The following is a 115,343-nucleotide window of genomic DNA, read 5'->3' as shown; positions in this document are numbered from 1 at the left end:
CAAAAGTTAATGTGGTAAAGCAAACTACTTCTACAATATTTGCCAGTGTAGATTCGGGCTTTAATCACTTAATACGCCCAATGCTCTATGGTTCTAATCATGAAATTGTTAATATTTCCAATCCTGATGGACGGGAGCGTTATTATTCGGTTGTTGGTTACATCTGTGAAACAGACACCTTTGGCAGTAATAGACGGATTAATGAAATAGCTGAGGGAGATATTCTGGCTTTTAAAAATGCAGGTGCGTATTGTTTTACTATGGCCAGTAATTACAATTCTAGATATCGTCCGGCGGAAGTACTCTATTATCAAGGAAAAGCCCATTTAATTCGTGAACGTGAAACCTTTGATGATATTCTTAAAAATCAAGTTGATATCGCTGATGTATTTGAAGCAAAAGTAGAAAAGGTAGTTGTGAAATAATTTGGCACAATTTTCGTTAGTTTTGATATAGTTATAAGACTAAATGATTAAGATGAATTGCTGAATTATGAAGAAGTTTTTACTTAACCTAGTCCTGTTATTTACCATTTCTATAACTGCACAAGAAGTACAATGGGTTTCTTGGGAAGAAGCCGTTACATTATCCAAGACTGAAACAAATCCAAAAAAGATTTTTGTGGACGTTTACACCGATTGGTGTGGATGGTGCAAAAAAATGGACAAAGATACTTTTCAAAATCCTATAGTTGCAGCCTATATGGCTGAAAATTTCTACATGGTTAAAATGGACGCTGAAGGCAAAGAGCCTATTGAATATGATGGTAAAACTTTCAAATTCGTACCCCAAGGCAGACGTGGTTACCATGAATTAGCGGCAGCTTTACTGCAAGGTAAGATGAGTTATCCCACAGTTATATTTTTAGATGAAGAATTGAAAATGCTTTCGCCAGTACCCGGTTACCAAAAAGTAAAACCATTTCTACAAATTGCCAAGTATTTTGGCGAAAACATCTACAAAGAAAAAGACTGGAAGTCCTACTCTGGGGTTGGTAAATGATTTCACAAAATCGATACAACCATAAAACCAAGATAAGTTCCTAAGGCATTACCCAGCGTTCCAACCAAAATAGCCGGTAATATTAATTCTTTGCGATTGAACGTTTCCGCCAATGCGATAGCAGAAGTACCGCCACCTACATTGGCTTGACTTGCTATGGAAAGCATATCCCAATCACGAAAAATAGAGCCTCCTAAAACAATGATTATCAAGCCATGAATTAAAACTGCCAAAGATGTAAAAAACAATAAAGTCAATCCAATCTCTTTAAGAGCCAATACAGCACCTATTTCACAATACGCCCCAATTACTGCTAGAAAAAGGTATACCAAATACAGACCAAGAGTGTGCCCCCCTTTTAACTTTGAAACAAAAGAAGTTTGAGCTAATATGATGCCAATGGTTGACAATGTAATTATAGATGGAATACTTGGAAGAACCTTCGAAACTAGTTCTGATATTAAAAAAGATGAAAGACCAATAAACAGTAACCAACCTAATGATTTTAAGTCCATGTTATTGGCTTTGACTTCTTTTTCTTGCGCTATATCAGTACTCAACTTTTTATCCTTGATGAAACGTCTTAAAAACATAGGAAAAGCTATTGTGATAACTACCCAAATAGCCGTTACCACATTATCTACCGCAATTGCCCCAGCATACAGAATTCCTTTTTCTTGAAAATCATAAGCCAAAGCGACTGCATTAAAATTTACACTTCCACCAGTGTACGTACCCGTAAGCATTCCGGCCAAAATTTTTCCATCATCTCCTAAAACGTTTTGCGGAGAAATGAGGTACCAAGAAATAAGAATACCTAAAACTGTCGCTAACGATCCGATAAGAAAGAGCCCGATCATAGGTATACCAGCCTTTTTAATGGACTTTAAATTAGCTCCAAGCAATAAAAAGAAAATGGAAATTGGCGCTAGATAATTAAAAATGGCATCGTAAAGGGGAATTGAATTAGAAGCGGAAGGAATCAACTTTAAATTGGCAACAACAGCTGTGAAAACAATCACCAAAAGTGCAGCTCCAAAAGGTTTGCCCCATTTCGTTTTAGCAGCATAAAGTGATAAAAGCACCATTAATGCTAAAACAGTCAATACATAAACTGGATTTTCGATAAAAGTCATTTGCCCGTCAGTTGGTTTTAACAAACATAGCGAAATGAATTAATTTACTCGCAAAGATCTATTGACTGCTTAAACGAATTACCTACTATAGTTTGGACTTTCTTTGGTAATCGTTACATCATGCGGATGGCTTTCGTTGATACCGCTAGCTGTAATCTTTACAAAACGTCCAGTTTCTTTTAGGGTCTCAATATCTTTTGCGCCGCAATAGCCCATACCAGCTCTAAGCCCGCCGACAAACTGATGAATACTTTCAAACAAATCCCCTTTATAAGGCACACGCCCTACAATACCTTCCGGAACCAGTTTCTTGATATCATCTTCTACATCCTGAAAATAGCGATCTTTTGAACCTTGCTTCATGGCTTCAACAGAACCCATACCTCGGTAACTTTTAAACTTACGCCCTTCATAGATAATAGTTTCTCCAGGAGATTCTTTAGTACCAGCTAACAGAGACCCCAACATTACCGTGTCGGCACCAGCGGCTATAGCTTTGGGGATATCACCCGTATAACGTATTCCACCATCGGCAATTACAGGCACACCTGAACCTTTAATAGCTGCTGAAACTTCTAAAACTGCAGAAAATTGCGGAAAACCAACGCCAGCAACAACCCTTGTTGTACATATTGAACCCGGACCTATACCTACTTTGACGGCATCAGCACCAGCTTCAACCAAATATTTGGCGGCTTCACCAGTCGCAATGTTTCCAACAATAACTTCTAAGTCTGGAAAACTCTTTTTTACCTCTTTTAAAACAGAAACCACACCTTTGGTATGACCATGGGCAGTATCGATAACCACGGCATCTACTCCCGCTCGAACTAAGGCCTCTGCCCTATCAACGGCATCACCGGTAACTCCTAAAGCGGCAGCCACACGAAGTCTTCCATATTTATCCTTATTGGCTATAGGTTTTTGGGTGAGTTTTGTAATGTCCCTAAAAGTAATTAGCCCAACTAGTTTATAGTTATCGTCAACTACCGGTAATTTTTCAATTTTATGTTCCTGTAAAATATCTTCGGCTTCTGATAGCGAAGTCCCTTCGCCCGCAGTCACCAAATTCTCTGAGGTCATTACCTCAGAAATGGGTCTTTCATTATTTTTTTCAAATCTTAAATCTCGATTAGTTACGATACCTATCAATTTGCCATCACCATCTACAATAGGAATTCCACCTATGCTATGCTCTCGCATATTCGCCTTTGCGTCGCTAACTTTAGAATTTAAAGGCATGGTAACAGGATCTAGTATCATTCCACTTTCAGCACGTTTTACCTTTCGTACTTTGATAGCCTGTTGCTCAATGGTCATGTTTTTGTGCAGTACCCCAATACCACCTTCTTGAGCAATTGCAATGGCCATTTTTGATTCTGTAACGGTATCCATAGCAGCCGATACGATTGGCACGTTAATGGTAATGTTGCGTGTAAACTTTGATTTGATACTAACCTCTCTTGGCAGCACTTCAGAAAAGGCCGGCACTAAAAGAACATCATCATATGTTAGGCCTTCGCCGAGAATTTTATTTAGGTGGGCTTCCATTGCAATTACGGATTAATTGCGTGCAAAGATACTGTTTTTAAATCAAGTATTAGGCTTAGCTATGCATAGAGAATTTTAAATTTATTTTTATTTAGACTTAATATAAATAATATTATATTTGAATTGAAATTATCTATTATGTGTCTTACAAGAAAAATAATTTATCAATCAAAAAACGGTATAATTACCTACTGTAATAGAAGTCATCTTTTTCAAGTAATGTATAATAATCTTTGTTTTGAATTATTTGAATGGGAGTTAGAGGCTTTTAAAGAGCATCTATTTAATTTGGATATCAACTATTGGCAAAACCAATTAAAATGTACGGCAACACACCGCAAAATTCCTCTTTCGGTCGGTACTAAGCATTTTATTATATTGCTGAGCAAAATCGAGTTGGCAGAGCTCAAAGCACTACTGAGTATTAAACCTAAAAAAATTAATATCTTAAAGTATAGCGACATCGATTATCGTTTTATAGAAAACTAATTACCTAAGTGTTTTCAGGTTCTTAGTTAGGTTTGGAAAGCGGCTATTGGATTCAGCCGCTTTCCTTTTTTCTAAGGACTAAGAGAGCCTTTAAAAAATTATTTAGAATTTATCTAAATAATTTTTTAAATAAACCACCAATACTTATTTTTATGGCCTATGCGAAAACAAAAGGTCCATAAGATTAATAATCCCTTAAAACAAGTGATTTTAACAGCCTTATTGTTCATGCTCTTTGGCACTGCTTTAGAACTATACCTTCTTAATCATTTTGAAGACATAGAACAGTTGATTCCCTTAATTTGCATAGCAATTTCAATCGTATTCATATTCCTCCTTTTTTTTAAAAAAAGCGATGGATTAGTCCATATTTTTAAACTGGTATTGGCTATTACCGCTCTAAGTGGTATCTACGGCGCGTTTCTGCACCTACGAGCAAATTATGAGTTTGAATTGGAGATGAGGCCTACTGCCAACGGTTGGAGTCTCTTTTTAGAAAGCATGTCGGGTGCACTGCCCGCGCTTGCCCCTTGCAGTATGATTGTGTTGGCATTGATTGGTTATTCATATCTAATATTATTAAAAAAACAAAAATGATGAGAACGTTTAGAACATTGGTATTTGGTATTATTCTTTTGGGAATTGCAGTCACGGCCTGTAAAGAAATAAAAGAGAAAGAAACTCCAGAGGTAAGCACTGCGGACAAAGTGGAAACAAGTTCCGATAAATCCGAAATGGAAGAAATTGAAAAAGAAGAAATGGCTACCATGCTAAATGCTAACTTGGCAACCGAAGCTGATCTCACCAAAATTGGAATGCCTATGGAAATGATTTCCCAGATATTGGAAAAAAGACCGTTTCTAACCATGAATGACTTTGATGCACTCATTGGGTCAGAAATGGATAAAGCTGAACTGTACCAGAAGATTTTTGTACCATTTAATTTAAATACTACCGCAGAGGAAGATTTTAAAATGATTCCTGGTGTTGGGGACCGAATGGCACATGAATTTGAGGAATATAGGCCATATGTTAGCATTCGACAGTTTCGCACTGAAATTGGTAAATATGTCGATAAAGATGAAGTATCTCGCTACGAAAGTTATGTGTTTGTTCCCATTGAACTGAATACAGCTTCTGAAGAAACTATCAAAGCCCTACCAGGCGTAGGTAACCGAATGGCGCACGAGTTTGAAGAATATCGACCGTACACCAGCATGGAGCAATTCCGCAAGGAAATTGGAAAGTATGTGGATGACAAAGAATTAGCGCGATTGGAGCGTTTAGTATATCTGAATAATTAGCCCGTTGTGTATTTTATAATTATAGATTGCCAAAGCCGTCAGTTTGAGTTTTTTCCAGAGGAAAAAGTATCGAGAACAAGGTTTTTAATCTAAAAATTCTTATTCTCGATACATCCGCTGTTAGCGGACACTCGAACTTGTATAGGGCTAGGTAAAGCTTCTTTTAGTCAAAATACACCACCAATTATATAAACATTCTTATAATTTGACCTGTATGGTAGTATAAAAAGTGCGGGAATCAGCTGGAATAATTCCTGGTCCTGGATATCCATTAGCCCGTCTTGTAAAATAGCTTTCGTCTAAAAGGTTATTCACCCCGGCTTCAAGCTTCCATTTTTTATAAGAATACGATAGTGATAAATCTAAAATGGTATACGCAGGCAATTCTCCTATGATTCCTGCACCAGGTGCGGTGGCATCAGGGAACGGTGGGGAATTCTGAGGATCATTAAACTGTTTTGATAAATAGGTATATTGAAATGATGCCAAAAAGTCTTTGTAGCCCAAGTTTAAACCGGATCTAAAGTTTACTGAAGGAATATGCTCTACCTTTTTTCCTTCAACATTATTAATATCAGATTCTGTGTACTCTGAATCGGTCAAAGCTATATTGGTAAAAACATTGAACTTCACATCTTCTAAAGAACTAAAAAAAGTCTCTTTCAAATTCCAGTTCCCTAAAACTTCAAGGCCATAAATGACTGCTGTACCAGCGTTATCAGTGAGATTGATTACTCTGTTTTGGTCATTTACAGTAACAATATTTCTAGAAATACGATTATCGTAGTACAGCAAAAAGGTACTTGCATCGTAAGAGAAAAAATCCCTAAATCGCCCGCGTACCCCAAGATCTGCAGTGAACCCTTCTTCATCTTCTAAGTCTTCACTAATGGCTTGAGAAGGATTGATAATGCGTAAATCGTTAAAAGTTACGGAGCGATAGTTTTGTGAAATATTCCCATAGAGTTCTACACTTTTATTAAACTTATAGGAAGCTCCAAGGCCCAAGAGAACAAAAGAACGTTCCAAGTCACGATCTTCTTCGTTTACTCGGGTTTCAATTACATTGCCCGCTAAATCAGTGAATACCTCCGTGAAATTGCCCACTGCAGATGTTTTGATATACTCAAATCGGAAACCAGGTGTTATGGAGAATTTATCCGTCAAATTGAACACATTCTCTCCAAATACGGCAATATTGAGATTGGGAAATCTGTACTTTGATTTTCTTGGAAAAGCAGGAAACTCTTCATCGACAAACCTAAAATCAGCATCGGCGGTAGCTGGCCCTGCCCCCTGCCGTTGTTGGTTGTATGCCTGGTAATATTTAGAGCCTATTAAAAAGACGGCATCTTTTCCGCCAATTTGATATCTTGATAATAATCGCGCCTCTGCACCCCAATTTTGAAAATCATCCACCAAGAGTTCCCTTTCATTGCCATCATCAATGATGTCCACCCTATTTTGACGAAAACCCAAGGCCTTTCGCGAGGCATCCAATGCAAATAGGTTTAAACTAAAATCAGTTTTGTTTGAAAAACGATGATCCAATCGTAAAGCGGCCAGGTTCCAATCTATATCAAACCAATTGCGTTCACGGTTACTAAATGTGGGGTCTTCATCAAACTGTGCATCTGTAAGTCCACCAGGCTGCTGTGTCAAATAGTCTAAAATAGTTGCCTCAAACGAAATCTTAGTCTTATCTGATATTTGATAGTGAAAATGACCATGGTAATTTCTGGCATTAAAAGATGAATTTGGCCTGAAACCATCGCCTTCTTTATAATTAAAATAATTGTAATAACTAAATTTCCCTACTGTTCCACCGATACTGTTAAAACTAGTAAACAAACCATTAGAGCCTATCGTCTGTCTTGAAATCAATTCTACATTTTTATTGGGGTTGGGTGTCTTGAACTTGAAGTTGATCAAGCCTCCAAATTGGGTTCCGTATTGAAGGGAGGCAGCCCCACGAACTACCTGTATCTCTTTTAGTGCTTCAACGGGAGGTGTATAATAACTTTCGGGATAGCCTAAAACATCGGCACTGATATCATAATTGTTCTGGCGGGTATTAAAATTAGCGGTTCTATTGGGGTCTAATCCTCTACCCCCAATATTCAATTGCAAGCCAGCATCTCCATTATCATAAATATTGAGACCTACAACTTGGCTATAAATTTGCCTTGCGTTATTTGCAGCTAAGTTTCCTGTCAATAAATCTACTGCGACCACTTCGGTCTTTTTTCCAGCATAAATGGCCGTACCCTCAACTTTGCGCAAACTGCGGACTGCAAATATCTTTTCGCGTTCTTTGGTCAAAACCACTTCAGAAAGCTCCTCGCCTAAAGGTTTCAACCTTATATCAAAGTTGCTATCTCTACTAATTGAAATTTGCTCTTCTAAAACTTTGTATTCAAAGGCAAAGGCGACCAAAATATAATTTCCCTGGCTTAAATTCTCAAAACTGAAATCACCATTAGCAGTGGTAACATGATATTCGCCGATAGGCTTTAAATACACCTCTGCCCCATCAATAGGCTTACGGTTATCATCAACCACTTTTCCATTCAACGTGAACTGCGCGTTGGCCATACATATAAACGTCAAAAAAATTAGAGTACTACTAAATGCCTTTAATGTCATCTTCAAATGGAACTATCCATGTTTTGGGTTTAAAAGATTCTTTTTCTTTAGTTAAATCAATTTTTGGGTCTATCAAGGGAGTACTACGCCTTCCATTAAGTGTCACGTAATTTTCCGTATAAATAGCAATATTTTGATGCCCTTGTGATTCAAAATATTGTTTTAAGTAATGGGCATATTCCAGAATAAAATCAGGTTGAAAGCTCATTTGTTTTTCTTGTAAGGGTGTCAAAAAATCAGTATTGTCTACATAAAACCATTTACCTGTTTTTGAATCCACAATTTTGAATTGCGCATATCCAGCCTTTTCCATGAGCATAACCCGCCAAGAGAAGCGATACCCCTCCTCGGTCCAAAATAATTCACCCGGGTATAATAGGTATCTAAAAGGTAGTAGCAACTGAACCACAAAAAAAACAATAACTAAGTAATGAACAAAACTGGCTTTAGCTTGTTTACGGCTTAAAGATTTGCCATTATCAAAATATGCTTTTGAAATTTTAAAGATCTTAGAAAACCAACTCAATATCTTATAGTGCGCCCTAGGCTCAAAGAAGATTATTGTTGCCACTATCATAATATATGGGAACATCCCTATTGGGAACAAAACCCTGGTCAATACATGGAAAGCCACTACCATTATAAATGCTAAGTGCCTTGTCTTTTTAGATAGCAATAAAAAAGGAATGCATAAATCGTACAGAGCACCACCCCAACTAAACGCATAATGCACCCATGATTCTGTTAATAAATTACCCAATAATGGAATATCATATTTGGCAGGCAACCAAATTTTAAGTGGAAGGGCATCAACCAACCAGTCAGAATTCAATTTGGCCAATCCTGCATAAAAGTAAACGATGCCCAAAAGCAATTTTATACTATCTATGGTCCAACTTGGTATTTTTTGAAATGCCTTGGAAGGATTCCGCAATGAGTCCATAGCATAGTATACATTTGCTGGCAAAAAAATCATCAAAAAACTGAGGATACTAATAAAGTAATAATGGTTTAAATAGGTGGTCTTATCCATCAATTCGATATAGGTGAAACTGAGAAAAAAGAGCACTATGGCGATGCGATACTTGTAGCCTAGCAGTATCATTATTGAAGTAATAGCACAAAGAATAAATAACAGGTAAGTGAAATTGCCCAAAGGCTTTACCCATTCAAATCCGTAATAGGTAAAATGAAGCTTTGGTTCTAGATATAACTTTTCAATCCAACCTTTTGACCAAAACCTGATGATACTGATAAACATCAGCAGACCAAATAAAATGCGAAAGACCGCTAAAGGGGCGGCCTCTCTTTCTTTGTTTAAATGTTTTGTCAGGAAATTCACTATTACTTAATCACCATCTGCATCCACAAAATCAATACTGATGCTCATCGCTGAGAACATATCTACCTTTAGCAAACTAACAGCTTTTTGCACCTCATCATAAGCCGATAACATAGCTATTGAGGGGTTATTGGTTTCCAGCTCAGTACGAAAAGAATCCAATGCTTCAACCGCTGTTCGAGCTGCATCAAACTGTGCGTTGATATCATCAGCTAAATCCTTTCTATCCAAAGTAGTAAGATAAGAGGCCATACTTTCACCCAGTGAGGCTCCGTTGAAAAAATTTTGAACGGCATCCAATCCTTCTAAAAATAATTCATTTGAATTTTCTGGACTATAAAAAGATTCAATGGTATTAGGACTCTGGATTCCTGAAAAGACCCCCAAAGGAATACCCATTTTACCAGCTCGAAGAAATTTTTCGTAATAAAAAACAAAGTCATTGGAAAATCGGTCGACCGAAGCTGTAGCCGAAGAACCATCGTTATTGACAAAAATAGCTCTGTAATCACCCTCCCATTCAGCAATAACACTATCTGTGAGAGACTTAATGTTGTTTATAACATCTTTCAAATACAATAAGTTGGCATCCTTTTGGGCATCTGTGGTAAACTTCTCAAGTATACCCAAATCATCAGTTGCAAAACCATTCAATAAATAATCCAAAGCAGGAAAACCCTTGGCATCTCTATTTGATGACAAATCAAAATTGTACCCACCATTTGCAATATTCATTTCTACCAGCATAACATCTGTGGGGTAGGTATTTACATTCAAACGCAAACCTATTGCCTCTGCAGGCCCAATTTCAAACATGGAAATACTTTGCCAGCTTTTATATGCATTTAACCATGAGGTACGTAAAGTCTGTAAATTCTGTAAAATAGGCTCTTGCTCAAAACTTTCATAATCAATGACCAATTGAGCCATTGTGGTTTGAAAACTCTTATATGAAGGTATGATAATGTTATCGGCCCAGTTGACCAACAACGTAGAACGGTCAAAAACGTTTTGCATACCTCCATCATCATCCGACATACTTATATCATCATCTGTCATAGGTGTTTCATCGGTATTATCAGAACTACAGGCCCATAATACCAAAAATAAAACCGACAAAACGTACCAATACTTTTTCATTTATTATTTTTATTTATTCTAAGTAAAGTGAACAAATATACCAAAAGAGCAGTTGTTTTTTCAAACAATTCTGCCCTTTCTTTACTATTTAGATTTTAATTGTTGCTATCCGCTGCATCAGCAACGGTAAAATCAAATCTTACTGCAATTGCTTCTGACACTTCATCTAATGTTTCTGGGGTTACATTCCAAAATCCATTGGTATTGTTCGCATAAATCTGATTAAGAAAATCTAATGTTTCCGTTCTTGTAAAATATGCATCTTCAGCACCTGGCCTTCTTGTAAACTGTAAACTATAAATGAAACCAAAGCCTTCTGATAAATCATGAAAAATATCACCTGGCTCACCAGATGCTTCGATTTTAGTTTTACCTGCCTGCAGATAGAAAACCGATCTTATTGCAATAACTTTAGCAATAGCCTCTCTTAAAATATCAGTTTGTCTATTACGTTCATCATAATCTTTATTGATTATCGCAGTACGCCCTACTTTGTAGGCATCAAAAATATCTTGAGCAATACCGGTAAATGTGGGGTCGTTTTCTGCTCTCTTGATATACTTCGCCAAGAACTTGTCCGTAGCGTCTAGATCATCAATGTTCGCAATAGGGTTCTCCGTGTCAGATACCACCCCAAAAGCATAACCATATGCCTCATCCCAATCATGCTCCATATCCGTATACGTTTTCCCATCGACAATGACATCATTATCGTTATCATCTTCAAATCTTGAAAGTTGGGCAGGACTCGTATAATTATTTAATATTTGATCGCCAACAAAAGCACCTATCAATCCTTTATTGAAAGCCTGGTCCAATTCCAGACCGTTAGCATTCACATATCTAGTTGAGGAACCATCAGGCAGCTGACCGGCACTACCTTCAGTTGCGACCTCATTCCAATTTGGGAATACATCATTCACTTGCTCTGTGATATACGCATCAAAATCCGCACGAACACTTGCTTGTGTTACAGGGTCGTTTGAAAAGTAATCAAAAGAACCTGCTGTTTTGCTTTTTACATTTTTATCAGAAGTATTTAAATCACTATCAGCGAAATCATCAGCTCCCTCAGCGTGTGCGAACATTGCTTGTATTTCCCCTACGGTAGATGAAGGATCTTTAAATTTTCCTAAAATTTCATTGGCCATAAACAATCGGGTGGTTTGTCCGCTAAAACTTACTGTAGACTCTCCGTCTCTTGCAAAAACATAATTTGCAGGAATTTCAGCGGCAGTTTCGCAGGGCGTGCAAGAACTACCGCCACAATCTACTCCAGTTTCATCTCCATTTTGGATGTTATCTGAACATGTAGCCACTACCTCTGGCATATCATCATCATCTGAATCACAGGCTATAAATACCATACTTGTTAATGCCATCAAGGCGAATGCAAATTTCTTCATTTTTAAGTTAAATTTATTTAGACTTATTATAAATAATTATGTTTGGCAAATATATCCAGCTCAAATTAACTTGCAAATTTTATTTAGACTTATTTTAAATAAAGAAGCATATTTAACATTTGGGTAATATCAGATTTACGGAAAAATCATCAATGGTAAACCGAAAATAATTCGGTGGCCTTATTGTAAGCAGCTTCAAAGACCAGCCAATTCACGCCAGAATCAGCTTTTTCTTGTGTAAAATAAGAAAGCATTTTTTCGGTTGGCATATTGCCGGTAAGCTCATCTTTTGCCATAGGGCAGCCACCAAAACCCTGAACCGCACCATCAAAACGCCTACAGCCTGCCTTATAAGCTGCATCAACTTTTTCGTGCCATCTGGTCGGTGTGGTATGTAAATGGGCGCCAAATTCGATTTCAGGATATTTTGGAATTAAATTAGAGAACAAATAATCTATTACCTCAGGAGTTGAAGTACCAACCGTGTCGGATAACGATAAAATTTTTACTCCCATTCCGGCTAATTTCTCAGTCCATTCTCCAACTACCTCAACACTCCATGGGTCTCCATAAGGATTCCCAAATCCCATTGAAATGTACGTGACCACTTCTTTTTTGGCATCAGAGGCAATAGCTAAAATCTCTTTCAAGGTCTCTACAGACTGGGCAATTGTTTTATGTGTATTCCGCATCTGAAAATTCTCGGAAATAGAGAAAGGATAACCCAAGTAATCAATAGCCTTATGCTTACAAGCATCTGAAGCGCCTCTCACATTTGCAACAATCGCCAACAACTTACTATTGGTTTTAGTTAGGTCCAATTGATACAGCACATCGGCCGTATCAATCATTTGTGGAATGGCTTTGGGCGAAACAAAACTTCCAAAATCTATGGTGTCAAATCCACATCCCAATAACGATTGGATATACTTGACTTTTTGTTCGGTAGGAATGAAGGTCTTGATACCTTGCATAGCATCTCTCGGACATTCAATTACTTTTACCTTATCCTCAGACATTTTATAAAATTAGTACTATTTCCCTGAAAGCAATAAGTAAAGTGCAATGGCAATAAAAACTATTATTTGCAGCCATTTTAAAAACAACCCTGACTTTGGGTTTTTCAGCACGTAATTAGAAATACTTCCGGCAAGAATGGCAATAGTTCCAAAAACCAATGAGGACACTATGATAAACAAAAAACCTAAAACATAAAATTGAACAACAGTATCCAAACTTTCACTAAAAAGAAAACCTGGGAAAAATGCCAAAAAAAATATAGTGACTTTAGGGTTCAATACATTCATCCAAAAACCGGTCTGAAATAAGTTCATCAAACCTTTCTTTGGGCTACTTTGTTGAGAAAAGTCAATTTTGGGGCTACTTTTAAAAACCTTATAACTTAAAAATAGCAGGTACACCGCTCCAAAAAGTTTGATGGTAAAAAATAAGGACTCGTTTTCTTTAATTAGCGCAGATACCCCAAAAGCCAATAAAGTAGTATGAACAAGGCAACCTGTCATTAGACCAGCAACGGTCGCAAGGCCGTATTTTTTACCATTGGCCATACTCTGAACCATGACAAAAATATTATCCGGTCCTGGAGAAATTGCAAGAACGACGGTTGCAAAAGTAAACCCTATTAAAACTTCAAAATTCATTTTACGATATCCAAAAATAGGTAGAAACAAAAAAACAGCCTATTGTAAAGCTACTGCTTAATAATAGTAGGTCAATTGCATAAAAAATGGGTAAATGACCCTTTAAAACATTAGCTTAATGCAGTTTGGAAAAATACAATTATATTTAGAAAAGTTGATTGAAAACAAAGTAGATTACTGTAATTAATATTTGAGGTGGTGAGAAGGTTTTTTTGCACTGTGTTTTATTTATTTTCTTTTTTGTCATTCGCACAACAGATTAGCGTTTCAGAAGATTTCACCGTTGCAGAATTGGTCAAAGATGTTTTGGTGAACTCTAATTGTGCTGAAACTTCAAACTATCGCTCTTTTACCGGAACCGATTTTGGTATCAATGGAATAGGATATTTTAACAAGGAGGAGTCGCGTTTTCCGTACGCAGAAGGAATCGTTCTTTCAACTGGTTATGCCATTGACGCTGTTGGACCAAATGATGATATCAAAGACTCTGGAGTGTTGGAATGGCCAGGGGATGAGGATTTAAAGTCGATAGCTCGAATAGCAAACCTTTTCAATGCAACATATATCCAATTTGATTTTGTACCCCTAACAAATAGTTTTAGTTTCAATTTTCTGTTTGCCTCCGAAGAATATAGCGAAGACTATCAATGTGAATTTTCAGATTCTTTCGCCTTTATACTGACCGATTCGAATGGCAATTCAAAGAATTTGGCTATTGTGCCCAATTCAAACAGTACCGTATCCGCCACTTCAGTGCGTCCCGGGGTCCCTGATGTTTGTGAACCGAGAAATGAAGATTTTTTTGGTGGTATAAACGGGTCAAACTCAAGTATTTCTATGACTGGACAAACCAAGAGTCTAACCGCTAAGTCTGAAGTCATACCTGGTGAATCGTATACTATTAAGCTTGTTATTGCCGATAATCTCGACATTGCACTAGATTCAGCTGTTTTTTTAGAGGGAGATAGTTTTTCTCTAGATGTTTCACTTGGAGAAGATAGAACCATAAGTCAAGGCAACCCATTATGCATAGGGGATGTCTACACCCTCGATGCGACTTCTGTTGGAGCACAGCATTACCGGTGGTATAGTAATGGTGAACGTCTTACCCAATATGACGATGTTGCCATCATTACAGTTTCTGATGACATTAGTTTCGCAGTAGAGGTAGAGTTTTCTCCCCAATGTGTTTCAAAAGGAAGAATAGAGCTAGAATTTATTACACCACCGACCATTGAAAGTCCTCCTTTAGATTTAGACGCCTGTACGTTTAGTGATGATGATTTAGATTTACCTGTTGTGGATTTAACGCTTAATACACCACTTATTATGGGGGGTCAGAATCCAGAAATTTATGGTGTCCACTATTTTACCGAACTATCTGATGCACAAGAATTTATAAACGAGATTAGAGCACCGCAAGCTTACACTTTTCAACGAACCCAAGAAATCATCATTTATGCACGTATCTCTTCAGGTACCAGCTGTTTTGAAACCATTTCTTTTTCAGTAAACGTTCGAAACCTAAATTTTCTATCGGTTTTGAAAGATGAATATGTTCTTTGCCTAGATACTCAGGGTCAACCTATAGCACCAAGACCAGAATTGGATACGGGCCTATCGCCTGATTTATACTCATTTCAATGGTATAAAGATGCTGTTCTTGAAAAAAACCTGATTGCTAGTGAAACCAACCCAAATTTAGTGGCATCAGAAACAGGCTCCTATTTTACAATAGCACGGAACATTGAGTTTGGTTGTGAAACTATTTTGTCTACCCATGTTATTAGTAGCGAACCCCCTATAGTTTTCGAAGTTCTTGTATTAAGTGATATTTTTTCTAATGAAGGTATTGTAGAATTGCGTGCCGAGGGAAACTCGCCCTATCGTTTTGCAGTGGATACTATGGATTTTTCAGAAAACCAAATCTTCGGTGGCTTAGCTGCTGGAGAATATACTGCTTATGTGACTGATGTTTATGGTTGTAGTGTTATCAGTAAAGACTTTTTAATTGTGGATTACCCAAGATTTTTTACTCCAAATGGCGATGGGATAAATGATACTTGGAAAATTTTTGGGCTCTCTGAACTTAACAATTCGGAAATCAAAATTTTCGACCGGTTCGGTGTATTGCTCACCACTTATGAGAATGACTCTGGCTGGAATGGTACAACGAATGGAAAACCTTTGCCATCAAGCGATTATTGGTTCAAATTGACCTACACCAATAGCCTTGGTGAAATAAAAGAATTTAAGAGTCATTTTAGTTTGAAGCGTTAATATTCTTTTGATGTGACTGATAGCAACATTAACTATCGTATCTTTCTCTTAGTTTCTACTAAAAAATAATTATGAAAAAAAATACGCTTTTTATTTTCACTGTTGCAGCTGCCATTTGTGTGTCTTTCGCATTTATGACCTTTAATGATTCTAATTCGTCGGAAGCTTCAGAATCAATCAAACAACAAGAATCCGATAGTCTTCTACGCCATGTGGTGCTCTTTAAATTCAAAGACGAAACTTCTGTAGAAAAATTAAAAGAAATCGAGGATGCTTTTAATGCATTGCCATCTAAAATCAAAGAGATACAAGATTACGAATGGGGATTGAATAATAGTCCTGAAGGACTAAACAAAGGTCTGACACATTGCTTTTTTGTTACTTTTAAAACGGAAGCTGATAGAGCCATTTATCTTCCACATTCTGACCACAAGGCATTTGTTGAAGTTGCTTCACCTTACATTGAAGATGTGACGGTTGTAGATTATTGGACAAAATAAATCACCACGTATATTCAGGTGGTTTGATATTGTTCATTCGCAAATATAAGTTTGATTTTGCCCTATGGTTGGCCATATGGTCTTGCACATAGAAAAACGCAAAAGCCCTGCTTACGGTATTACAGCTATGGTACATCACACAAGTCTCATCAAGTTCTTCTTGTTCAATGGTATGTATAACTGAAGTAGTATAATCAAATCCTGTTTCCAATAATTTAATGATTTCAACTTTGTTCATTTTAGAGGCATCAGGTGTATTGGGTTTTACTACCATACCTTGTACATACCGCTTGGTCAGTAATTCAATCGTATAACCTATATGTACCATTTGCTCTGCAAATGATTTACTTTTAGATGTAGGACGATACCCATATAAATTTTCAGGCATGGTCCTGGCAACATCCAAACAATGTTCTTTAGCTTCAAGCCAAACCGGTAAATACATTTTTGTAAAAGCGGTTTTTGGTTCTTTATCAGTTTGAGAAAAACCACAAACGGGAAAAGTTAGGAGAAGAAAAAAAGCTATACATTTCATTTTAAAAGGACTTAGAGTTCCTTTTTCAATATAGCTTTATTGATTTGTTTTAGCAAACTGGGACCTTCATATACAAACCCTGTATATAGTTGTATCAAATCTGCACCGGCTTCCAATTTCTCGATGGCATCACTTGCTGAATGAATACCCCCTACCCCTATAATCGGAAATGCTTTATTACTCTTTTCTGATAAAAATTGGATTACCTCAGTACTTCTAGGGGCCAATGGTTTACCACTCAACCCTCCCTTTTCCTCTGCTAATGTAAGATGAGATTTTAATCGTTTACGCGATATAGTTGTATTTGTTGCGATAATACCATCAATTTTAGTTGTCTTTACGATATCAATAATATCCAATAGCTGATTATTGGTCAAATCAGGTGCAATCTTAAGCAGAATAGGCTTCTCTTTGGTTTTGTTTGCATTGGCATTTTTGGTGTTAGCTCTTTTTAACTTCTTCAAAATATCTGTAAGCGGTTTCTTATCTTGAAGTTCCCTCAGACCAGGTGTGTTGGGAGAGCTTACGTTGACCACAAAATAATCAACATGGTCAAAAAGTGCATCAAAACATATCAGATAATCCTTTACAGCGTCTTTATTGGCAGTAACCTTATTCTTTCCAATATTACCACCAACCAATACCCGATGTTTCTTTTTTAGTCTTTCAACAGCATCAAATACACCACTATTGTTAAAACCCATTCGATTAATAATGGCGTCGTCATCTAATAATCGAAATAATCTTTTTTTAGGATTTCCAGCCTGGGGCTTTGGAGTCAAGGTTCCTATTTCAATAAAACCAAAACCAAAATCTGAAAATTCATTGTACAATTTGGCATCTTTATCAAAACCTGCTGCCAGACCTATAGGGTTATTAAACTTTAATCCGAATACCTCACGTTGCAGTCTTTCGTCATTAATAACAAATAGTTTTCTAAAAACTGGACCAAAGCCAATTCTTGAAAAAAAACGAATTATGGTAAACGAAAAGTAATGGGCAGTCTCCGCATCAAGTAAAAACATAATAGGGCGGATAACAAACTTGTACATTAACACTTATTTTCTGTAAAAATAAAAACTCTAGAAAAAGTACTATGAAAAAAGTGAATTATTCGTTAACTGACCTGGTTGTATAGATAGGGCTACGTGATAATTGATTGCAAAGCATGATATACAAATTGTATTGCTTGTTATTGAATGTCCCTAACATTCTTTTATCCAATAAGCGCATATTCGCGGCCATACTGTCTAGAATAGCTTTATAATCATATGACATTCTTAATAGGTCCTCTGGAGAAGCTTGCCCATGATTCTTTAGTAATTTTTTTGCTTTTATCTTAAAAATCTCATTTCTAAATTCTAATTCAGCACCCCAATTGCGAAGATTTTCAACCTGTTCTTCTGAGAGTTGAAAAACCTCGGTAATTACAACATCGTCTTTTCCACCTATACCCAGATAGCAATCTTCTTGCCCAAAAGAAAGGTTTGTAATAAAAAGAATAAGTACAAATAGTAATTTTCTTATCAAATGAATTCCAATTTATATCTTAAATATACTTACTGAAAAGCATGGTTTCGAATTATTACGATTGAATAAACATTATTTTTGATGAAAAGCACTTTTTATGGAAAAACTACTACCCAGATTTTTAGAATATGTTGGCATAGACACACAAAGTGACCCAAAATCAAATACAACACCTAGCACAGACAAACAATGGGTTTTAGCAAAAAAATTAGTGTTAGAGCTTCATCAAATTGGAATGCAAGAGGTTTCTATTGATGAAAATGCCTATATCATGGCAACACTGCCAAGTAATATCGATAAAAAAATTCCTACTATAGGTTTTATCTCTCATTTTGACACCACCCCCGATTTTACCGGTTTCAAAGTGCGTCCAAAAATTATAGAAAATTATGACGGTAGTGACATTGTTTTGAATTCTACAAAAAACATTGTGCTTTCACCTAATTATTTCGAAGATCTATTGCAGTACCATGGACAGACTTTAATAACTACCGATGGAACAACATTACTTGGAGCAGATGATAAAGCAGGTATAGCAGAGATTATTACCGCAATGGAATATTTAGTGGCCCATCCTGAAATCAAACATGGCAAAATCAGAATAGGCTTTACCCCTGACGAAGAAATTGGAAGAGGCGCCCATAAATTTGATGTTGAGAAATTTGGTGCTGAATGGGCATATACTATGGATGGCAGCCAAATTGGGGAGTTAGAGTATGAAAATTTTAATGCTGCCAGTGCAACGATAACCTTTAAAGGTAAAAGTGTTCATCCTGGGTATGCTAAAAACAAAATGATAAATGCCATAGGCCTGGCCAATCAATTTTTAAGCTTACTACCGAATAGAGAAACTCCAGAAACCACAGAAGACAGGGAAGGCTTTTTTCATGTGTACCATATAAAGGGAGAAATTGAACACGCTGAAATTGAATTGATTATTCGGGATCATGATGAAGTTCACTTTCAAGCTCGAAAAGACTTGATAATGGACATTTCAGAAAAACTCAATAAAAAATATCCAGAATCGGTAACTTTTGAAATCAAGGATCAATACTTTAATATGAAAGAAAAGATTGAGCCCGCTTTTCATATTGTTGAAATTGCAGAAGAGGCCATGATGCAATTGGGTATTGAACCTAATATTAAACCTATAAGAGGTGGCACCGATGGTTCTCAACTAAGCTTTATGGGGCTACCCTGTCCAAACATTTTTGCTGGAGGACATAATTTTCATGGAAAATATGAATACGTGCCATTAGAGAGTATGCAAAAAGCGGTCAAAACTATCGTTAAAATTTGCGAACTTACAGCTGAGAAGTTTTGAATTGCCAATAACGATTAACTACTAAATCATGGATAAGTCTGAAAAATTGGAAAAGTACTTTAATGAAGAGCACCACTACAGAGGTGCTATTGGTCTTTTACGCGAACTGGCCCTCAGCACCAATGTTGAAGAGACTTATAAATGGCAGTTTCCAACATATACCGTAGCGGGTAAAAACGTTTTTGCCATCTGCAAATTTAAAAACCATTTTGGCATTTGGTTCTTTAATGGTACTTTTTTAAAAGACCCTAAAAAAGTATTACAAAACGCACAAGAAGGAAAGACTATGGCTATGCGTCATTGGAAATTTGAATCAATTAAAGAAATTGACAAAAAAATTGTTTTAGGTTATATAAAAGAGGCTATTACAAATCAAAAACAAGGAAAAGTATTAGCGGCCGTAAAGAAGAAGCCAAAAGCTGCCGAAATTCCGTCATTGTTATTAGAAGCCCTTAAAAAAAATAAAGCTTTAGAAGCTTCTTTTAAAAATTTGACCATCTACAAGCAAAATGAATATTGTGAATATATTCAAACGGCTAAGCAAGAAAAAACAAAATTGAGCCGCCTTGAAAAATCAATACCACTTATTGAACAAGGTAAAGGCCTTAATGACAAATATCGATAAAAAAAGCACCTGATGGTTCAGGTGCTTTTCTAAAATATCAAATCTGATATTATTTTTTGACGGGAGCAGGATTTAGTTTTCTACTCATTTCCATGGATATAGCACTTTTATCAAACTTCAATCGACCGGCCATAGTCTCAATAACACATGAGCCATCTTTTTCGTTCAAATCGACCACCTTACCATGTAATCCACTTTTTGTAATAATTTTATCTCCTTTTTTTAATTCTGCGGCAAACTTCTTTTCATCTTTCTGACGCTTCATTTGCGGACGTATCATAAAAAAATACGCTACAACAAAAATCAATATCAGCGGAAAAAACTGTCCTAATCCTTCCATATAAAATTCTTAGCTCTTCACTGGGCCAGCTGGCGCAGCACCTTTAGGATTAACAAAAGCTTTGATTCTCAACAATTCAGAACCTTTTTCGGTATTGGCCGTAACAGTAATCGTTTTTGTTACTTGGTTTTGCCCAGAACCGTTAAACTTTACTACCATCTCGCCAGTTGCTCCAGGGGCAACGGGTGTATTCTTCGGATATTGAGGCACGGTGCAACCACAGCTGCTTTTGGCATCAGTGATAATCAATGGTGCATCACCGGTATTGGTAAAGGTGAAAGTGGTTTCTTGAGGTGTTCCTACTACAATTGAACCAAAGTCATGTTCTCTTTTGTCAAATGACATTACAGGTACTTTTTTGGCAACCTCATCTCTCTCTGATGCAGTTTCTACATTGTCAGCTACAATTTTCGTAGTGGCTTTGTCTTTACAAGACATTGAAATAAACAAAAGTGCGATTACACTCAAGGCAGTTACTGTTCTTCTCATTTTTAGATTTTTTTATTTAGACAAAAATAATGAATTCTATATTAAAGTAAGCCCCTACCTACTTTCTGGAGCTTTCCATTCGATTTGTATTCTTTTACCAACTTATCTAAAATTCCATTGATAAAGATACTGCTCTTAGGTGTCGAGTATTCTTTTGCAATTTCTAAATATTCATTGATAGTAACCTTCTCTGGAATTGATGAGAAATTCAGTAGCTCACAGATTGCCATTTTTAACAAGATGTAATCAATTTCAGCTATTCTATCCTTATCCCAATTAGGTGTTTTTCCTTCAATCTCTTTTTCCCATTTTTCATTATTCAATAGGGTCTTGGTCAAAAGGTCATTTGCAAAAACCTTGTCTTGTTCATCTTTTAACAAAGCTGGAGTGAAAAAGTTGCTTTTAATATTCGGGCTCGCTTTTTTTAAACGTTTAACCAAAAAGGTATTGACTATGGGTATATCATCTACCCATGTCAATTTATCATCTTCAAAATATTCATAGATTTTTTCATTGGGAGCAATCGTATCTTTGAAAAGAGAAATTATTAGTTCTAAATCACTTTCATAAGTATCGGTTTTTGAAGTCATATACTGGTCGTAAACTTCGCTAGACATAACATCTCTATAAATTATTTTGACATATTCTTCATTTAAATACCAATTTTGAATTTTTTTATTGCCCAAAACTATCTTTATAGCTTTGTTATTGGTTAATTGAACCAATAATCTATTATTCACAAATTTTTCTTTATCAGGATAGTCATTGTTATCGGCTAAGTATTTTTTTGAAGCATGTGCTACATGTTTGTTAGCCATCTGATGCAATTCAATCAATAAACTCAACATTAACAGATACAAAGTATAAGTATTTTCTATACTTACTTTTAAGAATTTCTCTTGCTTTTCAAGAGAGTTATCTTTTGATTGAATCAATGCATAAATGCATTGCATGACTTTAACACGAATATGCCGTCTTGTAAGCATTTTAAAGAACTTTAGAAGATTGGTCAATTTTCACAGCAGCAAAAGTAAACTTATATTTCTATTAGACCTATGCTTCTTTTTTATCTTATCAGTTTTATAACATTAGTTTGTTCTTCAAACCCATATCTTTGAAACTTGTCAAAAAACCAAGAAACTTCTTTACCATTATATGCAAGAACTTCGGCACTTAAACAAGTACTTTAAAAAGTACAGGTTCAAATTACTTTTAGGTATTGTTATAACTATTGTTGCGAGGGTTTTCTCTCTTGTCATGCCTTCTTACGTAAGTAAGTCGGTTGATAGCATTAAAGAATATTTAGATGGAAATATTACTGGCAGTATAGTAAAAGGTCAACTTTTTGAATACATTTTGATTATTATAGGCGCAGCTTTATTATCTGGTCTTTTCACCTTTTTAATGCGACAAACTATCATTAATGTCTCTAGGTATATTGAATATGATTTAAAAAATGAAGTTTTTGACCATTATCAATTTTTAAACCTCAATTTTTATAAACGCAATCGCATTGGTGATTTAATGAATAGAATTAGTGAAGATGTTACCCAGGTGCGCATGTATGGAGGACCTGCAATTATGTATGGCATTCAAACTTTGACTTTATTTGTTTGTCTAATTCCCCTAATGTTCATAAAAGCGCCGACTATTGCATTTTATACTTTGATACCATTGCCTATTCTGTCAATACTAATTTATCAAATTAGTAAGATTATTCACAAGAGAAGTACCAAAGTTCAAGAATATCTCTCTACATTATCCACCTTCACCCAAGAGTCATTTTCTGGAGTTTCAGTAATAAAAGCATATAATTTAGAAGGTACGATAAATAACGACCTTACTGATCTGGCAATAGAGGGCAAAAACACCAGCATGGATTTGGCTAAAGTAAATGCCTGGTTTTTTCCATTAATGATTTTATTAATTGGTATTAGCAACCTATTTGTAATATACATCGGTGGAAAACAATACATAGATGGTAAAATTGGATTAGGCATTATTGCTGAGTTTATACTCTATGTGAATATGTTAACATGGCCGGTTGCCGTAGTTGGCTGGTTAACTTCAATTGTGCAAAGGGCAGAAGCATCTCAAAAGCGTATCAACGAATTTTTGAAAGAACAACCAACCATCAAAAATGAGGTTCTTGAAAATACTTTGGTTACCGGAAAAATTGAATTCAAAAACGTTTCCTTTACTTATGAGGATACTAATATTACAGCTCTAAAAAGCATTTCATTTATCATAGAAGCGGGTGAAACGGTGGCTTTTTTAGGAAAAACAGGAGCTGGTAAATCAACAATTCTTGATTTGGTAGCCAGACTATATGATGTTTCAGAAGGAGAAATTTTAATTGATGACATCCCAATTAAGAAACTAAACCTGAATAGTCTTCGTAACGCTATTGGTGCCGTACCGCAAGATGCTTTCTTATTTTCAGATACTATTGAAAATAACATTAGATTTGGAAAAGAAGATGCCACAAAAGCAGAGATTGAGACTGTCGCCAAAAGTGCTGTTGTGCATGATAATATTATTGATTTTACCAATCAATACAATACTATTTTAGGAGAAAGAGGTATTACCCTAAGTGGAGGACAAAAACAAAGAGTTTCAATTGCCAGGGCACTTTTAAAAGATCCAAATATTTATCTTTTTGATGATTGTTTGTCTGCCGTAGATACCGAAACTGAAGAAGAAATTCTGAAAAATCTAAAACAGGCTTCTCAGCACAAAACTACTCTTATAGTAAGCCATAGGGTTTCATCTGCTAAGAATGCAGATAAAATTATTATACTAGATCATGGTGAAATTATACAAGAAGGTAATCATGAAGAATTAAACAATATTGAGGGTTACTATAAACAACTTTACCTTGACCAGCTTACAGAGAAAGAATAAGGAAAAAGTTGCTGAATTAGCTTTTTTTTTACATTTTTGGTAGAATAATCAAGTTTCCCCTATTTAAACACTAAACCTATTATGAGTGAAAAAGATTTAATGGATCAGGAAGAAATTTACTCCAAAGTCTTAAGGGCTGGCAGAAGAACCTATTTTTTTGATGTCAGAAGTACTAAGGCGGGAGATTATTATTTGACAATCACTGAAAGTAAAAAATTCACACACGACGACGGTTCTTTTCATTACAAAAAGCACAAGATTTATCTGTACAAAGAAGATTTTCATGCCTTTAAGGATATAATGGAAGAAATGATGGATTATATTATTGATGAAAAAGGTACCGAGGTAATATCAGAGCGTCACCAAAAAGATTTCAAAAAAGAAGAAGAACCGAAAGATTCAACAGAGGAAAATGGCACTACTTCTGGTAACTTTACAGATGTAGATTTTGATGACATTTAATACCAAAGATTAAAATTATTGGAACAAACGACCTGTTTACTCAGGTCGTTTTTTATTTTTAGAGCTGCCAATTCAAATTACCTAAACAAGATTTTTTGATGTGAGAGTTACAGATAGAACTAATCTCGAAGTAACGATAAACCGTCCAAAACCTACTAAATTACAGTAATAGGAACGAAAAATCCTCGAGATTACGAACACTAATTTCAACGTATTTTGGGATGATACGAACAAACTGCTTATAATACTATTTTCTTCTGTGGTATGATGTAGCAATACCAAATTTAACAAGTGCCAAATTCAAAACAGCATGTCCAATAACAATAAGACATGCTGTTTTTACATTATAGGTATATATCGAAACGGCTATGGCTATGGTATAAAAAAATGGGTATGCCACCATACAATAACCAAACCGAAAAGTTCCCATGAATTCTGCTTCGGGTACTTTAGGCTTTAGTAATATTCGCCACAGAAATACCTGGGGTAGGTTAATCAAATAAAATATTCCTCGTGTTAAGGTTAATAAAACCGAAGGTTGATATTTTGGAAGATTTTTAATTTCTATACTACCTTTTAGAAACGCATTAATTTTCTTAGGATACAGATAATCAACATACTGTAACGCTAACTTTTTGACAATGACCCCGTATTGTAATTCATCTTCAATATGAGTGGTCAAAACTTCTATTCTTTTTGCAACTTCTGTTTTTATGGTTTCTTTTTCAGAAACATTCAGAAAATCTTTAACTCGTATAGGTTTTCCAAAATTCAGGGCTGCTCTATCACCCATTTCAGTTGGAGTTTGATAATTTTGCCCGATAGGTATAATATGGACATCCAAATTAGGATTTGTATTGAGTGCACTAAAAAGTATGCGTGTAAAGCCTTTACTTAGAGGTCTTACCCGTCGTTTCAAGTTATGATTTGCCTCAGGAAAAAGTAAGATAGCTTTACCTTCATTGAGCAGTTCACCACACTTATTAAAAATCACTTCATTCTTTAACAGCGACGACTTACCGTCCCTCAGCCGATATACGGGTAACATTTGCAAGAAGTAAAAAAAAGGTCTAAAAAAATGATTTTTAAAAATATCTGCTCGCGCCAAAAAGTAAGGCTTTCTTGAACAATTGATGGCAATCAATAATATGTCCAAAAGTGCATTTTGATGGTTTGACAAAAAAAGTATTGGTTTGTCTTTAGGAATATTTTCAATTCCTACAATCTTTATCTTCTTATAGTAGGAAAAAAGCCCTAGAGATATCCAATATTTAATAAGATAATACACCAGCCTTTTCAAACTAATTTTTCCTTTTTATTAGGTTCATAGCTCCAAACTCCTGCCAAAACAAGCCCTGATACCAAATGCCAAATTCCCCAAAAAGCCGTCAAAATTGCCATTCCGCCCAATCCATCGAAAAAAGTAAAAATTAGAAGAAGTCCTAAACCAGAATTCTGTATTCCTGTTTCGATAGTAATACTCCGAACATTGTTTCTAGAAAAACCCATAAGCCTTGCCAGAGAATAGCCACTTAAAAAGGCAACGATATTATGCAGAACTACCAACCAAAACACATAAAAAACATAGTCTAAAAAAACACCCCTGTTTTTGTATAATGCCAAAAAAATTAGCGCCACAAAAAACACCAAAGAACCCAGCTTAAAATATCTAGACATTGTCTTTGCAAAAACAGGTCTCATATAATTAACCCACATACCCAATACTAGTGGTAGCCCTAATAATAAAGAGACGAGTTTTATCATTTTTAGTGGTGCTATGTCAACTTCAGTTAAAATTGCCCCTGTAGGCTCATATAAGCTTCCCCAAAACTGTAAATTCATGGGCGTCATAAAAATAGCTAAGAGGGTCGCTATTGCTGTTAAGGTAACTGATAATGCAGCGTTACCCTTAGCTAAGTGCGTAATAAAATTAGAAATATTACCGCCCGGGCAGGCAGCCACCATAAACATACCTAAAGCAATACTGGGAATAGGATTAGTAATCAAGACTAATAAATAGGTTATTAAGGGCAATAAAACAAACTGGCTAAAAACCCCAGTAATTACCAATTTTGGACTTCGAATTAGTTGTTTGAAATCGCTTACAGAAATTTCAAGAGCTATGCCAAACATCACTAAAGCTAAAGCAACATTTAACGTCCAAAGAGTATTTGAATCAAAATTGATATGGACGTTATCTATGAGTTGCTCCAAAAAGTAAAATTTTACAACAAGCAATATAATGCAACTTTTTCTGAATCGGATATTATATAATTAAGTGAGCTTTCTAGTAACTTTGATTCGTGCTTGAGAAAAAAACCAGAATTATCAACTTCTCAGGTTTAATTAATTTCTTATCTTTTTGAAACTAAACAAGAACAAGCTTGTTTTGACAAACAAAAAAGTAAAATGAAACAGTTTTATTTATTGGCGACAATTATTTTGGTTCCCATATTACTCTTTGGTTTTTCAACCAATGACGACCCTTCTATCAATTCACATGAGGAACTCGTTAATCTTTTCAAAGAATGGCGAACATTTGAAAACCCTCCTAAATTAAACGGGGTTCCAGACTATTCTCTTGAATCTTTTGAGAAACGTTGGCCCACGTTTAAAGCTTTAGAAACTAAATTAGTTAAAATAGATACTACCGATTGGTCAATCGCCCAAAGAGTAGATTGGCATATTGTACGAGCCGAAATGAACGGTTATGATTTCAATCATAAGATATTAAAACCTTGGGTCCGCGATCCTGCCTTTTACAAAGTTATATGGATGAGCCGCAGTGACGTACCAGCACATGAAGGCCCTACAAATCACACTACTATTGAGATATGGACTTATGATTTTCCGCTCGATAATCCATCAAGAGAAAAGCTCTTGACTGATTTAAATAAAATTCCAGAATTCTATCGACAAGCAAAACAAAATTTAACTGGTAATGCAAGAGATTTGTGGGTTACAGGAATCAGAGATATCAAAAACCAATCAAAGAATCTAAAAGCTATTCGTGAATGGGAATATCTCAAAACGGACAAAAAGCTCATCAAAGCTATTGATACTGCAATAGAAGCCACTAATGAGCTGGCCAATTGGCTTGAAAAAGAGGGAGAGAAAAAAACAGGGCCTTCGGGCATAGGTAAGGAAAACTACACTTGGTATCTACAAAATGTTCATTTGGTTCCCATGACTTGGGAAGATGAAGTACAACTTTTAAAGCGTGAATTAGCAAGAGCCTGGTCCGCTTTAAAATTAGAGGAACACCGTAATAGAAACTTACCCAAGCTTAAGGCTGCTTCAAACCCCGAAGAATTTCAAGAAATGACCGAAAAAGCAGCCGATGATTTACTGCAGTTTCTGGCAGTCGAAGACATTGTAACGGTAAAAGATTATTTTAAACCTGCACTTTATGCCCACCTAGGAACTTTTATCCCTGAAGAAAAACGAAACTTTTTTGAAATAGGAAGGCATTATCACGCCGGGCCTTTATACTCACATTTTTACCATTGGTTTGAACTTGCTAGAATGGATATCGAACCCCATCAAAGCGAGATTAGAAAAGGTGCGTTGCTCTATAATATTTTTGATTCTAGAAATGAAGGTATGGCAACCGGTGTGGAAGAAATTTTTATGGATGCAGGGCTTTATGACGATAATCCTAGGGTTCGAGAAATTGTTTATATTATGATTGCACAACGTGCCGCACGAGGTCTTGGCTCTTTATATGCTCATGCTAATCAAATGACCATGGAAGAAGCGGGCGGAATCCATTCTGAATTTACGCCTAGAGGATGGATGAAAACGGAAAAAGAACTTTTAATATTTGAACAGCATCTGTATCTCAGGCAACCTGGGTACGGAACCAGTTATATTACAGGAAAGTACTTAATGGAATCTGCAATGGCTGATTTTGCAAAAATGAAAGAAGCTGAAAGTAAAGAATTTCGACTTAAAGACTTTTTCGATCAATTGAATACTATAGGTAACATTCCAATTAGTTTAGGACATTGGCAAATGACGGGTGTCAATAATCACTTAAATCAAATCAATAATTAATTTATAGAAACAAAGTTGACCGAAGTACTTTAGTTTGAAGCTAAATTGTTATGATATGGCACGTACACCGAGTAATATGCTGCCTTTAGGCACTAAAGCCCCTGACTTCTCATTGTTCGATACGGTAAGTGAACAAACCTTGAGTCTACAAGAATCAAAAGGAGAAAAAGGAACAGTCATTATGTTCATTTGTAACCATTGCCCTTTTGTAATACACGTAAACCCAGAGCTAGCTAAACTAGGGGACGAATATCAGAAAAAGGGTATTGGTTTTATTGCAATCTCAAGTAATGATGTAGAAAACTATCCACAAGATGCCCCACATTTAATGGCCAAAACGGCAAAAAAAGCAGGGTATTCTTTTCCATATTTATATGATAAAACCCAAATAATTGCTAAAAACTATGATGCAGCTTGTACTCCAGACTTCTATTTGTTCAATGATGATTTAGATTTGGTTTATCGCGGTCAATTAGATGATTCAAGGCCGGGTAACGGAATTCCTTTAACCGGCAATGATTTAAGAAATGCTTTGGACAATCTATTGATGGGAAAAACCATTTCAGAAAACCAAAAACCTAGTATTGGTTGCAATATTAAATGGGTGATGAATTAGTCATGAAAATAAATCCTGAAGAGGCTTTACAAAAGCTTACCAATCAAAGTAGCCAATTTTTGAAGTTGTTCGAACATGGAACCTTATCATTAGAAATCTACAAGCCAGAAAAATTTGATTTACAACAGCCCCACTCTCGCGACGAAGTTTATGTCGTCGTCTCTGGCACTGGTGAGTTTATAAATGGAAATAATAAGACCACTTTTGCTCCTGGTGATTTTCTTTTTGTTCCTGCTGGTGTGAACCATCGTTTTGAAAATTTTACTGAAGACTTTTCTACATGGGTCATCTTTTACGGTCCAGAAGGTGGAGAAGCTAATTGAATTTCAATATGAACATCAATTTCATATCAGTTACTACAGAAAATCTAACTCGATATATAAATGTAGGTGTTCAATCATATAAAGAACATTATTTACATCTTTGGAAAAATTCTGACCCAACACCTTTTATAAATGCTTTTCTAACCAAAGAACCTATATACAATGCGCTAAGAGACCCTCTTCAACTTCTCTATATTATTACAACAGACGGAACGGACCTTGGTATTCTAAATGTGACCTTAAATGCCAAAGAAGGCTTCTTTTTATCACCTAACAACCTGCTTATCAATAAAATATACCTTTTAAAGGCATATTCAGCATCTGGTATTGGAACAAAAGCACTAGAGTTTGTCAATAACTTAGCACAAACACATCAAAAAGAATTGGTTTGGCTATATGCTATGAAAAAAGGCAAGCCACTACAGTTTTATAAAAAACATGGCTACCAAATTGTTCAGGAAGCCTTTATTGAACTTCCCCATGTGCTTGAGAAAGAAAAAGAAATGTGGTTGATGGCTAAAAAAGTATAATTACCAGCCTTCCCTATTAATTAAATTCTCAATATGGGTGAGGTGATGGGTACCATGCCAAGCATACCTACCAATGTTCTCTTTTAAAGTTGATTCTTCATTTCCATCAGGATGAGTGAATTTGCGCTGTAAATCTTCTTGAGAAAGTCCTTTTAATAAATAAACCAATTTTGCATGCACAGCACTTAAATGATTTAATGACATTTGAATTGGCGCTATTTTAGCATCAAAAAGATTTGACCATTCTTTTTCAAAATACGGTTTAATTATAGGGTTATCTTCTGTCAGTGCCCATTTAAATCGAATATAACTATGATGATGGCTATCAGAAATATGGTGCACCAATTGCCTTACTGACCAACCTTGTGGTCGGTATGGAGTATTTAATTGTGTTTCGGAAAGTCCACTTACCATATTACTCAAACGTTGCGGTAAATGCTCTAAAATTGATATCCATTCTGACAATTGGTCTTCGGAAATAGGACTAGGAATTTTATATTTTCCAATAGGGTAGCGTAATTCTTCTAAGTTGTATTTTTCCATGCATAAAAATACCAAACTTTGTTTTTTAAACTGATCAAAATCATAGTTTGAAACAAAATTTTAATAGATTTTTAACCGCTATAAAATCATCTTAGGTTTTTAATCCACTAATTTTATAGAGTATTCAAATTTATAAATCAAAAATCAAGAAAAATGGCAACATTACGATTGGGCGATACAGCACCAGATTTTACGGCAGAAACTTCGCAAGGAACACTAAATTTTTATGATTATTTAAGTGATGGTTGGGGCATATTATTTTCACATCCAGCGGATTTCACTCCAGTTTGCACGACCGAGTTAGGTACTGCTGCTAAATTTAAAGTAGAGTTTGACAAACGTAAAGTAAAAATGATGGCACTAAGTGTTGATGGCACCAACTCTCATAACGAATGGATAAAGGACATTAATGAAACTCAAAAAACAACGGTCAACTTTCCTATTGTTGCTGATGAAGATAGAAAAGTTTCTGATTTATATGATATGATTCACCCAAAGGCTGATAATAATTTGACAGTTCGTTCGGTATTTATTATCGCACCCGATAAGACTATAAAATTGATTTTGACTTATCCTGCCTCAACAGGTCGTAATTTTCATGAGCTATTGCGAGTAATTGACTCTTTGCAGTTAACTGCTTATCATAAAGTAGCTACACCTGCCAATTGGAAAAATGGTGAAGATGTAGTCGTAAGTCCTGCTATTCCTACTGCTGAGGCAAAAGAAATCTTCGATAAAGGAGTCGATGTAATTAAGCCCTATTTGAGGATGACGCCTGACCCGACAACCTAAATTTTACCAAAAATTAACATAAAGTGATTCATTGTCAACAAATTAAACGTACCTTTGCAGCTCAAATTAATTTTTATTTTTTATTATGAGTAAAGGAACAGTAAAATTCTTCAATGATTCTAAGGGCTATGGCTTTATTACTGAAGAAGGTTCAAACACAGATCACTTCGTACACATTTCAGGTTTAATCGATGAGATTAGAGAAGGTGACAATGTAGAATTCGAACTACAGCAAGGTAAAAAAGGATTGAACGCCGTAAATGTACAAGTTATAGATTAAGGTTAACAGCACACTTTTTTATATGAAAGCCCCCACTTTTTAGTTGGGGGCTTTTTGTTTGTATTTTGTTGAAGGTTTGCGCAACTAAAATAGATTTTAGCGTCTAAAAGTTAAACAATTTTAGTTTCCCCCTTAAATTAACACAACATGATTACTTTTTTGGGTATTCTTTTAAGCCTACTTGCCATCAATTTGGCACTTTTATTTATAAGTGTTAGTGGTTCTAAAAAATAAGTAGGGTTTTTCTCCGTTTAATTGTTATAAGTGAAAGATTCTTTCACTCTAAATAACCACAATCCAATGAATACTTTTTTTACGATTTTACTTTTCTTGCTCGCTATCAACTTATTTCTGTTGTTCTTGAGCGTGAATAGGGCAAAATAAAAAAGCCCCTAATAAGAAGGCTTTTTATTATTTAGTAGCTATGAACAACTCATAAACAGGTTTTCTAAACACTGATTTCGTCTTTATTTTACGTCCATTAATTCGACATCAAATATTAGAGTGGCATCTGGAGGAATAACACCGCCGGCACCAGCTCTTCCATAACCAAGATGCGAAGGAATCACAAAACGTGCTTTATCACCGACTTTTAATAATGCAATACCTTCATCCCAACCAGAAATCACTTGGCCGACACCTAATTGAAAATCAATAGGCTTGTTTCTTTTAAACGAAGAATCAAATATTTGACCATCGGGTAGGCTTCCCTCATAATGAACAGATACTGTTTTCCCTTTTTCAGCTTTTACGCCAGAACCGGTCTGTATCATCTTGTAGCGTAACCCAGATTCGGTCTTATCAAAGCCAGCAGCTAGTTCTTCCATGGCAGCCTCGGCTTGTGCTTTTTGCTCTGATATCCTTTTTTCTCTGGCACCTTCAAAAGTTCTAAAAGATTCAATTGCTGTAAACTTTTCGGCTTCCTCTCCTACTCTAATTATCTCAAGACTTTCAATGACATCACCTTGGTCAACTATATCAACAACTTCCTGTCCACTCTCAACATGACCAAAAACGGTATGTTTATTGTCTAACCAAGGTGTAGGTACGTGGGTGATAAAAAATTGACTCCCGTTAGTGCCGGGTCCAGCATTGGCCATAGAAAGTACACCAGGTTCTGAATGGTTTAAGTCTGGATGAAACTCATCATCAAACTGATATCCGGGACTACCCGTTCCAGTCCCTTGTGGACATCCGCCTTGAATCATAAAATCTGGAATCACTCTATGAAATTTAAGACCGTCGTAGTAAGGATTACCTTGTGGTTTTGCCTCATTTTCCATATTACCCTCAGCTAAAGCAACAAAATTACCCACCGTACCAGGTGTTTTATCATGAGTTAATTTAACTAAAATCTCACCTTTTGTTGTATTAAATTTTGCGTATATACCGTCTTGCATTTTGCTCATTTTTATTAAGCGGCAAAGGTAGTGCTTTACTATGAATAGCAAAAAATTCACATATACTATAACTCATCTAAAAGTGAACATCTAGCCTAAAAATAGACCGAGCAAGGTGACGTTCCTTCAAACAGATGTATATGTTTACAAGCTCATTGTGGGGAGCCTTATGAAATAAATTATAAGAACATAATAATCAATTAGAATAGATTCAAAAACGAAAAAGTGGTTAATTATTTAGCCCTTGACCTTCTTTTGAACTCCGAAACCATATTTATCTACTAAATAAATTAAACTGGTCATTGTAGCAGCACCAAGCTCTAGTTCACGTTTATTCACATGCTCAAAAGTATCATTTTCTGCATGATGATGATCAAAATAGCGCTGAGAGTCTGGCCGTAAGCCTGCCAAAACCAAACCTTCGTCTTTTAAAGGTCCAATATCAGCGCCACTACCTCCCTTTATAAACATATGTATTAAATAGGGTTCAAAAAGTTTTTTCCAACCTTCAACCTGAGCAAAATCTTCATCAGAACAATCAAAAGAAAATCCGCGAGGAGTGAATCCACCTGCATCACTTTCCAATGCGAAAACATGATTTTCATTTTTACTTTTCGCCACTTCTGCATATTTATTACCACCCCTAAGACCGTTTTCTTCATTCATGAACAAAACCACACGAATAGTTCGTTGAGGCTGATACCCACTAGCTTTAATCAAACGAAGTACATCCATACTTTGCACAACGCCTGCTCCATCATCATGTGAACCATCTCCCAAATCCCAAGAATCTAAATGACCACCTACGACCATAATTTCATTTGGGTACGTCGATCCTTTTATCTCACCAATAACATTATAAGACTCAACATCATCAAACTGTTTACAGTTCTGTTTAAAATAAAAGTTAATCTCAGGGTTTAACTGAAGGGTTGTACTCAATAAATCAGCACCTTTCGTACTTATTGCCGCAGCAGGAATTCGGTTTTGAACTGGTGTATCACCATAACTCATGGATCCTGTATGCGGATAATCATCTAATCTAAGATTCATAGAACGTACAATAATTCCTATAGCTCCGTATTTGCCAGCTTCAGCTGCACCCGAATAACGCTGATTTACACAACCAGAATAAGCACTAAAAGTACTGATTTCAGTAGGGTCCATTGGGCGGTTATAAAACACTATTTTACCCTTAATTTTTTCTGAGCCAAGTTTTTCTAAATCTTCTATTCCGTTAACTTCTATAACATTGGCTTTGATTCCTACATCTGGTGTAGCAACAGACCCCCCCAAGGCACAAATAGGGACATTAGTGGTTAGACCCGGTTTGGTTTCTATATAGGCAAATTCAGGCGTGCCTCTCACCCATTTTGGCACCATCACAGGCTGCAACCAAACCCTATCCAATCCCAAAGAGTCCAATTGATTTTGTGTGTATTCAACAGCTTGCTGAGCCTGCACTGAACCAGATAGTCGACCCCCTATTTGATTTGATAAATAATTGAGCCAATCGTAGGCTTTACCTTCTGTCAGGGCCATATCGTAAATTGCCTTCATTTGCCTTTCATCTTCCGTTTGCGAAAAAATACTACTTATGGCAAAAAGTGTAATTAGGAGCGTAATTCTCATTCTTTTTCTTTTTCTAATTCTTGTTTAAAGATTTCTAAATTAGACTTTATTTCATCATCAAGCTCTGGCTCTTGAACATCTTTGTATTTTTTTAACGATTGTAATAAAATGGAAGCAACTAAAACACGTGCTGCTTTTTTATTGTCTGCTGGAATAATGTACCAAGGTGCATGGGGTTTTGAGGTTTTATTGATGGCCTCTTCATAACAAACCTGATATTGATTCCAAAGTTTTCGTTCTTTTAAATCACCAGGGGAAAATTTCCAATTCTTTTGTTTTAGTTCTAGTCGTCTTAATAAACGTTGACGTTGTTCTTCTTTTGAAAGATGCAAAAAGAATTTAAAGATTAGGGTACCATTTTCCACAATGTGTCGTTCAAAATCATTAATCTGTCTATATCTTCTTTCCCAAAACGCTTCATTTATATCTTCTACGCTATCCACACCTGGAATATTCTCTCCCAAAATATATTGCGGGTGAACTTTGGTGACCAAGACATTTTCATAATGGGTTCGATTAAAAACACTAAATTTTCCACGTTCTGGTAGTGCGATATAATGTCTCCATAAATAATCATGATTCAACTCTAATGATGTGGGTACTTTAAAACTATGCACCTCTACACCACGTGCATTTAGTTCTTTAAAAACTTCACGTATCAAACTATCTTTACCTGCCGTGTCCATTCCTTGTAAACATACTAGTACTCCGTATTTACCATGTGCGTACAAAGTATCTTGAAAAGAGGCAAGTTCTTCACTAACCTCTTTTAGCTCTTTCTTTAGAGCTTTGTTCTCCAACCCAAAATCAACATTAGTAGAACGGTCAGAAAGTTTTGTTGGGCCATCAACCCGGTAAGAATCTATACTAATATTATCCATAGATAGAAATATAAGCAATTTTGATGATTTAAATGCAAACAGCTAAATGACGCAATTCATCGATTTTTTAAGAAAATCTTTCATTTCAAAGTAAAAAAAAGGGTTTTAAACGATAGAATTTTAATTCGCTAACACCCTGAAGTACCTTTGAAACACCAAATCATACTTTTATGAAAACCTACAGAAGAGCTGTGCTTGTCATAGCTGCTGTTTTAGGGCTTTTAGCTCTTTGGATAATGGCGTCGTTTACTACCTTGAATGCTTGTGCATTTGCCAATCAGCATACTGAGTTTATTAAAGACCAGACTCAACTTGCCATAAAAGCCGATAACTTCGAAAAGGCTAAATATTATGCTTACAAAGCTTTAAGAGGAATCAATAATACCAAAAAGAACTTCAAAGATTGTGGTTGTGAAAATGCCCTTAAAAACATAACTGAAGCAGAAAAAAATCTAAAGGTAGCTACTAAATCAAAATCGTTTGAAGACTCTAAAACATTTTTAGAGATTGCTATGAAGAATACTTTAAACAGTATAGAAGCTTTAGAAGAATTTGAAAATAATGACCAAAGTGAATATGGAGACGACCTTTTGGTACTTAACACCAAACAAGTGCTGAACGATCAAGGTGGAGTACTTTTATCAAAAGCCAAACAACTTCGCGAGACTATGAATCAAAGTCTTGCCGAGTTTGAAAATTCTTTAGATAAAGTTATACAATATGTAGACTGCCCAGATGCTTTTAACTTCATATCAAAAATTCATACTAAAACTAAAGAGCAGCTTAGGAAAGGCTCGCATTCAGAGGCCAAAATTTATTATCATAAAAGGGTGAAAGAGATTACTTATGATGCTTTAACACGCTTAAATGGCTGCCCTGTAAAGTAATTATTTACTTGCAAATAGTTTTACATCATCTTCATTGACCTCGTTACCCCCTAAAATTATAAGCCGCTCCACTACGTTTCTCAATTCACGAACATTACCTGTCCAATCATAGCCTTTTAATAGATTCACTGCTTTCTTAGAGAAGGCTTTTATCACCGTACCTTGCTCTTCCGCTATTTTATTTGAAAAATGTTCAATCAATAAAGGAATATCATTACGCCTGTCATTCAATGACGGGACTTTAATCAAAATAACAGCAAGACGGTGGTATAAATCCTCACGAAACTTTCCATCTTGAATCTCTTTCTTTAAATCCTTATTCGTAGCGGCAACCACGCGAACATCAACCTTGATGTCTTTGTCAGTTCCAACCCTAGAAATTTTATTTTCTTGTAGTGCGCGCAGAACCTTTGCTTGTGCGGACAAACTCATATCACCAATCTCATCCAAAAAAATAGTCCCTTTATTTGCAGCTTCAAACTTACCTGCTCTGTCTTTCACTGCTGATGTAAATGCACCTTTAACATGTCCAAAAAGCTCACTCTCAATAAGTTCAGACGGAATTGCAGCACAGTTCACTTCAATAAACGGAGCAGATGAACGTTGACTTTTTTCATGCACCCAATGGGCGACCAGTTCTTTACCTGTACCATTTGAACCTGTAATAAGTACTCTGGCATCAGTTGGAGCCACCTTTTCAATCATGTCTTTAATGATATCTATTTCTGGACTTTCGCCAATCATTTCATAATTCTTACTGACCTTCTTCTTTAGAATTTTGTTTTCGACTACTAGTTCTTTCTTATCAAGTGCATTACGCACTGTGGTCAACAATCTATTCAAATCTGGTGGTTTTGAAATATAATCGAAAGCTCCAAGACGCATGGTATTAACGGCAGTATCTAAGTCGCCATGTCCAGAAATCATAATAAAAGGAATTTCAGGTTTTATTTTCTTAGCAGCTTCCAAGACCTCAACTCCATCCATTTTAGGCATTTTAATATCGCAAAGCACCAAATCAAAATCATCTTTTTTTATGGTTTCCATGCCTTTTACGCCATCTTCAGCCTCAGAAACTTCATAACTATTATTTTCTTCACTTAATATTTTGACCAAAACCCTTCTAATGGCTGCTTCATCCTCAATTACTAATATTTTTGACATGTCTTCTTTTAAAAGATTGATATTTTAAATCCTGTTCTAAGATAAAAATTTGCCTCACTATTTAATAAAAATGTTCTATCACGACGGTCATTTCTCAAAATACCTTCTTGAATAAATGATCGGCCACCTAAAACATATAGTGACATCATTTTGGTGATGTTGTATTGATATCCCACTATGCCTACGAGTGCGGATAATGAAATTTTTGAACCCACCATATTATCGGGTAATTCTATGTCGTCTTGAACATTTATAAAGTATCCATCCAATAACAGTGCCATTTGTATCGTATTCTTTTTGTTTGGATGATATTTAAAGTTCATTTTAGGAATTCCTAACGTATATGACCAATTCGGGTGGAACCTTTTATAATAACTTACTAAAGGCAGAGGAATTGGAAGTCCAGTGGTGCTGTTAAATGACAGTCCTAAGACGATTCTAAAAGGTTTTTCTACATTCTTTTTTTCTTTCCAAAGTGTTGCAGTTGCATTGAAGAAAAAGTCATCGGATATAATACCATTAGTAAAGTTAGACGCAAATCTGGGGGTGAGAATACCTATAAATCGCCAATTTTCATTCCATTTTGTAATATATCCTAGATTCATATCAATAATATGAAACTTCTGAAGCTCACTTTTATCAAATGGCAGTTCTCTAGAATAATCAACATCAAATTGATTGTATTCTGCCCCAATTACTAAATAATTATTAGTATTTACTTTAATTGGTGCATTTAGAAGAAACTTATAACGTGAAGTCTGAATACCTGTGTCATTTTCAGGTATTCTAAGGTATTCGACCCTGACTAGATCCGTACTTTGAGAGAAAGTTGATAATGACAGTGTCAATATCAAGATTAAGTAAGCGTTTTGAAGGGTTTTTTTTACCATTATGGCTACTGGTCAGAACTTTTTATATGCTGAAATAGATGTACATCGCGTTGCGGGAATGGAATTCTAACGTTATTTACCCTAAACTTAGTATCAATTGCGTAGCGAATACTACTCTTTATTTTAGGATCTCCAAAACTATCATTGGTATAAAAGTTAACAGAAAAAAGGAGGGCCGAATCTCCAAAATCTTCAAATAATACAAAAGGCTTGGGGTTTTTCAATACTCCCTTTTGTTCATTGACAACTTGTGTTAGTAGTCGAGTGACCAGTTCTACATCGCTTCCATAAGCAACTCCAACACTTACCTTCTCTCTAGTCGTTTTATGATTTTGGGTATAATTATGAATGATATCGCTGATAAACTTATGATTAGGGATAATAATGACTTTATCATCTCGCGTCAATGCACGTGTAGTGCGTAACTTTATCTCAAAAACCTTACCCACTTTTCCTTCTACTTCGACAATATCACCTACCCTTAGCGACTTGTCCACAATAATAAAAACACCTCCAATGATATCTTGAAATAATTCTTGTAAAGCCAAGCCCAAACCAACGAAAAGAGCTGCTGAAGCCGTAAGTATTACGGTTACATTAATACCTGCAGCACTCATAGTTAAGAGAATGACCACCAAATAAACCACATATTTAATAAACTTAAAGATGCTGATAAATTTGAGTTTATCTTCTTGGTCCATTTTTCGAGTGAAAAACCTTCTAACCCATTTTAATACAAAACCGGTTAAAAAAAACGCTACTGTAAGCAGTAACAAAAGCCCTATTGTAATATGAATAGAATTTGAACCCTCACCATAATGAAACCCCCAATTAAGAAAATCTTGAATAGAACCCCAAATGTCTTTTTCTATGATTTCTTGTATGTCTTTTGCTTTATCTTGAATCATCAATTAATATTTGAGCCATTTAAATAACTCTCGATAGGTAGGCTTTTTTCCATACATTAAAATTCCTATCCTGTAAATCTTCGCCGCTAACCAAACGATACCCAAAAAGGTAGTGATTAATAACACAATACTGGTTAAAAATTGCCATAAAGGCACACCACCTTCCCCAATTCCACCTGGCAATCGCATTAACATAACTATGGGCGAAGTTAACGGGAATAATGAGAAACCTACTGCTATCGGCCCATGCGGATTGCTGAAAACCGAAAAGAAACCTACATAAATTGCCAACATTAAAGGAAGAATAATGGGAAATATAAACTGTTGTGTATCTGTTTCATTATCCACTGCAGCTCCAATAGCTGCATAGATGGAGCTATAAATAAGATAACCTAAAATAAAATAGAGCACAAAAGAACTTAGTAACAATATCCATGGAATTTTGAAAAGCTCTTCAGCATATTTTTGCATTTCATTATCTGAAGACTCTGGTATTACTGCCATATTTACCATGGCATTTTGCTCCATCATTGGGTTTGCGTTCAACGCATTCAAATCAATATCAAGCAATAGCATGGCAACAAAGAGCAATAGGGATGCGGAGAAAATCCAAATGGCAAATTGTGTAATCCCAGCTAAAGAAGTACCTATAATTTTGCCAAGCATCAATTGAAAAGGCTTTACAGAAGAAATAATTACTTCGATAATACGACTGGTCTTTTCTTCAATAACACTTCGCATTACAAAGCCTCCATAAATAATGATAAACATCATAATAAGGTAACCAAACCCACCCCCAATAACAGCTTTTATCTCGTTAATACCTTTTATATTTTGCTGCCCATCAAAAGTTGAAGTTTTCATCTCGAAGTCTCCTTCTATATCAGCAAAGTCCTTTGCCGAAACCCCTAATTCTTGTAACCTGCCTTGACGCAATCTATTTTGAAAAATAGTCTCTACTCGTTCTAGTATTGTGCTTACTGGACTTTCCTTTGTGTATAAAAAAGCATTGTTGGCCGTAGCCTCCAAGCCATCTTTTTTAGGAATGTACAACAATCCATAATTACCCATAGAAAGAGTAGAATCTTTGGCTTCATCAAAGGTTACATTTCTTAAATCAATATATGAAATACTCTCTGTTTGATTAAATGAGTTCGAAAAATAATCACTTTCGTTTAACACTGTAATGATGCGTTTTTCACTATCATTCACTTTGGTCAAAAATGCAATTAATACAATCATACCTACCATCAAAATGGGACTTAAAAAAGTCATAATAACAAAAGACTTGTTCCGAACCTTCGCCAAATACTCTCTCTTGATAATTAGCTTAAGCTTGTTCATTTATCTTTTGTCTTTACGGTCTGTATAAAAATATCGTTGGCCGTAGGTATTACCTCTTCAAAATGATTAATCGTTCCATTTAAAGTCAGTTGATTTAATACAGCCGTGGTATCTGTATTGGGTAATTGCAACGTAAAATCAAGCTGCATTTCTACATTGTCATAGGTGTCATCAGAAATTTTGAATTTAGTTTTGAATTGTTGTATTATTTTTTCGCCATCATTCTTCACATTCAGACCAACTCTAAAAATATTGTTCTTATAGGCTTTTTTTATATCACTTAATTTTCCATCCAAGACCTTTTCAGATTGGTGCAACAGGGTAATATAGTCGCATAATTCTTCTACCGATTCCATACGATGGGTAGAAAAAATGATAGACGTACCTCTCTTCTTTAACTCTAAAATTTCATCTTTTATCTTATTGGCGTTTATAGGATCAAAACCGCTAAAAGGCTCATCAAAAATTAACAGTTTTGGTTCATGCAAAACCGTTATGATAAACTGTATTTTCTGTGCCATGCCTTTAGAGAGTTCTTGTATCTTTTTGTTCCACCAATCTCCAATTTCTAGGCGTTCAAACCAGTATTTCAATCTCTTTTTTGCTTCAGTTTTTGAAAGCCCTTTTAATTGTGCTAGATATAAAACTTGTTCACCCACCTTCATACTTTTGTATAAGCCGCGCTCTTCAGGAAGGTATCCTATTGTGGCAATGTGTTCTGGGGCTAAAGGACACCCCTCAAACAAAATCTGGCCAGAATCTGGGTATGTAATTTGGTTTATTATTCTAATTAAAGTGGTTTTCCCTGCACCATTGGGGCCTAAAAGACCATAGATACAGTTCTCAGGAATTTCAAGGGAAAAGTTGCTCAGTGCTGTATGCTCTCCAAATTTTTTGGAAACATTTTCAGCAACAAGAATGTGGCTCATGCAATCAATTTTATCAAAGATACATCTATTTAAAAATCGGCAAACAATATAGTATAATTGAGGTATATGTTCTTCCCTTAATTAAGTTCTAAAACACAAAACCCACCCTTAATGAATCAAGGATGGGAAAAAAATTGCTATGAAAAAGAAAATTAGATGCTGAGTACAGCATCTATGTCAAATATACGTTTTTTATTTAATTAGCAATAGTAAAACTGTTAAGAGAACATATCTTTTACTTTTTCAAAGAAAGACTTATCGGATTTTTCTGGTTTTGGTTCAAAATTATCATCATTCTGCATACGCTCAAAAAACTCCTTTTGCTCCCTATTTAATTCTTTAGGGGTCCAAACATTTACATGCACCAAAAGATCACCACTGCCATAACCATTAAGGCTTTGAATCCCTTTACCTCTCAATCTTAAAATTTTACCTGATTGAATACCTGCTTCTAACTTTATTCTAACCGCACCACCAACAGCATCAATCTCTTTTGAGCTACCTAAAACTGCTTCTGAAAAACTAATGTACAAATCGTAATGAAGGTTATCGCCTTCGCGCTTTAGGGTCGCATGCTCCTCAGTTTCTATAGCTACCAATAAATCGCCGGAAATACCATCACCTGGTGCACCATTACCTTTACCAGAAACCTTTAACTGCATACCTTCTTCTACCCCAGCGGGAATCTTAATGGAAACAGTTTCTTCAACTACTTTTAGACCTTGGGCATCCGCATCACTGGGTCGTTTATCAATTGTTTGGCCAGCACCTCCACAAGTATTGCAGGTAGCCGCTGTTTGCATGCGTCCAAGAATGGTATTTGTGATTTTAGTCACTTGTCCACTTCCATTACAAGTAGAGCATGTTTTATAAGTAACACCATCGGCCTGAACCTTTCTTCGCACTTTTACTTTTTTCTCAACACCGCTAGCTACTTCTTCAAGGGTCATTTTCACTCGAATTCTAAGGTTACTCCCTTTCACCCTTCGCTGACCTCCTCCAAAACCGCTGAAACCACCAAAACCGCCGCCGCCAAAAGCACTGCCAAAAATATCACCGAATTGACTGAAGATATCGTCCATATTCATACCGCCGCCGCCAAAGCCACCACCTTCAAAGGCAGCATGACCGAATTGGTCATATTTACCACGTTTATCTGGATCACTCAATACTTCATATGCTTCAGCAGCTTTTTTAAACATTTCCTCAGCCGTTGAATCACCCGGATTCTTATCTGGGTGGAACTCAATAGCTTTCTTGCGATAAGCTTTCTTTATCTCAGCCGCAGTTGCGCCCTTTGAAACTCCCAGTATTTCGTAAAAATCTTGCTTCATAAGATTGTATTAATTACCTACCACAACTTTTGGATGGCGAATGATTTTGTCCCCCAGTTTAAAACCCTTTTCAATGACGTCTATGATTTTTCCTTTCAATTTTTTATCAGGGGCTGGTATTTGTGTAACAGCATCATGAATTTCTGCGTCGAAAGCATCTCCTTGTCCAACCTCCATTTCAGAAAGCCCTTTGTTTTTTAAGGTTTCTCGAAACTTATTATTGATAAGCTCAACACCCTTAAAAAGCTCATTATCTTCTGATTTTGAAATTTCTTTTAAGGCTCTGTCAAAATCATCAAATATTGGTAACATCGACACAATCACATCTTGCCCTGCGGTTTTGAAAAGATCCATGCGTTCTTTTGAGGTACGCTTTTTAAAGTTTTCAAACTCTGCAAAGAGTCTTAAAAACTTATCTTTTTCTTTGGCAAGGTCCTCTTTTAGTTGGTCTTCAACAGATAATAACTCTTCTATATTTTCAACACCTTCATTATTATCTTCAGCGTTAAGTTCAGTCTCTTCAACGGGTTGTTTTTGTTCTAACTCTTCCTCCATTTCTTGAACCTTACTTTTCTTGCTCATAAGTATAAAATTTAATTTTCAAATGTAAGATGGCAAAAGTACTGCCAATTGTACAAAAATGTCAAAATGTCATCAACAAATACAAAAAAATCCGCTATTAGCGGATTCTTTATTTTATCTAAATGCCATATGGTTAAGCAAACTCTTTACTATAATCGGAAACCCTTGTTTGCGTATCAGAATTTTTATGATATATTGCCTCTAACGCCTTGCAAATATTGAGGTGGTGAAATTGAAAACCTTTTTTCTCAATACGCTTGCTACTAACCCTTTGACTTGCAAATAATAAATAGGCCATTTCACCCAACAAGAACTTCATTACAAACTCAGGAACATTTGGCAATATTAATGGACGTCTTAAGGTCTTTGCCAATTCAATGGTCATTTTACTATTTGTAACTGGATTAGGCGCAACACCATTAAAGGTACCCGATAACTGGTTTAATGATACAAAAAGAAACATTCTTGCCAAGTCTTCAATATGAATCCATGATTGCCATTGTTCGCCGGCACCAAATGCGGACCCAACATAATTTTTTATAGGTTTTGCCATTTTAGGTAGTGCCCCACCTTCTTTAGAGAGCACTAAACCAATACGTATTTTGGAAACCTTGAAACCGAAATCATTAAAGCTATCTATTTCATCTTCCCAAACCTTAACAACATTGCCCAAAAAACTATCATCTATTTGGTCTTCATCTTCAGTATATAATGTTGATAAAGAAGTAGGATAGATACCAACTGCCGAGGCGGAAACAAAAGATTCAATTTGTGAGAAATTCCTTTGTTTTAGACCTTTTTTTAGCGTTTTTAAACTATTTACACGACTATTTAGCACCTCATTTTTATGGGATTCCGTCCATCTTTTTGAAATAGTTGCTCCAGCCAAATTAATTATAGTTGAAACATCTACAAAACAGTTATTGTCTATTTCAAATTTTTCAGGACTCCAATGGTATCCTTGATAGTCTTCCTTAATAACTATCTTATTTTTTCTTGTAGTCAAATAATTGACTTGAATTCCCTTGGCATGTAATTTCTTAACAATGGCATTGCCCACCAGTCCTGTAGCCCCTGTAATCAAAACCTTCATTCCATCATTTTTAATAAAGATAACTGTTTTAAATCGCTGATTAAGAGGTCTTAATTTAGGTTTAACACTATTGTTTAAAGTTTATGACTTTTTAAGAGCTAAACTATTTAAAGTAGAAAAGTCTTATTATAACAATCTGCTTTTAACCCCACGTAACATTTCGCGTTTACCGGGCGGACCAGGAAGTCTTTCCACCTTGAAACCGACCTCTTGCATTGCCCTTCTGACACTGCCCTTTGCAGAATATGTCACCAATATACCATTCCAATCCAATGCCGTGTACATTTTTTGAAAAATAGTCACCGTCCAAAGTTCTGGTTGTACTCTGGCACCAAAAGCATCAAAATAGATAAGGTTGAACAAACCAACATCAGAAATCGTACTAAAGTCTTTCCTCTGTTTGGTAAGATTAAAGGCAGAGGTAACTGCTATAGGTTTATTCCAATCTGAATTGTGCATTGATGAAAAAGCCTCTTGAAAATCTGAAGCGTTTAGCATGTCAATATAATTCAACTTCCGAATTTCATTTTCTAAAACTGGATAAGCTTCAACACCAACATAATTTATACCTAACCCTAAATTTTTAGATTCAATTAAACTAATCAAAGCATTGAGGCCTGTACCAAATCCAATTTCCAAAAGGTTTATATGTCGGTTCTGAAAACATTTAAGACCATGCTCAATAAAAACATGATATGCTTCTTGGATAGCACCATGTTTAGAATGGTATTGTTCGTTCCAATCTTCTAAATGTATGGTTTTTGAACCATCCGAAGTAATGATGATTCTCCTTTTCAATTTATTTTTCAATTAATACACCGTCAGCCTCAAACCTTAGTGTTTTTCTTGGTTTTGTGATTTTGGCAATTGCTTCTTTGGTTGCTCCTTTATCTTCAGCATAATGTTTTTGCTCATCAACAGACATTTCCTCAATGAAGGCTTTTCCATTCATTACTACATCCTTTTGAGCAGCATCTTTGGGTACAAAGAAATCATAATCTTTAAATTTCACAAATACTTGATCACCATTATCCAAATCAACCTTCATCCAACAACCTTTTGCTTGACAGACCTCGGCAATTTCGCCTCTAATCTGTGTTGAAATAGTATCCGTTGCATTTAAACTTTCATAAACTTTCCATTCAGAACCAGTTTCTTCAAATTTTTCGAAAGTAGTACCAAACTTGTCATATGATACATTACTCTGTGCAAGTCCATATCTGTTCATTACAACTAAGAATATCACAATCAAAATGTTAAAAGTTTTCATATCTAAAAAAAGTTTAATTTGTATTGGCCCTGGCGGCCATTTAAAGTTACAAAAAGGAAAAAATCTTAACAGAAATAGCTAATTTTATTTTTACAAATGTATTATTATGCAAGTGCAGTTAAAAAACATTGAGGTTGAAAAATCAAAAACTACTAAAATAAATGAGGTAGATTTTGACAATTTAGCCTTTGGCAGTGTCTATTCAGACCATATGTTAGTCTGTGATTACAAAAATGGTGCCTGGGAAACACCTAAAATTATGCCTTACCAACCGATTATTTTAGATCCAGCAGCGAAAATCTTTCATTATGGTCAATCGATATTTGAAGGGATGAAAGCATATAAAGATACTGATGGGAAACCATGGTTATTTAGACCTTTGGATAATCATAAGCGATTGAACATTTCCGCAAAACGGATGGCAATTCCTGAAATACCTGAAGAAACATTTATAGAAGGACTTACAACACTATTACATTTAGAAAAAGATTGGATTCCAACTACTCCCGGCAGTTCCTTATACATTCGTCCATTTGTAATGGCATCTGGTATAGGTTTTCATGCCTCGCCCGCTGATGAATATAAATTTATTATTTGCTGCGCTCCTTCAGGAGCTTATTTTTCTGGAAAAGTTAGTGTTTTGATTGAAGAACAATATTCTAGATCTGCCAATGGCGGCGTGGGTTATGCAAAAGCCGGCGGTAATTATGCTGGTCAATTTTACCCTACTCAATTAGCAATAAAAAAAGGGTACAATCAGGTAATTTGGACCGACGATAATACGCATGAGTATATTGAAGAGGCCGGAGCAATGAACATTTTTATTAGAATCAATGATACTTTAATTACCGGTCCAACTAGTGATCGCATTCTGGATGGTATTACTCGAAAGAGTATTTTAGAAATTGCGGAAGACGAAGGTATTAAAACTGAAGTTCGTAAAATAAGCGTTACGGAAGTTGTCACAGCAGCTAAATCTGGAAAACTAAAAGAAATGTTTGGTGCTGGCACTGCAGCGGTTGTATCACCAATAGCTGCCTTTGGTTATAAAGGAGTTGATTATGACTTACCTGAACTTAATGATGACTATGCTTCTCTTCTAAAAAAACGAATTACAGATATTCAATATAATAGAACCGAAGATAAATTTGGTTGGAGATTTAAAGTTTAAAAAAAAGCACCGATTGGTGCTTTTTTAGTTTTGTAAAATCGTTTCAATGTCCGGTTTAAAATAATTAGGACCTTTTAAGACCTTTCCATCTTCGCGATAAATGGGTTTGCCATTCGCGCCAAGTTTGCTCATATTGCTTCTTTGGATTTCGTTAAATACCTCTTCAATCTTGTACTGCATACCGTGCTCTAAGATAGTTCCACATAAAATATAGAGCATATCACCCAGTGCATCTGCCACTTCTACCAAATCTCCTTCTTTTGCGGCTTCTAAATACTCTTTGTTTTCTTCGTCCATTAAATTAAATCGGAGTTCATTTTTAGCCATGCCCAAGTTTGCAGTTGGCTTTTTTAAAATTCCTAGTCCAAAGGCTTCGTGAAATGACTTTACAGCTTCTATTTTACTTTTCATTAGTTCTGTTTTGCGTTAGCTTTGTATAAAAATATAAAAACTATGTTTTCGACGGGACAATTAATTTTTGCAGGACTTTTTATGTTCACTTTTGCCGTTATTTTATTCATAATGTATAAAAAAGATAATAAGCTCCATACAAAAAACTACAAAGGGGTAAAATGGGTGTTTATTTCTTTTGCAGCTTTCATAATATTCTTATTCGTAATTAAACACTTTCTCAAAAATTAACAGTTTAATTGTACACACCACAAAAATTAACAGTTTGACAACATTCTTTGGTTTTCGCTCGTATACTATAAGAAAACACGTACTTTTGAAGTATCAATTGCAATAGTCAAATGGCAACATTTTTTAGCATTTTATTTATTCTATTATTCATTAACGTTCTATTATTAGTTTTTAGCGTTAACGGAGCTATGGACAGATTTAAAAAGCCGTTCCAAAAAATTTCAGAAAACCCAGTAACGAAACTCTTCCCAAATGGTTATTCTGAAACTAAGTACAAAAAAGCGGTTTAGTTAAGACTTTCTTTTCAAGTACCTCTGACTTTGAATAGTATAAGTGAGGTTTTTATTTTTTTCAAAAATTTATTTTATACGTTTTATTTAAGAAAAAGTTACTTTTGACCTAATGAAGCAGGCCCTTTTGGTTTTTATAGGTGGTGGATTTGGCAGTATGCTTAGGTATATTATTTCTAGATATCTTAATTCATTTTATGAGCACTTTTTCTTAGGCACATTTACTGTAAACATTTTAGGGTGTTTACTGATAGGTTTTTTATTGTCATTTTCATTTAAGGAAAATCTTTTGAGTGAAAACCAACTGCTATTATTGGCTACAGGTTTTTGTGGAGGTTTTACAACATTCTCAACATTTGCCTTAGAAAAACATACCCTTCTAAAGTCTGGTGAGCTGTTGCACTTTTCTGTTTATATGCTTGCAAGTATTGTTGTTGGTATTATGGCAATCGCTTTAGGTATTTGGATAGCAAAGCTATTATAATCATAAATTTTTTACAACTATTCTGTCGGTGTGTTACAGATAACACATCAAACCACTTTCATTGTTACAGATTTCTCATTTAGTAATAACGAAAAATTTCGTTCATTCTTCAATATTTCAATTTTTCTAACATTAAATTAACATACCCCTAAAAAAGAAGGGGTATTTATTTTTATATGATAAAAATTACATTTCATACCCAAATTTATGAAAGGTCAATATTCAATTAACATATATTTGGCTCATTAACTAACAAAATCAATTATGAAAAAAGTCGAGGCAATTATTCGAAAATCAAAATTTGATGAGGTGAAAAAAGCACTTCATGGAATTGAGGTGAACTTCTTCAGTTATTGGGATGTAACTGGGGTCGGAAACGAAAAACAAGGACATGTCTATCGTGGTATTACTTATAGCACCACAGATATACAAAGAAGGTATTTGGTCATTGTAGTATCTGATGAATTTTTAGAAAAAACAGTTGACACGCTTATCAAAACCGCTTCAACGGGTAATGTGGGAGATGGAAAGGTATTTGTTTCTGAAATTACTGAAGCATATAGAATACGAACAGGTGAAAGCGGCCATGCCGGCATTAACTAAACTAACCAACTATTAATAGAATTTATTATGGAAGCAGGATTATTTACAGCAAATAACGTATGGATGATGGTGTGTACCGCTTTGGTATTCTTCATGCATCTCGGATTTTCTTTCTTAGAGATAGGATTGACAAGACAAAAAAACACGGTCAATATTTTATTTAAAAATGTATTTATTATATGTGCAGGACTTTTATTGTACTATATAGGAGGTTTTAACCTAATGTACCCGGGCTTTGAAGATGGCGATATGGGTATTCTTAAATTTGCAGGTTTTGGTATTGCAGCACCTGAAAATGGAATGACTCCTGATTACGCGGATGGCGGCTATACTTGGTGGACAGACTTCTTATTCCAAGGTATGTTTGCCGCAACTGCTGCGACTATAGTATCTGGAGCAGTAGCCGAGCGCGTAAAATTAGGTGGATTCATGATTTTCACAATCATCTATGTCGGCCTAGTTTATCCAATCGTTGGTTCATGGCAATGGGGTGGTGGTTTCTTATCATCACTTTCATACGGTGAAGCTGAAGGTTTTTATGATTTTGCTGGTTCTACCTTAGTACACTCTGTGGGTGGATGGGCTGCTCTTATTGCTATTTATCTTTTAGGCCCTAGAATTGGTAAGTTTGGTGAAGATGGAAAAGCAAAAGCTATACCAGGTCATAATCTGCCATTGGCAGCAGCTGGAGTTTTAATACTTTGGTTAGGTTGGTTTGGCTTTAATGGCGGCTCTGTATTATCTGCAGATCCAGCAGGTACTTCATTGGTCTTGGTTACCACATGTTTAGCGGCGGCGGCTGGTGGTGTTGCAGCATTCTTAACATCATGGGTTAAATACAAGAACTTTGATTTGACCATGTTCCTAAATGGTATTTTAGGTGGACTAGTGGGTATTACAGCTGGGGCAGATCAAATGTCGCCAAATGAGGCGGTAATTATTGGGTTATTGGCCGGTGTGATTATCGTATTTGGAGTTGCTCTTATTGATAAATTAAAACTAGACGATCCAGTGGGGGCTGTTGCAGTACACCTAATTTGCGGTATCTGGGGTACTCTTGCAGTTGGAATTTTTGGTTCACTAGCTGGGCTAGATCAGTTTTTAGTACAATTAGCTGGTGTAGGTGCAGCAGCTACGTTCTGTACGTTGACAGCTTTTATCATACTATTTATTATCAAGAAAGTTGCTGGAATTAGAGTTTCGGAAACTGAAGAAATTGAAGGTTTAGACATTAATGAACATGGAATGGATGCCTATGCTGATTTCAGAATGAATCAACATTAGTATAAAAAACGGAGCGTTTGGCAGAACGCTCCGTATAACATAACCTTTTCACATTTACACATTCAATTAATCAAAAACAACCCTTTTGATAGGGCTATTAATTCTTAATATTATGAAAACGATTATAAATACAAAATACACAAAAAATATTTTTTTAGCAGCTTTTGCATTGATAACTTTAAATGCATTTGCTCAAGAAGAAGAGACAAAAAGTCCAATTTCTTTATCAGGTAGCATTGATACTTATTTTAGAACTACTTTTAATGAGGCTGGGGTAGATGAATCTTCATCATTTACTTCTTTTGCTAACCAAACTGGTTTTGCTTTAGGTATGGCTAACATCATTGGTAGTTACGAATCTGGGGATACTGGTTTAGTGGTTGATTTAGTTTTCGGGCCAAGAGGTACGGAAGCAACATTTGAAAACGATGTATTGAATGGAATTATCAACCAGGCATATGCCTATTGGAATGTATCAGAAGGCACAACCTTGACTATAGGTCGTTGGAACACCTTTTTAGGATATGAAGTAATTGCACCTGCAGCGAACTTTAACTATAGCGTATCACACCTATTTTCTAATGGGCCATTCTCCCATATGGGTATGAAAGCCGATTTTACACTTTCTGATGATGCAAGCCTAATGCTGGCCATAACTAACCCATGGGATACTAATGATATTACTGGAACCGGTGAATATGCTTTTGGCGCACAACTAGGTGTATCAGGACAATACCTAAACTTATACTATGACAGTGGTAAAGAAGGCGGTCTAGGTTTTGAAATCGATTATACAGGTGGCTTTGACCTCTCTGATGAGTTTTTCTTTGGAATTAACGCAGCGTACAACAAAAACTCCGAAACGGATAGCGGATTCTACGGAGCAGCGATCTATCCTCAACTAACAACTTCAGATAGTTTTGCTATTGGCCTTAGAGGAGAATATATTGCCTTTACTCAAGATGGTTTTGATGACACTCCTGTACTTGCTGCTACTTTAACTGGCAGTTATACAAATGGCAATTTAATTATCAAACCAGAAGTTCGTTTAGATAGTTGGGGCAACGATGTAGAGCCGTTTGGCAGCTTAACTGATCCAACAAATTCCCTTGCATCATTTACTTTAGCAGCAATCTACTCTTTTGACTAATTAGAAGGATATGCAAATTGATAAAATCCCCTGACAAGGTGTTAGGGGATTTTATTTTTTATTAAAATCTTTTACTCCTGCCAGAACTCTAGTTTTCAAATAATTTTGCCTTGGCACTAGAGGGCAGGAGTATTTTTTATTGTAAACGCAGTAAGGGTTATAAGCTTTGTTGAAATTTATTTCAATACTATCACCATCAGGAATAGTCAAATCAATATAACGTCCGCCACCATAGGTCTCTTCTCCATTGGTCTCGTCTAAAAAAGGTAAAAAAAGATAGTTCTTATAAATTTTTTGCTGAATTAAATTAGGGCTTTGGTAGATTTCCAGTTTATGCGGTAGCCCATTTAATTCAAAATGTGCGATACCATAAATGACTTCCCAACTTTTCTCATCGGTGGTCGTACTCATCAAAAATGGGACTGCATCTGGAGTTCTTTCAAATTTAGCCCGTATGATATAGTTCGTGTCTGGGGCAAAAAAATCAAGACCCTCAAAATCTTTTCGATATCTATCAGGTAAAGGTGACGTATCCGGATTTTTAAATTCACCGTTTAACTTTTCCCTATGCGCAAGTATTTCGGAAACTGAACTTGAAACATAATTTATTTTATCGTCCTTATCATGGTATTTTTTTTCCAACTTACAGGAAAAGAAAATTAAGAATAGCACAGGTAAAATTTGCTTCATAAACCAAAAATACGACGAATGTGTTTTATTCTAAAAAAGGCTATTGTATTTTGCGGTCTAAATCATTTTTATACAATGAAATATTTCCAAGCCATACTTCTTAGTCTTATTATATTTTTGTCATGTGCTGAAAATAAAAGTGAGGCTGAAGACAACAGGTATTTACCGGAAATTAGATCGAATAGATATAATGTTGCTTTTCTAATTATGGATGGGGTTTACAATACGGAGTTTACCGCTCCTTATGATATTTTTCAGCATACGCAATACCGAAAAGGGATTCAAGCCATGAATACTTTTACTGTGGCAAACACTTTAAAGCCCATTACCTCTTTTGAAGGGGTTCGCATACTTCCTGACTTCGATTACACTAAAGATTCCATTCCCAAAATTGATATTTTGGTTGTACCTAGCGCAGAACATCATTTAGATTCTGACTTAAAGGATTCGACGATGCTAAAATTTGTAAAAAAAGTGGATGAAAATGCCTTGTTCATGACTTCGCATTGCGATGGAGCTTTTGTTTTGGCCAAAGCTGGATTGTTAGATAACGTGGCTTCTACTACGTTCCCTAGCGATATTGGTACGTATCAAAAAATGTTTCCAAAGTTAGAAGTTAAAGATAGTGTACTCTTTGTGCATGATGGAAAATATATTACCTCAGCAGGTGGTGCAAAAAGTTTTGAAGCTGCCTTATACCTTTGCGAACATTTATATGGAAAAGAAATTGCCCAATCATTGGCAGGTGGATTGGTTATTGATTGGAAATTAGAAGAAGTGCCGAGCTTTATTCGTCCTTAATCTGATATCGAGCATCGTTTAAATATTTTTTGACCAATTTGTTAAATTCTGGGGTGATTCTCAAAAGAGTGGAATGCTCTATGGAGTAGATTCTTTCTTTATCTTTAAAACCTTTTTTTAATACTTCTTCTAGATAATATAGTGCAGTGCCATTATCACCATTTTTAGCAGCAATAGAAACGACATTTAAATAATTTTCAAATTCATCAGGTGCGGTAATCGTTTTAAGCATCAATAAAAGAGTAAGTGCTTCTTCATCTAAAACTTGCCCTACCTTGAGTAGGTCAATATTATCTTCAACCAATGCATTTACATAACCGTATAAACGTTTTCCCATCTCCCTCTCTAACCTACTATCTCCAGAAATATAATTATCAATCTGTGTCATTTGATAATTCCACCAGCCCAAATTATTGTAATTATAAGTAAGAACATCTTCTTCTAAGTAATAAGCGAAGTCTTCACGCAGCAAATTTTCTTTAAATAATTTAGCACTTTGATTTCTTTTTAAACTCCTATATAATTTATCTTTTTTTAAGTCTTTTTGAGCATCTTTTAAAGAATCTGTGTTGATCAAAGTTCTGTTTGAAGAAATGATCTCTGCCATTGCACGTTCTGCTAAAAGTAAACGCTTTGCTCTTAAAAGTGCTTTTATTTCATGAACTTCTTTGTTAAAATTTGATTGGACAAAAATACTATCTATTGCCGTGTTTCCTCTTGAAATTGCAGAAAGGTCAAAAAGTGTTAAGGCCTTATCTATATAATTTGATGGGGGCCACTCAGTACCACCTTCATAAAAAAGAAGGTTATTCGGAAACTTAAGCCTATTCAAAACTTTTTCATCTTCCAGCAAAGTAGTGAAATTGAAATCTTCATTACCAACTACACCCAAAAAGTGAAATGGGCTTTTAGCACTTAATAATTCTGTATTCACTAAAGACGCGCCAATTGAAAGTACTCCTTGCACTTCTTTGATAAAAATTGGAACCAAATTAGCGAATCGAGCACCATCATCAAATCCTCCCGTATAAATTCTACTATTATTAGTTGGAAACATAGCTGTCACTTGTCGCATCACCAACTTGGTACTCACCATATTTTGAGAAACGGTTAATGAATCATGGACATTGTTTGGTGAGGCTAAAATATATCCGTGCTTCTCTGCCGAATCTTTAAACATAGCCATTGTTTGAACACCTTTACCTTCCATATCAAAAACGAAAAGAGCTGGCCATTTCCCTTTCATTTCAAAGCTTTTAGGCAGGTATAAAGAAAAAGTCTCATTTATAGAATCTTGCACAATTACTGAATCAATAACTATTCCTTTTTGGAGTCTCAACTCTTGCGAATTCACAACATATATGCAAATAAAAAGGGTGAAAAACGGCAAGTACTTTTTTATCATAATGCAATTACATCAAAAATCTAGCCAAAACAATTCTTAATATCAAGAATTGTTTTGTTTTACAACCGTGGCATTCGAAATTACGTCCGAGAGCACAATATGGGTTCTAGTTTCACCGTAAGTTATTAATTTATCTATAAACTTTTCAAGGTGAAATTGGTCTTTTAAAACCACTTCCATAATTATATTTTCATTACCGGTTATGCGATAGCAATTAAGTACTTCATCAAAAGTCTTTACAACTTCTAAAAACGGCTTGAGTTTACCAACAAAAGCACGCACTGTAATCATGGCCTTTAATTGAAAGCCAAGTTGAGAATGAGAAATAATTGTCTTATAATTTTCTATAATGCCTACATCTTCCATTTTCTTTACCCGCTCTGCCACGGCTGGTGAAGTAAGTCCAACTTCACGACCTATTTCAACAAAAGTGATTCTTGCATTTTTCTGAAGACATTGCAAGATTTTTAAACTTAGTTCATCTACTTTAATATTCAAAGAATTAATATATTTTAAACATTATTATTAAAGAAATAGTGCATTTTGTTTATATAAAGTAAAGTTACCTTATTTTTTTCAAACGTATCTTTATACTTACAATTGCTCTAAAAAAGAATGAAAAATAGCAGCTTCAATACTTTACCGGTATATCAAAAATCTTTGGTGCTAAAAGATTTGAGCACAGCGATTGCGAACTATTTTTCTTATGATTCTGACTTTTTTACTGCGAACAGAAAATCTGGTTTACGTGCAGATATTGCCAAAGCTTTGTGCATAGATGCATCCCTTATTTCTTCAACTATAGAAAAAGCAACTAGTTCGAAATCTACAACAACTAGAAGCAAGAATATTGTTTTTATTAATATTATGACTAGAAATATTCTTTCTTATTGCAATGGTTTGGAAAATGATGGTGTTAAAGAGAAAGAATATATAAATCTTCTCAGAAAGGAAATCAAGACCTTTAAGAGTTACTTCAAACAATGGCGAAAATCATTGCATTCTGGTGATGAATAATTAACGTAGTTTGCTGACCTTTAACAGCACTATGCTTTTTCATTTGAAAATAGGTTTTCAGCTTACATGTTCCTTCTGTACTGGCCGCCAACCGCAAACAGGGCATTCGTTATTTCACCTAAAGAGCAATACTTAGTGACTTCCATTAGTTTTTCAAAAATATTTTGGTTCGCAATTGCCGCTTCTTGAAGTTCATTTAATAATACATTTGACTTCTTTCTATTACCCATTTTCAAGTTGTTTAAGGTAATAATCTGATTTTCTTTTTCTTCATGCGTTGCCCTAATAACTTCTGCTGGCAATATTGTTGGAGAACCTTTTGAGCTTAAAAAAGTATTCACCCCAATGATTGGAAATTCACCTGTATGTTTTAGGGTTTCGTAGTGAAGACTCTCTTCTTGAATTTTTGAACGTTGGTACATCGTCTCCATAGCACCCAAAACACCCCCACGTTCCGTAATTCGGTCAAATTCTATCAATACTGCTTCTTCAACCAAATCGGTAAGTTCTTCAATAATAAATGAACCTTGTAATGGATTTTCATTTTTAGCTAGCCCTAGCTCTTTATTGATAATCAACTGAATGGCCATAGCCCTGCGGACAGATTCCTCAGTTGGAGTGGTAATCGCTTCATCATAAGCATTTGTATGCAAAGAGTTGCAATTATCATAGATAGCATATAGAGCCTGTAAGGTTGTGCGAATATCATTAAAATCAATTTCTTGTGCGTGCAAGCTACGACCAGATGTTTGAATGTGGTACTTCAACATTTGTGCCCGCGGACCAGCTCCATATTTTTCTTTCATTGCCTTTGCCCAAATTCGCCGAGCAACTCTTCCAATTACCGCATATTCGGGGTCTATCCCATTTGAAAAAAAGAAGGAAAGGTTAGGTCCAAATTGATTGATGTCCATGCCCCTGCTCAGGTAATATTCCACATAGGTAAACCCATTGGATAAAGTAAATGCTAATTGAGAAATCGGGTTAGCGCCAGCTTCAGCGATGTGGTAGCCTGAAATGGAAACTGAGTAAAAATTTCGAACTCTATTTATTATAAAATAGGATTGCACGTCCCCCATTAGGCGCAGAGCAAATTCAGTAGAAAAAATGCACGTGTTTTGCGCTTGATCTTCTTTTAAAATATCTGCTTGTACAGTACCTCTGACCTGATTTAAAGTCTCAGATTTTATCCGTTCATAAATATCTGCAGGTAAAACCTGATCGCCTGTTACTCCGAGCAGAAAAAGACCAAGGCCGTCGTTACCTTCAGGCAATTCTCCAAAATACTTTGGTCTTTCTACTTTTTTTTCTAGATAAATCTTCTTGATTTTGGTTTCTACCTCTTTTGTTAAAGAATTCCTACGAATATATTTTTCACAATTCTGATCAATGGCAGTATTCATAAAAAATCCTAATAACATGGGGGCTGGGCCATTAATGGTCATGCTTACTGATGTCATGGGGTCACTCAAATCAAATCCTGAGTATAATTTTTTGGCATCGTCTAAACAACAAATAGATACACCGGCATTACCAATTTTTCCATAAATATCTGGACGTTTATCCGGGTCATGTCCATAAAGTGTGACTGAATCAAATGCGGTTGAAAGTCGCTTAGCGGACATTCCTAAACTCACATAATGAAATCTACGATTGGTACGTTCCGGCCCCCCTTCACCTGCAAACATTCTAGTAGGGTCTTCACCAGTTCTTTTAAAAGGGTAAATACCGGCAGTATATGGAAATTCACCTGGTACATTTTCTTGTAACATCCAAGTCAATAAATCTCCCCAAGCTTGATACTTTGGCAGTGCAACTTTAGGGATCTTAGAATGCGACAAAGAGGTTGAATGTGTTTCAATCTCTATATTTTTATCCCTTACCTTAAAAGAATACGTAGGGGCCTTGTATTTTTTGAAGACCTCATTCCAATTTACGATTAATTGCCAATTATAGGGGTTTAAATCCATTTTCAATTTATCAAACTCGGAAATAAGTAACTCAAGTAAGTCATGATTTTCATCTGTTGAGTTTGATAACAACCACTCTACATCCAAACCTGATTTATCGAGAAGTACTGAACTGTTAAGGTTTAAGATTGATTCAATCGTGATATATATTCCGTACAATTTTTGAGCAATTCTTGCCTGAGTTTTTGCTTGGTTATCGTAAATTCTATTACTTTCTGCAATCTCTGACAAGTACCTAGTTCTTGATGGTGGAATAATGAATTGTTTCTTAGCTTCATCATGGACTAGTATGAAGCCAGATTTTAAATCGGTCTGAGTTTTATTCTCTAAAGTATCCATAACCGTTTTATACAAACGATTCATCCCCGGGTCATTGAATTGTGAAGCTATGGTTCCGTAAATAGGTAGATCATTATGATTTACTTCCCAAAGATTATGATTACGAACGTATTGCTTTTTTACATCCCTAATAGCATCCAATGCACCACGCTTATCAAACTTATTGATAGCGACAATATCTGCAAAATCGAGCATATCAATCTTTTCCAATTGAGTGGCAGCACCAAATTCTGGCGTCATTACATATAAGGATACATTACTGTGCTCTAAAATTTCCGTATCAGATTGCCCAATGCCCGAAGTCTCCAGAATGATCAAGTCATATTGTGCTGCTTTTAAAATCTGAACCGCCTCGTTTACATATTTTGACAATGCCAAATTAGACTGGCGTGTTGCCAAAGAGCGCATATAAACACGCCCATTTTTAATGGCATTCATACGAATTCTGTCTCCTAACAACGCTCCGCCTGTTTTTCGTTTTGATGGGTCAACAGAAACAACCCCGATATGCTTATTAGGAAAGTCCAATAAAAACCTTCTTATCAATTCATCTACCAAACTAGATTTGCCTGCACCACCAGTACCAGTAATTCCTAAAACAGGAACTGATTCATCAATTCCAATACTTGAAAAGTGAGTTTCAAATTCTTCATGACGATTCTCTGCTAATGAAATTAATCTAGAAATGACATTCACGTCCTTTTCACCTAATGCTTTCTCAACTGAATCTCCCTCAGATAGCATAAGCTTTGGCACTTGTGTATCGCAACTTTTTACCAAATCATTGATCATTCCCTGTAGACCCAATTCCCTACCATCATCAGGAGAATAGATTCGAGTAATCCCATAATCCATTAATACTTTGATTTCCTTAGGAAGAATTACACCGCCGCCACCGCCAAAAATCTTAATATTCCCTGCGCCTTTTTCTTGCAACAAGTCATACATATATTTAAAATACTCGTTATGTCCGCCTTGATATGATGTCATTGCAATGGCATTTGCGTCTTCTTGAATGGCACAATCCACCACCTCAGCAACACTACGGTCATGTCCTAGATGAATTACTTCAACACCTGTAGATTGAATAATTCTTCTCATGATATTTATAGCCGCATCATGACCATCAAACAAAGAAGCAGCAGTAACTATTCGTATTTTATTCTTTGGGGTGTAAGGTTTGACTTGCTCCATTGATAAAAAAGGATCTCATATTTCATTGCAATTTACGATAAATGCAAAGAAAAACGCCATACGCTTATAATTTTACAAAAAAATATGTTTTAGAGGTTCATTTTTTAGAATAGCATAATTTTACCCCATAAACATCATCTATGAAGCTTACTATTTTAATTCATTGTGCAGATGGCGTGGGCATTATTAGCGCAGTTACCAACTTTTTACATGTAAAAGGAGGAAATATCATTTATTTAGATCAGCATGTAGATTTGGAAACAGGGGTGTTTTTCATGCGATTAGAGAGTGAATTCCAAACCGACATTTCCTTAAAGAACTTAAAAAAAGGTTTTCAGAATGACTTGGCGTCCCCTTATCAAATGAAATGGAGCATGCATATGGCCGGAATAAGGCTCAAAATGGCGCTCTTTGTTTCTAAGTATAATCATTGCTTGTACGACTTGTTGAGCAGGTACAATTCAGGGGAATTAAATGTGGAAATACCCTTTATAATAAGCAATCATAAAGATTTAGAATACATTGCCGATCAGTTCGCGATTCCTTTTCACTGTATTGCCGTTACGAAAACAACTAAAGACAAAGCAGAAAAAGAGCAGCTTAAACTTTTAAAAGAAAAAGCCGTTGATTTCATCGTTCTTGCGCGTTATATGCAAATTATTAGTCCAGACCTTATTTCAGTATACCCAAATAAAATCATCAACATACATCATTCTTTTTTACCAGCTTTTGCCGGGGCAAGACCTTACCATGCAGCTTATGAGCGAGGCGTTAAAATAATAGGGGCCACTAGCCATTATGTAACCGAAGAATTGGATGCAGGACCGATAATTGATCAGGATGTAACTACTGTATCGCATTCTCATAGCATTCAAGATTTTATTACCAAAGGCCGTGATTTGGAAAAGATTGTGCTTTCCAGAGCAGTAAAACTTCATTTAGAACGTAAAACTATGGTATATAATAATAAGACTGTTATTTTTACCTAGACCAAAGCCACAGTCTTTAACTTTATAAAAAATTGAAATGAGAAAAATAATCTTATGTTTTATCGTATTTCAACTGTTTGCTTGTAACGAATTACAACAAGTTGTCAACCAGCTGCCTCAAAGCGGCACTCTTGGCAATGAAGAGATTGCAAACGGTCTAAAGCAGGCTTTAAATTTTGGTATTGAGAAGCAAGTTAGCAAGTTGAGTTCACAAGATGGATTCTTCAAGAATGAGTTAGTGAAAATTCTACTCCCAGAAGAACTTAGAAAAGTTGACAAAACTTTAAGGGATATTGGCCTAGGAAAATTAGCTGATGAAGGACTTAAAATATTGAACAGTGCTGCAGAAGATGCGGTTGGTGAGGCTACACCCATATTTGTCAATGCAGTTAAAAACATGAGTTTTACCGATGCAAAAAATATTCTACTCGGTTCAGACAATGCAGCAACTTCATATCTTGAGCAACAAACGAACACAAAGCTCTATTCAAAATTCAACCCAATTATTGAACAATCCTTTAAAAAAGTTGGCGCCGATAAAATATGGAATAATCTCATTACAAAATACAATACTTTACCTCTCACAACCGATGTTAATCCTGATTTGACAGAATATGTTACCCAAGAAGCTCTAAAAGGTGTTTATACTATGATTGCTATTGAAGAAAAGGAAATTCGTACAAAGGTTTCTTCTAGAACCACTGATTTGCTAAAGAGAGTGTTCACTCTTCAAGATTAACGATTATTTAATATTAATTGCCTACAATAAACTAGTTTAAAGCCCGTTATAACTTCAAGAAAACAAAGCAATTATAACAAATTGCTAAAGTTTAATTAACCTTTTGAATGAAAGATTAATTGAATTTTGTACAAGTTATTTGAGTTAGCATTTTTTTGAGTTAGTTAGTTTAAAACCGGTGTTCTCACACCGGTTTTTGTTTTACACCTAGTAATTTTATATTCAACAGCTTGATTTTCTTCTCTTTTTCATCAATTTTCTTAGTGTCCAAAAGGTAATTTCTTATCGGGGTTTACTTTTTTTAAGTTTTTTTTAACAAATCAACTCTACGCATTTTCTAACTTGTAATTAGCGCTAATTCATCAATCATATGGGACCATCGAAAGTTTACACATTTCTCTTGTTCCTGCTAGCTACAAAAATTGTATTTGGCGCAATTACAACTTCATATACAATACTTGAAAATAAGAACGTCAACTTGGCCTATCCACAGGACTCCATTCGGTGGGCAGATTATTACTATAATATTCAGCGCTTTGACAAAGCCATCTTATTGTATGAAAAAGGTATAGAGCGAAAAGGAGTCGATAAATCAAAGTTTCTTAAAAAATTAGCACTTTGTGAAGCTGGACTTGGCAATGCCGGAAAATCGACTAATTACTTGGAATCATATTTCCTTTTAGAATTCAACACAGACTTTTTAAATCATGAAGGATTTGATAGAATCAGAAGTTCCGAAGAATTCATGACAATACTAAATAAGTATAGCTCAAAGCTAAATTTTTGGGCTTTCTTTTACCTTTTTATAGCATTTATAGGATTCTATACTTTCTTAATTTTAAATTTTAATAGAAAAATAAAACTCCCGGCAAGACTACTAATATGTGGTTTTATTTTTATCCACACCTATTTCATATTTCATATTGGGCTACTAATATCTAACTATCAATTTGAGTACCCACATTCATATAGAATGTCAACCTGCTTTTCTTTTTTATATGGTCCTCTACTCTTTTTATATTTCAAAAAAATAGTACATAATTACTCATTTAAAAAGAGTGATTTAATACATTTAATTCCTACTGTTCTAATTCTAATTTATCTCATTCCTACATACTCACTTACTGGTAGTGAAAAATTAAATCTCATGTTAGATCGAGTTCGAAATAGTACGGAAGCTTCAGATTCGGATACGCTGGCAATTATAGTCGTTCTAAAACTTTTTTCATTAATTATATATGGATATTTCATACGAAAAATGTACCTGAAAAGTATCAAAAGAAAAAAAGTTAAAAAGCAAAATAGATTATGGCAGCGTAACCTGTATCACATTCATTTTCTATATATTCTGTCTTACTTTATTTATGGGATCCTAATAAGTAACAATATATTATCTGGTTTTTTCTTTCATTTTCAAGTTGGAAGCATGGCACTTATGGTTTTATATATAGGATATTCTGCAAATATTCAACCAAATGTTTTCAATGGAGTCGTTTCTTATGCGAATCGCTTATTTCCAAAATATGAAAAATCAGGATTGACTACCAGTCTTTCTATAGAACTTAAAAACCATTTAGAGCAACTATTTAAGAATGAAAAAATTTATAAAGAAAACGATATTAGTCTTGAAATGGTTGCCCAAAAACTAAATACCTCTAGACATAACGCCTCACAGGTTATTAATGAGCACTTTAACCTTAGTTTCCACGAATTGGTCAACAAGTATAGGATTGAAGAAGCAAAAAAAATGTTGATTGATGACCAACGACGTAATTTAAATATCATAGATGTAGCTTACGAAGTTGGCTATAATAATAAAGTAACTTTCAACAAGGCCTTCAAAAAAGATACAAACTTAACCCCAAGTCAATTTCAAAGAGAGATACCTATTATACTACAAGCGTAAATTGATAGTAAACATTTATCGGGTAGGTAAACGTTTATAGGAATTTCCCGAAAACCCCTTGCCACACTGTTAATTTGAGTTAATAACTTAAAAATGTAGGCAGCCCTGAGACATTTGCACTTACATAAAAAGATTAGACTTTGGTCTCATCTACTACAAGAGTAATTATTTGAATTAGTTATCAAAACTTCGGGGTCGTACCTGCATTCTAACTCAAAATAATAGTTAAGTATGAAAAACAGGACTAAATGGCTGTGCATGCTCTTTTTAATGGGAGTTTTTTCAGTTTTTGCACAACAAAAAAACGTAACAGGAACAGTGACCGATTTTGATGGAGTACCATTGCCGGGTGTCAATGTTATTGTTGAAAGTACAACGAATGGAACGCAAACAGATTTTGATGGAAATTACGCCATTACAGTAAGTTATGGTCAGATTTTGGTTTTTACTTATCTCGGGCTTAGAACCGAGAGAAGAACGGTTGGCGACCAGAATGTAATCAACATTCAGCTACAAGAAGATGCCGAAGCCTTAGATGAAGTGGTGGTAGTTGGGTTTGGTACCCAGATTAAAAGAAAAGTCACGGACAACATTGCAAAGATTGAGGCGGACCAGATTGGTGGTATTGCTACACCTAGTTTTCAGGCAGCTTTAATAGGCAAGGCCCCGGGGGTTCAAATTACCCAAACTAACGGTAAGTTGGATGGTGGACTTAACATTACAATTAGGGGACTGTCTTCGGTCACGGCATCACAACAACCTTTGTTCGTAATAGATGGTATAGAAATGAACAATAATGATATTTCTTCAACAACAGCGCCTACCAATCCGTTATTAGCATTAAACCCAAATGATATTGCATCCATTGATATACTCAAAGATGCTTCGGCTGCCGCCATCTTCGGGGCTAAAGGTACCAATGGGGTGATTTTGATTACCACAAAAAGAGGTAATCAAGGTAAGTCCGTCGTTTCATTGGATGTTTCAACCAGCTATGGTGAACCTTCAAATACAAGAGATTGGTTAAATGGAGAAGACTATATAGAGCTTTTGGAAGAAGCTGAAGCAAATACCAATTTCTTGGCAGATCGCGGATTAACAGTGGATGGCCTGCTTCAAGGTTTTGCTGGAGACCAAGATTTTAGAAACGTTGATACCGATTGGCAAGATTTTGCCTTTCAAGATAGTTATGTGCAAAATGTCAATTTATCCGTTTCCGGCGGTAATGAAAAAACAAGGAGTTTTATATCTGGTGCATACACTGATAATGAAGGTATTATCAGGGGTAATACCCTAGAGCGTTATACGGTAAGAGCGAATATTGACCATAAAGTCAATGACTGGTTAAAACTAGGTTTAAACTCAAGTTATGCCAGCACTGTTATTGATAGAATATCAAGCGATGCTTCTTTTTTGACACCAATGCAAGCCATTGCACAAATTCCCACGGCACCTGCTTTTTTATCAAATGGGGATATCAATAGTAATACCCTGTATGCAAACTTTTTGTTACAAGATCGATTTTCTTTTCGCACATCAAAACAAAGAAGGTTGTTGGGGAAAGTTTTTGCCGAAATCAAGTTAATGGAAAAACTAAGATTTCAAACTGAACTGGGATATGATTACCTAAACCAAACCGTAGATCGTAACACGGGTAGATTAGCACCATTTCAATCTACCAATGGGCAGACTTTTGCCTCTGATAACGGAGCCGAGATTATCTCAACAAACAATTATATGACCTATGACACCACTTTTGGAGAGTTTTCCAACTTCGCATTTGTACTGGGTTCCAACTTTACCAGATTTAAAAATAGAACCACATCGGTTACTGGTGATGGTTTTCCGACTGATGACTTTAAATCTGTAGCAAGTGCAGCGCAAATCTCCGCTGGTGATGGCACCTTTACCAATTGGGCTCAACTGTCCTATTTTGCTAGAGCAACTTATGATTATAAGGGCAAATATCTTTTTAAGGCAAGTATTCGACGTGACGGTTCTTCTCGATTTGGTGCAGAAAATCAGTTTGGATATTTTCCTGCAGCATCAGCTGGATGGATTATATCAGAAGAAGATTTCCTATCGGAGAGCTCCATTCTTTCTTATTTAAAATTACGCGGTAGCTGGGGTATCAATGGTAACACACCTATTGCTAATTTTGGTAGTTTGGGACTTTTTGGTGGAGCTAGTTATAATGGCGAGTCGGCACTGGAATTTACGCAAGGTGCAAATCCTGATTTAAAATGGGAAGAAACCGAGCAAATCAATTTTGGACTTGATTTCGGGTTCTTAAATAATCGAATTTCAGGTGAAGTAGACTACTACAAAAAGAAAACCAAAGATCTGTTGTTCAATACCCGAGTTCCGTTTGAGGCTTTATTACCATCGCATCGGGTATTACAAAATATTGGTAATCTAGAAAATGAAGGTTTTGAGTTTTCATTGAACACAATAAACATTCAAACGCAGAACTTGACATGGAAGACCAACCTAAATTTCGCTATCAACAAAAACAAGATAACCAATCTACCCAACGGTGAGGATTTAATAACAGTTAGAAATATTCTTAGAGAGGGTGAACCCATAAACTCCTTCTTCTTATTGGAATATGCAGGTGTAGATCCAGCCAATGGCGATGCACTCTATGTACTGAACACAGAGAATCCTGATGGTAGCATGAACAAAAATACTACCAACGACCCAACAGCCGCAGAGCGCATTGTAGCTGGTAATCCAAATCCTGATGTAATAGCAGGCCTTTCAAGTAATTTCAACTATAAAAGTCTTGATTTTTCATTCACCTTTCAGGGTCAATGGGGTGGTCAACGTTACAATAATGCAGGTAGATTTCAAGAAGCCGGTCTTGGTAATGGTCTTGACAATCAAGACCAATATGTTTTTGATAGAAGGTGGCAAAACCCAGGTGATATCACCGATGTACCGCAGGCAAGGTTGTTTGAGAACAATGGGCATTCAGAAAGTACCCGTTATATGCAGGATGCAGACTTCATCAGATTGCGAAATATCACCATAGGATATTCCCTACCACAACAAGTATTGGACCGAATAGGGATGAGCAGAGTTCGCATTTATACCAGTGGTCTGAACTTGTTGACCTTTACAGATTATAGGGGCTATGACCCCGAATCATCAGATGATTCGGCAATTTCGAATACCAATTCCGGTACTACTTTTTATTCGGCACCACAAGCCAGAGTCTATACATTGGGGTTAAACCTAGCATTTTAATCATAAAAAAAATGAACATGAAATTTATTAAAAATATACTATTAATGATGTTTTTTATAGGAACTATTTCCTGTGAAAAAGAATTGGATCTACAGCCACAACAGAGCATAAGCATAGATGCTGCAACAGCCACTCCAGAGAACATAAATGCCATATTGTTAGAGGCCTACGATATCGGTCGAAACACAAGCCCAGATAATGTAGCACCCCTATATAGTGGCAACTATAGTGGCGAAATCAATGTTGCTGTTGATTTACTAGGTAACACCGACCAAGTAAGTTGGAACGGAACATTTTCTAACCTTAGAGATTTGTTCAACAAGGCTATGATCAACGATAATGCAAGTGCTTTGAATATTTATGCGGATAGTTATTCAATTATCGGCCATGTAAATACAGTACTTGATAATCTTGATAAATTTGAAGATGCTACAGAGAGCAATCGCGTAGAAGGAGAAGCCAAGTTTTTAAGGGGGTTGGTCTATTTTGATATGGTTCGTCTTTACGGTCAACAGTATAATGCAGCTGGAAACAACACTCAGCTAGGGGTCCCAATTGTACTTTTACCACCAGATGTCAGTAGAGCGGTACCTAGAGATACCGTTGAAGATGTTTATGCCCAGGTTATCACCGATTTAAACGATGCAGTCTCTTTATTACCAGACAGTAATGGACTCCGGGCTGATCGTTATGCAGCCATGGCAGTTCTGGCAAGGGTTTACTTACAGCAAGGCAATTTTGCTGGTGCTAGGGATGCCGCCAATGATGTATTGCAAAATAGTGGACATGCACTAACTGCCACCTATACCGAAGCTTTTGATACAGATGACAACCCCAATGAAACTATTTTTTCTTGGGTTGTTAACGTTCAAGAAGGCAGTAATAATTCTAACCTATATTATGCAACGCAAGCACTTGGAGGAAGAGGTGGGGATATTGCTATAGAACCAGGTTATCTAGATAAATTTGATTCTTTGACAGATGAAAGAAGAAATTTCACCTATCCAGGTGAAGGTGTTAGTGATGGTTTCACGCTGACTTCAAAATTTGCTAGACAATTTGCTAATGCTACCCATATCAGAATTGCTGAGATGCACTTAATAAGAGCTGAATGTAATTTTAGATTGGCAACAGCAATAGGTTTGTCACCATTAGACGAAATCAATGCCTTAAGAGCTAGGTCTTCGGCGCCAGCACTTACAGCCCTAACCTTAGGTTTAATTCTTAATGAAAGAGAATTAGAACTTGCTTTTGAAGGATTTCTACTTCATGATTATAAAAGAACCGAAAGAGATATAGGTGGGCTTCCGTTCAATGACAATAGACTCGTTTTTCCAATACCACAGTCAGCTAGGGATAGGAATCCATTACTAGATCAAAACCCAGGTTATAATTAGATGTAAATGGCTTTAAAATAAAGGGTCGTAACAAGGCTTGTGCGACTCTTTATTTTTCGAGGTAAAAAAATATCGGGATTTAGTAATAGTTTATAAGGATTACCCAAAACTAGCAGTTTACGATGTTTATTTACACTCAACTTAACTATATAAGGCGGCTCTGATACATACTTCTAAAAAAATTTATGTCTCATTTTTAGAGTGATTTATTTGAATTAGCTATCAAAAACTTCAGAGCTGTCTTTATATTGCTTATTTTATTCGAGCGTAAAGTCCATCAAAAAGTACATTTACTACTTTCCCTTTACTTAATACTTCCCAAAGCTGTCTTACAGTACCATTCGAATTTTCGGTCCAGCTAATACGATTCACATAAAATTTTCCATCAGTATGCTTAAACTCTTCAGAAGAGAGAATCATTTGATTTCCAATTTTGTTACCAATTAACTTTAAATGATTTCCAGAATTATCAACCCAAAGTTGCTCCCAGTTTTTACTTTGCTTATTGAAAAAATTATTACTAGTACCTGTATAGCCAGGTTTTGCGCTAGTCCATTTTTCTTTCAAAACACATCCAGATTCTTCTTTTGTTATAGTATTATAACCAGCCAAGTTTCCATTAGAGTCTGTCACCTTCCATTCACCAACCCAAAAATCAAATGCCTTTTGTTCTTGCGAACAGCAATTACAATCTTCTTGTTGTGCTATGAGATAAATGGGCAGAAATAAAATGAAATATATGAATAAGGCTTTCATACCTAAAATTTCAATTTTGATAAATAACCAATCACCGTAGTATTAAAAACCATAGGCCTTTCAACATTGACCACATGCCCACAATTGGGAACAATAAAAAGCTCAGAGACAATGTGGTGCTCTACAATTTTTTCAATGGTAGGCAAAAACAAATAATCTTCTTGACCCATGACATATAAAGTCGGTATTTTAATGTCAGCACCTCTAAAAAATCTGAGTAAAGGGTTGATTTCTGAGGTCAACTTAAACCATCTAATAAATTCTTTTTGATAAAGCTTCTTCGCCTCCCTAACAAATAATAAACGTGATTCTTTATGATTTTTATTGGGCATAATCACAAAAGCAAAAAACTTATATAACCATAAATAAGGTACAATAGACTTAAAAACTACTCCCAAACGCATAAGGACTTGCGAACGAAAATTTAACTTCATTATCGCCCCTCCCATAATCATACTTGACACTTTGCTAGGGTATTTTTCCGCTAGATTACGTATAAGTATTGTGCCCAATGAAATACCTACAAAATGCGACTTTTCAATTTTCTCATAATCAATTACCTCAACAATATCTTCAGTGATAGAATCAAAAGTATATTTATCGCTAAATGCATCTTTCAAATTGGGTTTGGAATTACCATGCCCCCTTAAATCGAGGAGCAAAACATTAAAATGTTCTTTAAAGTCTCGGAGCTGTTTATACCATATTGTAGAACTGCCTCCTGCTCCATGAACGAAAGTAACCCATTCTTTAGACGATTGATGCCTGTATGTTGTGTAGTGGAGCAACGAAATATTTTGGCTAAAAATACGTTAATTTTTTACCAACAAACCTTCTCAAATTTAAGCGGAATGCTAATTAAGCGTTAAAATTAGACAAACTGCCTGATTTTTAGATGTATACACTTTCTACTGTACGTCCAAAAATGCTTTTTCAACGTATCTTTGGTATAACAAATCTTTTACAATGGAAAATCAATATTGCAGAGTTGGTGCAGTGACATCAATTACAAGTGGAAACCACGCAGTGGCCGTTTTAGAGCATCGCTATCAGTTTTTTATGGAAAAAGCATCGAATATGGGAAAAATAGATGCCCGTCTTGCTGACTTTTTTGAATCTAAAGCACATAGCATTAAAAGTGTATTAGAAAACTTAATCTAGTTGCTTCAGCTCCAGGTGCATTTGTTGCTGTAGTTGTTTTGCTTTTTCGCGAGCAGAAAATGCAAATTTGGTATCTGTTGATGCGTAGATAATACCACGACTTGAATTGATTAAAAGACCAATATCTTTGGTCATACCATATTTACAAACTTCTTGCAAATTTCCGCCTTGTGCCCCAATACCCGGCACTAATAAGAAACTTTCTGGTACAATTTCTCGAATTCCCTTAAGGTATTCTGCCTTTGTAGCTCCGACAACGTACATCAAATTACCAGCATTTTCATATGCTTTTGAAGTTTTTAAAACTCTTTTATACAATTCTTGCTCTTCAACTATTTTGGTTTGGAAATCGAAAGCACCAGTATTTGAAGTAAGTGCTAACAAAATGGTGTGCTTTTCTTTAAATGCTAGAAAAGGTTCGACGGAATCTTTTCCCATATAGGGTGCTATGGTAATAGAATCAAAGTTTAGTTCTTCAAAAAACGCTTTGGCATAACGAGTTGATGTATTTCCAATATCGCCTCGTTTTGCATCCGCAATAGTGAACTGCTCAGGGTAATTGGCATTCAAATATGTAATAGTCTTCTCCAATGATTTCCATCCACTTAGTCCATAAACCTCATAAAAGGCAATATTTGGCTTATAGGCAACACAAAACTCTTGCGTAGCATCAATAATTGCCTTATTAAATTCAAAAATCGGATCTTCTTCTTTTAAAAGATGTTGTGGAATTTTATCTAAATCTGTATCCAATCCTACGCAGAGAAAAGATTGTTTTTTTTTGATTTGGGCTACTAGGTCTTGAATCTTCATTCGAATACAGTAAACATCAACTTAAAATATCTCGGAGGCTTCTTTTAGTTTTTCGGTATTCTCAACAAGCATCAATTCATCAATAATCTTCTGAATGTCTCCGTTGATAATATTTTGCAAATCATAAAGTGTAAGGCCAATTCTGTGATCGGTTACCCTACCTTGTGGATAATTATAGGTTCTAATCTTTGCAGAGCGATCTCCACTACTCACCTGTGAGTTTCGTTTTGCTGCATCAGCCTCCTGTTTCTTGGCCAATTCTAAATCATAAAGCCTTGAACGTAAAACCTTAAAGGCTTTCTCTTTATTCTTGTGCTGCGATTTTTGATCCTGACATTGTGCAACAAGTCCGGTCGGAACATGGGTCAGACGAACAGCAGAATAGGTTGTATTCACCGATTGCCCACCAGGACCTGAAGAACAGAAAAAGTCTATTCTAACATCTTTGGGATCTATCTGCACATCAAAATCTTCAGCTTCAGGAATTACCATAACGGTTGCAGCACTTGTGTGAACGCGACCTTGTGTTTCGGTTTGAGGCACACGTTGCACCCTATGCACGCCAGCTTCAAACTTTAATGTTCCATATACATCGTCTCCAGTGACTTCAAAATGGATTTCTTTATAACCTCCACTGGTACCTTCACTTAAATCCATAATATTGGTCTTCCAGCCTTTAGATTCGCAATACTTGGCATACATTCGATAAAGGTCTCCAGCAAAAATACTGGCTTCATCTCCACCAGTTCCTGCCCTAACTTCCATTACAACATTCTTTTCGTCTTCAGGATCTTTAGGAATCAGCAAAAACTTTATTTCTTCTTCTAACTTAGGCAAGCCTTCTTTTGCTTCATCGTATTGCATCTTGGCCATCTCTACCATTTCAGAATCACTACCATCCGCAATAATCTCTTCAGCCTCAGTTAAATTATTGGTAAGCGTTATATACTCATCTCGCTTTTCACATAAGTGTTTAAGATCTTTATATTCTTTATTCAGCGTCACATAACGCTTTTGATCCGAAATGATATCAGGTTGGATGATTAAATCAGAAACCTCATCAAATCGTTGCTTTACAATATTCAGTTTATCAAGCATGCTTCAATCGTCGTATTATGCAGCGAATTTACAATTTTTAAAAGACAACGATTTAGGGTCTGCTCAGTCAATAATGAAATTGGTGCCTAAAGTAAAAATAGATGCATTCAACCCATTGCTGCGATCATAATAACTATATTTTAAGTCAATGGTCTTAAGGCCAAAAAAGAACAACTTTGTTTTAGTGAAAATATCCTTATACTGCAGTCCAAATCCATATTGGTTGGCACTGTATTTTGATAAGTCGAAATCAGAAGTATAAAAAGCAAAGTCGGAAAATGCCTCTTCCTTTTGATAAAAGTAATCCGCATCAGATTGTGTGTAGTATCGATAGGTAGGGTATAGGGTAAATTTGTCGTTTAACTTAATGGGTGCCTCAAGACTTGCCGTATGGGCAGTAATTCCCCAATCATCAAAATAAAAACGGTAATACGATCTAAGTATGAGAAAATCGTTAACATAATAATTCAATCGTCCACCGATTGGAATTTTAAATCGAGTATCAGGTAATCGTTCAACATCATCCGCCAATTGAAAGTCTTCGACAAAAAAATCTTCCACATCTCCAAAATACACTCGTTGGAAGGGCGTGCTCAACAAGCCATTTTGAACCACAATGTCAATAGAGAGGGACCCTTGTAAACGTTTACTTAATATCTGTGAAATGCTCAGAGTAGTCGAATAAGAATTTCGATTTTCATTTTCAAAACGTGTAAAGCCAGGAGCGTAACCTGGAATGTTACCTTCAAAACCACCTCTAAGTTCTACTGGGTATTGGGGATTCCAGCTATCTAAAAAAGCCTGAAAAGCTAAAGAAATTTCGGTATTTTTTTCATTGAACAGACGGGTATAAGAACCTCCAAAACCAATTGAAAAATAGTCGTATTCGTTTGATGCATATGCCTTTGCAGTCCAAATGCTATTTCGGTCATCAGAACTATGAGAATATGATGGATTAAAGTAAGCTAAGACATCGTTCCTTGATTCTCCAGAAGAGGCATCAAAAGGAGTGGCTGTTCCTCCACCATCAAAAGGGTTTATATTACTTGACGAGGCTGAAGTATACGCAGATATGCCGACATCTACGGTCAAAACATCATCTTCATTCAGAGGCATTTTTAATACCAAGGTTGAAGTAGCATCAGTCAATTCTTCTGTACCCTCGCCTCCACTAACGGCAGCATTCTGACCATCTTGACTGTAATAGCTGAATAACATCTCTAATTCACTGGTTTCAAGAACCCTTTTTTTGTAAGATGTATTTTCTTGTTGGGCTTGACCTAAAAAGGTCACACCAAACAGAAGAAAGAATATAATTTTATTCAAAATCTCTTTTATTATTAAAATTGCCAAATACCATTCAGACATTAAATTTTGTAAACAAAATTTGGGTTTCAGTTACAACCGCAGCCGCCACCTGATTTGCCACCATTGGCCCCTGAAGCCGCTTCTCTATATATTTGAAAATTAGTTTCAAAACGGTCCATACCCTTTAAACTCAATTGCATTTCCGCATCATTGATATACACTTTCTCATATTCTTTGATTACAACGCACGAACTACTTAGAATTAGAACCAAAAACAACAGTATCAACTTTCTCATTTTATTATTTTTTTTATGTTCATTAAACATCCATTACTTGGCTGCATCAAAAATGATTCCTGAGCTTTTGTGAATTTCGTTTTCATCATCAATGACCACAACTTCAACACCTGGTAACTGATTTATCATATGTATACCACTATCCCTGCCCATAATGAACACTGAAGTGGCCAAGGCATCACATAACTCCGCTTTCTTGGCAAAAACCGAAACACTTTTTACCCCTTTTGTTGGGTAGCCGGTTCTAGGGTCAATAATGTGTGAATATTTCTCACCGTTAATAACAATATATTTTTCATAATTTCCTGAGGTAGCCACGGAAGACTCAATCACTGGAAGCCATGAAAACACTTTATTCTTATCTAATGGATTAGTAATTCCTACCATCCACTTTTCACCTGTATTTTTAGTACCCCAAGTGGTTAAATCGCCAGAGGCATTTATGATTCCGCCAATCACCCCTTTTGAAATTAAAAGTGCTTTCGTTTTATCAGCTGCATAGCCCTTACCAATAGCCCCAAAACCTAATTTCATTCCTGCTTCTTTCAGAAAAACAGTCGATTCTTCCTTATTCAAAACAATATCATGAAAATCTATTTTTGAAACGGATTCCAATATGGCCGCTTTTGAGGGGGACTGCTTCATTTCTCCATTGAAATTCCATATTTTATCAAGAGAAGCATAAGAAACGTCAAAGGCGCCATCAGTGATTTCTGATATCTTTTTGGCACGTTCTATTAAACCCAATAGTTCTAGACTCACCTTTACAGGCTGAATACCGGCATTTTTATTAATCAATGAAGTCTCTGAATCAGCATCCCATGACGAAATAACCTTTTCTATTCTGGTTATTTCAGCGACCGCCTCGTTGATATTTATATAACCGATGTCTTCGTTTTGAGCTACAACTGTAATTTCAAACCGTGAACCCATCAACTTTAAGGTTTTGGAAACAGTAATAAGGTCTTCTTGCGCGAACGAATGAAAGGCGAAAATTAAAAAGGTAAGTAACGCAACTATCAGTCTCATTTAAGAAAAGAATTGAACAGTGTAATATACGCTTTTGGTTCTTTTCTTTTGTACCCTGCGGTGCCCAATACAGATTCATCTTTATCCAAAACAACAACTAATGGAAAATATCCTTTCTTATTGAACTTTTCAGCTAATTCTCCATTTCTTAAGGTAGTTTTTTCTGTTAATTGATTACCTTTTTTTCGTGGAAAATCCGCTTTGTAGAGTATATAATTATCTCTAGCATAGTTTTTGAACACTTCCGACTGCCATATTTGTTTATCCAATAATTTGCATGGTGCACACCAATCTGAACCCGCAAAAACAAGTATTATGGGCTTATTCTCAATTTGGGCCTTTAAAAGGGCCTTGTCATATTCAGTTTCCCAATTTTGAGCCAATAAACACAAAGGAAATAGCAGCGCGCTAAAAAGCAGTTTTTTTTTCATTCTCGCTATGTTTGCTTGGTAAAACAGTCTATTCGAAAACCCTCAATACATCTCCGTTAAGTTCCGTATTAAAAATTTTCAAGGGATTATTCGTAATGGTATTCAAAGGTGTTCCGTTCTGTGAAAATCTTGAACCGTGCGTACTGCATCTAAATATTCCGCCATCTTCAGAGATAAAGCGTACCTCTTCGGTTTGTTGATGACTACATACCTGACTTGCTGCGACCAAGTTACCTTCAAGATTACGCGCAATGACTACAAAGTTTTTAAGGATAAAACCTCCATTGTTGGCAAGTGGAGCGGCTTCTGCAGCTGTCAAATCAACGGTAAAATCAACCCCATCAGGAACCGGAAAAGTCTCTAGTTCTTCTTCGGCATCTGACGAACAGGCATGTAAACAAGGGAAGGCCACAGCAAAGGCAGCACTTGCGCCAAGCGTTTTTAAAAATTTTTTTCTTTCCATAGCATTGGGGTTTATAAAAAGAACGCCATTTTTAAGCTAATCGTATGTTTAATATTGGAATGTACCGTATTCGCTTTTAATGGTAAGTTTTTTAGTTTCTAAAGCTTCTACCCTACCTATAATCTGAGCGTCGATATCAAAACTTTTCGATATTGAAATTAAATCGCCGGCAATAGATTCGTCAACGTAAAGTTCTAATCGGTGACCACAATTAAAAACTTGGTACATTTCTTTCCAATCCGTACCTGATTGCTCTTGGATTAATTTGAACAATGGCGGAATTTCAAATAGGTTGTCTTTTATGATATGTAAACTATCTACAAAATGTAAAATCTTGGTTTGTGCCCCACCACTGCAGTGCACCATACCATGGATTTCATTTGAAGAATATTTTTCTAAAACCTTCTTTACCACAGGGGCGTAAGTACGAGTTGGCGACAATACCAGCTTACCAGCATCTAATGGTGAATCTTCAACAGCATCTGTTAATTTAGTTTGACCTGAGTAAATCAATTCTGCTGGAACCTCAGCATCAAAGCTTTCAGGGAATTTCTCAGCCAAATATTTTGAAAACACATCGTGGCGTGCCGAGGTCAATCCGTTACTGCCCATACCGCCATTATATTCTTTTTCATAACTAGCTTGACCGAAAGAAGCCAAACCTACAATAACATCACCAGCTTTAATATTTGCATTGTCTATAACTTCACTGCGCTTCATGCGAGCGGTAACCGTGGAATCTACTATAATAGTTCTTACTAAATCACCAACATCAGCAGTTTCACCTCCGGTAGAATGAATGGTCATACCATGCGCTTTCAAATCGGCAATAAGCTCTTCGGTTCCATTAATGATGGCAGAAATCACCTCCCCAGGAATCAAATTTTTGTTACGCCCAATAGTTGATGAAAGCATGATGTTATCTGTTGCCCCAACACAAATTAAATCATCAATATTCATGATCAAGGCATCTTGAGCTATACCTTTCCATACAGAAACATCACCAGTTTCTTTCCAGTACATATAAGCTAAAGAAGATTTGGTGCCGGCACCATCGGCATGCATGACCAAACAGTGATCTTCGCTTCCCGTTAAATAATCAGGGACTATCTTGCAGAAAGCTTTAGGAAACAGGCCTTTATCAATGTTCTTAATGGCGTTATGAACATCTTCTTTTGATGCGGAAACTCCCCTTTGGGCATATCTTTTACTGGTGTCTGAGGGCATGAAAAATTATATTTGGGCAAAAATAAGCAATCAGAGGTTAGAAGAATCAACTAAAAAGTTAGAAGTTTTCAATGGATTTTAAGCTAAAAAAGGAATTTACATTTAGATTACTCCGTCGATTTATAAAAGCGATAATATCTTGACCAACTTACGGACTCTGCCACATTCAACGAAATATCAAAAAATAGTTCAGGGCTAACCACATGTTTACACCCCCATAAATTGATTTTTGAAGTCTCAAAATCGGTCGTTTCTTGAACACCAAAATTTAGCCTCATGTTTTCCAAGTTCCAAATTGGTCTTACGGTTTGATATCCATTTAAATGACTAAAAAAAAATGCTTCTTCAGGAGTGCTTAAAAACCTGACCTCGAAATTTTTAAACTGAACGCAGTTTTCAGGGTTCACATTTTCTTTAAAGTTGTTTGAGTTTAAATCGAACAGAAATTTTAAAACATAGTCTTCACCTATTGGTTGGTTGCCAATGGCTAAAAAATTATGACAATACTCTGAGGTTTGAATCTTTTTATTACCAGTATTTTCCAGAAAATAATTGATTCTAAATCCTTCTCGGACGAGTATAATCTTCTTTTTCAATCGATATCCAAATCCATTGAGCAACTTTGAACTATGCTCAAATAGAATACTTTCAGCATCCTTCTGAACACCAAAATCACAAGGTTGTATCTCATATTTATGTGCGAATGAGTATTCATCACCATCCTTTTTTAACATCCCCACCCCCATCTTATGAAACCATTCTCCTTTTTCTGTCTCTTCAAACCCTAATGGGGAATCAATACCGAACTCATTATAAAACCCACAACCCAACTGGTCTTGTTGATCAGACTCTAACTCTTCCAAAGCTCCAAAAGCGACCCCTTCGAAAACCACTTTTCTAATTAAACCGCTCAAGTCAAATCGGGTGCCGGTATAATTTTCTTCAGGTAGGTCAATATAAATTTCTAAGTTTTGATTTTTTAAAATGTGTGACATATTAAGAAATAGGTTTAGACTGCGATCAACCTTACATTTATTACAAATTTTGCAAATCTAAATTAATCTTTGTTTGATGGTTTCAAAATCTTTGTGTTCACCGCTACAGAATCTATTTTCTCGCGTGAATAATAAACAGGGAAATACTCATCATTTGCCCATGATTCAAAAAGATTGCTATAAAAAGGACTCTCCGGATTTCCTGATTGACCTGGTCCATTAGTTCCTATAGCAAGGTCCCAATCTCCGGTATTTACTATCATGCGAAAAGAAGCGCCACTGCTTTGCCTAAGATTACCACCTGTTGAGCCAGGAGTGTATGAGTTTCCACCACGTGGCAATGGCCCTACATCTAATTTCTCTTGAAGAGAATCGTGCACAATACTACCTAAGGCATGCGTTATATAAGTATGCTTATTTACGGTTTGTCCGTAGTGCCATTTGTTTATATCTGAGCCTAACCTTTGTTCTAAATCGATTACGGCTTTCTCAAAAGCATCTGACAAGAACTGATTTCTTCCTAAAATAGGATTAGCACCAAATTTTTCATTAGGTCGTACCAACCAATCAACAATTCGCTTCATTTGCAGGGATGAGATAATGCCCTTAGCCTTTTCAGGAATGAATCGTTCATCAGCCATATCACCCAATTGATTTTCCCAAGCCACGTATATTGCTGCAGCAATGGAATTGGGTTCTAACCGATAATCCCAATCTTTCAATTTTGCTTTGGCTTCTGCATGTTTTCCTTCAAAAACAATTCCATTCAATAAGGGCACTAAAATTCGTGCAGGAATAGAAAGATAATCTGTCTGGAGGGCTTTCATATCTTCCATGGTCATCTTCTCATTTGTCTGTAACACTTCATTTACTCGATCACCGCGATAAGGGTCTGACCAAGAAAAGCCAATAGCGTCCCAATGCTTATAATCACTAGATGTCACGTTTTGATTGGCAGTTGCCAAAAACCCCTGCTCAGGATTGTAGTTGTTTGGTTTTTCAATAATAGGTAAATAGCCTTCCCACTCGTATCGCCCATCGCCAGGTACCGGTACCAAGCCACTAAAATTTTTACGGATGGGTGCAATGCCAACGGCCTGCCATCCGATATTGCCTTGTTTATCCGCCCAAACCATATTTTCACCCGGAATATGACTGTAATTACAGGCTTCTCTAAACTCTTCCCAAGTTTTGGCCTGGTCCATTCGCAAAGAGGCCAAATAAGGTGACCCACCTGACTCTAACCAAGCGCAGCGTACGGCATAGGCCACATTGTTTTCGGTATCAGTATGGGAAACAGGACCATGTAACGTATAGGAAAGCTTTACGATACTATCATTTTGTCCTTTCACTTTTATAGTTTCCGTGATTTGCTCCATATCCTTCCACTCACCCTTATACCTGTATTGATTCGGGTTTTCAGGATTCAATTCATAAACATACAAATCTTCTCCATCGGTTCTAAAAACGGTCAAACCCCAGGAGCCATATTCATTGTGACCAATTGAAATACCAGGTATTTCAGGCTCACCACCACCGATTACATTCCAACCTGGAGCCACCAAATGTGCCATATACCGTAAAGAAGGTACTGCAATAGTTCTATGAGGGTCATTGGCCATGTAAGTATTTCCATCTTGCATCAAATCGCCTTTCACCACCCAATTATTACTACCAATGGAAAGAGAATCATTTTCACCTTTTGAAAATGCTAAAACCATTTCTGCCTCAGCGGTATTTTGGTAATCCGATACCAAATCTTCCTTCTGAAACTTGACGGGTTTACGATAAGCATTGTACAAACCCAAAATATCTTCAGAAAGAAAAGACTTATTAATACTCGAATCAATAGATAAATCTGGTTCTTTGGGATGAAACCAATAGAGCTCTTTAGCCTTTTCTTCCCCTATGGCAGCAACGGCCCTTCCTATTTGTAGTTCTTGACCAATATTGCCCAGAAGTCCTTGATGTCTAGAAATAACAACTTCTGGAGTCCACTTTTGTGGTAGAATACCTAGCATTTTAAATTCTAGCGGGAGCCTTTCTGGGGTTTTAAGAACAGCTTCAATATAAGCATTGACCCCATTAGTATATGCATTAATAATTTCAGTGCCTCTTTCATGGTAGTGATTCATTTCTGTAGTCATATCGCCCCTGAACTTGAACAAGCGCGTGCCGATATCCCTATTCAGTTCACGTTCGCCAAGAATTTCAGCTATGGTGCCGGTGGCCTGTCTTCTCCATATTTCAAATTGAAAAAGTCGGTCTTCAGCAGCGGCATAACCCTGGGCGAAAAATAGGTCATACTGGTTTTTAGCATAAATATGGTTAATACCCCATTTATCGCGAACAATTTCAACCGATTCTTTTAGACCTTTAATAGCCAGTTCATCTGTTGGATTGGTTTCGGTTTCTTTGCAAGATATTATGAGCAGAACGGCGAATAAGAAGCTGATTTCTTTCATTTGTTTCTCGTTTTATAAGATGTTATAGTCTTTTATGAGAATAGCAGTTGATTTTGAAACAAATCGTATAAGAAAGACCTGTTCGTAAATATAAAAAAGCAGCTTTGATTACAAATCAAAACTGCTATTATTTTCATGCATTTAAGGTTTTGCTATTTTTCGCAAGCCAGTTTTAAAAGTTCCATTCCTCTAGCGTTCATTTTTTCCATATCTTTTTTTGCACCAAAAACCCACATAAAGAACGCATCGACCATGCCGGATTTTAGATTAAAATCTTGGACTACTTTTACAATGTTCCCTGCATTTGAGAACCTATATTCAAAGGTTGGATTGGCCTTAAATGGTTTTTGAATATCACATTTCATCTCTATGTATTCAAGAGGTCTTACCGCCTTGATTTCTTGATAGCCTAGGTCTTTTCCATTATTTCCTTCCCAATGGAATTGAGCGCCTACCTGTCCATCATTTCCTTTAACTACCGTCTTTTGGGTAGGGTCAGCTTCGTAAAATGGTGACCATTTCGTAAAGTTTTCTAGATAAAGTACATTATTAAACACCATTTGTGCATTAGCTTGTATACTTACCGTTCTTTGAATATGGATATGTTGCAATTTATTCGCATAATAAAACCCAATCCCTAAAAATAGAATTAATGCAACAACTATTGTTATCGGTATCATTCTCTTCATTTTTTTAGAATTTAGCTTAGTTTTTCATCGGAATAATATTCCTTACTTCTACGGTGCCTCCCATTTTTAAAATAGGGCTGTCTTTAGCCATAGCGACCGCTTCATCTAAAGAGTTTGCTTTGACAATCATATTTCCACTGATCATTTTCTCTTCAGAAATTAAAACTCCTTCTTTAATCGATAAATCACTGTTGATTTGTTTCCCATCAAAACCTAATTGATACGTACTTTCTAGCTTCTCTTTTATAGCGATATTACCTATAAAACTGCCCCAATCTTGACGCATTTGTTCAATTTCTTGTGGTGTGGGTCTGTAATCAGGATTGGGGATATACCTGAATATCATCATAAATTTTTGTTCTGTTTTCATCTCTTTTGGTTTTTAAGTTTTAAACAATAGCCCAAAAGTAGAGGCGCAATAAGAGAAAAAACTTTGCCTATGACAAGAAATGAAAAACTAGGTTTTTTTAAGCCAAGACAACTTTCGAAAAACCAGAAGATGAAGAAAAATTATAGTAGGCGGGGCAAAAGCGGGAATAAAACAAAAAGGGAATTCTGTTAAAATTTCTACCCCTTGAACGTTATTATCAATACTGATTTTGGTAAATAAAATCGCCATAGCTGATGTAATTAAAATATCAATAAGACCGAAAGTGTTCCATACAAACGTCAGCTTTTTGGCATAGCTTTTCTTATTTTGAATTGTTTTTACAATAAAAACACTCGATAGGGCCGTGAGCAAATCACCTATACCTGCAAAAAGTGCAAACGGTTTTGGTAATAAATCGTAAAAGAAAAGAATTATAAAAGTGCTTCCTATAAGCCGGAATATGTGAATCTTGACCAAAGATTCTAGAGTTAAGACAGCATTTACCTCTTTACATTTTTTGGTGCCATAAATTACGGTAACGAGTAGTGCCAATGGAAGTGTTGTGGTCAATACAATTTTAGGTGGAAGCATAACAGTGTCAAAAAAACCATTGTGACTTGCAACAGCAACAAGTATTAAATATGGAATATAAAAACCCAATACCACCCAAAATCCATTTTTAACTTGTCCTTTTTTTGCCAAGCTGGCTACCATTACTACTGGAAAAGCAAACGCAATTAAAAACAAAATTGAAAAAAGAAGTGGTACTTGATTTGAAAACATTGGTCGTTGTTATAACGTAATTTCTTTTCTGATTCTGCTTAAAGACGTGTCTGTTATTCCCAAATAGGTAGCAATATGCTTTAAAGGAACATTTTGAACAATAGAAGGTTTTTCTTTTATCAGATTCAGATATCTATCTTTTGCCTGGTCGGCAATAACGGATATGGAATGATTTTTCAATTCAAAATAGTTATTGACCAATCTTGTTCTACCCACCGCCCTAAAAGCCTCAATATTAAATAATTTCATGAAATCATTAAAGTTTATTTTCCAGCATTTGCCATTGGTTACGGCCTGTATCGATTCTTTACAAGGCTTTTTCAAAAAATACGAATGCCAATCTATGACAATATCTTTTTCTGAAAAAAATTTAGTCGTAATGTCATTTCCTTCTAGATCAATAGTATATGAACGTAAAAAACCCGTCTCTAAAAAGTAATAGTAATTAGCTACTTTACCTTTTTCAATGAGGTAATCATTCTTTGTAAAAGCAACTTCTTCAAACTGCTTAACTATTAATTCTAACTCATCTGAGCTAAGATTTTCTGGTTTAAAAATGCAGTTTAAAAAATGGGGTTGATTCATTTTTATTTCTAGTTTTAAATTACCTACATCGATTAATGTAAAGTGAATTTTTAAATAATGTTCTATGCAGTTTTTATTTCAAAATTGAAATGGTCAACCTTTTCTCCTTTGCCAAGGATAGATTTATAAAATTTAACTGCTTGTTCATCTTCTGGGTGTGCTTGAACAAAAATTGATTCAATTCCATTTCTTGTTGAATAATCTTTTAAGTAGGCAATTAACTTTTTTCCTATTCCCTGGTTATGAAGTTCTTTTTTGACGGCTATATCATAAATATATAATTCGCTTTTATCAGTATAATATCGCTCTAATTCATATGCCGTCAGTCCTCCAATAATTTTACCTTCTTTGATTGCTGCAATTACATGAAATTCAGGTTTACTCAATAGTTTCTTTAATTGCCTTTCTGAAGCGACTTTGCTAGGTTCTTCGAAAACCTCATTCAGTAGGTCTATAAGTTCTGTGAATTGTTCAATATTATTTCCCTTAATTCTGGAAACTTTGAAACTATTTTTCATTTTAGTATTCAATTACATAAAAACGGTGAGTACTTGATTTCGTGGTGCGTTTAAGCATTAAATTTAGAAATAAATCACTAAAATAAATTTCGTGAAGACTTTAGTAAGAAGGCTATGAAGAACAATGAGTTTTACACATTGTTAGCCATAGTTATTTTTCCATAACCTGTTGTAATTCTTTGGCTTGCCAAGTATCATTTTCTTTGATGAATAACTCAAGCATTGCAACATGACTTGACCCGGCCAAAACCATAATTCTTTCGTCGGATTTAGTAACATTTTTTTGAATTAATGACCACATAAATAGATTTCTTTTGAACCATTCGGATGTTAATAAAGGTCCAGAAAAATCTTTTGTACTACCTGCTAAGAGCATTAAATTATTGTGAAAGTAGTTAGAAAACTTACGCATCTCCTGACTATTAACAAAATAAGTAAGTTCAGTAAGCGAAACTCCAGATTCAATTTTATTATCAAAATCAACCGTGAATTTAGAAATTCCATTTTCAATCTTCTTTTTAAGTTCAGTTTGATTGTTTTGTTCTATTTCTTTCATCACATCCTCAAATGGAAATGAGGTTGAATAATCTATTGCATAGATTTTTTTTATATTATTCCGTTTTGCTACCCTAAATGCTAGTTGAAAAATTTCATTTTTTAAATAAAAATCAGAAAGACTATCATTATCGAAATAATTCCCTTTGGCATATACTTGATAAAGAGAATCTAATTCTTTTTGCTCATCGTATGGCCATTCTACAAATATTTTAGTCGGATTGTAATCTGTTATTTTTTTACTTATTCTTTTCAACTCGGTTTGAGAATCTTCGTTTAGAATATCAAATGATTTAGTTTTAGCAACGTCAGCACCAGGGTTATTATAATGAAATGTTCCAACTAGTAATACTTCTTTACCTGCTGAAATTTCGGGATTTTCTTTTTGAGCTTTCTTTTGGTTGCTATTACAACTCAAAATCGCAAACGAAAGTAGGAATGTCCAAATGCAGTTTTTCATAGTAAGTCATTTTAGATTGAATGCAAATTTGACTAATTGAGCTCAGACTAAATTGTAAAAGATTTACCCTAATCAAATATCCAATGAACATTACTGTTCCCCATAGTGGTCAAATTTTCGAAAAATACCTTGGGAGAAAGCCTAGTTAAAGATTTGAAGTTTGCAATCATATGAGATTGGTCGAAAAAATCAATAAAATGGCTTAATTCAGTTAAGCTGGTCTTTTGATTAGAGCCCTTCATTTCTTCAATTGTTTTTCTAAAGCGGAGTATTTTTTTGTATTCAGAAGGTTTTTTGCATAAGTGCTTTTTAAACTGGAAGATTAATGTTTTCTGACTGACATCGAATTCACTTGCTAGTTCAGCAGTAGTTATTTTCAAGTTTTCTTCTATTCTAGAAATAGCATCGCTCAAAAATGAATGTGTGAATCCGTTTAATTTGCTCAACCAATACTTTTCTAGACCTTCAACCAAAATTGTTTTGTCTTGAATGTTTAAAATTCGTTTCATTTCTAATTCGTAATCAGAAAAGGGAACGAATCTATCAAACGAGCTTTGGCTGTAACTAGCTAGGTCTTTCTCTAAGAAAGCGTTAAGGCCTAGGGGTTTAAAATAAATGCAGATTTCTTTCACATTGCCTTGATACTCAAAACAAATGGGCTTATTAAATCTACAAACCAAGCTTGTTTCCAATGGTTTTGACTTAGAAAACTTTGTTATAATTTTATTGCGCAGAATAACATTTTCGGCTGTATTAACGACAGTGACAATTGAATAAAGCGAAGGAAAAGTCAAGTAATTTATTGTAATGTCATTTTCGGAGTGTTCCAGGATATAATAACTATCTATATACTTTTTCAGCTCGTTGTTTTTGGGGTTGAAAGTTTCAATCTTCATCTGGAATTCGATTCTAATTTTTGTTGTCGGTTAGTATAACGAGCATTCCCTGCCAATAGGCGGCAATGATTTGTAATACAGTGAACACCTTTATTTTATTATTTCCATCTGTTTGAGAGCCTTAAAAGTCACATCTTTCCTAATCGTTGGAAATATATTCATATCAAATTGTTGTTTGGGCTCCACATTTGTTGCGAAAAAATATGTTCTATTCCGAGTTTCAATATATCCAACAAACCAACCATTATTATTGCCATTTCTAATAGACCAACCTGTTTTTCCACTTAGTTTATAGTTATCAACATCTTCAATTACTATCATTCTTTTTATTATCGTCTCCGTGCGTTCAGAAATTGGCAGTTCAGATTGATATAATCTCTTTAAAAAATCTATTTGCTGAAATTGACTAATTCGAGATTCTCCCTCAAGCCAGAATAAATCAACATTGGTTGAATCAACTTTCATTTTTCCATATTCCAGCTTATTAAGAAAGTTATTCATTTTTTTTTCTCCAATTTTCCTTGCTACTTTTTGATAGCAAGGGACACAAGAATAGTGAAAAGCATCCCTAAATATTAAATCTTGTTCCCAAATTTTCAATCCTCTTTTCTCACCGCGCCACTTTAAAACCGTACTATCATTTTCAACTGTTCCTGTTTCAAGTGCTATAATCGAATTAGTGATTTTGAATGTAGACGCTGGTAGATTTCCTCTTTTTGCCAAATGAAAACTGTTTGAATAATATTTGTCACCTTTTAAATCATAAATTAAAACCGAACCCATAATACCTGCTGAATCAATAATAGTTTGAAAGTCTGAAACTTCAACTTTTTGCTCTGACTCTTTTTTTATTTTTCCTTCCGATTTAGTCTTCCTACCAGAGCAAGAAACTAATATAATTAGTATTGATAATAAATGAATTAATTTCATCTGATGCTATTGGTGCTAGCGGTTATGCTACGATTCTGGCTTGGTAAATTAGGTGGGGTTTTCAAACTAAGAAATCACGATGGTTTAAAGTTAGGTTTTTCAAATTAAGGGAGAAACAAAGCTGAATTATGGCCATTGTATCATGCCGTTTTATTTTTCATTCAGTTTATAAAATCTATGCTCATTATAGACCTTGTCATTTTTAAAAATCGCATTCTTAAATATTCCTTCCTTTTTAAATCCGTTCTTCTCAAGAACTTTCATTGATCCAATATTATATTCAAACACACCCGTATAAATTCGATTTAAGCCAAGTTTGTCAAATCCGTATTTAATAATCAATTCTACCGCTTTGGTTGCGATTCCATTTCCCCAATAAAGTTCTCCTATCCAATATCCGATTTCAGCCGATTTTTGATAGACATCTTTTTGCTTGACTAACCCTATTACTCCAGAAAGCTTGCCTTTGTACTCTATTCCAAAAGTTTGTTTTGGTTCTTCTTTTATCGCTAAGTTTATGAAAAATTCAGCATCACCTTCCTTATATGGAAATGGAATATAATCTCTTAAATTATCCCAAACCTTTTTATTATTTGCAAGTTTTGCCAATTCAGCTTTATCTGATAAATTGAGCGGTCTTATTTTGATTTTTTTTCCAATTTTAATTAGATGGCACAGCGTTAAGTACAAGAATAGTTGAAAGTCTAGGTACGAGAATTTTCCTTAGGAAAATCAGAAATACTGAACTTGCAATGAGCTTCGCTAAAGCCCAGATTAGAGCAATTATTTTTATTTTTTGTTGCCAAACGTCACTGTTGTTAATTTGGTTTCAGTGCCATGATGACTTGTGCATCTACCCAGAATATATCTCCTGTATCACCACCAAAACTTCTATGAAAGAAAAAATACTTTCCATCCGGTGAAACACTTCCATATGCTTCTCCAAATTCCGTATTTATCTTATCTCCTAAATTAATAGCCCTACACCACGAACCATCTTTCTGTCTAAAAGAAATATACAAATCAGCTTTACCATATCCGCTTTCTCTTTGATCATCCCATATTAAAAAAGATTCATCGGGAGCAATAAAAGGATGTGCATTCCATTGACCTAAGTCAATATCCAACATTTTCGGTTCTTCATGTATACCATTTATTAAACGAGAATAACGAATTGGACCGGTTTCACTTGCCTCATCAAAGTAGTAAGTTCCATTAGATGCCGCTGTTAAACGCATTATACGAATATCTTTGAAAGGAGCATCAAGACTTTTCACTTCTGACCATCCAGAGTTGGTTCGCTCCCTATATTTATTTCCCAAGTGCAGCATCTTACCATCAAGAGAAAGAAATGGCTCTCCCGCTCTGGGTGGCACAACTGACTCAACCCATGTGTTATTTTTGTATTCAACAACAACTAAGGTGTTATTTTTATGTATCCCGCCCCTTCTGCGAAAATAGAACTCTTTTAAGTCTGGTGTCAAGGCTGCTGCGGCCTCTCTATGTTCAGTTTGAATAATATCCGGAGCAAATAACTCAGGTATTAAGCCTGGAGGTTTCTGACCAAGATAAACATTTTCTATAATTGGTTCATCACTATTTTTTGCGTTCTGCTTTTTAGTATTACAGGCACTTAAAAGTAGTGCGAATACAAGTATTAAAAAAAAGTAGGATTTTCTCACTATTTATTTGTTTTTGATGTTTGCTAACAATTGTATAAAGGTATTTCGGATATATTACTTATACACTTCATTAAGGTAACTGATTGTATTTCAAGAATTTTAAAAAATCTAGTCGTTTACAAACGTATATTATTCAAATAACGTTGGTTTTTGGATCAGGTAATCTTCTTCCCATATCTTTTGTGTCATGGGTTGGTCCACATTACCACCAGAAATCACCATCAACACCCGTTGTCTTGTTTTTTGAGTTTGTAACCATCTTCTAATAGCTTCCATGGGCATGGCACAAGTGGGTTCTATTCGGCACTTGAGCAAATGCGTCAGCCATTGGGTCCAGTACACCAAATATTTTTCTTCTATTTCGTAAAAACCGTCCAGCTGTTTTAAATAATCAAACGTGATATCACCAACTGCCATAGTCATAGCACCATCTGCCAAGGTATCTGGTACGCCAGGTAAACGTTGAATACTACCTATTCGTAATGACTCGGCCGCATCATTTGCATTTAAGGGTTCTACACCGAACATTTTTGCATTAGGCATCAGTCCGCGAGTAGCAATTAAAGAACCTGAGGTCAGCCCGCCACCGCCACAAGGGGTGAATACCGCATCGATATCTTTTAGTTCTTTTAAGGCTTCGTAGGCAGCCGTACCTTGCCCACTAATGACTTGTTCATGGTTAAAAGGGGGAATCCAAAAAGTGCCTTCTTCCTTTGCCGCTTCAGTCACTTTGGCATCGGTTATATCACGGGTTTCACTCAACACCACCTTAGCACCATAAGCTTTGGTAGCTTGAACCTTTACTTTTGAAGAATAGGCTGCCATAAAAATAGTTGCTGGTACATTAAACTGCTTTGCAGCATAGGCTACTGCTTGGGCATGGTTACCCGAGCTGTTCGCTACAATATGCCTTGGAAGATGCCCCTGCTCTAAAAGCCAGGCCAAGGTATTGACTCCTCCCCTGGCCTTAAAAGCACCGATTTTTTGAAAATTTTCAGCTTTAAAATAAATCTCATGACCCAGCCATTCATTTAATCGTGACGATGTAAGAATTGGCGTTTTATTAATATATGGATCAATTCTTTTTTTAGCTGCTTCAATATCTTTTAGGGTCAGGTTCATACCTTAAAAATAGGAATTACCAATAATTCTTCAACGTGTAAAAAGTATTATTTCACAAACAGCAGTTCGCGGTATTTGGTCAATGGCCATAATTCATCAGACACCAATTGCTCCAAAGCGTCAACATGTGTTCGAATTTGTTCAAAATAAGGTTTAACATCATCGCAATAGGCCTGTGCACGTTTGGCAATACTGCTTCCTTTATTCGATTTTTCTTTGACAACAGTCATTTGGTCGGCAAGTTTTTTAGCCCGCACCAAATGTTCCGCCATTTTTTCTAAAATGTTCAGTTGCGGCTCGGTAAGGTTTTTATGGGCAGCACCATAAACCTCTTTCAAACCCGCAATATTTTCAAGTAATATATTTTGGTATTTCAATGTAGCTGGTATGATATGATTGTAAACTAATTCGCTTAAAATGCTACTTTCTATCTGAATATGAAAAACGTAATTGTCAAGTTCCACTTCTTGATGTGCGGCCAACTCTTTATCGTTCATTACATTGGTTGCTTCAAAAAGTGCCAGACTTTCTTTTGAAGTCAATACCCGAATAGCCTCAGGGGTATTTTTATTATTACTTAATTTTCGCTTGCGAGCCTCAGCCTCCCAATCTCCACTATATCCATCACCATCAAAACGTATCCGTTTTGAGGTTTTAATGTATTCTCGTAGTACGTTAAAAACAGCTTCATCTTTTTTAAGGCTTTTTTTATCGATTAAAGCATCGACTTCTTTCTTGAAATCGGTCAATTGCTTAGCTACAATAGTATTTAGAACCGTCATGGGTTTGGCACAATTCATTTTTGCCCCTACACCACGCATTTCAAATTTATTGCCTGTAAAAGCAAAAGGAGAGGTACGGTTACGATCCGTATTGTCCAATAATATTTCAGGAATCTTACCAACCACATTAAGTTTTAGTTCTGTCTTTTCTTCTGGAGATAGTTTTCCTTTAGAAACCCCTTCCAATTCATCAAGTACATCACTTAATTGCTTGCCCACAAAAATTGAAATAATGGCTGGGGGTGCTTCATTAGCGCCTAGACGATGGTCATTGCTGGCAGAAGCAATTGAAGATCGCAATAATTCTTCATAGGTATCCACGGCCTTAATCGTATTGATGAAAAAGGTCAAAAACTGCAGGTTCTTCATCGGAGTGGATCCCGGACTCAACAAATTCACCCCGGTATCTGTGGCCAGAGACCAGTTATTATGTTTGCCCGAACCGTTAATACCCGCGAAGGGTTTTTCATGGAACAAAACTTTAAACCCATGCTGGTCAGCAATTTCATCCATTACATCCATTAACAACAGGTTATGGTCAACGGATAGATTCGCTTCTTCAAAAACCGGAGCCAATTCAAACTGATTGGGCGCCACTTCATTATGTCTTGTTTTAACAGGAATACCCAATAGCATACACTGTTTTTCTAAAGCACTCATAAAACTGAGCACCCTACTCGGAATTACGCCAAAGTAATGATCATCTAATTGTTGGCCTTTCGCGGCTGAATTGCCCACCAAAGTACGACCGGTCATCAAAATATCTGGTCTTGATTGTGCAAGCGCTTTGTCTATTAAAAAATACTCCTGCTCCCATCCTAAAGTGGCATGTACTTTTCTTACGTTTTTGTCAAAAAATTGAGCAACACCTGTAGCCGCTTCATCAACCGCATGTAAGGCACGTAGCAAAGGCGCTTTATTATCTAGAGCTTCACCGGTATATGAAACGAAAATAGTTGGAATACACAAAGTAGTTTTATAGACAAAAGCCGGAGAAGTTGGGTCCCAAGCTGTATAGCCCCTAGCTTCAAAGGTATTTCTTATTCCCCCGCTAGGAAAACTAGAGGCATCAGGTTCTTGTTGCACCAATTGTCTGCCACCAAATTTTTCAATACCTCGACCATCAGCAAGCAAATCAAAAAATGCATCGTGCTTTTCTGCGGTCGCCCCAGTTAAAGGCTGAAACCAGTGTGTGTAATGCGTTGCACCCATAGAAAGCGCCCAAGCTTTCATTCCCTCAGCCACCTGATCTGCAATTTTTCGATCTATTTTACTTCCTGAAAAGATTGCTGCCTGAACCTTATGAAAAGCTTCACTGGTAAGAAACTGTTGCATTTTTTCATTGTTGAACACGTTAGTGCCAAACAGACTAGATCGTTTATCCAATTCTTCTATGTTCGTGGGAATTCTACTATGACTCGTTGTTAGTGCTTCAAATCTCATCATGACTTTAACCTATTTAAATCAATAGACAAAATTAACAATTTAGCAATATTGAGCCTATAAAAATGCTTTTTTATTAAATAACCCCGCATAAAATAGGGGTTAACAAAATTCTGATAACTTTTTGTGATTTAACCCCCTTAGAATAGAGGTTTTTAGCAAAAAAAATTATTTTTACAACTTATTAAAATTTCAAGTAAATAATCCACTATTATGAGCAAGGCAAAATTAGAGTACATCTGGTTGGATGGATACTTTCCAACTCAAAACATGAGAAGTAAAACCAAGGTTGTAAATGACTTTAGCGGTAAATTAGAAGATTGTCCAATGTGGTCTTTTGATGGCAGTTCAACAAGACAAGCTGAAGGTGGTTCGTCTGACTGCTTGTTAAAACCAGTTGCCATATTTCCAGATCCTGCAAGAAAGAGCGGGTTTTTGGTAATGACTGAGGTTTTGAACGCAGATGGTACCCCTCACGTATCTAATGGTCGAGCAACCATTGATGATGACGATAATGATTTTTGGTTTGGCTTTGAACAAGAATATTTTATAATGGATACGCAAACCCAATTACCACTAGGTTTTCCAATTGGTGGCTACCCGGCTCCACAAGGCATGTACTATTGTTCTGTTGGTGGTAAAAACACTCATGGTCGAGATTTGGTTGAAGAACATGCAGATATGTGTATTGAAGCAGGAATCAACTTTGAAGGAATCAACCAAGAAGTTGCCTCTGGACAATGGGAATTTCAACTTTTCGCCAAAGGCGCTAAGAAAGCAGGTGATGAAATATGGGTAGCTCGTTATTTATTGGATCGTTTGACCGAACAATATGGTTATTACATTGAATACCACCCTAAACCACTAGGAAAAGATATGGACTGGAACGGCTCTGGCATGCATGCCAATTTCTCTAACACTACGTTGAGAACATGTGGCGATAAAGCTACTTATGAAAAAATATGTGAAGCTTTCCGACCAGTGGTGAAAGAGCACATTGCCGTTTACGGTGAGTTCAATGACCAAAGATTAACTGGTGAGCACGAAACGCAATCTATTGATGAGTTTAGCTTTGGGATTTCTGATAGAGGGGCTTCAATCCGTATTCCAATCGCTACCGTTGAAAGCGGATGGAAAGGTTGGCTAGAAGATAGAAGACCAGCTTCAAACGGTGATCCATACAAAATCGCAGGAAGAATTGTTAAGACGGTTAAATCTGCTGATGTATAAGAAAATTAGTTGTTGATTATTCTAAAAACCGTCTTAGCAATAGGGCGGTTTTTTATTTTACAGTAAGATAAACAAAAGTGATATAAATCCCTATCAAAATAAGTCCGTCACGCCAGCCTAATCGAAGTCCCTTTGGCACAAAAACCAAGGGCAGAATTAAGAACGAAATCCCAAGCATCCAGAAAATATCGTTGGTCAACAACCCTTGATCTGCAGCGTTTATAGGAGTTATTATTGATGTGATTCCCAATACCGCCAATAGATTAAAAATATTGGATCCTATTAGATTTCCTAAAGAAATGGCTTTCTCTTTTTTCAAAATTGCAATTATTGAGGCTGCCAGCTCCGGAATACTGGTTCCAATAGATACCACGGTAACACCGATCACTCGATCACTCACCCCAAAGGATGAAGCCAAACCAACCGCACCATCAATCAACAATTCTGAACCGCCCCAAAGTGCCGTTCCGCCTAATCCTAAAAAAAGCACTGTTTTATATAATGGCAATGGAACATCATCTTCAGGAAGTTCATCAACAACTGCGGTTTTTTGAAATCGCAGAAGATAAACCAAAAACACAAACAACAAAACCACCATGATGATGCCTTCATGCTGTTCTAACGTACCATCAAAATAGATAAACCCGACAAAAAGTAATGATGCCAACATCATCACTGGCCAATCTGTAGTATAGAAACTTTTGCGCACATCAATACTGCCCATCAACACAGTAATTGCTAATACAAGACCTAAATTGGCAATATTAGACCCCACTACATTGCCCAATGCCAAGTCTGGAAAACCATCTAAAGCTGCCTTGACACTAACGATTAATTCTGGGGCTGAAGTAGCAAAAGAAACCACCGTCATCCCTATTATAATTTTTGGGATATTAAGTTTTAAAGACAGCGCAACCGCCGCTTTTAACAACCAATTACCCCCAACAATCAATAAAATAAGACCGAGAACGATAAATAAAAAGTCTTGCAAGATGACGTGTTTTGGGTAAATATAAACTAAGATTTACATTTAATTACAATAACTGAGTTAATTAAAAAACTATATAATTAGTTAAATAACTATAAAAATAGTTGTTTAACTATAAATATAATACTATGTTTGAAATCTAAAGTTTGACTATGCAAAAATTGACAAATAAAGAAGAAGAAATCATGAAGATTTTGTGGAGGCTTGAAAAAGCTTTTGTGAAAGAGATCTTAAGAGATGTGAAAGGTGATAAACCACATTACAACACGCTTTCTACCATTGTCAGAAATTTAGAGGAAAAAGGTTACGTTGGTTACGAAGCCTTTGGAAATACACATCGCTATTTTCCAAAAATCACTAAAGAAGCCTATCGTAAAACATTCATCAACTCAACTATAGCCGACTATTACGACAATTCATATAAAAGTTTAGTTTCATTTTTTGCCAATGAAGAAAAAATATCTATTGAAGAGCTAAAGGAGATTATTAAACTAATTGAAAATAAAAAGTGATGGAAGCATTCTTTGTACACTTATTAAAGTCATCTGGTATAATCTTATTGTTTTTGGGAATATACCAGGTGTTTCTTAAAAAAGAAACATTTTTCAAGAGCAATAGATTGTTTCTAGTAATAGGTCTTTTAATCTCACTCTTATTACCTTTTGTGACAATTACTCAAACGACATATGTTGAACGTGCTCCTATGTTTTTGACAGATTTAAGCTCTTTTACTATGGTAACAGAGACGAGCAATGAATCACTGGCATTATTTAATTGGCTAGGTTTATTATTGATAATATATATTTTGGGAACAGTTTATTTTGGACTAAGACTTATTGTTCAATTATATTCCATTCGTACCATAAGAAAGAAAAGTGAAGTGGTTATTGAAGATAGTTTTTACCATGTAAAGACCAACGATTATATTTCACCATTTTCATTTTTCAAGCATATTTTTTATTATCCAAAGCAATTTTCCAAAAATGAATTGAACACCATAATTTCTCATGAAAAAGTTCATGCCAAAGAACTTCATTCCATAGATATTCTTTTAACTGAGGTCTTATGTATTTTTCAATGGTTCAACCCAGCTATATGGTTTTATAAAAGTAGTATTAAGCAAAACTTAGAGTTTTTGGCCGATTCTAAGACGTGCCAAGAATACGAAGACAAAAAACAGTATCAATACCTAATGTTAAAACAGATTGTTGGGAGCCATAAAATAACAATTGCAAACCCATTTTTTAATTCATTAATCAAAAAGCGAATCATCATGTTAAATCGAAATCAATCAAAACGTATCAATGCACTCAAACTTTTAGTGATACTTCCATTACTATTTTTATTCTTAGTCGGATTCAATACTAAGGAAGTGGTGAAATTTAGAGAGAATGCAAAAGTAAAATCAATAGAAAAGCCATTTGACGTAGAATTTATAAACCCTTTAAACCAAAGTGATATTCAAAAAATATCACTAGGCTTTGGCCCTGCAAAGAGCCCTTTTACCAATGAAATGGAATTTCATCAGGGAATTGATCTTGTAGCTTCAACAGGTAAAGATGTCAAGGCAAGTGCCAATGGAACAGTAAAGGTGAGCTCTTTAGGTTTCAACAATGGCAATTACATTCTTCTTGAACATGAGAATGGGTATTTAACCAAATACATGCATTTAAATGACAGAGTAGCAAAAGTAGGTGACCAAGTAAAATCCGGAGACGTAATCGGTCATGTAGGAAATACGGGGAAATCAACCGGACCGCATCTTCATTTTGAAATATCAAAATCAGGCAAATCCCTAAACCCAGAAAGTCTAATTCCTTTTAAGTCTTTGAAAAAAGCCATTGAAACAAAAAAGCCACCAGCTAAAAAGAGCGTTAAGACCTACAAAAAAATAGAATTGTTAATTACTAAAAGCACTTCAAATGAAAAGCTGGAAGAAATCAAGAAGGATTTGGCGACCGATGACATTGACTTTTCATATACTGTGGTTCATAACGACAAAGACGAAATCATTCAAATTGATGTGAACGTCTCTGGAAAAGGCAAAAATGGCGAAAAATTTAATAGTTCCTATAGTTCATCAGATAGTGAAAATGGTATAACCCCACTTGTAATTTTTATTGACCATGAAAACAATCTTGTATCTATTGGCTCAAAGGGAGCGTATAATCCAAACATAGCACTTATTAGTTCTGAAAAGGATAAGGTTTGGATAAGCAATTCAAATAATGACAAGGAAACTATTGAAATCAGAACTGAAGGCGGTGTTAAAAAAATCTTAGTTGATGGAAAAGAAGTTCATGAGGATGAAGAAATACATTCAAATCATTTTTCATTTAATACAGATGACGACGACCACGATGTAAGGGTGAAAGTGATTTCTTCAGAGGGTAAAAAGAAACATAAAGATAAAAAGGGTGTATTCATTTTAAAAGATGCTGATAATGATTTAGATATTGAAGTCATTGATGAGAATGATGGTTTCTTTTTTATAAACGCAGATGGTGAAGAAGAACCCCTATTTTATATTGACGGTAAAGAAGCTTCGAGAAAAGAGGTGAAAAAACTTTCTCCAAAAGAAATAAAGACCATTGATGTTTCTAAAGGAAAAGCAGCAAAAAAAAAGTACGGTAAAAAAGCAAAAAATGGCGCGGTAGAAATAACTACCAAAAAGAAAAACTAGCGCACAATCCATCAATCAAAAATCGAGAAAAACCGACTTCAAATTTGGTCGGTTTTTTTTGGTTTCAAAAATGAAAACGGCTTTTTAGAATTTTTTTTTAATGAAAAGCCCCTTGGTTTCAATAAAACCTTTCAAATACACCCTTGAAAAATTACATATTTTAATATAAAAATTATTTTACATTATAAATTACAACTTTATCCAAGGAAGTTACATCATTTTTGAACACAGAAGCATTCTTATTATTTCAATTTCGCATTCAATTACAATAATTCTCTTCTAAATATTTGGAAACATGACAATTATCATGATATATTCGAGCATCAATTAAAAAACGAATTAATTATCAATCAAAAAAACATATGGTAGCTTTAGTCAAATTTATTATAACAATAGTCTTAAGTCTAATCACCGTTATGCTATAGTTTAAATAAAATTCATCAATCAAAAAAAAGGGGACTCATCACCCCTAATTAATTAAAAGTTTCGTCAAATCAGAAACTACATTTAAGAAAAGGCTAGATTTTCATCTGGCCTTTATTTTTTTGTATTTTGTCAAAAATTGGAAGAATGCAATCTCTTTTTAAACTTTTGGCTAAAATCAACAAGGTAATCCTCCCATCGTATACTAAAAAGGGGCTTGATTTAGCCAAAGCCTCCAAGTTTCAGTTAGTACTTATTGGTTGGCGGTATTATGTAACCACAAAGGCCTTAGGTTAATAGTTTAGTAAGGCCTTAACATCATAACCTTTTAATTTAGAAGCCCCATGCAAAAAGGTTAATTGTATCAAAAAATTACATTGCACCACTTCGCCACCTAAATTTTCGACCAGTTTACATACAGCTTTTGCAGTACCCCCTGTAGCCAATACATCATCGTGCACTAATACTTTTTCGCCCTTCAAAATTGAATCGTTATGCATCTCTAAAGTATCTGACCCATATTCTAAATCATAAGATTCTGAAATTGTATCGTAAGGTAATTTGCCAACTTTACGAATAGGCACAAATCCGGCATTGAGCTTAGAAGCTAGCATTGGAGCAAAAATAAAACCCCGGCTATCAACCCCAACCACCTTATCAATTTTTTTACTATTTATTAAATCATATAAAGAATTACTAGCGTTATTAAGGGCTTGAGCATCTTTTAAAAGCGGAGTAATATCTTTGAAAACTATACCGACTTCAGGAAAGTCTTGAATATCTCGTATAAATGGTTTAAAATCCATTGAATAATGATTAAGCGGTTTTGTAGTAAAGTTAAAAAGAAATATATTTGCACCCCATTAAAAAGGCCTCGTAGCATAACTGAATAGTGCACTTGATTACGGCTCAAGAGGTTGCAGGTTTGAATCCTGCCGAGGTCACAAATAAGTAGTTCGATAATAAAAAACGCCAAGCTTGCTTGAGCGTTTTTTATTTGAACTATTTTCAAAGCGGAGCTTTATCAACAAGGAAGAAGTCATTCCTGCCAAGGTCAGTAGTAGCGAAACTCCAAACGAATAAAAAAGGCCGTAAAGCTTCAGCATAATGTTTACTGGTTAAGGATAAAGTTAATTGATAGTAATCTATCTTGAAAGTATGCTTATTTAATTAACCTAAAAAACTTAGCAGTGTTAGTTTTATATCTCGTATTGCTTTAGCTAGAAGCTTTTTTACTCAGATTTTCCGTTAGTAAAGTCCATTTTCCATTTTGATTAATCAGAACTGAAGTTCCAATTCCGTTTCCTTCTGCATGTTTATCGTTAATAATTCCACTCCAAGCAAATTCAAATAAAAAAACGGCTGTTGCCTCGGTTTTTAGTATCCATTTAATATTTTGCATCGAATACTCTTCGCTCTTAATTAGCGAAAAATTATTTTCAAATGCCACTTTGACTTTTGGCTTTCCTATATGAACAGAACCATTTGAGAATGTTACACAAACATTATCATGAAATAAAGGTTCAACGCTTTTCCAATCCTGAGTTCTTAGGGCTTTTTCGTACGCTATAATAAAATCTTCTGGTTTCATTCTTATTTGGTGTTTGGTTTTAATTGCTGCCAAATTGTTCTTATTCGTTCAGCTTTCTCTACTTTAATTTTTCCTTTAGTTGATATCATATTTTGACAAACCCAATTGTAATGTTCAATAATTTATTTGGTTTTGAAATATAATCTTTCTCCGGTCGTATGTCCATCCTTGACAACTGTTATATCAAAATCTTTTGTCAGGGCAGATCGAATTGTCGATTCTACGGGGAAGTCGGTTGCACATCCAGCAATAAACAATTCATTTACTTTCAATTCTTTTAGTTTTGAGTGAAGTTCTGACGTATAAAAAACGTCATTTGCATATTTGTCAATTATGATATTTTCCTGTCCAACATTTAGTACATCTAAATTTTCCCAGTCGGTTGAATTTTTTTTCAGATTCTCCAGTTCCAGTTCCATCATTTTTGATATAAAAACAGGGTGATTCAATTCACGAAATAACTCTGCAAGTTTGTTTATTCGGTTAACAACTCCATTTGTATCAAATCTCGGTGATTTCGCCGAGAAAGAGCCTTTTTGCATATCAACTACCAAAAGTGCTTTTCTGTTTTCAATTAATCCTAATGTGTTTTATAAATGTATATATTATCGTATTTAGAAAATGAAAAATCAGAATCTTTCAATCGTTTTAATTGACGATAAAACTAGTTTTATTAAGAAAGCAGTTGCAATATAAAGTTAGTTTTATAGATTTGCAATCAAATAATTTTAAGAGCAAATATCTTATGGATAATTATATGCAATCTGTTTTGATATCGGGAAGTAATGACAAAATCTTTGGTGCCCTTACAGTTGGCATAGATAAATGGTGGGGTGAAGTAAATCAACAGGCTAATAATCTTGGTAGTATCTTCAAAGTATCGTTTGGAGAGGCATTTTGGGTATTTAAAGTAACTCATCTTGAAAGAGATAGTACCATTACTTGGGAATGTATTGAATCGAACCAAGTGCACGCTGGTCTAAAAGGAGTAAGGGAAGAATGGTTAGGAACCAAATTGCATTGGAACATCACCTCTAAAGATAATCAGACCACCAATGTAGATTTTCTACACGAAGGTCTTGTTCCTACATTTAACTGCTATGATGTTTGTTCTAAAGCCTGGGACTATTTTATCACAGATAGTTTAAAATCTTATATCGAAGAAGGTATCGGCAAACCTGAAAAGTAACCCATTATAGTTGCAGCTGTATTTCAAAAATTAGAATCGATAAAAACTTTCCATCTCCCACCAGGTTCTTTTTTCCAAACAATTACATATTTTCCTCCATAGCTTCCAGCGCATTTTCCAATTTCAAAAGCTATATCCCCCGTTACGATTTCAACTATTAAGGGTTTAAGGGTTAGGTTGTAATTGTCATTGTTCATATACCGATATTCCTTTGAAATATTTTCAGCACCTATAACCAATGGCTTGTGGTTAAAATAAATCGCATCGGATGTGTATAGCTTTTTGACTAGATTTTCAGCATTATGTTTATTGCATAATTGTATCCATAGGTCTCTTCTTTTAGAAATTTGGTCCTTTAAAGCTTCGGGGTCAGAAATATCCCTTTTTACCGTGTATTCAAATTCCCTCACCTTTACTCCATCGATAGATTTCCAGATAACCGCCTGCGCATATTCCTTAGCTTCTGCAATTCTATAGCTGATCAGTTCATAATGAATACCTTCACTTTTATTCGCTTCGGAAAGAAACAATGTCTGACTTTCGGTTATTTCAGTGCTTAGGTTTATGTAATAATCGGCAATAGCCGAAGAGCCGGCAATTATACTATCTGCAGAGACGATTTTGAAAGCATTGTCAGAGTAGTTGTCTTTTATGTTGGCAAGGCTTTTATTTTTTATAGCATCTAGCCAAGAAATAGGTTTAGTAGAAATTTCTTCAGATTGAATTTCAGTAGCAATCTTGTCGGTGTTGTTTCCAGAAGCATTCTCTTTTTTTGTGGTTCTTTCTCCGCAGCCCACAAAAATGAACAGCACAAGTAGTATAGAAATATGGAATGGTTTCATATAAGGTATAAGCAGTGTTTATTTTTCTAAAACCAATTCCAATTCCTTCTTTAATTCATTCTGCATTTTGTTCTGCAATTTCTGTCCGCCAGAAACAAGCTCATTAACATGAGTCCTATCTTTTTCAGACACCTCCCTATGCTTAGTACTCCAATGTGCAATATCTATCATTACGGGCATTAGATCTATTCCCTTTTCGGTTAGACTATATACATTCTTTTGTTTGTGATGTTCATCTTTGGTCTTCACTAGAATTCCAAACTGTTCTAATTTATTCAACCTATCAGTTAGAATGTTACTGGCTATTTTCTCATCGGAACCCAACATTTCTCTGAAATATCGCTTTCCATCAAACATCACATCACGGATGATTAACAACGTCCACTTATCTCCAAACACTTCCAATGCCTGATTAATCGGGCAGTCTGACTTAGAATTTTTCATATGCACTAATTTTATTACAAAACTAGTTGCAAAACACAATTAGTTTTATATATTTGTCTAGTTGTTTTTTGCAACCAGTCAAATATACGATAATATGTATGAATTTGAAATATGGAAATAGACTTATCAATTACGCGCATACTCGAACAGTACGATTTTCACAGTAGGCTTTATGTCAATTGTTTAGCAGATATAAAACCAAAAGATGCGCAGAAAAGAATTAACCAAAACACGAACCATATTGCCTGGCTTGCAGGCAATCTAGTTTCGGTAAGATATCGATTGGGAAGCAGTATTGGACTAAAGGAACGGGATACTTTTTATGAAATATTCAAAGACCAAAGACCTATTCAAAAACATATTACCTATCCAGATTTGGCTCCTTTACAGGAAGATTGGAACAGAATCGCACCGCTTTTAAGGAATAGACTTTTATCATTAACTGAAGAAGAACTTATAGCCCCTCAGCCTTTTGCGGCACCATTATTGGCCAAACCCAATCTCTTGAACACTATTTCTTTTTTAATCGATAGGGAAGCATACGCTATTGGTCAATTAGGGTTGCTAAGAAAAATATTCGGCTACGAAGCCATGAGGTATAATTAAACAAAGCATAAAAAATGAAAAATCAATTATTGAAAAATAAGAACGCTCTCATCTTTGGAGCTAAAGGAGCACTTGGACAACAGGTTGCTAAAGCTTTTAAAGAGAATGGGGCTAATATTTACTTGTCAGATATCAATGTCGATGGTATTGAATCATCGGAATTAGGAGAAATCAGAAAGGTAGATACCTTAAGCGAAGAAGAAGTCAACGGGTATTTTTCATGGTTCGACCGTGAAAAAGTGCTAATAGATATCGTCATCAACCTTAGTGCATCCAATCCTGCGGAATACAACCACGGAAAACCTGCATTGGATGTTTCTTTAGAACAATTTTTAATCCCTCTAAAAACAACAACCGCAAATCAATTTATTACCGCAAAAACCGCATTCCCGATTATGTCAAAACAAAATAGTGGTGTAATCATTTTCATAACCTCTACTTTGGCAAAAGTAGGTTCCCCTTGGAGTGCCGCACTTACTGCTTCACATGCCGCGACCGAGGGCTTGGTAAAAAGTCTGGCCACCGAATGGGGTTCTGAAGGTGTTCGTGTTATCGGGGTTCGCTCTGAGGCTATGCCCGATTCTCCCGCCATTGATTATACCTTTACCACTATGGGAGAAAATATGGGTCTGAGTAGGGATGAAATGCAAGGAGTCATAGAGCAACAAAAAACCGCCTTAAAACGACTGCCTTCTACAAAAGAAACTGCTGATATAATTGTTTTGGCAGCCTCTGATTTAGCTGGATATATGACGGGAACTATGCTGAACCATTCAGGTGGGCATATTCTAGAATAGGCCAAAAAAGTTGTCCAAAAAATGCTTTATCATCAGAAAAGTTAGAAAAGTATGGGTGCTTACAGTCATGACCAAAATGAATATGGTTAAGAATAGGAAGGCACCCTTTTTATTCACCTTACGGCTTCATATCAGTATAGCTGGTTATTTCAGTTTAATACTCTTTTCCGTCATTCCTTTCTCTAATAAGTAATCATACAATTCTTTTGAATCATCTCCTCCAACCTCGGCATGATGAAGTAAGGTTAGTCCATGTGCCCCTTTAGCGAAAATCAAATTAGGGTATGCTTCCAAAGTTGGTTTTACCAAACTCGTTCTCCCAAGCATGGTCAAAACGAATAAGTTTACTCTTGCCCCTTTTTGGATAAGGTAGTTCGCAACTTCTTTGTTTCCCTTATGACCAGCACCTTCTATGGCTTCTTCAAAATCGCCATTTCCCCAATCATATCTACTATAGATAAGATTTGGATAGTCATTTAACATATTCCTTACCTTATCTAAATTAAAATGTCCGGCAAGAACAAATTCTTTCACCAATTCAGTTTTATAAGGTTCTGGTTCTGTTTGATTAACTCCAAAACTCAGAGTTGGGACTAAACCTAATCCCAAACTACCTACAACTCCTTTCTTTATAAATCCTTTTCTGTCCATAAGTATTTATTTTAAGCTTTCTCTATTATCCTTCTTAGCATCGCTATTTGGCCATTGTGCCACATCTGATGTTTGACAGCAAAAATCAAAGACTCATATTTGGTTTTAGCCACTGGATTCGGCACCAATGTTTGTTGTTCAAGCTCACTTTCAGTCATATCCTTTACAACTTTCAATACTTCCATATTACAGAGACTCAATCCGTCTAAAATTTCTTCTCTTCCAGGACGTTCTTCTATATAAGCCGATGAATCCGAGTCTTTTTGAAAGTATTTTTTAAAGCGATCAATTTCCAGTGCACTTTGAAATTCATATGATGGCTGTGTTATGCATCCAATAGCATGCCAGTAGTTATCATGCAGAATGTGGCCAGAAAGCCAATGAATATTTGTATTTACTACCGATGGCGTAACTTTCCATTGTTCTTCATCTAAACTGGAGATTAGACCAGTTGTCCAGTTATGGATAAATTGAAACTCTTTTGCTAATATTTGATTTATTGTCATTGCGAAAATCTTACTTTTCTATTTTCTTTATTTGTATAAGTATTCAGCCGCAGCATCTCCCATTTTTCGATGATTATGGCCGACATCGGGTATGATTTCTAATTTCCAGTTAAAATCCAATTGCATTTCTTTTGCTGTCGCTTTGGAAGTTTCAAAGAAGTATTTTGCTCTTTCGAATCGATGTAGCCCTTGTAAATCTGCAGACCTGGAGCGGAGAAGGGTACCACCAGTTTCATCTTCATTGTCAAGTTCACCGGTGAACACGACTAAGTTTCTTGTGAAAGACTTTCTTAAATCCTCTTTGTTAAGCCCTGTTTCCTTAAGACCAAATGGAGGTGCCGCGTCGAAATCAGGAAGGGTGTAAAATCCGGAATTTGAGGCCAAGATTCGATTGGCTTTTGAAGTAGACCCTAAAACAGCCAAACGATGTAGAATCTGGCCGCCTGCCGAATGGCCAAAGGCATCATACGTTGTTTGATTTGAGTTAAGAGTATTTACCGCGAGGTCAAAAATTCTATCGAAATCATTGAATATCCATTCGTCTTTATTTGTATTTATGGTGAACGTGAACTTGTCTTCTTCAAGTTTTACCATATTGGTGTTCTCAATACGGGAAATGCTATTTCTTAAATTAAGATTTCCCATCACACCGCATAAGTGGTAGTCCTCAAAGGGATAATTTTCTTCCGCATACATGGGCGAAAGAATAAGAACGTTGTATTTTTCTGATTCTTCAATCCATGCATCGCGATAGCTGTCGCCATTTCTTCCTGCTCCAGGAATAACCAATAATATTTTGGAATCTGCATTGAAGTTCTTAGGCTTGTGGTAATAAACTTTTATTGGTTTGTCGACTTTGCCCTTTCCACCTTCAATTAAAAATACTCCAGAACCTTCTTGAATATTTATTTGGTTCAACACAAGTTCTTTTCGCTGTCTTAGGTCACTCTTTTTAAGAAGAGCCATATCGCAATGAGGGCAAGTACCTAGTGCTGAAAAGCTAAGTTCATCACAAGACAGGTTGCATGGCATACAAACATAATTGCCTTCGCTGCCTTTACATGAAAGAACAACTACTAGTATTAGTATAGTTATGAGATGGTGTACCTGCATTTTTATGATTACTGCTTAATAAATTGAACTGGATGCTCGCTAGACTCCATACGTATAACTTCATTGTTTTTGTTTCTTATAAAAGTTACATGCTCCTTATTCATTCTTGAAAACTTATCCTCTTTTTCATGAAAAATGGGAACTCTATTTTTACCCAGATGAGCATATAAACCTTTTTCTCTCTTATCGACTTTAATGACTACTTGTATTCCCGATTCATTTTCATAGATGCCCGCATAATCTTCCAACTTTTTAAGGTTGATTAGATTTGTATAAGGATTATCCTCAGAAAGTATCATTCCTTCTCCGGGCACCCATTTGTCATATTCCATAATGAATGCAACCTCACGAGCTTTGTTAAATCCTTGCCACTTGGCAACTAGGTGCAAGGCACCATCAATTCCCGCCGATATGCCGGCAGTTGTAATCACTTTACCATTATCAACATATCTTGCATCTCTTAAGACTTTAGTTTCTTTATAGTTTTCTTCAAGATAGTCCAATGAACTGTGAAAAGTAGTAGCTGTTTTATTTTTCAAAATGCCTGCTTCTCCCAAGAAGAAAACACCTGTGCAAACGGAAAAATAATTGTCCAATTCATCAAATGACTTGATCCATTCAGAAACACCATTATTAATAATGTCCAGACCCACATTACCTCCAAAAAAAGCAATAACATCAACTTTAGGAGCATTTTCTATGGTATAGTCTGGAATAATTTTGAGTGTGCCTTGACTAACTATGGGCTCAGCGGTTTTCGATACTATTATTACTTTGTGCCCCGCCGCAGTAAAAACCTCCAAGGGGCCAGCAAAATCTAATATTTCAACACCGTCATGCAGATAAAAAGCGATTTTCTTTCTGTTCGAGTCAGCTTCCAATTCTTCTATCCCCATTTTTGCTTTAAGTTCATTACTATCAGACTTGTATTCGTCGCTGTGTCTAAATTCCAATGTGTCAGATGGTAAGTGACGAAGGGCAGTACTTGAATAGACATTTAGTGCCGACCAACCGCTGTTCAAAGACAACAGAGTAATGACAATAATCACTATGTTTTTGTTCATCATTTTTATTTTACTTGTAAAAGTATGTGGGTTATAAATGTCAATCATGCCAACTGTGCGCAGTATCAGGACATGACTAAAAAGTACTAGTTTAAGATAATCATAAAGTTTTTATTTCATTCATTACTTTTTTCACATTGCTATTCAGTTCAATTTCTCCATTTAATCTCAATATTTTGCAATCAAGCAATTCGATCCAATTGTTGTGAACCTTTAATGTTCTCCCGTTAAAATTTGGATTTTCATATTGGCTTGCCCAATCCAAAAATGCTTTTGAGTTCAGCTGGATTGTTTTATCGGTAAAAAGTTTTTCTCCATAGCGTTCAGCTTCACGTTTTTTCAGTCGTCTCATTCTTTCGGTGTTTTCTAACCAGATAAAAATGGCTAAATCAAATGCTGCTTCCCATTCTTTTCCCCAACTTACCAATGAGCCACTTACGACAACATTCTCAAAATTGTTGAAATTCACTTTCAGATTTTCATTTCTTTGAGTTAGTGGTATTTTTTCTTTAAAAGGAGGGTTTGTTTTCTTCCAGTAATAATCATCAACGTCTAAGTGCTTAAAGCCTGTTCTTTTTTCAATTTCATTTGCAAGTGTTGTGGTTCCAGAACCCGATGCTCCAAATAGTAGAATTTTCATTTTAAAAGATTGCTTTCTTGGTCTTGGTTAAATTACCGGTATTAAGAGAACTTATTATGCTTTTTTAATAATGTCCTCAATTGGTTAGTACTATTTAGTCCACAGGCGTTCGCTATTGTTTGCATTTTGTTACTTTCTTTCAACATTTGCGAGGCTCGTTCAACTCTAAGTTTCTCACGATAAAAACCAATACTAACCCCGGTGGTTTTTTTGAACAAACGAGATAAGTTTCGACCGCTCATGCCAACCGCTTCTGCAATATCTTCTTGGACAATTGATTTTTCAAGATTTTTAAGAATATAGGTTTGGGCATCATGAATTCTGTTTTCCATATGATTTCTATATTGCAAATAGGGGTTAACTTGATCATCAGATTCTCCTCGACGAAAATAAACCACCATTTCCTTTGCAACATCGACCGCAAACTTTGCACCTAATTCTTTGTCTATGATATGTAAGGACAAATCAATTCCTGCAGTTACGCCAGCGCTGCTATAAATGTTCTCGTTGGCTACGAACATCTTATTTCTTTCTACCTTAATATTAGGATACCTTTCATTAAAATCTTCAATTCTATTCCAATGCGTAGTGCATTTTTTTCCATTCAAAATGTCGGCTTCGGCTAATAAAAATAGGCCCGTGCAAACAGAACAGATCTTAACATTTTTTGAATTTTGTATTCTCAACCATTCGAAAAAACCTTTGCATTTAGATAAAAACGAAATGTCTGATAACGTTGAAAAAGAGATTCCCGGAATGAAAACATAGTCAGTTTCTGAAAGCGTAATTTCCTCGAAAGAAACCATGTTTGTTAATGCCAGACCTGCACTACTTGTGACACTATTATTTTCCTCAAAAATGGATGCAAACTGTAAATCAAATGAGGCTCCATATTCATTTGCCTCATAAAATGCATGAATAGGGCCATTCAAATCCAAAAGATGCACTTTCGGAGGAACTATAAAAACTATTTTTTTAGTCATCAGTTTGTTAATAAGATTTGCTGGGTTTAAAAGTTAGTTATTTTGTTTTTTATTTATCGCTGCTTTGAATAAATGTTTTATCATTCTCTGAACCGATATTCAAAATTGTAGAATATAAAAACTTACCTTTTCTTTGGGCAACACTATGGGTTCTTGATTTATCAAGTTATTGGTAACCTAGGAATAGAGAATGTGAAACATTCAAATGAAATATTCTTCATATGTTACTTGCTTTTCATAACCAAATTCAGAATACCCTTCGCATAAGCCTGTCATGTTTTTTCTAAGAAGTATTAAAAGTTCTGATTTGTACTCATTGGCCATCATCAAAATATCTTTATTGCAATAAGATGTAATTATGGGAATATTGAATTGTCGATGTTTTGCTTTTTGAAGAGTGAACCTAAGTGTTTAATTATTTAGGGTTTGTCTAAGAGTCTTTGTAAGATTTTTAGGTTGGTCAATCCATAATAAATGCCCGGCTCTTTTTATACTTGTAAATTCAGCTCTTGGTACTTCGGAAGTCCACTTTCGGAAGATATGGTTGCCCATATCAAAACGGTCGTGATCTCCGATAATAACGGAAATAGGATAAGATTGCTCTTTAAATTCAGAGATAAAATTCCAACCTTTTTCTGGATAGGTTCTTTCAGTCAATCCATAAACGTTATCTTTATATAGGGCTTTGCCGTTGTTGAGTTTATTCCACTTCCCAATATCGTACAGCATAATATTGGCAAAGTTGATTCGGTTTTTTATGGTTTCTTCTTTTGAGGATAGTTTTGGTTGTACCCGTAACAAGTTTTGATGCTTCAGCTCCTTATCCAATTTCTCGTTTGAACTAAAATTTTCATAGGCCTTTTGTGAATTTTGTAATAGTTCTATATCCTCATCAGGAAATGGGTTTTTCAGAAAAGCGGGACTTACCAATACCAGTTTTTGGATATGTTCTGGAAATTTTTGGGCATAAGCACTGGCCAGTACTGAACCCATCGAGTGTCCCAAAATTGTAAGCTTGTCCAGCCCTAGTTCCTTTCTCAAAAGTTCAACATCCATTATATGGTTGTCATAGGTAATAAGGGAATCAGGAAAAGGAGAGCGAAGGGAACCGCGCTGTTCGTGGGCAAAGAATTTGTATTCATTTTCAAGTGACCGTATAATATCGATCATGCCGCTGTGTTCAGCTCCCCATCCGCCGTGAAGTAATACAATCGTATCAGTACCATTGCCAAATTCTCGAACATAGATTTGCGGGTCAGTTTCCCAATCACCCGTGGATAGAAACCAGCTCTGCATGCCAAGTGTTTCATTTTGGTTTTCTGCACTAGGTTCTTGCCACTTTTTCTCGGGTTTCTCGATGCAAGATGCCATAATCGAAATAAAGGGTATTAAAGCGTATTTTACGAAGAAGTTTTTCATAGATAATTTGATTTATTTAGAATGTCTTTTTTTGCTTTCAACAGGAAAAGGAAAAGAGTATTAATCTTCAACCCGAGCGATAAAGCCCCAATTCGTATGCTGGTTCCTTCCCAGATACCTAAAACCTTTTCCAAAAAAGGCAGCATCTCCTTCTACAATGACAATAAGTTCGTTTTTTCCTTCTTTCAAGGGTAAGCCTATAGAAAAAGTACTATCAAAAACCCGTTCAAATCTTATTTTTTTATATGTAAAGAGGTCGTTTCCGTTTAAGATTATTTTGACTCGTCCCACAAAATCAAAATGAAGGTTCTTAATAGATTGGTTATCGGCTTCTATGCTGGTCTTGGCCACTAAGACACCCCTCGGATGTTTAAAATATCGGGAGAAATTCACATAGGAATCTTCAACCATATTAATAGTTTTCCAATTATCAGCGACATTGGCCCTCTTCAAGATGTTATCAAAATAATCGGTGATGGTATCTCTAGGGAACTGTTCGGATATTTCCCATTTGGTCAAAAAATCTGTTTGGGGCAGGGTCTTTTCTTTAATTTCAGTGTTTGTCAGCGCTTGCCAGGTAATGTTGGCAAAGTAAGATGGTCCAAACAGGCTTCTAAGCAAAAGCTTCCCACTATCAACAGGGTTATCCAAAATAGAAATATTCATTTTTGGTTCAGGTTCATCATTTACAAAAACTTTCAAGTTCTTACCCCTAACCTCAAAAGCTGCATGAAACCACTCCAGGGACTTTATGTCTGTTGAGGTCTCATAAACTGGATAGTTATAAAAGACCCAACTTAGTGCACCATTATAAATTGGAATGTACTGGATGGCCTCACTGGTATTACCCATTTGCGGTCTAAAGTAAATGAATTGATAATTCATTCCATCCTTGGCATGAAACCCCAATCCCGACATCACCTGTCCTGCAATATCCATTTCCACCCTAAAATTTTTGGTGTTTATATCATCTAATAAGGCAATGGAACTACTTGTACCATCCAATTTTAAGGCCCGCCTTCCTTTGAACAATGTGTCTTTTAAGACTACTTTTTCATTGTCTTCTGAATATACTATATATGCTCCTTCTTGAAAAATTGATTGTTGTCCATTGACAAACAGCATTGAAAACAAAACGATAAATAGTAAATTAGTGTAACGGATTTTCATTTTGATTGTCTTTTTACATATAAAATCCAAGCTATGAATACTTTGGTTTTTGATGGAATCATTTTCAAATCATTTTCTATTCACTTTTGACTCACTGAAATAAAATATTGAAAATCAATGAAATGACACAATCTGATCAGGCAATTTTAGAAGGAATAAAAAGGAAAATCGCCGGAGATGCCAATCTTCAAGAAACAGCGAAATGGTCCCAAAAAGACTTTGACTTTCTCTCTTATTTCATTGAAGAGAAAACAGCTTGTAGATTAAGTGTATCTACTTTAAAAAGAATTTGGTCAAATGACTACCAACGCCTTCCCCACATATCTACTTTGGATGCTTTATCTAAAACTGCTTTTGATAAAAATTGGCAACGCCTTAAATCTGCTTCCCTGTCAAATCAAGTAGAGAAAAAAGACCGCACATTCAAAAGCACTTTTTTAGGTCAAAAAAAGAAATTTAAAAAAGTAGCGGTCGCTTTGCTAGTAGTAATCCCTATGTTCTTAATGCTTATTGTGGGTGCAGAGGCATTTCAAAAAAAACAGAAAAGAAAGGAAGTAATGGCTAATGTGACTTTTAACCATGAAAAAACATTTAAAAACAAATTGCCGAACACAGTAGTTTTCAACTACGACATTGAGCATATCAATGCCGATAGTTTTTTTCTACAACAAAGTTGGGATACCTTTAGAAAGGTAGAGATTTTCAAAGGAATCAAACAACGCACCGATATCTATTACATTCCGGGATACTTTACTGCAAAACTCTTTGCTGATGACAAAATTGTCAAGGAAATGCCCGTTCATGTAATTTATGAAGATTGGTTCATGGCGGCAAGACAACCAATGTCTAATATTGTGACATTTGACAAAAATCTTTGGCTAAGAGAGAATTATTTAGGTATAGCTACGGAAACACTAGGAATTAAGGGTATTGATATTAATAAAGAATTCCAACTAGCTTACTACTATGTCAAAGACTTTGAAGTTGATGGCGATAACTTGACTTATAAGACTTCATTTAAGATGGAACCTCTGGAGAGCGTGGACTGCCCCATGGCAAACTTCCACCTTCAGGGTACAGAGGGTTATTACTGGATTATGATTGGAAACAAAGGTTGTGGAAGTGAGGTTTACATTCGGACTGGGGATACTTTACACAATGGAAAAACTCAGGACCTAACCAAACTTACAACCAATATATACCAATGGAATGAAGTAGAAATTAATACGTCAAATAAGAATGTTCAATTAATATTGAATGGAACAGAAGTGTTTTCTACATCATACGAAGATTCGATAGGTGGGATTATGGAAATCAGCTATTTCTTCAACGGAATGGGTATGGTTGACGATGTTGAACTTGCAGATAGGCAAGGCAAAGTGAAATTCTTTGATGATTTGGAATACCTTAATCCCCGTAAGCGCAAAAAAAAGGCCTATCATTAAAAATGATAGGCCTTTTTTATTGCAAAACTTACTTAAACAAGAGGAGTTCCTTTTAAGCGCTTTTCAATTTTCTTTTTCTTTTCTGTGAGACGTTTCATAACATCCATCAGATTAGAATCTTTTGTTTCTTTATAAATCTCGTTAATATCTAGAATAAGTTTTTTTGCCTCTCTTGAGGCTGCAACCCTATCACTTGTCGACATATGACTCAAGGTCCTGTTTTCAAACTCAGTCGCATGTGCTAATAAATCTGCCGTCATTTTTATTTAAAGTTAATTACTGTATTATAATAATCTGGTAATAATGCATATTTTGATTCTATAATCATATCAATATTTCATATTTATGAAATATTTAACCATTTAACTAAAGGGTAAACAGTTTTTTATAAATCAATATAATTTGCCAATATAAAGAATTAACTCTAATCAATTTCCAAATTGGGACATAATAATGCAAATTGTTGCAAAAAAGTGATGAAAGGTGTTTTTAGCAAAATGTTCTCAGTATTAATATTATTTTGTTCTTCTTACTTAGGTAATCCAGGAGATAAAACTGCATTGGATTTTGAAGAATTTATTGGAACCTAGCAATTAACAGCCATAAATACAAGCTTGGCAATCGACGCTAATAATGATGGACTACCTCTACGAATCAATCAGATGACGTTAGCTGCACACAAGAAACTTTTGCAATTTGTATAACATGTATGTGGATATCCAATGCCGTGAACGTAAAGTTGATTACTGCTATTAATGGAAATCACTACAATGCGTCATGTTCAGGTTCTCAAATAATTGTTTGAACTGGCCGATGACAGCAGTCAACTGGTTTAGTCGGCAGTACTAAGAGGCGGTTTTCTTTTAGAGGGAACATTTTAACAAAAACGATTGCAATGTTTTATCGGGAATTCAGAGCCTTACTGACGAAAAATTCTAGCATAATTCTTAAAAGTATTATTATTTACTAAAACTATCTACTTGCCGTAAATTCGTTGCAGGTGATTCAAGCAGTGAATCCGATTGTTCAGTTTTTGGGTTTAATTCATTCTCAAATTTTTGAATTCTTTCTTCAAATTCTTTTTGACTTACGTATTTTTCATCATTAAATAATGCTTTAAAAAGACTGAACATTGTGAATAAAAAGCTTAATGCAACCGCACCTATTAATCCGTATAGCAAAGTTCGCTCTCTTTTGTAAGAAGTTTTCTCCGTTTCGCCCAAACTTTCTTTTTCTTCGATGGAGAGCCTACGAGTATTTGATAGTTGATTTAAAAAAGTATCCCATTTTTCTTCCTCTTTTACATAAAGATCTTTAAATCCACCTTCTTCAATAAATTCATTCGTATAAGCGGTAGCAGAAAGCATAAAAATTCTCACCCCGTTACCGCTCATAATATCAATTAAGTTAGGGTCGTAATCAATAATTTCCTTTATTAATTTTTCAACAAACTCAATACTATAATTAGGTCTTAAAAATTCATCATATAGCAATCCGGTTTCAAAATAATCATCTCTGTCTGAGGCATATTGTAAAAATTTATCTTTTAGTTCTGCCTTAAAAAACTCGCTCATTGTAGGGATTGCAATTGGATAGTCAGTTAAAACTGGTTTAACAAGAACAAAATTAATAGAATTCGATAGTGTTCGATTACCTAAGTGTAAATAAATATGAATATTTATTTTAAATCGAAAAATCGTAGTATAATATTAGAAAACGACGATGTATTTTAAAAATTCCGTGATTAAAACTTTAATTGCTCATTTTTATCCCATAAACCCCAATAGGCTCCAACATCACCTTCTGCTCCAACTTTCCACGATTCGTCAAAAGAAGAGAAATAAAAGATTTCTATATTCTCTTTAGCGGACCATACTTGAGTATTAATAAAATACTTCATTGCATTCTCAGCATTAGAAACAGCGCCTTTCAAACTGCTTCCTTGACTAGGCCATCCTGTTTCTGTAATGATTACCTTTTTGCCCCTAGCAGCATCGATTGCTTGACCAAACATTTGCTGCATATGATTTAAAGAATATTCCATAGGGCATCCTTCCCAATAGGGATAACAGTTCGAAAGTATCACATCACAAGCATCAACAATATCTGGATGAACCGAAAACTCATAGTAAGCATCTACATACCCTACCTCAACATTTGGTAAAGCTTCTTTTACCCTCCGAATATAACCCAATAACTGCTCTTTGCTCAAATCATTACGATAGAGTACCTCATTACCTACAGCGGCAATATCCACACAGCCTTCATTAGCCAAGGCAATAAGAGCTTCGATTTCAGTTTCATTCATTTCTAAATCATCACTTAACCAAGCCCCTACCATGGTTTTTAATCCGTTTGCACTGGCCACTCGAGGAATATGTTCGTTACCTTCAATACATGAAAATGATCTCACCCATTTTGTATAGGGCTTGATAATATTAATTCGTCTTTGTACTTGCTCTATGGTAATTACATCACCGGGGTTTTGACCATCTTCATACATGCTAAAACAAAGTCCATGCATTCCATTTTGTAGTGTCTCCAACCACAATTCCTTTAACTCTTCTTCGGTAACTTTACTAAAATCTACACCTGCATGACCTTTATAATTATGTTTTGCTAGTGAAAAATGGTGTCCTTCCCTGTATGACATTATCTTATTTCTTTTTTAAATTATATTTTGCAACTCTCTTTTTAGTTCAATTAATTCTTTATTAATGTATTGGCGCATTGTAGCTTAAAGTCATCCTTACGCATAGGCCAATTTACCATAGTGTGATACGTCAATCAACACTACACTATTTACTATTGCTCTTGCGCTTCTCTAATTCCACACTAATTTTATTGGCTCTTTCTTCAGTCAAATCATAATTTCTCATCACATAAATTGCAATAAGAGTGCCTATAATTGGAAAACCAGAATAAAATGCCCTAAGCCCGAAAATAGCTCCATCAGGTTGTACGGGCAATTCTGGGTCAAATCCAACTACAGACATAATTGCACCTGTTAACAACCCAGCGATAGCAAATCCAAACTTTACCATCCACCAATAGATAGCTCCAAAAACACCTTCCCTTCGTTGACCACTATTCAACTCATCTAAATCAATAACATCAGCGGTCATTGACATCATTAAGGTGAATAAACTTCCTATGCCAAAGGAGAAAAATGGCAACGCGAATAAAAACATATAGGGCTTGCCCGGTATGAACAGAAACCACAATAAAATATAACCCAAAATTGAAATAGCTTGAGAAACTATAAAAGCTTTCTTTTTGCCCATTTGTTTGGACATGGCAGTAATTATTGGGATTACAATAAAGGTAGTGGCCAGAGCTCCTACACTTCCGAAAAGGGTAGGCCAAATACCTGCGGCTCCCGCGTCACCTCCGAATAAATAGTACACTACAATGAAAAATGAAAAACTCGCAATTGTATAAAACGTATTGTATATTAAAAATGTTGCTATACATAATTGTCTAAATGGTCTTGATTTAAATGCTTCTTTAAAACCAGCAAGTATCTTGTTAAAACTACCACCTATTGTTTTTAGATTCAATACTGCGTAATCGGCATTTACCGTTGATTTACTCTTTATAAAAATTGCGGGGACCATGGCAAAAATCATACACGCTATACCCACATATATGGCAAGTTCCCTTGTTGCAACTTCTGCAGATTCGAACCAACCTTGGTCATACATAAAAACCCAAAACCAAGGGGCAATCACCCAGGCCCATTGCCCAATCCACTGTGCGATGGCCATAATATCAGTACGTTCATGAAAATCATTACTCATTTCATAACCCATTGCCACATATGGCACACTAAAAATGGTCAAACCAAGATAAAAGACAAGTGACCAAAGTAAAAAGTAAGTGAAATTATAATCAAGTCCATTTTCACGATAGAGTTGCCACATTATCACAAATGAAATTCCCATGATTAAGGCTCCAAGAAAAACATAATGCCTACGCCTTCCCCATTTTGATTTTGTATTATCAGAAATAAAGCCCATTACAGGATCCGTAAAGCAATCAAATATTCTTGGCAAAAAAAATAAGACACCCCACATCCACCCCGGAAAACCAAGGTCTTGAACCAATACAACCATAAAAATGCCAAGAATAGCAGGGAACATTTGATTGGCAAACATTCCAATTCCGAATGCGATTTTTTGACCCATTGGCACTCTATCTTCTTTTACTATCTGCATTATGGTAAGTTTTTGAACTAATTTTACTTCTAAATAGAGTCAATTTTAAGTGGGGTCATATTAAAAAACTCCTCTACAGTTTTTCTTTGTATAAATAACTAGGCGTTCTACTTCTTTAGCTCCAGAAGGCATTTCTTCAAGTTGTAGCCCAGGATAAACGTCTTCTTCTTTCCATTCTGCTATTGTGGAACTAAAAAATGACGAAGCGGTGGAGTCTGCTTCATAAATAATCAAATCATATACCTCACCTTTATCTCCACCAAAACGAGTAACAACCTGCCATTCGCCATCTCTTTTATAGGAAGTGTTGGTATGATCAGATTGCGGATAATATCTGTCATCAGTTGGCCTTATAATTACCCAAACATCTTTTTGATGGGATTCAGGATAAACCCCCATTGTTAATATTCGACAATCCACTGAATCTTTATCAATCGGAGAAACTACTTTTACGGCATTCACTGGTCCGTCAATCTTTAATTTTTTCCCAATAGAAACTTGTTCCATTTGACTATTATAACCGACTAAATCAGATGAATAGCTGCCATATATCATCATTAAAACACCAATGATTCCCGCAGGTATTCCAATTTTTGTGCTGACAAGTCTTGAACTTGAACTTCTTTTTATACTGCTAAGGATTGCAATTAATATAAATACAATTCCTACTATGATTACTATTTTTGTTGACATCTGGTCGTTTTTTTAGTTATAATCTGCTTAACATATTAACATCGTTATAGCACACCTCTTCTTTCTTCCAACTGAGCTTTAATCTCTTTTGCTCTGTCTTCAGACAAGCTGTATTTCCACATGACCCATATCGCCAAACCAGCCGTAACTACAGGAATAACAATATCAGCTATTCTAAGTTGCGTTAATGTTTCTGCCGATTGGGTAGCGGCATTACCATCAAATCCTATTAAGCTCAATACAAGGCCTCCTAAAACCAAAGCTATACCCTGACCAAGTTTTACAACCCACCAATACAACGCGCCGAAAGTACCCTCTTTCCTCGGCATTCCGTTAGTAAGCTCATCTAAAT

At 35.6% G+C, this 115,343-nt stretch carries 118 protein-coding genes and 1 tRNA gene (2 of these 119 running past the window's edge); 40 read left to right on the top strand and 79 right to left on the bottom strand.

All coding sequences use genetic code 11. From position 1 onward, the window contains the following. Window positions 1-425, top strand: the 3' end of a protein-coding gene (lysA, locus tag RM706_RS14450; RefSeq protein ID WP_311352795.1) for a diaminopimelate decarboxylase. Its footprint begins 970 nt before the window's first position; the window shows 425 of its 1,395 coding nt (coding positions 971-1,395); its start codon lies beyond the left edge, outside the window; it ends in the stop codon at window positions 423-425. A gap of 67 nt (window positions 426-492) precedes the next feature. Next, complete coding sequence (locus RM706_RS14445; protein ID WP_311352792.1) at window positions 493-1,002, top strand: thioredoxin family protein; 510 nt, start codon at window positions 493-495, stop codon at window positions 1,000-1,002. A gap of 2 nt (window positions 1,003-1,004) precedes the next feature. On the opposite strand, the gene RM706_RS14440 is transcribed toward RM706_RS14445, so the two are convergent. Both RM706_RS14440 and guaB read right to left on the bottom strand, forming a co-directional pair. Beyond that, the gene (locus RM706_RS14440) at window positions 1,005-2,138 is read right to left on the bottom strand and encodes a DUF819 family protein (RefSeq protein ID WP_311352790.1); all 1,134 of its coding nucleotides are present in this window, start codon (window positions 2,136-2,138) and stop codon (window positions 1,005-1,007) included. Between the two features lie 78 nt (window positions 2,139-2,216). Then, window positions 2,217-3,689, bottom strand: a complete 1,473-nt coding sequence (guaB, locus tag RM706_RS14435) for an IMP dehydrogenase (protein WP_311352788.1) — start codon at window positions 3,687-3,689, stop codon at window positions 2,217-2,219. A 138-nt stretch (window positions 3,690-3,827) separates the two neighbouring features. On the opposite strand from guaB, the gene RM706_RS14430 reads away from it, so the two are divergent. The 3 genes from RM706_RS14430 to RM706_RS14420 all read left to right on the top strand — a co-directional run bounded on the left by RM706_RS14430 (window position 3,828) and on the right by RM706_RS14420 (window position 5,482). After that, entirely contained in the window at window positions 3,828-4,178 is a 351-nt protein-coding gene (locus RM706_RS14430) for a DUF6686 family protein (RefSeq protein ID WP_311352786.1), read from the top strand. Window positions 4,179-4,337: 159 nt separating this feature from the next. Further along, entirely contained in the window at window positions 4,338-4,775 is a 438-nt protein-coding gene (locus RM706_RS14425; RefSeq protein ID WP_311352784.1) for a hypothetical protein, read from the top strand. Then, on the top strand, window positions 4,772-5,482 hold the full coding sequence (locus RM706_RS14420; protein WP_311352782.1) for a helix-hairpin-helix domain-containing protein: 711 nt from the start codon (window positions 4,772-4,774) through the stop codon (window positions 5,480-5,482). Before RM706_RS14425 ends, RM706_RS14420 begins: the two co-directional genes overlap by 4 nt. A gap of 198 nt (window positions 5,483-5,680) precedes the next feature. On the opposite strand, the gene RM706_RS14415 is transcribed toward RM706_RS14420, so the two are convergent. The 6 genes from RM706_RS14415 to RM706_RS14390 form a co-directional block, all read right to left on the bottom strand. Beyond that, on the bottom strand, window positions 5,681-8,092 hold the full coding sequence (locus tag RM706_RS14415; RefSeq protein WP_311352780.1) for a TonB-dependent receptor domain-containing protein: 2,412 nt from the start codon (window positions 8,090-8,092) through the stop codon (window positions 5,681-5,683). A gap of 16 nt (window positions 8,093-8,108) precedes the next feature. After that, on the bottom strand, window positions 8,109-9,473 hold the full coding sequence (locus RM706_RS14410; protein ID WP_311353012.1) for an HTTM domain-containing protein: 1,365 nt from the start codon (window positions 9,471-9,473) through the stop codon (window positions 8,109-8,111). A gap of 3 nt (window positions 9,474-9,476) precedes the next feature. Then, window positions 9,477-10,610, bottom strand: coding sequence for an imelysin family protein (locus tag RM706_RS14405; RefSeq protein WP_311352778.1), 1,134 nt, complete (start codon window positions 10,608-10,610; stop codon window positions 9,477-9,479). A gap of 95 nt (window positions 10,611-10,705) precedes the next feature. Then, window positions 10,706-12,016, bottom strand: a complete 1,311-nt coding sequence (locus RM706_RS14400; RefSeq protein ID WP_311352776.1) for a DUF4856 domain-containing protein — start codon at window positions 12,014-12,016, stop codon at window positions 10,706-10,708. 149 nt (window positions 12,017-12,165) lie between these two features. Then, window positions 12,166-13,035 carry a hydroxymethylglutaryl-CoA lyase gene (locus RM706_RS14395; RefSeq protein WP_311352774.1) on the bottom strand — a complete coding sequence of 290 codons (870 nt, stop codon included), beginning with the start codon at window positions 13,033-13,035 and terminating at the stop codon, window positions 12,166-12,168. A 15-nt stretch (window positions 13,036-13,050) separates the two neighbouring features. Then, window positions 13,051-13,677 (bottom strand): LysE family translocator, encoded by a 627-nt coding sequence (locus RM706_RS14390; protein WP_311352772.1) that lies wholly within the window; start codon window positions 13,675-13,677, stop codon window positions 13,051-13,053. Window positions 13,678-13,875: 198 nt separating this feature from the next. On the opposite strand from RM706_RS14390, the gene RM706_RS14385 reads away from it, so the two are divergent. Next, window positions 13,876-15,957, top strand: coding sequence for a choice-of-anchor L domain-containing protein (locus RM706_RS14385; RefSeq protein ID WP_311352770.1), 2,082 nt, complete (start codon window positions 13,876-13,878; stop codon window positions 15,955-15,957). Between the two features lie 71 nt (window positions 15,958-16,028). After that, a complete protein-coding gene (locus RM706_RS14380; RefSeq protein ID WP_311352768.1) occupies window positions 16,029-16,457 on the top strand; it encodes a Dabb family protein in 429 nt (142 codons plus the stop codon). A gap of 1 nt (window position 16,458) precedes the next feature. On the opposite strand, the gene RM706_RS14375 is transcribed toward RM706_RS14380, so the two are convergent. The 3 genes from RM706_RS14375 to RM706_RS14365 are packed head-to-tail and all read right to left on the bottom strand — an operon-like array spanning window position 16,459 to window position 18,522. Further along, complete coding sequence (locus RM706_RS14375) at window positions 16,459-16,992, bottom strand: DinB family protein (protein WP_311352766.1); 534 nt, start codon at window positions 16,990-16,992, stop codon at window positions 16,459-16,461. Between the two features lie 11 nt (window positions 16,993-17,003). Further along, window positions 17,004-18,044 carry a quinone-dependent dihydroorotate dehydrogenase gene (locus RM706_RS14370; RefSeq protein ID WP_311352765.1) on the bottom strand — a complete coding sequence of 347 codons (1,041 nt, stop codon included), beginning with the start codon at window positions 18,042-18,044 and terminating at the stop codon, window positions 17,004-17,006. 58 nt (window positions 18,045-18,102) lie between these two features. Beyond that, entirely contained in the window at window positions 18,103-18,522 is a 420-nt protein-coding gene (locus tag RM706_RS14365) for a hypothetical protein (protein WP_311352763.1), read from the bottom strand. Window positions 18,523-18,619: 97 nt separating this feature from the next. On the opposite strand from RM706_RS14365, the gene pepT reads away from it, so the two are divergent. Together pepT and RM706_RS14355 are read left to right on the top strand one after the other, a co-directional pair. Continuing rightward, window positions 18,620-19,846, top strand: a complete 1,227-nt coding sequence (gene pepT / locus RM706_RS14360) for a peptidase T (RefSeq protein ID WP_311352761.1) — start codon at window positions 18,620-18,622, stop codon at window positions 19,844-19,846. Between the two features lie 28 nt (window positions 19,847-19,874). Further along, a complete protein-coding gene (locus tag RM706_RS14355; RefSeq protein ID WP_311352759.1) occupies window positions 19,875-20,471 on the top strand; it encodes a YdeI/OmpD-associated family protein in 597 nt (198 codons plus the stop codon). 49 nt (window positions 20,472-20,520) lie between these two features. Here the strand turns inward: RM706_RS14355 and yajC are convergent, their stop codons facing one another. The 3 genes from yajC to nusB are packed head-to-tail and all read right to left on the bottom strand — an operon-like array spanning window position 20,521 to window position 22,286. After that, window positions 20,521-20,811, bottom strand: coding sequence for a preprotein translocase subunit YajC (gene yajC / locus RM706_RS14350; protein WP_311352757.1), 291 nt, complete (start codon window positions 20,809-20,811; stop codon window positions 20,521-20,523). Window positions 20,812-20,820: 9 nt separating this feature from the next. Continuing rightward, entirely contained in the window at window positions 20,821-21,300 is a 480-nt protein-coding gene (locus tag RM706_RS14345) for a DUF1573 domain-containing protein (RefSeq protein ID WP_311352755.1), read from the bottom strand. Window positions 21,301-21,341: 41 nt separating this feature from the next. Beyond that, window positions 21,342-22,286: a transcription antitermination factor NusB gene (gene nusB, locus RM706_RS14340; protein WP_311352753.1), complete on the bottom strand. Its 945-nt coding sequence runs from the start codon at window positions 22,284-22,286 to the stop codon at window positions 21,342-21,344. 169 nt (window positions 22,287-22,455) lie between these two features. Between nusB and RM706_RS14335 the strand changes: the two genes are divergently transcribed. Both RM706_RS14335 and RM706_RS14330 read left to right on the top strand, forming a co-directional pair. Beyond that, window positions 22,456-24,204 carry an ABC transporter ATP-binding protein gene (locus RM706_RS14335; RefSeq protein WP_311352751.1) on the top strand — a complete coding sequence of 583 codons (1,749 nt, stop codon included), beginning with the start codon at window positions 22,456-22,458 and terminating at the stop codon, window positions 24,202-24,204. An 81-nt stretch (window positions 24,205-24,285) separates the two neighbouring features. After that, entirely contained in the window at window positions 24,286-24,666 is a 381-nt protein-coding gene (locus tag RM706_RS14330; RefSeq protein ID WP_311352749.1) for a PUR family DNA/RNA-binding protein, read from the top strand. 247 nt (window positions 24,667-24,913) lie between these two features. Here RM706_RS14330 and RM706_RS14325 read toward each other — a convergent pair whose 3' ends face one another. Both RM706_RS14325 and RM706_RS14320 read right to left on the bottom strand, forming a co-directional pair. Then, window positions 24,914-25,954 carry a lysophospholipid acyltransferase family protein gene (locus RM706_RS14325; RefSeq protein ID WP_311353010.1) on the bottom strand — a complete coding sequence of 347 codons (1,041 nt, stop codon included), beginning with the start codon at window positions 25,952-25,954 and terminating at the stop codon, window positions 24,914-24,916. A gap of 8 nt (window positions 25,955-25,962) precedes the next feature. Continuing rightward, window positions 25,963-26,880, bottom strand: coding sequence for a bile acid:sodium symporter family protein (locus tag RM706_RS14320; protein WP_311352747.1), 918 nt, complete (start codon window positions 26,878-26,880; stop codon window positions 25,963-25,965). Between the two features lie 195 nt (window positions 26,881-27,075). Between RM706_RS14320 and RM706_RS14315 the strand changes: the two genes are divergently transcribed. From RM706_RS14315 to RM706_RS14300, 4 genes are read left to right on the top strand one after another with little or no spacing between them, the layout of a single operon-like run. Continuing rightward, window positions 27,076-28,722, top strand: coding sequence for a DUF885 family protein (locus tag RM706_RS14315; RefSeq protein ID WP_311352745.1), 1,647 nt, complete (start codon window positions 27,076-27,078; stop codon window positions 28,720-28,722). A 55-nt stretch (window positions 28,723-28,777) separates the two neighbouring features. Continuing rightward, window positions 28,778-29,338 (top strand): thioredoxin family protein, encoded by a 561-nt coding sequence (locus RM706_RS14310; protein WP_311352743.1) that lies wholly within the window; start codon window positions 28,778-28,780, stop codon window positions 29,336-29,338. Then, complete coding sequence (locus tag RM706_RS14305; protein WP_311352741.1) at window positions 29,323-29,661, top strand: cupin domain-containing protein; 339 nt, start codon at window positions 29,323-29,325, stop codon at window positions 29,659-29,661. The genes RM706_RS14310 and RM706_RS14305 overlap by 16 nt, the downstream gene beginning before the upstream one ends. Window positions 29,662-29,669: 8 nt before the next feature. Further along, complete coding sequence (locus RM706_RS14300) at window positions 29,670-30,191, top strand: GNAT family N-acetyltransferase (protein ID WP_311352739.1); 522 nt, start codon at window positions 29,670-29,672, stop codon at window positions 30,189-30,191. Here the strand turns inward: RM706_RS14300 and RM706_RS14295 are convergent, their stop codons facing one another. Next, on the bottom strand, window positions 30,192-30,734 hold the full coding sequence (locus RM706_RS14295; protein WP_311352737.1) for a YfiT family bacillithiol transferase: 543 nt from the start codon (window positions 30,732-30,734) through the stop codon (window positions 30,192-30,194). 153 nt (window positions 30,735-30,887) lie between these two features. On the opposite strand from RM706_RS14295, the gene RM706_RS14290 reads away from it, so the two are divergent. After that, window positions 30,888-31,526, top strand: a complete 639-nt coding sequence (locus RM706_RS14290; RefSeq protein WP_311352735.1) for a peroxiredoxin — start codon at window positions 30,888-30,890, stop codon at window positions 31,524-31,526. A gap of 85 nt (window positions 31,527-31,611) precedes the next feature. Then, entirely contained in the window at window positions 31,612-31,806 is a 195-nt protein-coding gene (locus RM706_RS14285) for a cold-shock protein (RefSeq protein WP_311352733.1), read from the top strand. 467 nt (window positions 31,807-32,273) lie between these two features. Here RM706_RS14285 and RM706_RS14280 read toward each other — a convergent pair whose 3' ends face one another. The 3 genes from RM706_RS14280 to RM706_RS14270 form a co-directional block, all read right to left on the bottom strand. Then, a complete protein-coding gene (locus RM706_RS14280) occupies window positions 32,274-33,206 on the bottom strand; it encodes a peptidylprolyl isomerase (RefSeq protein WP_311352731.1) in 933 nt (310 codons plus the stop codon). A gap of 237 nt (window positions 33,207-33,443) precedes the next feature. After that, complete coding sequence (locus tag RM706_RS14275; protein WP_311352729.1) at window positions 33,444-34,838, bottom strand: M20/M25/M40 family metallo-hydrolase; 1,395 nt, start codon at window positions 34,836-34,838, stop codon at window positions 33,444-33,446. Beyond that, entirely contained in the window at window positions 34,835-35,719 is an 885-nt protein-coding gene (locus RM706_RS14270) for a PPK2 family polyphosphate kinase (protein WP_311352727.1), read from the bottom strand. Before RM706_RS14270 ends, RM706_RS14275 begins: the two co-directional genes overlap by 4 nt. 170 nt (window positions 35,720-35,889) lie before the next feature. Between RM706_RS14270 and RM706_RS14265 the strand changes: the two genes are divergently transcribed. Then, a complete protein-coding gene (locus RM706_RS14265) occupies window positions 35,890-36,606 on the top strand; it encodes a hypothetical protein (protein ID WP_311352725.1) in 717 nt (238 codons plus the stop codon). On the opposite strand, the gene RM706_RS14260 is transcribed toward RM706_RS14265, so the two are convergent. The 10 genes from RM706_RS14260 to RM706_RS14215 all read right to left on the bottom strand — a co-directional run bounded on the left by RM706_RS14260 (window position 36,607) and on the right by RM706_RS14215 (window position 46,120). Next, window positions 36,607-37,770: a sigma-54-dependent transcriptional regulator gene (locus tag RM706_RS14260; protein WP_311352723.1), complete on the bottom strand. Its 1,164-nt coding sequence runs from the start codon at window positions 37,768-37,770 to the stop codon at window positions 36,607-36,609. Between the two features lie 8 nt (window positions 37,771-37,778). Further along, window positions 37,779-38,660, bottom strand: coding sequence for a DUF6268 family outer membrane beta-barrel protein (locus tag RM706_RS14255; RefSeq protein ID WP_311352721.1), 882 nt, complete (start codon window positions 38,658-38,660; stop codon window positions 37,779-37,781). A gap of 5 nt (window positions 38,661-38,665) precedes the next feature. Continuing rightward, window positions 38,666-39,568, bottom strand: coding sequence for a mechanosensitive ion channel family protein (locus RM706_RS14250; RefSeq protein ID WP_311352719.1), 903 nt, complete (start codon window positions 39,566-39,568; stop codon window positions 38,666-38,668). A 3-nt stretch (window positions 39,569-39,571) separates the two neighbouring features. After that, window positions 39,572-40,912 carry an ABC transporter permease gene (locus tag RM706_RS14245; protein ID WP_311352717.1) on the bottom strand — a complete coding sequence of 447 codons (1,341 nt, stop codon included), beginning with the start codon at window positions 40,910-40,912 and terminating at the stop codon, window positions 39,572-39,574. Then, window positions 40,909-41,841: an ABC transporter ATP-binding protein gene (locus RM706_RS14240; RefSeq protein WP_311352715.1), complete on the bottom strand. Its 933-nt coding sequence runs from the start codon at window positions 41,839-41,841 to the stop codon at window positions 40,909-40,911. Before RM706_RS14240 ends, RM706_RS14245 begins: the two co-directional genes overlap by 4 nt. A gap of 218 nt (window positions 41,842-42,059) precedes the next feature. After that, window positions 42,060-43,175: a molecular chaperone DnaJ gene (gene dnaJ / locus RM706_RS14235; protein WP_311352714.1), complete on the bottom strand. Its 1,116-nt coding sequence runs from the start codon at window positions 43,173-43,175 to the stop codon at window positions 42,060-42,062. A 9-nt stretch (window positions 43,176-43,184) separates the two neighbouring features. After that, window positions 43,185-43,757, bottom strand: a complete 573-nt coding sequence (locus RM706_RS14230; protein ID WP_311352712.1) for a nucleotide exchange factor GrpE — start codon at window positions 43,755-43,757, stop codon at window positions 43,185-43,187. Window positions 43,758-43,890: 133 nt separating this feature from the next. Further along, the gene (locus RM706_RS14225) at window positions 43,891-44,850 is read right to left on the bottom strand and encodes a TIGR01777 family oxidoreductase (protein WP_311352710.1); all 960 of its coding nucleotides are present in this window, start codon (window positions 44,848-44,850) and stop codon (window positions 43,891-43,893) included. A gap of 126 nt (window positions 44,851-44,976) precedes the next feature. Then, the gene (gene mnmC2, locus RM706_RS14220; RefSeq protein WP_311352708.1) at window positions 44,977-45,648 is read right to left on the bottom strand and encodes a tRNA (5-methylaminomethyl-2-thiouridine)(34)-methyltransferase MnmC2; all 672 of its coding nucleotides are present in this window, start codon (window positions 45,646-45,648) and stop codon (window positions 44,977-44,979) included. A gap of 1 nt (window position 45,649) precedes the next feature. Further along, window positions 45,650-46,120 (bottom strand): DUF4920 domain-containing protein, encoded by a 471-nt coding sequence (locus tag RM706_RS14215; protein ID WP_311352706.1) that lies wholly within the window; start codon window positions 46,118-46,120, stop codon window positions 45,650-45,652. 106 nt (window positions 46,121-46,226) lie between these two features. Here RM706_RS14215 and RM706_RS14210 point away from each other — a divergent pair, with 106 nt between their 5' ends. Next, window positions 46,227-47,291: a branched-chain amino acid aminotransferase gene (locus RM706_RS14210; protein WP_311352704.1), complete on the top strand. Its 1,065-nt coding sequence runs from the start codon at window positions 46,227-46,229 to the stop codon at window positions 47,289-47,291. 24 nt (window positions 47,292-47,315) lie between these two features. On the opposite strand, the gene RM706_RS14205 is transcribed toward RM706_RS14210, so the two are convergent. Next, window positions 47,316-47,702 carry a pyrophosphohydrolase domain-containing protein gene (locus RM706_RS14205; RefSeq protein WP_311352702.1) on the bottom strand — a complete coding sequence of 129 codons (387 nt, stop codon included), beginning with the start codon at window positions 47,700-47,702 and terminating at the stop codon, window positions 47,316-47,318. 633 nt (window positions 47,703-48,335) lie between these two features. Here RM706_RS14205 and crcB point away from each other — a divergent pair. From crcB to RM706_RS14185, 4 genes are all read left to right on the top strand, one after another. Next, a complete protein-coding gene (crcB, locus tag RM706_RS14200) occupies window positions 48,336-48,707 on the top strand; it encodes a fluoride efflux transporter CrcB (RefSeq protein ID WP_311352700.1) in 372 nt (123 codons plus the stop codon). Window positions 48,708-48,971: 264 nt separating this feature from the next. Continuing rightward, window positions 48,972-49,310 carry a P-II family nitrogen regulator gene (locus RM706_RS14195; RefSeq protein WP_311352698.1) on the top strand — a complete coding sequence of 113 codons (339 nt, stop codon included), beginning with the start codon at window positions 48,972-48,974 and terminating at the stop codon, window positions 49,308-49,310. A gap of 27 nt (window positions 49,311-49,337) precedes the next feature. Further along, a complete protein-coding gene (locus RM706_RS14190) occupies window positions 49,338-50,594 on the top strand; it encodes an ammonium transporter (protein WP_311352696.1) in 1,257 nt (418 codons plus the stop codon). A 112-nt stretch (window positions 50,595-50,706) separates the two neighbouring features. After that, the gene (locus RM706_RS14185) at window positions 50,707-51,744 is read left to right on the top strand and encodes an outer membrane beta-barrel protein (protein ID WP_311352694.1); all 1,038 of its coding nucleotides are present in this window, start codon (window positions 50,707-50,709) and stop codon (window positions 51,742-51,744) included. Between the two features lie 51 nt (window positions 51,745-51,795). On the opposite strand, the gene RM706_RS14180 is transcribed toward RM706_RS14185, so the two are convergent. Continuing rightward, entirely contained in the window at window positions 51,796-52,434 is a 639-nt protein-coding gene (locus RM706_RS14180) for a DUF1684 domain-containing protein (protein WP_311352692.1), read from the bottom strand. Between the two features lie 75 nt (window positions 52,435-52,509). Here RM706_RS14180 and RM706_RS14175 point away from each other — a divergent pair, with 75 nt between their 5' ends. After that, window positions 52,510-53,235, top strand: a complete 726-nt coding sequence (locus tag RM706_RS14175; protein ID WP_311352690.1) for a DJ-1/PfpI family protein — start codon at window positions 52,510-52,512, stop codon at window positions 53,233-53,235. Here the strand turns inward: RM706_RS14175 and RM706_RS14170 are convergent. Then, window positions 53,222-54,574 (bottom strand): alpha/beta hydrolase, encoded by a 1,353-nt coding sequence (locus tag RM706_RS14170; RefSeq protein ID WP_311352688.1) that lies wholly within the window; start codon window positions 54,572-54,574, stop codon window positions 53,222-53,224. The genes RM706_RS14175 and RM706_RS14170 overlap by 14 nt on opposite strands. Before the next feature lie 108 nt (window positions 54,575-54,682). Next, window positions 54,683-55,138: an Lrp/AsnC family transcriptional regulator gene (locus tag RM706_RS14165; RefSeq protein WP_311352686.1), complete on the bottom strand. Its 456-nt coding sequence runs from the start codon at window positions 55,136-55,138 to the stop codon at window positions 54,683-54,685. A gap of 117 nt (window positions 55,139-55,255) precedes the next feature. Between RM706_RS14165 and RM706_RS14160 the strand changes: the two genes are divergently transcribed. Further along, window positions 55,256-55,657: a hypothetical protein gene (locus RM706_RS14160; RefSeq protein ID WP_311352685.1), complete on the top strand. Its 402-nt coding sequence runs from the start codon at window positions 55,256-55,258 to the stop codon at window positions 55,655-55,657. A 62-nt stretch (window positions 55,658-55,719) separates the two neighbouring features. Here the strand turns inward: RM706_RS14160 and RM706_RS14155 are convergent, their stop codons facing one another. Then, window positions 55,720-59,160, bottom strand: coding sequence for a methylmalonyl-CoA mutase family protein (locus tag RM706_RS14155; protein WP_311352683.1), 3,441 nt, complete (start codon window positions 59,158-59,160; stop codon window positions 55,720-55,722). A 140-nt stretch (window positions 59,161-59,300) separates the two neighbouring features. Here RM706_RS14155 and purU point away from each other — a divergent pair, with 140 nt between their 5' ends. The 5 genes from purU to RM706_RS14130 all read left to right on the top strand — a co-directional run bounded on the left by purU (window position 59,301) and on the right by RM706_RS14130 (window position 67,440). Beyond that, window positions 59,301-60,149, top strand: coding sequence for a formyltetrahydrofolate deformylase (gene purU / locus RM706_RS14150; protein ID WP_311352681.1), 849 nt, complete (start codon window positions 59,301-59,303; stop codon window positions 60,147-60,149). 37 nt (window positions 60,150-60,186) lie between these two features. Next, window positions 60,187-60,888, top strand: coding sequence for a DUF4197 domain-containing protein (locus tag RM706_RS14145; RefSeq protein WP_311352679.1), 702 nt, complete (start codon window positions 60,187-60,189; stop codon window positions 60,886-60,888). Window positions 60,889-61,258: 370 nt separating this feature from the next. Beyond that, window positions 61,259-62,794, top strand: a complete 1,536-nt coding sequence (locus tag RM706_RS14140; protein ID WP_311352677.1) for a helix-turn-helix domain-containing protein — start codon at window positions 61,259-61,261, stop codon at window positions 62,792-62,794. 231 nt (window positions 62,795-63,025) lie between these two features. Continuing rightward, window positions 63,026-66,043: a SusC/RagA family TonB-linked outer membrane protein gene (locus RM706_RS14135; protein WP_311352675.1), complete on the top strand. Its 3,018-nt coding sequence runs from the start codon at window positions 63,026-63,028 to the stop codon at window positions 66,041-66,043. A 17-nt stretch (window positions 66,044-66,060) separates the two neighbouring features. Next, the gene (locus tag RM706_RS14130; RefSeq protein WP_311352673.1) at window positions 66,061-67,440 is read left to right on the top strand and encodes a RagB/SusD family nutrient uptake outer membrane protein; all 1,380 of its coding nucleotides are present in this window, start codon (window positions 66,061-66,063) and stop codon (window positions 67,438-67,440) included. Between the two features lie 252 nt (window positions 67,441-67,692). Here the strand turns inward: RM706_RS14130 and RM706_RS14125 are convergent, their stop codons facing one another. Beyond that, entirely contained in the window at window positions 67,693-68,196 is a 504-nt protein-coding gene (locus RM706_RS14125; protein WP_311352671.1) for a hypothetical protein, read from the bottom strand. Between the two features lie 2 nt (window positions 68,197-68,198). After that, window positions 68,199-68,984 (bottom strand): alpha/beta fold hydrolase, encoded by a 786-nt coding sequence (locus tag RM706_RS14120; RefSeq protein WP_311352669.1) that lies wholly within the window; start codon window positions 68,982-68,984, stop codon window positions 68,199-68,201. Window positions 68,985-69,162: 178 nt separating this feature from the next. Between RM706_RS14120 and RM706_RS14115 the strand changes: the two genes are divergently transcribed. Next, window positions 69,163-69,357: a hypothetical protein gene (locus RM706_RS14115; protein WP_311352667.1), complete on the top strand. Its 195-nt coding sequence runs from the start codon at window positions 69,163-69,165 to the stop codon at window positions 69,355-69,357. Here the strand turns inward: RM706_RS14115 and pyrF are convergent. The 22 genes from pyrF to RM706_RS14005 all read right to left on the bottom strand — a co-directional run bounded on the left by pyrF (window position 69,349) and on the right by RM706_RS14005 (window position 90,297). Continuing rightward, window positions 69,349-70,170, bottom strand: a complete 822-nt coding sequence (pyrF, locus tag RM706_RS14110; protein ID WP_311352664.1) for an orotidine-5'-phosphate decarboxylase — start codon at window positions 70,168-70,170, stop codon at window positions 69,349-69,351. The two genes, RM706_RS14115 and pyrF, sit on opposite strands and share 9 nt — an antisense overlap. Window positions 70,171-70,191: 21 nt before the next feature. Then, window positions 70,192-71,268: a peptide chain release factor 1 gene (gene prfA, locus RM706_RS14105; protein WP_311352663.1), complete on the bottom strand. Its 1,077-nt coding sequence runs from the start codon at window positions 71,266-71,268 to the stop codon at window positions 70,192-70,194. 63 nt (window positions 71,269-71,331) lie between these two features. Beyond that, window positions 71,332-72,594, bottom strand: a complete 1,263-nt coding sequence (locus RM706_RS14100) for a DUF3570 domain-containing protein (RefSeq protein WP_311352660.1) — start codon at window positions 72,592-72,594, stop codon at window positions 71,332-71,334. A 68-nt stretch (window positions 72,595-72,662) separates the two neighbouring features. Next, complete coding sequence (locus tag RM706_RS14095; RefSeq protein WP_311352658.1) at window positions 72,663-72,872, bottom strand: DUF4266 domain-containing protein; 210 nt, start codon at window positions 72,870-72,872, stop codon at window positions 72,663-72,665. A 33-nt stretch (window positions 72,873-72,905) separates the two neighbouring features. Then, window positions 72,906-73,901 (bottom strand): FAD:protein FMN transferase, encoded by a 996-nt coding sequence (locus RM706_RS14090; RefSeq protein ID WP_311352656.1) that lies wholly within the window; start codon window positions 73,899-73,901, stop codon window positions 72,906-72,908. Further along, complete coding sequence (locus RM706_RS14085) at window positions 73,898-74,332, bottom strand: thioredoxin family protein (protein WP_311352654.1); 435 nt, start codon at window positions 74,330-74,332, stop codon at window positions 73,898-73,900. Before RM706_RS14085 ends, RM706_RS14090 begins: the two co-directional genes overlap by 4 nt. A gap of 28 nt (window positions 74,333-74,360) precedes the next feature. Further along, a complete protein-coding gene (locus tag RM706_RS14080) occupies window positions 74,361-74,795 on the bottom strand; it encodes a QcrA and Rieske domain-containing protein (protein ID WP_311352652.1) in 435 nt (144 codons plus the stop codon). Between the two features lie 48 nt (window positions 74,796-74,843). Continuing rightward, a complete protein-coding gene (locus tag RM706_RS14075) occupies window positions 74,844-76,022 on the bottom strand; it encodes an AIR synthase related protein (RefSeq protein ID WP_311352651.1) in 1,179 nt (392 codons plus the stop codon). A gap of 107 nt (window positions 76,023-76,129) precedes the next feature. Further along, window positions 76,130-77,017, bottom strand: a complete 888-nt coding sequence (locus RM706_RS14070; protein ID WP_311352649.1) for a hypothetical protein — start codon at window positions 77,015-77,017, stop codon at window positions 76,130-76,132. A 62-nt stretch (window positions 77,018-77,079) separates the two neighbouring features. Further along, complete coding sequence (locus RM706_RS14065; RefSeq protein WP_311352647.1) at window positions 77,080-79,482, bottom strand: penicillin acylase family protein; 2,403 nt, start codon at window positions 79,480-79,482, stop codon at window positions 77,080-77,082. Window positions 79,483-79,634: 152 nt separating this feature from the next. Next, the gene (locus RM706_RS14060; protein ID WP_311352645.1) at window positions 79,635-80,171 is read right to left on the bottom strand and encodes an SRPBCC family protein; all 537 of its coding nucleotides are present in this window, start codon (window positions 80,169-80,171) and stop codon (window positions 79,635-79,637) included. Between the two features lie 16 nt (window positions 80,172-80,187). After that, window positions 80,188-80,541 (bottom strand): YciI family protein, encoded by a 354-nt coding sequence (locus tag RM706_RS14055; protein WP_311352643.1) that lies wholly within the window; start codon window positions 80,539-80,541, stop codon window positions 80,188-80,190. 87 nt (window positions 80,542-80,628) lie between these two features. Then, window positions 80,629-81,324: a DUF8737 domain-containing protein gene (locus tag RM706_RS14050; RefSeq protein ID WP_311352641.1), complete on the bottom strand. Its 696-nt coding sequence runs from the start codon at window positions 81,322-81,324 to the stop codon at window positions 80,629-80,631. Between the two features lie 9 nt (window positions 81,325-81,333). Beyond that, window positions 81,334-81,909, bottom strand: coding sequence for a Crp/Fnr family transcriptional regulator (locus RM706_RS14045; protein ID WP_311352639.1), 576 nt, complete (start codon window positions 81,907-81,909; stop codon window positions 81,334-81,336). A 62-nt stretch (window positions 81,910-81,971) separates the two neighbouring features. Next, complete coding sequence (locus RM706_RS14040; RefSeq protein ID WP_311352636.1) at window positions 81,972-82,427, bottom strand: GNAT family N-acetyltransferase; 456 nt, start codon at window positions 82,425-82,427, stop codon at window positions 81,972-81,974. A gap of 151 nt (window positions 82,428-82,578) precedes the next feature. Further along, window positions 82,579-83,442, bottom strand: a complete 864-nt coding sequence (locus tag RM706_RS14035) for a DUF5694 domain-containing protein (RefSeq protein WP_311352634.1) — start codon at window positions 83,440-83,442, stop codon at window positions 82,579-82,581. Between the two features lie 68 nt (window positions 83,443-83,510). Beyond that, window positions 83,511-83,951: a helix-turn-helix domain-containing protein gene (locus RM706_RS14030; protein ID WP_311352632.1), complete on the bottom strand. Its 441-nt coding sequence runs from the start codon at window positions 83,949-83,951 to the stop codon at window positions 83,511-83,513. Window positions 83,952-84,428: 477 nt separating this feature from the next. Beyond that, entirely contained in the window at window positions 84,429-85,268 is an 840-nt protein-coding gene (blaOXA, locus tag RM706_RS14025) for a class D beta-lactamase (RefSeq protein WP_311352630.1), read from the bottom strand. A gap of 150 nt (window positions 85,269-85,418) precedes the next feature. Then, on the bottom strand, window positions 85,419-85,958 hold the full coding sequence (locus tag RM706_RS14020; protein ID WP_311352629.1) for a GNAT family N-acetyltransferase: 540 nt from the start codon (window positions 85,956-85,958) through the stop codon (window positions 85,419-85,421). A 128-nt stretch (window positions 85,959-86,086) separates the two neighbouring features. After that, window positions 86,087-86,950, bottom strand: coding sequence for a TolB-like translocation protein (locus RM706_RS14015; RefSeq protein ID WP_311352627.1), 864 nt, complete (start codon window positions 86,948-86,950; stop codon window positions 86,087-86,089). 129 nt (window positions 86,951-87,079) lie between these two features. Then, window positions 87,080-88,072: a serine/threonine dehydratase gene (locus tag RM706_RS14010; RefSeq protein WP_311352624.1), complete on the bottom strand. Its 993-nt coding sequence runs from the start codon at window positions 88,070-88,072 to the stop codon at window positions 87,080-87,082. Window positions 88,073-88,119: 47 nt separating this feature from the next. Beyond that, window positions 88,120-90,297, bottom strand: a complete 2,178-nt coding sequence (locus RM706_RS14005; protein WP_311353007.1) for a glutamine synthetase III family protein — start codon at window positions 90,295-90,297, stop codon at window positions 88,120-88,122. 213 nt (window positions 90,298-90,510) lie between these two features. On the opposite strand from RM706_RS14005, the gene RM706_RS14000 reads away from it, so the two are divergent. Then, window positions 90,511-91,527 carry a glutamine synthetase beta-grasp domain-containing protein gene (locus RM706_RS14000; protein ID WP_311352622.1) on the top strand — a complete coding sequence of 339 codons (1,017 nt, stop codon included), beginning with the start codon at window positions 90,511-90,513 and terminating at the stop codon, window positions 91,525-91,527. A gap of 52 nt (window positions 91,528-91,579) precedes the next feature. Here RM706_RS14000 and RM706_RS13995 read toward each other — a convergent pair whose 3' ends face one another. Then, window positions 91,580-92,518 (bottom strand): calcium/sodium antiporter, encoded by a 939-nt coding sequence (locus RM706_RS13995; protein WP_311352620.1) that lies wholly within the window; start codon window positions 92,516-92,518, stop codon window positions 91,580-91,582. A 149-nt stretch (window positions 92,519-92,667) separates the two neighbouring features. Here RM706_RS13995 and RM706_RS13990 point away from each other — a divergent pair, with 149 nt between their 5' ends. The 3 genes from RM706_RS13990 (at window position 92,668) to RM706_RS13980 (ending at window position 95,918) form a co-directional block, all read left to right on the top strand. Then, the gene (locus RM706_RS13990; protein ID WP_311352618.1) at window positions 92,668-93,027 is read left to right on the top strand and encodes a BlaI/MecI/CopY family transcriptional regulator; all 360 of its coding nucleotides are present in this window, start codon (window positions 92,668-92,670) and stop codon (window positions 93,025-93,027) included. Next, window positions 93,027-95,198, top strand: a complete 2,172-nt coding sequence (locus RM706_RS13985) for a peptidoglycan DD-metalloendopeptidase family protein (protein WP_311352616.1) — start codon at window positions 93,027-93,029, stop codon at window positions 95,196-95,198. Before RM706_RS13990 ends, RM706_RS13985 begins: the two co-directional genes overlap by 1 nt. Window positions 95,199-95,768: 570 nt before the next feature. Continuing rightward, window positions 95,769-95,918 carry an SsrA-binding protein gene (locus RM706_RS13980; protein ID WP_311352614.1) on the top strand — a complete coding sequence of 50 codons (150 nt, stop codon included), beginning with the start codon at window positions 95,769-95,771 and terminating at the stop codon, window positions 95,916-95,918. On the opposite strand, the gene RM706_RS13975 is transcribed toward RM706_RS13980, so the two are convergent. After that, window positions 95,915-96,427 carry an adenine phosphoribosyltransferase gene (locus RM706_RS13975; protein WP_311352612.1) on the bottom strand — a complete coding sequence of 171 codons (513 nt, stop codon included), beginning with the start codon at window positions 96,425-96,427 and terminating at the stop codon, window positions 95,915-95,917. The two genes, RM706_RS13980 and RM706_RS13975, sit on opposite strands and share 4 nt — an antisense overlap. A gap of 64 nt (window positions 96,428-96,491) precedes the next feature. On the opposite strand from RM706_RS13975, the gene RM706_RS13970 reads away from it, so the two are divergent. Then, window positions 96,492-96,565 (top strand) — tRNA-Arg (locus RM706_RS13970). 272 nt (window positions 96,566-96,837) lie between these two features. Here the strand turns inward: RM706_RS13970 and RM706_RS13965 are convergent. Together RM706_RS13965 and RM706_RS13960 are read right to left on the bottom strand one after the other, a co-directional pair. Then, window positions 96,838-97,212, bottom strand: coding sequence for a nuclear transport factor 2 family protein (locus RM706_RS13965; protein WP_311352610.1), 375 nt, complete (start codon window positions 97,210-97,212; stop codon window positions 96,838-96,840). Between the two features lie 122 nt (window positions 97,213-97,334). After that, window positions 97,335-97,766 (bottom strand): cysteine hydrolase family protein, encoded by a 432-nt coding sequence (locus RM706_RS13960; protein WP_311352608.1) that lies wholly within the window; start codon window positions 97,764-97,766, stop codon window positions 97,335-97,337. Between the two features lie 98 nt (window positions 97,767-97,864). On the opposite strand from RM706_RS13960, the gene RM706_RS13955 reads away from it, so the two are divergent. Continuing rightward, window positions 97,865-98,401, top strand: coding sequence for a hypothetical protein (locus RM706_RS13955; protein ID WP_311352606.1), 537 nt, complete (start codon window positions 97,865-97,867; stop codon window positions 98,399-98,401). Window positions 98,402-98,424: 23 nt separating this feature from the next. Here RM706_RS13955 and RM706_RS13950 read toward each other — a convergent pair whose 3' ends face one another. Both RM706_RS13950 and RM706_RS13945 read right to left on the bottom strand, forming a co-directional pair. Beyond that, complete coding sequence (locus tag RM706_RS13950) at window positions 98,425-99,243, bottom strand: YybH family protein (protein WP_311352604.1); 819 nt, start codon at window positions 99,241-99,243, stop codon at window positions 98,425-98,427. A gap of 18 nt (window positions 99,244-99,261) precedes the next feature. Next, on the bottom strand, window positions 99,262-99,687 hold the full coding sequence (locus RM706_RS13945) for a winged helix-turn-helix transcriptional regulator (RefSeq protein WP_311352603.1): 426 nt from the start codon (window positions 99,685-99,687) through the stop codon (window positions 99,262-99,264). Between the two features lie 111 nt (window positions 99,688-99,798). Here RM706_RS13945 and RM706_RS13940 point away from each other — a divergent pair, with 111 nt between their 5' ends. Further along, complete coding sequence (locus RM706_RS13940) at window positions 99,799-100,293, top strand: DinB family protein (RefSeq protein ID WP_311352601.1); 495 nt, start codon at window positions 99,799-99,801, stop codon at window positions 100,291-100,293. Between the two features lie 14 nt (window positions 100,294-100,307). Further along, on the top strand, window positions 100,308-101,090 hold the full coding sequence (locus RM706_RS13935; protein ID WP_311352599.1) for an SDR family NAD(P)-dependent oxidoreductase: 783 nt from the start codon (window positions 100,308-100,310) through the stop codon (window positions 101,088-101,090). A 144-nt stretch (window positions 101,091-101,234) separates the two neighbouring features. Here RM706_RS13935 and RM706_RS13930 read toward each other — a convergent pair whose 3' ends face one another. From RM706_RS13930 to RM706_RS13895, 8 genes are all read right to left on the bottom strand, one after another. After that, entirely contained in the window at window positions 101,235-101,741 is a 507-nt protein-coding gene (locus tag RM706_RS13930; protein WP_311352597.1) for an ankyrin repeat domain-containing protein, read from the bottom strand. Between the two features lie 11 nt (window positions 101,742-101,752). After that, complete coding sequence (locus tag RM706_RS13925) at window positions 101,753-102,247, bottom strand: DinB family protein (RefSeq protein ID WP_311352595.1); 495 nt, start codon at window positions 102,245-102,247, stop codon at window positions 101,753-101,755. A gap of 27 nt (window positions 102,248-102,274) precedes the next feature. After that, complete coding sequence (locus tag RM706_RS13920; protein ID WP_311352593.1) at window positions 102,275-103,279, bottom strand: hypothetical protein; 1,005 nt, start codon at window positions 103,277-103,279, stop codon at window positions 102,275-102,277. Between the two features lie 89 nt (window positions 103,280-103,368). Next, a complete protein-coding gene (locus RM706_RS13915) occupies window positions 103,369-104,424 on the bottom strand; it encodes a DJ-1/PfpI family protein (RefSeq protein ID WP_311352591.1) in 1,056 nt (351 codons plus the stop codon). A 100-nt stretch (window positions 104,425-104,524) separates the two neighbouring features. Then, on the bottom strand, window positions 104,525-105,064 hold the full coding sequence (locus RM706_RS13910; protein ID WP_311352589.1) for an AAA family ATPase: 540 nt from the start codon (window positions 105,062-105,064) through the stop codon (window positions 104,525-104,527). Between the two features lie 41 nt (window positions 105,065-105,105). Further along, a complete protein-coding gene (locus RM706_RS13905; RefSeq protein WP_311352587.1) occupies window positions 105,106-106,047 on the bottom strand; it encodes a GlxA family transcriptional regulator in 942 nt (313 codons plus the stop codon). Window positions 106,048-106,458: 411 nt separating this feature from the next. Next, on the bottom strand, window positions 106,459-107,466 hold the full coding sequence (locus tag RM706_RS13900; protein WP_311352585.1) for an alpha/beta fold hydrolase: 1,008 nt from the start codon (window positions 107,464-107,466) through the stop codon (window positions 106,459-106,461). Between the two features lie 60 nt (window positions 107,467-107,526). Beyond that, a complete protein-coding gene (locus RM706_RS13895; protein WP_311352583.1) occupies window positions 107,527-108,636 on the bottom strand; it encodes a hypothetical protein in 1,110 nt (369 codons plus the stop codon). 122 nt (window positions 108,637-108,758) lie between these two features. Here RM706_RS13895 and RM706_RS13890 point away from each other — a divergent pair, with 122 nt between their 5' ends. Continuing rightward, window positions 108,759-110,081 carry a hypothetical protein gene (locus tag RM706_RS13890; RefSeq protein ID WP_311352581.1) on the top strand — a complete coding sequence of 441 codons (1,323 nt, stop codon included), beginning with the start codon at window positions 108,759-108,761 and terminating at the stop codon, window positions 110,079-110,081. Between the two features lie 32 nt (window positions 110,082-110,113). Here the strand turns inward: RM706_RS13890 and RM706_RS13885 are convergent, their stop codons facing one another. The 6 genes from RM706_RS13885 to RM706_RS13860 all read right to left on the bottom strand — a co-directional run. After that, window positions 110,114-110,341 (bottom strand): hypothetical protein, encoded by a 228-nt coding sequence (locus RM706_RS13885; RefSeq protein ID WP_311352579.1) that lies wholly within the window; start codon window positions 110,339-110,341, stop codon window positions 110,114-110,116. A 699-nt stretch (window positions 110,342-111,040) separates the two neighbouring features. Then, complete coding sequence (locus RM706_RS13880) at window positions 111,041-111,655, bottom strand: hypothetical protein (RefSeq protein WP_311352577.1); 615 nt, start codon at window positions 111,653-111,655, stop codon at window positions 111,041-111,043. A gap of 170 nt (window positions 111,656-111,825) precedes the next feature. Further along, entirely contained in the window at window positions 111,826-112,734 is a 909-nt protein-coding gene (locus RM706_RS13875; RefSeq protein WP_311352575.1) for a glycoside hydrolase family 17 protein, read from the bottom strand. A 145-nt stretch (window positions 112,735-112,879) separates the two neighbouring features. Next, window positions 112,880-114,298, bottom strand: coding sequence for an MFS transporter (locus RM706_RS13870; RefSeq protein ID WP_311352573.1), 1,419 nt, complete (start codon window positions 114,296-114,298; stop codon window positions 112,880-112,882). A gap of 60 nt (window positions 114,299-114,358) precedes the next feature. After that, window positions 114,359-114,991 carry a hypothetical protein gene (locus RM706_RS13865; protein ID WP_311352571.1) on the bottom strand — a complete coding sequence of 211 codons (633 nt, stop codon included), beginning with the start codon at window positions 114,989-114,991 and terminating at the stop codon, window positions 114,359-114,361. Window positions 114,992-115,035: 44 nt separating this feature from the next. Further along, window positions 115,036-115,343, bottom strand: the end of a protein-coding gene (locus RM706_RS13860) for an MFS transporter (protein ID WP_311352569.1). 1,123 nt of this gene lie beyond the right edge of the window; 308 of the gene's 1,431 nt are visible here — the last part of the coding sequence; its start codon lies beyond the right edge, outside the window — the gene reads right to left on this strand; its stop codon occupies window positions 115,036-115,038.

Origin of the sequence: Croceitalea rosinachiae (assembly GCF_031846445.1) — a bacterium.
GTDB classification, from domain to species: domain Bacteria; phylum Bacteroidota; class Bacteroidia; order Flavobacteriales; family Flavobacteriaceae; genus Croceitalea; species Croceitalea rosinachiae.
This window is presented reverse-complemented; position numbering and strand designations above follow the sequence as displayed.

Bases quoted from the DNA above. Each gene is read 5' to 3' on its own strand.
- RM706_RS14445 (WP_311352792.1), top strand. From the start codon at position 493: ATGAAGAAGTTTTTACTTAACCTAGTCCTGTTATTTACCATTTCTATA.
- RM706_RS14440 (WP_311352790.1), bottom strand. From the start codon at position 2,138: ATGACTTTTATCGAAAATCCAGTTTATGTATTGACTGTTTTAGCATTA.
- guaB (WP_311352788.1), bottom strand. From the start codon at position 3,689: ATGGAAGCCCACCTAAATAAAATTCTCGGCGAAGGCCTAACATATGAT.
- RM706_RS14430 (WP_311352786.1), top strand. From the start codon at position 3,828: ATGTGTCTTACAAGAAAAATAATTTATCAATCAAAAAACGGTATAATT.
- RM706_RS14425 (WP_311352784.1), top strand. From the start codon at position 4,338: ATGCGAAAACAAAAGGTCCATAAGATTAATAATCCCTTAAAACAAGTG.
- RM706_RS14420 (WP_311352782.1), top strand. From the start codon at position 4,772: ATGATGAGAACGTTTAGAACATTGGTATTTGGTATTATTCTTTTGGGA.
- RM706_RS14405 (WP_311352778.1), bottom strand. From the start codon at position 10,610: ATGAAAAAGTATTGGTACGTTTTGTCGGTTTTATTTTTGGTATTATGG.
- RM706_RS14400 (WP_311352776.1), bottom strand. From the start codon at position 12,016: ATGAAGAAATTTGCATTCGCCTTGATGGCATTAACAAGTATGGTATTT.
- RM706_RS14395 (WP_311352774.1), bottom strand. From the start codon at position 13,035: ATGTCTGAGGATAAGGTAAAAGTAATTGAATGTCCGAGAGATGCTATG.
- RM706_RS14390 (WP_311352772.1), bottom strand. From the start codon at position 13,677: ATGAATTTTGAAGTTTTAATAGGGTTTACTTTTGCAACCGTCGTTCTT.
- RM706_RS14380 (WP_311352768.1), top strand. From the start codon at position 16,029: ATGAAAAAAAATACGCTTTTTATTTTCACTGTTGCAGCTGCCATTTGT.
- RM706_RS14375 (WP_311352766.1), bottom strand. From the start codon at position 16,992: ATGAAATGTATAGCTTTTTTTCTTCTCCTAACTTTTCCCGTTTGTGGT.
- RM706_RS14370 (WP_311352765.1), bottom strand. From the start codon at position 18,044: ATGTACAAGTTTGTTATCCGCCCTATTATGTTTTTACTTGATGCGGAG.
- pepT (WP_311352761.1), top strand. From the start codon at position 18,620: ATGGAAAAACTACTACCCAGATTTTTAGAATATGTTGGCATAGACACA.
- RM706_RS14355 (WP_311352759.1), top strand. From the start codon at position 19,875: ATGGATAAGTCTGAAAAATTGGAAAAGTACTTTAATGAAGAGCACCAC.
- yajC (WP_311352757.1), bottom strand. From the start codon at position 20,811: ATGGAAGGATTAGGACAGTTTTTTCCGCTGATATTGATTTTTGTTGTA.
- RM706_RS14345 (WP_311352755.1), bottom strand. From the start codon at position 21,300: ATGAGAAGAACAGTAACTGCCTTGAGTGTAATCGCACTTTTGTTTATT.
- nusB (WP_311352753.1), bottom strand. From the start codon at position 22,286: ATGCTTACAAGACGGCATATTCGTGTTAAAGTCATGCAATGCATTTAT.
- RM706_RS14335 (WP_311352751.1), top strand. From the start codon at position 22,456: ATGCAAGAACTTCGGCACTTAAACAAGTACTTTAAAAAGTACAGGTTC.
- RM706_RS14330 (WP_311352749.1), top strand. From the start codon at position 24,286: ATGAGTGAAAAAGATTTAATGGATCAGGAAGAAATTTACTCCAAAGTC.
- RM706_RS14315 (WP_311352745.1), top strand. From the start codon at position 27,076: ATGAAACAGTTTTATTTATTGGCGACAATTATTTTGGTTCCCATATTA.
- RM706_RS14310 (WP_311352743.1), top strand. From the start codon at position 28,778: ATGGCACGTACACCGAGTAATATGCTGCCTTTAGGCACTAAAGCCCCT.
- RM706_RS14305 (WP_311352741.1), top strand. From the start codon at position 29,323: ATGGGTGATGAATTAGTCATGAAAATAAATCCTGAAGAGGCTTTACAA.
- RM706_RS14300 (WP_311352739.1), top strand. From the start codon at position 29,670: ATGAACATCAATTTCATATCAGTTACTACAGAAAATCTAACTCGATAT.
- RM706_RS14295 (WP_311352737.1), bottom strand. From the start codon at position 30,734: ATGGAAAAATACAACTTAGAAGAATTACGCTACCCTATTGGAAAATAT.
- RM706_RS14290 (WP_311352735.1), top strand. From the start codon at position 30,888: ATGGCAACATTACGATTGGGCGATACAGCACCAGATTTTACGGCAGAA.
- RM706_RS14285 (WP_311352733.1), top strand. From the start codon at position 31,612: ATGAGTAAAGGAACAGTAAAATTCTTCAATGATTCTAAGGGCTATGGC.
- RM706_RS14280 (WP_311352731.1), bottom strand. From the start codon at position 33,206: ATGCAAGACGGTATATACGCAAAATTTAATACAACAAAAGGTGAGATT.
- RM706_RS14275 (WP_311352729.1), bottom strand. From the start codon at position 34,838: ATGAGAATTACGCTCCTAATTACACTTTTTGCCATAAGTAGTATTTTT.
- RM706_RS14270 (WP_311352727.1), bottom strand. From the start codon at position 35,719: ATGGATAATATTAGTATAGATTCTTACCGGGTTGATGGCCCAACAAAA.
- RM706_RS14265 (WP_311352725.1), top strand. From the start codon at position 35,890: ATGAAAACCTACAGAAGAGCTGTGCTTGTCATAGCTGCTGTTTTAGGG.
- RM706_RS14260 (WP_311352723.1), bottom strand. From the start codon at position 37,770: ATGTCAAAAATATTAGTAATTGAGGATGAAGCAGCCATTAGAAGGGTT.
- RM706_RS14255 (WP_311352721.1), bottom strand. From the start codon at position 38,660: ATGGTAAAAAAAACCCTTCAAAACGCTTACTTAATCTTGATATTGACA.
- RM706_RS14250 (WP_311352719.1), bottom strand. From the start codon at position 39,568: ATGATTCAAGATAAAGCAAAAGACATACAAGAAATCATAGAAAAAGAC.
- RM706_RS14245 (WP_311352717.1), bottom strand. From the start codon at position 40,912: ATGAACAAGCTTAAGCTAATTATCAAGAGAGAGTATTTGGCGAAGGTT.
- RM706_RS14240 (WP_311352715.1), bottom strand. From the start codon at position 41,841: ATGAGCCACATTCTTGTTGCTGAAAATGTTTCCAAAAAATTTGGAGAG.
- dnaJ (WP_311352714.1), bottom strand. From the start codon at position 43,175: ATGAAGCAAGATTTTTACGAAATACTGGGAGTTTCAAAGGGCGCAACT.
- RM706_RS14230 (WP_311352712.1), bottom strand. From the start codon at position 43,757: ATGAGCAAGAAAAGTAAGGTTCAAGAAATGGAGGAAGAGTTAGAACAA.
- RM706_RS14225 (WP_311352710.1), bottom strand. From the start codon at position 44,850: ATGAAGGTTTTGATTACAGGGGCTACAGGACTGGTGGGCAATGCCATT.
- RM706_RS14215 (WP_311352706.1), bottom strand. From the start codon at position 46,120: ATGAAAACTTTTAACATTTTGATTGTGATATTCTTAGTTGTAATGAAC.
- RM706_RS14210 (WP_311352704.1), top strand. From the start codon at position 46,227: ATGCAAGTGCAGTTAAAAAACATTGAGGTTGAAAAATCAAAAACTACT.
- RM706_RS14205 (WP_311352702.1), bottom strand. From the start codon at position 47,702: ATGAAAAGTAAAATAGAAGCTGTAAAGTCATTTCACGAAGCCTTTGGA.
- crcB (WP_311352700.1), top strand. From the start codon at position 48,336: ATGAAGCAGGCCCTTTTGGTTTTTATAGGTGGTGGATTTGGCAGTATG.
- RM706_RS14195 (WP_311352698.1), top strand. From the start codon at position 48,972: ATGAAAAAAGTCGAGGCAATTATTCGAAAATCAAAATTTGATGAGGTG.
- RM706_RS14190 (WP_311352696.1), top strand. From the start codon at position 49,338: ATGGAAGCAGGATTATTTACAGCAAATAACGTATGGATGATGGTGTGT.
- RM706_RS14185 (WP_311352694.1), top strand. From the start codon at position 50,707: ATGAAAACGATTATAAATACAAAATACACAAAAAATATTTTTTTAGCA.
- RM706_RS14180 (WP_311352692.1), bottom strand. From the start codon at position 52,434: ATGAAGCAAATTTTACCTGTGCTATTCTTAATTTTCTTTTCCTGTAAG.
- RM706_RS14175 (WP_311352690.1), top strand. From the start codon at position 52,510: ATGAAATATTTCCAAGCCATACTTCTTAGTCTTATTATATTTTTGTCA.
- RM706_RS14160 (WP_311352685.1), top strand. From the start codon at position 55,256: ATGAAAAATAGCAGCTTCAATACTTTACCGGTATATCAAAAATCTTTG.
- RM706_RS14155 (WP_311352683.1), bottom strand. From the start codon at position 59,160: ATGGAGCAAGTCAAACCTTACACCCCAAAGAATAAAATACGAATAGTT.
- purU (WP_311352681.1), top strand. From the start codon at position 59,301: ATGAAGCTTACTATTTTAATTCATTGTGCAGATGGCGTGGGCATTATT.
- RM706_RS14145 (WP_311352679.1), top strand. From the start codon at position 60,187: ATGAGAAAAATAATCTTATGTTTTATCGTATTTCAACTGTTTGCTTGT.
- RM706_RS14140 (WP_311352677.1), top strand. From the start codon at position 61,259: ATGGGACCATCGAAAGTTTACACATTTCTCTTGTTCCTGCTAGCTACA.
- RM706_RS14135 (WP_311352675.1), top strand. From the start codon at position 63,026: ATGAAAAACAGGACTAAATGGCTGTGCATGCTCTTTTTAATGGGAGTT.
- RM706_RS14130 (WP_311352673.1), top strand. From the start codon at position 66,061: ATGAAATTTATTAAAAATATACTATTAATGATGTTTTTTATAGGAACT.
- RM706_RS14125 (WP_311352671.1), bottom strand. From the start codon at position 68,196: ATGAAAGCCTTATTCATATATTTCATTTTATTTCTGCCCATTTATCTC.
- RM706_RS14115 (WP_311352667.1), top strand. From the start codon at position 69,163: ATGGAAAATCAATATTGCAGAGTTGGTGCAGTGACATCAATTACAAGT.
- pyrF (WP_311352664.1), bottom strand. From the start codon at position 70,170: ATGAAGATTCAAGACCTAGTAGCCCAAATCAAAAAAAAACAATCTTTT.
- prfA (WP_311352663.1), bottom strand. From the start codon at position 71,268: ATGCTTGATAAACTGAATATTGTAAAGCAACGATTTGATGAGGTTTCT.
- RM706_RS14095 (WP_311352658.1), bottom strand. From the start codon at position 72,872: ATGAGAAAGTTGATACTGTTGTTTTTGGTTCTAATTCTAAGTAGTTCG.
- RM706_RS14090 (WP_311352656.1), bottom strand. From the start codon at position 73,901: ATGAGACTGATAGTTGCGTTACTTACCTTTTTAATTTTCGCCTTTCAT.
- RM706_RS14085 (WP_311352654.1), bottom strand. From the start codon at position 74,332: ATGAAAAAAAAACTGCTTTTTAGCGCGCTGCTATTTCCTTTGTGTTTA.
- RM706_RS14080 (WP_311352652.1), bottom strand. From the start codon at position 74,795: ATGGAAAGAAAAAAATTTTTAAAAACGCTTGGCGCAAGTGCTGCCTTT.
- RM706_RS14075 (WP_311352651.1), bottom strand. From the start codon at position 76,022: ATGCCCTCAGACACCAGTAAAAGATATGCCCAAAGGGGAGTTTCCGCA.
- RM706_RS14070 (WP_311352649.1), bottom strand. From the start codon at position 77,017: ATGTCACACATTTTAAAAAATCAAAACTTAGAAATTTATATTGACCTA.
- RM706_RS14065 (WP_311352647.1), bottom strand. From the start codon at position 79,482: ATGAAAGAAATCAGCTTCTTATTCGCCGTTCTGCTCATAATATCTTGC.
- RM706_RS14060 (WP_311352645.1), bottom strand. From the start codon at position 80,171: ATGAAGAGAATGATACCGATAACAATAGTTGTTGCATTAATTCTATTT.
- RM706_RS14055 (WP_311352643.1), bottom strand. From the start codon at position 80,541: ATGAAAACAGAACAAAAATTTATGATGATATTCAGGTATATCCCCAAT.
- RM706_RS14050 (WP_311352641.1), bottom strand. From the start codon at position 81,324: ATGTTTTCAAATCAAGTACCACTTCTTTTTTCAATTTTGTTTTTAATT.
- RM706_RS14045 (WP_311352639.1), bottom strand. From the start codon at position 81,909: ATGAATCAACCCCATTTTTTAAACTGCATTTTTAAACCAGAAAATCTT.
- RM706_RS14040 (WP_311352636.1), bottom strand. From the start codon at position 82,427: ATGAAAAATAGTTTCAAAGTTTCCAGAATTAAGGGAAATAATATTGAA.
- RM706_RS14035 (WP_311352634.1), bottom strand. From the start codon at position 83,442: ATGAAAAACTGCATTTGGACATTCCTACTTTCGTTTGCGATTTTGAGT.
- RM706_RS14030 (WP_311352632.1), bottom strand. From the start codon at position 83,951: ATGAAACGAATTTTAAACATTCAAGACAAAACAATTTTGGTTGAAGGT.
- blaOXA (WP_311352630.1), bottom strand. From the start codon at position 85,268: ATGAAATTAATTCATTTATTATCAATACTAATTATATTAGTTTCTTGC.
- RM706_RS14010 (WP_311352624.1), bottom strand. From the start codon at position 88,072: ATGAACCTGACCCTAAAAGATATTGAAGCAGCTAAAAAAAGAATTGAT.
- RM706_RS14005 (WP_311353007.1), bottom strand. From the start codon at position 90,297: ATGAGATTTGAAGCACTAACAACGAGTCATAGTAGAATTCCCACGAAC.
- RM706_RS14000 (WP_311352622.1), top strand. From the start codon at position 90,511: ATGAGCAAGGCAAAATTAGAGTACATCTGGTTGGATGGATACTTTCCA.
- RM706_RS13990 (WP_311352618.1), top strand. From the start codon at position 92,668: ATGCAAAAATTGACAAATAAAGAAGAAGAAATCATGAAGATTTTGTGG.
- RM706_RS13985 (WP_311352616.1), top strand. From the start codon at position 93,027: ATGGAAGCATTCTTTGTACACTTATTAAAGTCATCTGGTATAATCTTA.
- RM706_RS13980 (WP_311352614.1), top strand. From the start codon at position 95,769: ATGCAATCTCTTTTTAAACTTTTGGCTAAAATCAACAAGGTAATCCTC.
- RM706_RS13975 (WP_311352612.1), bottom strand. From the start codon at position 96,427: ATGGATTTTAAACCATTTATACGAGATATTCAAGACTTTCCTGAAGTC.
- RM706_RS13965 (WP_311352610.1), bottom strand. From the start codon at position 97,212: ATGAAACCAGAAGATTTTATTATAGCGTACGAAAAAGCCCTAAGAACT.
- RM706_RS13950 (WP_311352604.1), bottom strand. From the start codon at position 99,243: ATGAAACCATTCCATATTTCTATACTACTTGTGCTGTTCATTTTTGTG.
- RM706_RS13945 (WP_311352603.1), bottom strand. From the start codon at position 99,687: ATGAAAAATTCTAAGTCAGACTGCCCGATTAATCAGGCATTGGAAGTG.
- RM706_RS13940 (WP_311352601.1), top strand. From the start codon at position 99,799: ATGGAAATAGACTTATCAATTACGCGCATACTCGAACAGTACGATTTT.
- RM706_RS13935 (WP_311352599.1), top strand. From the start codon at position 100,308: ATGAAAAATCAATTATTGAAAAATAAGAACGCTCTCATCTTTGGAGCT.
- RM706_RS13930 (WP_311352597.1), bottom strand. From the start codon at position 101,741: ATGGACAGAAAAGGATTTATAAAGAAAGGAGTTGTAGGTAGTTTGGGA.
- RM706_RS13925 (WP_311352595.1), bottom strand. From the start codon at position 102,247: ATGACAATAAATCAAATATTAGCAAAAGAGTTTCAATTTATCCATAAC.
- RM706_RS13920 (WP_311352593.1), bottom strand. From the start codon at position 103,279: ATGCCATGCAACCTGTCTTGTGATGAACTTAGCTTTTCAGCACTAGGT.
- RM706_RS13915 (WP_311352591.1), bottom strand. From the start codon at position 104,424: ATGAACAAAAACATAGTGATTATTGTCATTACTCTGTTGTCTTTGAAC.
- RM706_RS13910 (WP_311352589.1), bottom strand. From the start codon at position 105,064: ATGAAAATTCTACTATTTGGAGCATCGGGTTCTGGAACCACAACACTT.
- RM706_RS13905 (WP_311352587.1), bottom strand. From the start codon at position 106,047: ATGACTAAAAAAATAGTTTTTATAGTTCCTCCGAAAGTGCATCTTTTG.
- RM706_RS13900 (WP_311352585.1), bottom strand. From the start codon at position 107,466: ATGAAAAACTTCTTCGTAAAATACGCTTTAATACCCTTTATTTCGATT.
- RM706_RS13895 (WP_311352583.1), bottom strand. From the start codon at position 108,636: ATGAAAATCCGTTACACTAATTTACTATTTATCGTTTTGTTTTCAATG.
- RM706_RS13890 (WP_311352581.1), top strand. From the start codon at position 108,759: ATGACACAATCTGATCAGGCAATTTTAGAAGGAATAAAAAGGAAAATC.
- RM706_RS13885 (WP_311352579.1), bottom strand. From the start codon at position 110,341: ATGACGGCAGATTTATTAGCACATGCGACTGAGTTTGAAAACAGGACC.
- RM706_RS13880 (WP_311352577.1), bottom strand. From the start codon at position 111,655: ATGAGCGAGTTTTTTAAGGCAGAACTAAAAGATAAATTTTTACAATAT.
- RM706_RS13875 (WP_311352575.1), bottom strand. From the start codon at position 112,734: ATGTCATACAGGGAAGGACACCATTTTTCACTAGCAAAACATAATTAT.
- RM706_RS13870 (WP_311352573.1), bottom strand. From the start codon at position 114,298: ATGCAGATAGTAAAAGAAGATAGAGTGCCAATGGGTCAAAAAATCGCA.
- RM706_RS13865 (WP_311352571.1), bottom strand. From the start codon at position 114,991: ATGTCAACAAAAATAGTAATCATAGTAGGAATTGTATTTATATTAATT.